106 protein-coding genes and 1 tRNA gene (2 of these 107 running past the window's edge) are annotated in these 113,444 nt (G+C 66.3%); 49 read left to right on the top strand and 58 right to left on the bottom strand.

Annotated features, from left to right (window positions below):
- The 4 genes from ACZLZQ_RS12955 to ACZLZQ_RS12940 form a co-directional block, all read right to left on the bottom strand.
- On the bottom strand, window positions 1–514 hold the 5' portion of the coding sequence (locus ACZLZQ_RS12955; protein WP_472937260.1) for a carbohydrate ABC transporter permease. 317 nt of this gene lie to the left of the window's left edge; the window shows 514 of its 831 coding nt (coding positions 1–514); it begins with the start codon at window positions 512–514; the stop codon falls past the left edge of the window.
- Between the two features lie 3 nt (window positions 515–517).
- Window positions 518–1,381 carry a carbohydrate ABC transporter permease gene (locus ACZLZQ_RS12950; protein ID WP_472949698.1) on the bottom strand — a complete coding sequence of 288 codons (864 nt, stop codon included), beginning with the start codon at window positions 1,379–1,381 and terminating at the stop codon, window positions 518–520.
- A 208-nt stretch (window positions 1,382–1,589) separates the two neighbouring features.
- Window positions 1,590–2,897, bottom strand: a complete 1,308-nt coding sequence (locus tag ACZLZQ_RS12945; RefSeq protein WP_472949925.1) for an ABC transporter substrate-binding protein — start codon at window positions 2,895–2,897, stop codon at window positions 1,590–1,592.
- A 192-nt stretch (window positions 2,898–3,089) separates the two neighbouring features.
- Window positions 3,090–4,046 (bottom strand): sugar-binding transcriptional regulator, encoded by a 957-nt coding sequence (locus ACZLZQ_RS12940; RefSeq protein ID WP_472949697.1) that lies wholly within the window; start codon window positions 4,044–4,046, stop codon window positions 3,090–3,092.
- A 346-nt stretch (window positions 4,047–4,392) separates the two neighbouring features.
- Here ACZLZQ_RS12940 and ACZLZQ_RS12935 point away from each other — a divergent pair, with 346 nt between their 5' ends.
- The 4 genes from ACZLZQ_RS12935 (at window position 4,393) to ACZLZQ_RS12920 (ending at window position 8,814) form a co-directional block, all read left to right on the top strand.
- Window positions 4,393–5,787: a circularly permuted type 2 ATP-grasp protein gene (locus ACZLZQ_RS12935; protein WP_472934210.1), complete on the top strand. Its 1,395-nt coding sequence runs from the start codon at window positions 4,393–4,395 to the stop codon at window positions 5,785–5,787.
- 6 nt (window positions 5,788–5,793) lie between these two features.
- Window positions 5,794–6,741 (top strand): alpha-E domain-containing protein, encoded by a 948-nt coding sequence (locus tag ACZLZQ_RS12930; protein ID WP_472934083.1) that lies wholly within the window; start codon window positions 5,794–5,796, stop codon window positions 6,739–6,741.
- A gap of 416 nt (window positions 6,742–7,157) precedes the next feature.
- Window positions 7,158–7,907, top strand: coding sequence for a proteasome-type protease (locus tag ACZLZQ_RS12925; RefSeq protein WP_472934084.1), 750 nt, complete (start codon window positions 7,158–7,160; stop codon window positions 7,905–7,907).
- Between the two features lie 127 nt (window positions 7,908–8,034).
- Window positions 8,035–8,814 (top strand): GGDEF domain-containing protein, encoded by a 780-nt coding sequence (locus tag ACZLZQ_RS12920; protein ID WP_472949696.1) that lies wholly within the window; start codon window positions 8,035–8,037, stop codon window positions 8,812–8,814.
- 15 nt (window positions 8,815–8,829) lie between these two features.
- Here ACZLZQ_RS12920 and ACZLZQ_RS12915 read toward each other — a convergent pair whose 3' ends face one another.
- Complete coding sequence (locus tag ACZLZQ_RS12915) at window positions 8,830–9,195, bottom strand: gamma-butyrobetaine hydroxylase family protein (RefSeq protein ID WP_472949695.1); 366 nt, start codon at window positions 9,193–9,195, stop codon at window positions 8,830–8,832.
- A 197-nt stretch (window positions 9,196–9,392) separates the two neighbouring features.
- Between ACZLZQ_RS12915 and moaA the strand changes: the two genes are divergently transcribed.
- On the top strand, window positions 9,393–10,382 hold the full coding sequence (moaA, locus tag ACZLZQ_RS12910; RefSeq protein ID WP_472949924.1) for a GTP 3',8-cyclase MoaA: 990 nt from the start codon (window positions 9,393–9,395) through the stop codon (window positions 10,380–10,382).
- Between the two features lie 40 nt (window positions 10,383–10,422).
- Here the strand turns inward: moaA and ACZLZQ_RS12905 are convergent, their stop codons facing one another.
- Entirely contained in the window at window positions 10,423–10,995 is a 573-nt protein-coding gene (locus ACZLZQ_RS12905; protein WP_472949694.1) for a hypothetical protein, read from the bottom strand.
- 142 nt (window positions 10,996–11,137) lie between these two features.
- Window positions 11,138–12,928, bottom strand: coding sequence for a putative bifunctional diguanylate cyclase/phosphodiesterase (locus ACZLZQ_RS12900; protein ID WP_472949693.1), 1,791 nt, complete (start codon window positions 12,926–12,928; stop codon window positions 11,138–11,140).
- A 289-nt stretch (window positions 12,929–13,217) separates the two neighbouring features.
- On the opposite strand from ACZLZQ_RS12900, the gene ACZLZQ_RS12895 reads away from it, so the two are divergent.
- The 8 genes from ACZLZQ_RS12895 (at window position 13,218) to ACZLZQ_RS12860 (ending at window position 18,942) form a co-directional block, all read left to right on the top strand.
- Window positions 13,218–14,129 (top strand): DMT family transporter, encoded by a 912-nt coding sequence (locus tag ACZLZQ_RS12895; protein WP_472949691.1) that lies wholly within the window; start codon window positions 13,218–13,220, stop codon window positions 14,127–14,129.
- A complete protein-coding gene (gene mobA, locus ACZLZQ_RS12890) occupies window positions 14,126–14,764 on the top strand; it encodes a molybdenum cofactor guanylyltransferase (RefSeq protein WP_472949690.1) in 639 nt (212 codons plus the stop codon). Before ACZLZQ_RS12895 ends, mobA begins: the two co-directional genes overlap by 4 nt.
- 121 nt (window positions 14,765–14,885) lie before the next feature.
- On the top strand, window positions 14,886–15,692 hold the full coding sequence (locus tag ACZLZQ_RS12885; RefSeq protein WP_472934093.1) for an ABC transporter substrate-binding protein: 807 nt from the start codon (window positions 14,886–14,888) through the stop codon (window positions 15,690–15,692).
- Window positions 15,693–15,817: 125 nt separating this feature from the next.
- Window positions 15,818–16,528 carry an ABC transporter permease gene (locus tag ACZLZQ_RS12880; RefSeq protein WP_472949689.1) on the top strand — a complete coding sequence of 237 codons (711 nt, stop codon included), beginning with the start codon at window positions 15,818–15,820 and terminating at the stop codon, window positions 16,526–16,528.
- Window positions 16,525–17,322 (top strand): ABC transporter permease, encoded by a 798-nt coding sequence (locus ACZLZQ_RS12875; protein ID WP_472949688.1) that lies wholly within the window; start codon window positions 16,525–16,527, stop codon window positions 17,320–17,322. The genes ACZLZQ_RS12880 and ACZLZQ_RS12875 overlap by 4 nt, the downstream gene beginning before the upstream one ends.
- A gap of 48 nt (window positions 17,323–17,370) precedes the next feature.
- Window positions 17,371–17,694, top strand: a complete 324-nt coding sequence (locus ACZLZQ_RS12870; protein WP_472949923.1) for a type II toxin-antitoxin system RelE/ParE family toxin — start codon at window positions 17,371–17,373, stop codon at window positions 17,692–17,694.
- A complete protein-coding gene (locus tag ACZLZQ_RS12865) occupies window positions 17,691–18,014 on the top strand; it encodes a helix-turn-helix domain-containing protein (RefSeq protein WP_472949687.1) in 324 nt (107 codons plus the stop codon). Before ACZLZQ_RS12870 ends, ACZLZQ_RS12865 begins: the two co-directional genes overlap by 4 nt.
- A 58-nt stretch (window positions 18,015–18,072) precedes the next feature.
- Window positions 18,073–18,942 carry an NAD(P)-dependent oxidoreductase gene (locus ACZLZQ_RS12860; RefSeq protein WP_472949686.1) on the top strand — a complete coding sequence of 290 codons (870 nt, stop codon included), beginning with the start codon at window positions 18,073–18,075 and terminating at the stop codon, window positions 18,940–18,942.
- A gap of 599 nt (window positions 18,943–19,541) precedes the next feature.
- On the opposite strand, the gene ACZLZQ_RS12855 is transcribed toward ACZLZQ_RS12860, so the two are convergent.
- A complete protein-coding gene (locus ACZLZQ_RS12855; RefSeq protein ID WP_472934099.1) occupies window positions 19,542–20,027 on the bottom strand; it encodes an Lrp/AsnC family transcriptional regulator in 486 nt (161 codons plus the stop codon).
- A 213-nt stretch (window positions 20,028–20,240) separates the two neighbouring features.
- Between ACZLZQ_RS12855 and ACZLZQ_RS12850 the strand changes: the two genes are divergently transcribed.
- The 3 genes from ACZLZQ_RS12850 (at window position 20,241) to ACZLZQ_RS12840 (ending at window position 22,737) form a co-directional block, all read left to right on the top strand.
- The gene (locus ACZLZQ_RS12850; protein ID WP_472949685.1) at window positions 20,241–21,740 is read left to right on the top strand and encodes a sensor histidine kinase; all 1,500 of its coding nucleotides are present in this window, start codon (window positions 20,241–20,243) and stop codon (window positions 21,738–21,740) included.
- A 73-nt stretch (window positions 21,741–21,813) separates the two neighbouring features.
- Entirely contained in the window at window positions 21,814–22,029 is a 216-nt protein-coding gene (locus ACZLZQ_RS12845; RefSeq protein ID WP_472949684.1) for a DUF1289 domain-containing protein, read from the top strand.
- Window positions 22,030–22,032: 3 nt separating this feature from the next.
- The gene (locus ACZLZQ_RS12840) at window positions 22,033–22,737 is read left to right on the top strand and encodes a retropepsin-like aspartic protease family protein (RefSeq protein WP_472934102.1); all 705 of its coding nucleotides are present in this window, start codon (window positions 22,033–22,035) and stop codon (window positions 22,735–22,737) included.
- A 35-nt stretch (window positions 22,738–22,772) separates the two neighbouring features.
- On the opposite strand, the gene dusA is transcribed toward ACZLZQ_RS12840, so the two are convergent.
- Complete coding sequence (gene dusA, locus ACZLZQ_RS12835) at window positions 22,773–23,792, bottom strand: tRNA dihydrouridine(20/20a) synthase DusA (protein WP_472949683.1); 1,020 nt, start codon at window positions 23,790–23,792, stop codon at window positions 22,773–22,775.
- Between the two features lie 44 nt (window positions 23,793–23,836).
- Window positions 23,837–26,251: a bifunctional diguanylate cyclase/phosphodiesterase gene (locus ACZLZQ_RS12830; RefSeq protein WP_472949682.1), complete on the bottom strand. Its 2,415-nt coding sequence runs from the start codon at window positions 26,249–26,251 to the stop codon at window positions 23,837–23,839.
- 391 nt (window positions 26,252–26,642) lie between these two features.
- Here ACZLZQ_RS12830 and ACZLZQ_RS12825 point away from each other — a divergent pair, with 391 nt between their 5' ends.
- Complete coding sequence (locus ACZLZQ_RS12825) at window positions 26,643–29,204, top strand: GcvT family protein (RefSeq protein ID WP_472949681.1); 2,562 nt, start codon at window positions 26,643–26,645, stop codon at window positions 29,202–29,204.
- Window positions 29,205–29,384: 180 nt separating this feature from the next.
- Here ACZLZQ_RS12825 and ACZLZQ_RS12820 read toward each other — a convergent pair whose 3' ends face one another.
- On the bottom strand, window positions 29,385–29,861 hold the full coding sequence (locus ACZLZQ_RS12820; protein WP_472949680.1) for a hypothetical protein: 477 nt from the start codon (window positions 29,859–29,861) through the stop codon (window positions 29,385–29,387).
- An 80-nt stretch (window positions 29,862–29,941) separates the two neighbouring features.
- On the opposite strand from ACZLZQ_RS12820, the gene ACZLZQ_RS12815 reads away from it, so the two are divergent.
- The 5 genes from ACZLZQ_RS12815 (at window position 29,942) to ACZLZQ_RS12795 (ending at window position 34,964) form a co-directional block, all read left to right on the top strand.
- The gene (locus tag ACZLZQ_RS12815; RefSeq protein WP_472934212.1) at window positions 29,942–30,223 is read left to right on the top strand and encodes an acyl carrier protein; all 282 of its coding nucleotides are present in this window, start codon (window positions 29,942–29,944) and stop codon (window positions 30,221–30,223) included.
- A 209-nt stretch (window positions 30,224–30,432) separates the two neighbouring features.
- On the top strand, window positions 30,433–31,632 hold the full coding sequence (locus tag ACZLZQ_RS12810; protein WP_472949679.1) for a beta-ketoacyl-ACP synthase: 1,200 nt from the start codon (window positions 30,433–30,435) through the stop codon (window positions 31,630–31,632).
- Between the two features lie 13 nt (window positions 31,633–31,645).
- Complete coding sequence (locus ACZLZQ_RS12805) at window positions 31,646–32,926, top strand: beta-ketoacyl-ACP synthase (protein WP_472949678.1); 1,281 nt, start codon at window positions 31,646–31,648, stop codon at window positions 32,924–32,926.
- Window positions 32,927–33,006: 80 nt separating this feature from the next.
- A complete protein-coding gene (locus ACZLZQ_RS12800; protein ID WP_472949677.1) occupies window positions 33,007–34,050 on the top strand; it encodes a zinc-binding dehydrogenase in 1,044 nt (347 codons plus the stop codon).
- Window positions 34,047–34,964 (top strand): lipid A biosynthesis lauroyl acyltransferase, encoded by a 918-nt coding sequence (locus ACZLZQ_RS12795; RefSeq protein WP_472934110.1) that lies wholly within the window; start codon window positions 34,047–34,049, stop codon window positions 34,962–34,964. The genes ACZLZQ_RS12800 and ACZLZQ_RS12795 overlap by 4 nt, the downstream gene beginning before the upstream one ends.
- Before the next feature lie 183 nt (window positions 34,965–35,147).
- Here ACZLZQ_RS12795 and ACZLZQ_RS12790 read toward each other — a convergent pair whose 3' ends face one another.
- The gene (locus ACZLZQ_RS12790; RefSeq protein ID WP_472949676.1) at window positions 35,148–35,579 is read right to left on the bottom strand and encodes a L,D-transpeptidase; all 432 of its coding nucleotides are present in this window, start codon (window positions 35,577–35,579) and stop codon (window positions 35,148–35,150) included.
- Window positions 35,580–35,842: 263 nt separating this feature from the next.
- On the opposite strand from ACZLZQ_RS12790, the gene ACZLZQ_RS12785 reads away from it, so the two are divergent.
- The 4 genes from ACZLZQ_RS12785 to ACZLZQ_RS12770 all read left to right on the top strand — a co-directional run bounded on the left by ACZLZQ_RS12785 (window position 35,843) and on the right by ACZLZQ_RS12770 (window position 41,813).
- Entirely contained in the window at window positions 35,843–37,846 is a 2,004-nt protein-coding gene (locus ACZLZQ_RS12785) for a putative bifunctional diguanylate cyclase/phosphodiesterase (RefSeq protein WP_472934112.1), read from the top strand.
- Window positions 37,847–38,497: 651 nt separating this feature from the next.
- The gene (locus ACZLZQ_RS12780) at window positions 38,498–39,499 is read left to right on the top strand and encodes an ABC transporter substrate-binding protein (protein ID WP_472949675.1); all 1,002 of its coding nucleotides are present in this window, start codon (window positions 38,498–38,500) and stop codon (window positions 39,497–39,499) included.
- 369 nt (window positions 39,500–39,868) lie between these two features.
- A complete protein-coding gene (locus ACZLZQ_RS12775; protein ID WP_472949674.1) occupies window positions 39,869–40,771 on the top strand; it encodes an ABC transporter permease in 903 nt (300 codons plus the stop codon).
- Window positions 40,764–41,813 (top strand): quaternary amine ABC transporter ATP-binding protein, encoded by a 1,050-nt coding sequence (locus tag ACZLZQ_RS12770; protein WP_472934115.1) that lies wholly within the window; start codon window positions 40,764–40,766, stop codon window positions 41,811–41,813. Before ACZLZQ_RS12775 ends, ACZLZQ_RS12770 begins: the two co-directional genes overlap by 8 nt.
- Window positions 41,814–41,982: 169 nt before the next feature.
- Here ACZLZQ_RS12770 and ACZLZQ_RS12765 read toward each other — a convergent pair whose 3' ends face one another.
- Window positions 41,983–42,129 carry an entericidin domain-containing protein gene (locus ACZLZQ_RS12765; RefSeq protein ID WP_472934116.1) on the bottom strand — a complete coding sequence of 49 codons (147 nt, stop codon included), beginning with the start codon at window positions 42,127–42,129 and terminating at the stop codon, window positions 41,983–41,985.
- Between the two features lie 192 nt (window positions 42,130–42,321).
- Between ACZLZQ_RS12765 and ACZLZQ_RS12760 the strand changes: the two genes are divergently transcribed.
- Both ACZLZQ_RS12760 and ACZLZQ_RS12755 read left to right on the top strand, forming a co-directional pair.
- Complete coding sequence (locus tag ACZLZQ_RS12760) at window positions 42,322–42,678, top strand: hypothetical protein (protein ID WP_472934117.1); 357 nt, start codon at window positions 42,322–42,324, stop codon at window positions 42,676–42,678.
- A gap of 161 nt (window positions 42,679–42,839) precedes the next feature.
- Window positions 42,840–43,874 (top strand): GlxA family transcriptional regulator, encoded by a 1,035-nt coding sequence (locus tag ACZLZQ_RS12755; protein WP_472949673.1) that lies wholly within the window; start codon window positions 42,840–42,842, stop codon window positions 43,872–43,874.
- A 55-nt stretch (window positions 43,875–43,929) separates the two neighbouring features.
- Here the strand turns inward: ACZLZQ_RS12755 and ACZLZQ_RS12750 are convergent, their stop codons facing one another.
- Window positions 43,930–44,718 (bottom strand): DUF1194 domain-containing protein, encoded by a 789-nt coding sequence (locus ACZLZQ_RS12750; RefSeq protein ID WP_472949672.1) that lies wholly within the window; start codon window positions 44,716–44,718, stop codon window positions 43,930–43,932.
- A 311-nt stretch (window positions 44,719–45,029) separates the two neighbouring features.
- On the opposite strand from ACZLZQ_RS12750, the gene ACZLZQ_RS12745 reads away from it, so the two are divergent.
- On the top strand, window positions 45,030–46,754 hold the full coding sequence (locus tag ACZLZQ_RS12745; RefSeq protein ID WP_472949671.1) for a hypothetical protein: 1,725 nt from the start codon (window positions 45,030–45,032) through the stop codon (window positions 46,752–46,754).
- 75 nt (window positions 46,755–46,829) lie between these two features.
- Here the strand turns inward: ACZLZQ_RS12745 and ACZLZQ_RS12740 are convergent, their stop codons facing one another.
- The 6 genes from ACZLZQ_RS12740 to ACZLZQ_RS12715 form a co-directional block, all read right to left on the bottom strand.
- Complete coding sequence (locus tag ACZLZQ_RS12740; RefSeq protein WP_472949922.1) at window positions 46,830–48,275, bottom strand: aspartate aminotransferase family protein; 1,446 nt, start codon at window positions 48,273–48,275, stop codon at window positions 46,830–46,832.
- 47 nt (window positions 48,276–48,322) lie between these two features.
- The gene (locus tag ACZLZQ_RS12735) at window positions 48,323–49,330 is read right to left on the bottom strand and encodes an NAD-dependent epimerase/dehydratase family protein (RefSeq protein WP_472949670.1); all 1,008 of its coding nucleotides are present in this window, start codon (window positions 49,328–49,330) and stop codon (window positions 48,323–48,325) included.
- On the bottom strand, window positions 49,327–49,755 hold the full coding sequence (locus ACZLZQ_RS12730) for a DMT family transporter (protein WP_472949669.1): 429 nt from the start codon (window positions 49,753–49,755) through the stop codon (window positions 49,327–49,329). Before ACZLZQ_RS12730 ends, ACZLZQ_RS12735 begins: the two co-directional genes overlap by 4 nt.
- A 238-nt stretch (window positions 49,756–49,993) precedes the next feature.
- Complete coding sequence (locus tag ACZLZQ_RS12725; RefSeq protein ID WP_472949667.1) at window positions 49,994–51,310, bottom strand: FAD-binding oxidoreductase; 1,317 nt, start codon at window positions 51,308–51,310, stop codon at window positions 49,994–49,996.
- On the bottom strand, window positions 51,303–52,724 hold the full coding sequence (locus tag ACZLZQ_RS12720) for a UbiA family prenyltransferase (RefSeq protein ID WP_472949666.1): 1,422 nt from the start codon (window positions 52,722–52,724) through the stop codon (window positions 51,303–51,305). The genes ACZLZQ_RS12725 and ACZLZQ_RS12720 overlap by 8 nt, the downstream gene beginning before the upstream one ends.
- A gap of 247 nt (window positions 52,725–52,971) precedes the next feature.
- Window positions 52,972–54,216, bottom strand: coding sequence for a CaiB/BaiF CoA transferase family protein (locus ACZLZQ_RS12715; RefSeq protein WP_472949665.1), 1,245 nt, complete (start codon window positions 54,214–54,216; stop codon window positions 52,972–52,974).
- A 228-nt stretch (window positions 54,217–54,444) separates the two neighbouring features.
- Here ACZLZQ_RS12715 and ACZLZQ_RS12710 point away from each other — a divergent pair.
- Both ACZLZQ_RS12710 and ACZLZQ_RS12705 read left to right on the top strand, forming a co-directional pair.
- Window positions 54,445–54,520, top strand: a tRNA-Lys gene (locus ACZLZQ_RS12710).
- Window positions 54,521–54,777: 257 nt separating this feature from the next.
- Entirely contained in the window at window positions 54,778–54,972 is a 195-nt protein-coding gene (locus ACZLZQ_RS12705) for a hypothetical protein (protein ID WP_472949664.1), read from the top strand.
- Window positions 54,973–55,178: 206 nt separating this feature from the next.
- On the opposite strand, the gene ACZLZQ_RS12700 is transcribed toward ACZLZQ_RS12705, so the two are convergent.
- The 5 genes from ACZLZQ_RS12700 to ACZLZQ_RS12680 form a co-directional block, all read right to left on the bottom strand.
- Window positions 55,179–55,442 carry a hypothetical protein gene (locus tag ACZLZQ_RS12700; protein ID WP_472932415.1) on the bottom strand — a complete coding sequence of 88 codons (264 nt, stop codon included), beginning with the start codon at window positions 55,440–55,442 and terminating at the stop codon, window positions 55,179–55,181.
- A gap of 193 nt (window positions 55,443–55,635) precedes the next feature.
- A complete protein-coding gene (locus tag ACZLZQ_RS12695; RefSeq protein WP_472949663.1) occupies window positions 55,636–55,809 on the bottom strand; it encodes a hypothetical protein in 174 nt (57 codons plus the stop codon).
- A gap of 237 nt (window positions 55,810–56,046) precedes the next feature.
- Entirely contained in the window at window positions 56,047–57,282 is a 1,236-nt protein-coding gene (locus ACZLZQ_RS12690; protein ID WP_472949662.1) for a DUF3422 domain-containing protein, read from the bottom strand.
- Between the two features lie 503 nt (window positions 57,283–57,785).
- The gene (locus tag ACZLZQ_RS12685; RefSeq protein ID WP_472949661.1) at window positions 57,786–58,217 is read right to left on the bottom strand and encodes a hypothetical protein; all 432 of its coding nucleotides are present in this window, start codon (window positions 58,215–58,217) and stop codon (window positions 57,786–57,788) included.
- A complete protein-coding gene (locus ACZLZQ_RS12680; RefSeq protein WP_472932423.1) occupies window positions 58,217–58,408 on the bottom strand; it encodes a type II toxin-antitoxin system HicA family toxin in 192 nt (63 codons plus the stop codon). Before ACZLZQ_RS12680 ends, ACZLZQ_RS12685 begins: the two co-directional genes overlap by 1 nt.
- A gap of 340 nt (window positions 58,409–58,748) precedes the next feature.
- Between ACZLZQ_RS12680 and ACZLZQ_RS12675 the strand changes: the two genes are divergently transcribed.
- Window positions 58,749–61,493 (top strand): beta strand repeat-containing protein, encoded by a 2,745-nt coding sequence (locus ACZLZQ_RS12675; RefSeq protein ID WP_472949660.1) that lies wholly within the window; start codon window positions 58,749–58,751, stop codon window positions 61,491–61,493.
- A gap of 423 nt (window positions 61,494–61,916) precedes the next feature.
- On the opposite strand, the gene ACZLZQ_RS12670 is transcribed toward ACZLZQ_RS12675, so the two are convergent.
- From ACZLZQ_RS12670 to ACZLZQ_RS12655, 4 genes are all read right to left on the bottom strand, one after another.
- Window positions 61,917–62,687 carry a glutamine amidotransferase gene (locus tag ACZLZQ_RS12670; RefSeq protein WP_472949659.1) on the bottom strand — a complete coding sequence of 257 codons (771 nt, stop codon included), beginning with the start codon at window positions 62,685–62,687 and terminating at the stop codon, window positions 61,917–61,919.
- A gap of 46 nt (window positions 62,688–62,733) precedes the next feature.
- Window positions 62,734–63,756: a LacI family DNA-binding transcriptional regulator gene (locus ACZLZQ_RS12665; protein ID WP_472932428.1), complete on the bottom strand. Its 1,023-nt coding sequence runs from the start codon at window positions 63,754–63,756 to the stop codon at window positions 62,734–62,736.
- A 112-nt stretch (window positions 63,757–63,868) separates the two neighbouring features.
- Window positions 63,869–65,116 carry a M20 metallopeptidase family protein gene (locus ACZLZQ_RS12660; RefSeq protein ID WP_472949658.1) on the bottom strand — a complete coding sequence of 416 codons (1,248 nt, stop codon included), beginning with the start codon at window positions 65,114–65,116 and terminating at the stop codon, window positions 63,869–63,871.
- The gene (locus tag ACZLZQ_RS12655; RefSeq protein WP_472949657.1) at window positions 65,113–66,285 is read right to left on the bottom strand and encodes a M24 family metallopeptidase; all 1,173 of its coding nucleotides are present in this window, start codon (window positions 66,283–66,285) and stop codon (window positions 65,113–65,115) included. Before ACZLZQ_RS12655 ends, ACZLZQ_RS12660 begins: the two co-directional genes overlap by 4 nt.
- A gap of 328 nt (window positions 66,286–66,613) precedes the next feature.
- On the opposite strand from ACZLZQ_RS12655, the gene ACZLZQ_RS12650 reads away from it, so the two are divergent.
- The 14 genes from ACZLZQ_RS12650 (at window position 66,614) to ACZLZQ_RS12585 (ending at window position 82,692) form a co-directional block, all read left to right on the top strand.
- Complete coding sequence (locus tag ACZLZQ_RS12650) at window positions 66,614–67,552, top strand: ABC transporter substrate-binding protein (RefSeq protein WP_472949655.1); 939 nt, start codon at window positions 66,614–66,616, stop codon at window positions 67,550–67,552.
- 80 nt (window positions 67,553–67,632) lie between these two features.
- Window positions 67,633–68,424, top strand: coding sequence for an ATP-binding cassette domain-containing protein (locus tag ACZLZQ_RS12645; RefSeq protein ID WP_472949654.1), 792 nt, complete (start codon window positions 67,633–67,635; stop codon window positions 68,422–68,424).
- Window positions 68,425–68,516: 92 nt separating this feature from the next.
- A complete protein-coding gene (locus tag ACZLZQ_RS12640; protein WP_472949921.1) occupies window positions 68,517–69,455 on the top strand; it encodes an ABC transporter permease in 939 nt (312 codons plus the stop codon).
- The gene (locus tag ACZLZQ_RS12635) at window positions 69,455–70,537 is read left to right on the top strand and encodes a phosphotriesterase family protein (protein WP_472949653.1); all 1,083 of its coding nucleotides are present in this window, start codon (window positions 69,455–69,457) and stop codon (window positions 70,535–70,537) included. Before ACZLZQ_RS12640 ends, ACZLZQ_RS12635 begins: the two co-directional genes overlap by 1 nt.
- Window positions 70,534–71,496, top strand: coding sequence for a ribokinase (locus tag ACZLZQ_RS12630; protein WP_472949652.1), 963 nt, complete (start codon window positions 70,534–70,536; stop codon window positions 71,494–71,496). The genes ACZLZQ_RS12635 and ACZLZQ_RS12630 overlap by 4 nt, the downstream gene beginning before the upstream one ends.
- Complete coding sequence (locus ACZLZQ_RS12625; RefSeq protein ID WP_472949651.1) at window positions 71,493–72,332, top strand: BtpA/SgcQ family protein; 840 nt, start codon at window positions 71,493–71,495, stop codon at window positions 72,330–72,332. Before ACZLZQ_RS12630 ends, ACZLZQ_RS12625 begins: the two co-directional genes overlap by 4 nt.
- Window positions 72,329–73,570, top strand: coding sequence for a Zn-dependent hydrolase (locus ACZLZQ_RS12620; RefSeq protein ID WP_472949650.1), 1,242 nt, complete (start codon window positions 72,329–72,331; stop codon window positions 73,568–73,570). The genes ACZLZQ_RS12625 and ACZLZQ_RS12620 overlap by 4 nt, the downstream gene beginning before the upstream one ends.
- 39 nt (window positions 73,571–73,609) lie before the next feature.
- On the top strand, window positions 73,610–74,386 hold the full coding sequence (locus ACZLZQ_RS12615; protein ID WP_472949649.1) for an N-acyl homoserine lactonase family protein: 777 nt from the start codon (window positions 73,610–73,612) through the stop codon (window positions 74,384–74,386).
- Window positions 74,387–74,527: 141 nt separating this feature from the next.
- Window positions 74,528–75,793, top strand: coding sequence for a flavin-containing monooxygenase (locus tag ACZLZQ_RS12610; RefSeq protein ID WP_472949648.1), 1,266 nt, complete (start codon window positions 74,528–74,530; stop codon window positions 75,791–75,793).
- Window positions 75,794–75,854: 61 nt separating this feature from the next.
- Window positions 75,855–76,265, top strand: coding sequence for a RidA family protein (locus ACZLZQ_RS12605; protein WP_472949920.1), 411 nt, complete (start codon window positions 75,855–75,857; stop codon window positions 76,263–76,265).
- A 245-nt stretch (window positions 76,266–76,510) separates the two neighbouring features.
- Window positions 76,511–77,440: a LysR family transcriptional regulator gene (locus ACZLZQ_RS12600; RefSeq protein WP_472949647.1), complete on the top strand. Its 930-nt coding sequence runs from the start codon at window positions 76,511–76,513 to the stop codon at window positions 77,438–77,440.
- 586 nt (window positions 77,441–78,026) lie between these two features.
- Window positions 78,027–80,906 (top strand): beta strand repeat-containing protein, encoded by a 2,880-nt coding sequence (locus tag ACZLZQ_RS12595; RefSeq protein WP_472949646.1) that lies wholly within the window; start codon window positions 78,027–78,029, stop codon window positions 80,904–80,906.
- 76 nt (window positions 80,907–80,982) lie between these two features.
- Window positions 80,983–81,552 carry a class I SAM-dependent methyltransferase gene (locus ACZLZQ_RS12590; RefSeq protein ID WP_472949645.1) on the top strand — a complete coding sequence of 190 codons (570 nt, stop codon included), beginning with the start codon at window positions 80,983–80,985 and terminating at the stop codon, window positions 81,550–81,552.
- A gap of 204 nt (window positions 81,553–81,756) precedes the next feature.
- On the top strand, window positions 81,757–82,692 hold the full coding sequence (locus ACZLZQ_RS12585; RefSeq protein ID WP_472949644.1) for a DUF2189 domain-containing protein: 936 nt from the start codon (window positions 81,757–81,759) through the stop codon (window positions 82,690–82,692).
- A 128-nt stretch (window positions 82,693–82,820) separates the two neighbouring features.
- Here the strand turns inward: ACZLZQ_RS12585 and ACZLZQ_RS12580 are convergent, their stop codons facing one another.
- The 12 genes from ACZLZQ_RS12580 to ACZLZQ_RS12525 form a co-directional block, all read right to left on the bottom strand.
- On the bottom strand, window positions 82,821–83,261 hold the full coding sequence (locus ACZLZQ_RS12580; protein WP_472949643.1) for a hypothetical protein: 441 nt from the start codon (window positions 83,259–83,261) through the stop codon (window positions 82,821–82,823).
- Window positions 83,262–83,594: 333 nt separating this feature from the next.
- The gene (pufM, locus tag ACZLZQ_RS12575) at window positions 83,595–84,518 is read right to left on the bottom strand and encodes a photosynthetic reaction center subunit M (protein WP_472932460.1); all 924 of its coding nucleotides are present in this window, start codon (window positions 84,516–84,518) and stop codon (window positions 83,595–83,597) included.
- Between the two features lie 130 nt (window positions 84,519–84,648).
- Window positions 84,649–85,473 carry a photosynthetic reaction center subunit L gene (pufL, locus tag ACZLZQ_RS12570; RefSeq protein ID WP_472949642.1) on the bottom strand — a complete coding sequence of 275 codons (825 nt, stop codon included), beginning with the start codon at window positions 85,471–85,473 and terminating at the stop codon, window positions 84,649–84,651.
- A gap of 253 nt (window positions 85,474–85,726) precedes the next feature.
- Window positions 85,727–85,915 (bottom strand): light-harvesting antenna LH1, alpha subunit, encoded by a 189-nt coding sequence (gene pufA / locus ACZLZQ_RS12565; RefSeq protein ID WP_472932463.1) that lies wholly within the window; start codon window positions 85,913–85,915, stop codon window positions 85,727–85,729.
- A gap of 13 nt (window positions 85,916–85,928) precedes the next feature.
- Window positions 85,929–86,159, bottom strand: a complete 231-nt coding sequence (pufB, locus tag ACZLZQ_RS12560; RefSeq protein ID WP_472932464.1) for a light-harvesting antenna LH1, beta subunit — start codon at window positions 86,157–86,159, stop codon at window positions 85,929–85,931.
- Between the two features lie 114 nt (window positions 86,160–86,273).
- Window positions 86,274–86,495: a hypothetical protein gene (locus tag ACZLZQ_RS12555; RefSeq protein ID WP_472932465.1), complete on the bottom strand. Its 222-nt coding sequence runs from the start codon at window positions 86,493–86,495 to the stop codon at window positions 86,274–86,276.
- Between the two features lie 49 nt (window positions 86,496–86,544).
- Window positions 86,545–88,035 carry a chlorophyllide a reductase subunit Z gene (bchZ, locus tag ACZLZQ_RS12550; protein ID WP_472949641.1) on the bottom strand — a complete coding sequence of 497 codons (1,491 nt, stop codon included), beginning with the start codon at window positions 88,033–88,035 and terminating at the stop codon, window positions 86,545–86,547.
- The gene (bchY, locus tag ACZLZQ_RS12545) at window positions 88,035–89,546 is read right to left on the bottom strand and encodes a chlorophyllide a reductase subunit Y (protein ID WP_472949919.1); all 1,512 of its coding nucleotides are present in this window, start codon (window positions 89,544–89,546) and stop codon (window positions 88,035–88,037) included. The genes bchZ and bchY overlap by 1 nt, the downstream gene beginning before the upstream one ends.
- A gap of 121 nt (window positions 89,547–89,667) precedes the next feature.
- A complete protein-coding gene (locus tag ACZLZQ_RS12540) occupies window positions 89,668–90,675 on the bottom strand; it encodes a chlorophyllide a reductase iron protein subunit X (protein WP_472949640.1) in 1,008 nt (335 codons plus the stop codon).
- On the bottom strand, window positions 90,672–91,610 hold the full coding sequence (gene bchC / locus ACZLZQ_RS12535; protein WP_472949639.1) for a chlorophyll synthesis pathway protein BchC: 939 nt from the start codon (window positions 91,608–91,610) through the stop codon (window positions 90,672–90,674). The genes ACZLZQ_RS12540 and bchC overlap by 4 nt, the downstream gene beginning before the upstream one ends.
- Before the next feature lie 120 nt (window positions 91,611–91,730).
- A complete protein-coding gene (locus ACZLZQ_RS12530) occupies window positions 91,731–92,945 on the bottom strand; it encodes a methyltransferase (RefSeq protein ID WP_472949638.1) in 1,215 nt (404 codons plus the stop codon).
- A 16-nt stretch (window positions 92,946–92,961) separates the two neighbouring features.
- Window positions 92,962–93,834: a polyprenyl synthetase family protein gene (locus tag ACZLZQ_RS12525; protein ID WP_472949637.1), complete on the bottom strand. Its 873-nt coding sequence runs from the start codon at window positions 93,832–93,834 to the stop codon at window positions 92,962–92,964.
- Between the two features lie 63 nt (window positions 93,835–93,897).
- Here ACZLZQ_RS12525 and crtD point away from each other — a divergent pair, with 63 nt between their 5' ends.
- Entirely contained in the window at window positions 93,898–95,502 is a 1,605-nt protein-coding gene (gene crtD, locus ACZLZQ_RS12520) for a 1-hydroxycarotenoid 3,4-desaturase CrtD (RefSeq protein WP_472949636.1), read from the top strand.
- On the top strand, window positions 95,436–96,362 hold the full coding sequence (locus tag ACZLZQ_RS12515) for a carotenoid 1,2-hydratase family protein (RefSeq protein WP_472949635.1): 927 nt from the start codon (window positions 95,436–95,438) through the stop codon (window positions 96,360–96,362). Before crtD ends, ACZLZQ_RS12515 begins: the two co-directional genes overlap by 67 nt.
- Here ACZLZQ_RS12515 and bchO read toward each other — a convergent pair.
- From bchO to ACZLZQ_RS12480, 7 genes are all read right to left on the bottom strand, one after another.
- Complete coding sequence (gene bchO / locus ACZLZQ_RS12510) at window positions 96,337–97,263, bottom strand: alpha/beta fold hydrolase BchO (protein WP_472949634.1); 927 nt, start codon at window positions 97,261–97,263, stop codon at window positions 96,337–96,339. The genes ACZLZQ_RS12515 and bchO overlap by 26 nt on opposite strands.
- The gene (locus tag ACZLZQ_RS12505) at window positions 97,263–99,209 is read right to left on the bottom strand and encodes a magnesium chelatase subunit D (protein ID WP_472949633.1); all 1,947 of its coding nucleotides are present in this window, start codon (window positions 99,207–99,209) and stop codon (window positions 97,263–97,265) included. Before ACZLZQ_RS12505 ends, bchO begins: the two co-directional genes overlap by 1 nt.
- Window positions 99,206–100,228, bottom strand: a complete 1,023-nt coding sequence (gene bchI, locus ACZLZQ_RS12500; RefSeq protein WP_472949632.1) for a magnesium chelatase ATPase subunit I — start codon at window positions 100,226–100,228, stop codon at window positions 99,206–99,208. Before bchI ends, ACZLZQ_RS12505 begins: the two co-directional genes overlap by 4 nt.
- Window positions 100,229–100,501: 273 nt before the next feature.
- Window positions 100,502–100,786, bottom strand: coding sequence for a hypothetical protein (locus ACZLZQ_RS12495; RefSeq protein WP_472949631.1), 285 nt, complete (start codon window positions 100,784–100,786; stop codon window positions 100,502–100,504).
- Between the two features lie 171 nt (window positions 100,787–100,957).
- Window positions 100,958–101,563: a response regulator transcription factor gene (locus tag ACZLZQ_RS12490; RefSeq protein WP_472949630.1), complete on the bottom strand. Its 606-nt coding sequence runs from the start codon at window positions 101,561–101,563 to the stop codon at window positions 100,958–100,960.
- A complete protein-coding gene (locus tag ACZLZQ_RS12485) occupies window positions 101,560–103,848 on the bottom strand; it encodes an ATP-binding protein (RefSeq protein ID WP_472949629.1) in 2,289 nt (762 codons plus the stop codon). The genes ACZLZQ_RS12490 and ACZLZQ_RS12485 overlap by 4 nt, the downstream gene beginning before the upstream one ends.
- Window positions 103,842–104,132 (bottom strand): hypothetical protein, encoded by a 291-nt coding sequence (locus ACZLZQ_RS12480; RefSeq protein WP_472949627.1) that lies wholly within the window; start codon window positions 104,130–104,132, stop codon window positions 103,842–103,844. Before ACZLZQ_RS12480 ends, ACZLZQ_RS12485 begins: the two co-directional genes overlap by 7 nt.
- An 84-nt stretch (window positions 104,133–104,216) precedes the next feature.
- On the opposite strand from ACZLZQ_RS12480, the gene ppsR reads away from it, so the two are divergent.
- Entirely contained in the window at window positions 104,217–105,581 is a 1,365-nt protein-coding gene (gene ppsR, locus ACZLZQ_RS12475; protein ID WP_472949626.1) for a transcriptional regulator PpsR, read from the top strand.
- A gap of 56 nt (window positions 105,582–105,637) precedes the next feature.
- Here the strand turns inward: ppsR and hemA are convergent, their stop codons facing one another.
- The 10 genes from hemA to bchL form a co-directional block, all read right to left on the bottom strand.
- Window positions 105,638–106,852 carry a 5-aminolevulinate synthase gene (gene hemA / locus ACZLZQ_RS12470; RefSeq protein WP_472949625.1) on the bottom strand — a complete coding sequence of 405 codons (1,215 nt, stop codon included), beginning with the start codon at window positions 106,850–106,852 and terminating at the stop codon, window positions 105,638–105,640.
- 164 nt (window positions 106,853–107,016) lie between these two features.
- Window positions 107,017–107,871: a putative photosynthetic complex assembly protein PuhE gene (puhE, locus tag ACZLZQ_RS12465; RefSeq protein WP_472949624.1), complete on the bottom strand. Its 855-nt coding sequence runs from the start codon at window positions 107,869–107,871 to the stop codon at window positions 107,017–107,019.
- 8 nt (window positions 107,872–107,879) lie between these two features.
- On the bottom strand, window positions 107,880–108,947 hold the full coding sequence (gene acsF, locus ACZLZQ_RS12460; RefSeq protein WP_472949623.1) for a magnesium-protoporphyrin IX monomethyl ester (oxidative) cyclase: 1,068 nt from the start codon (window positions 108,945–108,947) through the stop codon (window positions 107,880–107,882).
- Complete coding sequence (locus ACZLZQ_RS12455) at window positions 108,944–109,261, bottom strand: O2-dependent cyclase accessory protein (RefSeq protein WP_472932501.1); 318 nt, start codon at window positions 109,259–109,261, stop codon at window positions 108,944–108,946. The genes acsF and ACZLZQ_RS12455 overlap by 4 nt, the downstream gene beginning before the upstream one ends.
- Entirely contained in the window at window positions 109,258–109,710 is a 453-nt protein-coding gene (gene puhC / locus ACZLZQ_RS12450) for a photosynthetic complex assembly protein PuhC (RefSeq protein ID WP_472949622.1), read from the bottom strand. The genes ACZLZQ_RS12455 and puhC overlap by 4 nt, the downstream gene beginning before the upstream one ends.
- A 9-nt stretch (window positions 109,711–109,719) precedes the next feature.
- Window positions 109,720–110,427: a photosynthetic complex putative assembly protein PuhB gene (gene puhB, locus ACZLZQ_RS12445; RefSeq protein ID WP_472949621.1), complete on the bottom strand. Its 708-nt coding sequence runs from the start codon at window positions 110,425–110,427 to the stop codon at window positions 109,720–109,722.
- Window positions 110,424–111,188, bottom strand: coding sequence for a photosynthetic reaction center subunit H (gene puhA, locus ACZLZQ_RS12440; RefSeq protein WP_472949620.1), 765 nt, complete (start codon window positions 111,186–111,188; stop codon window positions 110,424–110,426). Before puhA ends, puhB begins: the two co-directional genes overlap by 4 nt.
- Before the next feature lie 18 nt (window positions 111,189–111,206).
- Window positions 111,207–112,643, bottom strand: a complete 1,437-nt coding sequence (locus tag ACZLZQ_RS12435; RefSeq protein WP_472949619.1) for a BCD family MFS transporter — start codon at window positions 112,641–112,643, stop codon at window positions 111,207–111,209.
- Window positions 112,640–113,335 (bottom strand): magnesium protoporphyrin IX methyltransferase, encoded by a 696-nt coding sequence (gene bchM / locus ACZLZQ_RS12430; protein WP_472949618.1) that lies wholly within the window; start codon window positions 113,333–113,335, stop codon window positions 112,640–112,642. The genes ACZLZQ_RS12435 and bchM overlap by 4 nt, the downstream gene beginning before the upstream one ends.
- Window positions 113,335–113,444, bottom strand: the final stretch of a protein-coding gene (gene bchL / locus ACZLZQ_RS12425) for a ferredoxin:protochlorophyllide reductase (ATP-dependent) iron-sulfur ATP-binding protein (protein ID WP_472949617.1). It continues 808 nt past the right edge of the window; only the last 110 of its 918 coding nucleotides appear in the window; its start codon lies beyond the right edge, outside the window; it ends in the stop codon at window positions 113,335–113,337. The genes bchM and bchL overlap by 1 nt, the downstream gene beginning before the upstream one ends.

Below are 113,444 nucleotides of genomic sequence, written 5' to 3'. Positions count from 1 at the left end.
CCAGGATGTCGACCGGAATTTCCTTGAAGTAGGTGTAGAGCATCCAGACGATGATCGGCAGGTTGATCAGGAACAGGATGACGATCAGGCCGATGCGGCTGTCGAGCAGGCCGAAATAGCGAAACAGGATGGTGATCGGCACCAAGGCGCCGACCGCCGGCATCATCTTGGTCGACAGCATCCAGAGCAGCACGTCCTTGGTGCGCTTGGTCGGCGAGAAGGCCATCGCCCAGGCGGCGGGAATGGCGAAGCAGAGGCCGAGCGCTGTGGAGCCAAGCGCCAGGATCACTGAGTTCCACAGGAAGGCGAAGTAGTTCCGCTGCTCCTGGATCGCGACGTAGTTCTCGGTCGTCCAGTTGAAGAACAAGAATTTCGGCGGGATCGAGATCGCGTCGAGTTCCGACTTGAACGAGGTCAGGATCGTCCAGAGGATCGGGAAGAAGATCAGGAACCCGACGATCCAGGCGAGGACCGTCATGCCGATCTTGCGGCGCGTGGTGATGGCGCGGGCCATGGCTCAGGCCTCCAGGTTCTTGCCGACGATGCGGACGAGGAAGAACGCGACAATGTTGGCGACGATGACGGCGACGATACCGCCGGCCGAGGCCGTTCCGACATCACCTTCCAGCGAGATGATCGAGGCGATCAAGAATGGGAGGTTCGACGACGCCTCGCCGCCACCCGTCGTCACCGCGATCTCGGCGTAGACGGAGAGAAGGAAGATCGTCTGGATGAGGATCACCACGGTGATCGCCCGCTTCATGTGCGGCAGCGTGATGTACCAGAAGATCGAGAGCGCCCCGGCGCCGTCCATCTCGGCGGCTTCCTTCTGGTCCTGCGACAGCGACTGCAGCGCGGTCAGAAGGATAAGCACGGAGAAGGGCAGCCACTGCCAGGCGACGATGATGATGATCGACGTCAGCGGCCAATTGGTCAGCCAGTCGATCGACCCGATGCCGACGGCGTTCAATAATTGCCCGATCACGCCGTAGACCGGGTTCATCATCATGTTCTTCCAGACCAGCGCGGCCACCGTCGGCATGACGAAGAAGGGCGCGATCACGAGAAGACGGACGACGGTCTGGCCGTAGAACTCCTGGTCCAGCAGAAGGGCGATCAGGATGCCGCCGAGGATGGTGACGCAGAGGACGCCGAACACCAGGAGCAGCGTGTTCTGGAAGGCGCTGATGAAGCGCGGGTCGGAGAGGAAATAGGAATAGTTCTCGAACCAGACGAACGGCGTCTCCGGGTTGTAGAACCCGTAGCGCAGCGTCGAGAACCAGAGCGTCAGCCCGAGCGGGACCAGCATCCAGAGAAAGAGAACGATGACGGAAGGCGCCATCATCAGGCGTGCGACCGACTTGGTTTGGGTTGTCGCCATGATCCGGTTCCGACAAGGGGCCGCGCACGAGCGATGAGGGCGGCCGAAACCCGTCTGAGGGGCAAAAGGTCTCCGGCCAGCGATGGCCGGAGACTGGCGTGCGGACGAAGGATGGTTCTGCAGTCAGATGCCCGTCGCCGTGGCGCCAGCGGGCATCGAAAGCTCGGACAATCTGAGGGCCGGCGCGAACCGGCCCTCGACCGCCGATCTACTTGATGTAGCCGCCGCGGGTCAGTTCGCGGGTCGCCTGGGCCTGGGCAGCGGCGAGCGCCGCATCCACCGTGGTCGAGCCCGAGAGTGCGGCCGCCATCTGCTGGCCGATTGCGGTGCCCAGACCCTGGAACTCAGGGATTGCGGCGAACTGCAGGCCGACATAGGGCTTGCCCTCGCCCATCGACGGATCAGCCTTGTTGATCGCGGCGAGCGTCGCCTCGGCGAACGGGGCGGCCTTCACGTATTCCGGGTTCTTGTAGAGCGAGGTACGCGTGCCCGGAGGAACGTTCGCCCAGCCTTCCTTGGAGGCGACGAGGTCGAGATAGGCCTTGGACGTTGCCCAGGAGATGAAGGTCTGCGCGGCCTCCTTCTTCTCGGAGCTTGCCGGGACGGCCAGCGACCAGGCCCAGAGCCAGTTCGCACCCTCGTTCGGGCAGTTCTCGATGCCGCAAGGACCCGGCGCGAAACCGACCTTGTCGGCAACCTGGCTCTGCTTCGGATCGGTCACGAAGGACGCCGCGACGCTCGCATCCATCCACATGCCGCACTTGCCCTGGCCGAACAGCGAGAGGTTCTCGTTGAAGCCGTTGGCAGCGGCACCTGGAGGGCCGTACTTGGTCATCAGGTCGACGTAGAGGGTGACGGCCTTCTTCCAGCCTTCGCTTTCGAACTGCGGCTTCCAGTTGGCGTCGAAGTAGTTGGCGCCGAAGTCGCGGGCCATGTTGCCGAGGAAGGCCATGTTCTCGCCCCAGCCCGGCTTGCCACGCAGGCAGATGCCGTAAACGCCAGTGTCCTTGTTGGTGATCTTCTCAGCGGCTTCCGCGATGAAGTTCCAGGTCGGCTTTTCCGGCATCGTGAGGCCGGCAGCTTCGAACAGGTCCTTGCGGTAGAGCGTCAGCGTGCTCTCGGCATAGAACGGCGCGGCGTAGAGCGTGCCGTCGGTCGAAAGGGCATTGCGGATCGCCGGGATCAGGTCGTCGGCGTCGTAATCGGCGCCGAGCTTGTCGAGAGGTGCGAGCCACTGCTGCTTGGACCAGATCGGAACCTCGTAGGTGCCGATGGTCATCACGTCGAACTGGCCACCCTTGGTGGCGATGTCGGTGGTGACGCGCTGGCGCAGGATGTTCTCTTCCAGCGTCACCCAGTTGAGGGCGATGTCCGGATGCTTCTTGGTGAAGTCCTCGGTGAGGCCCTGCATGCGGACCATGTCCGAATTGTTGACCGTGCCGATGGTCAGCGTGGTCTGGGCATTTGCCCCGGCCGTGAAGGCCATCAGCGACACGGCGCCCGCGAGAATTTTCATCAGGGTCATTAAGAGCCTCCCAGCTTCATGAGCAATTGACCAATGGACGGGCAAATTCCCACTAGATGCGTCGGGTGTCAAATCAATCTGCTGCGGCAGCGCAGCAATTCGATCGCGTGAGCGCTTAGTACACAGGAGTTTCGCAAGGCATCGACCGGCGATGCCGGCACCGCGGTTTCGGGCGGACCTCCATCACCGCTCAAGCAGGGCACGGGCGGTCGTCTCGTCGGTGATCAGGCCGTTGGCGATGGCCCCGCAGAGCGCCGCGTGGACCGGCGCGGTCTTGGCGCTGCCCATCGCGACGACGATCACGTCGCCAGTGGTCGTCGCGGGGATCGGCGCGCTGGCGACACGGTCGTTGAAGGGACAGTCGATGATCCTTCCCTGGGCGTCGAAGGCCCAGCCCACGATCTCGCCGACCGCGTCGAGGGCGGCGAGCTGGTCGCGGTCTTCCGCGGTGATGAAGCCGTCGACCACGAGCGGCGCCTGGGCGCCGAGCTCGCCAACGCCGAGGAAAGTGACGCTGGCAATCGCGGCCAGCGCCAACGTGCTCTGGACTACCTTCTGCTCGTGCAGCAGCGCCCTCTCCTCGGGGCTCGACACCACCACCGGCAGCGGCATCGGATAGTGCCGGGCCTGCACGGCATCGGCCATGGTGAAGATGACGTTGTAGATCGAGGCCGAGCCGTCGAGCGCGATGTTGCCGGTGAGCGAGACTATCCGGTGCTGCGGGCAAGTCATCGCCGGCAACCGCTCTACCGCCGCTTTCAGCGTGCGCCCCGTGCCGATCGCCATCACCAGCGGCTTAACCTGGGAAAGCCTGCGCTGCATCTCGGCCGCACAGGCTTCCGCAATGCCAAGGGTCGTCGACGCCGAGCCGGGATCGGACGGCACCACCTCGCAGAACGATAGACCGTACTTTCCGGTCAGCGCGCGCGAATGCTCAAGGCAAGCGGCGATGGGATGGTCGATGCGGACCTTGACGAGGCCGGAGGAGACCGAGAGCGAGACGAGACGCTGCGCCGACTGGCGGGACGTGCCGAGCTTGGCGGCGATCTCCTCCTGCGTGTTGCCGGCGACGTAATAGAGCCAGCCGGCGCGGGCGGCGTCGTCCAGTCGCGTCGCATCATCCTCCCGCGTCTTGGCCACGTCCCCTCCTCTGCCGGCTCTGCGGCGCCCCGGACGTTGCGTCCGAGAGCACGGCGTGCCGATCCTCTTGCCCTGTGTAGGGCCGCGCGCGCCGCCGATGCAAGCCGGTCCGCTCGACCGCCACAGTGAATGCGCCGCAGGCCCCGACGCCGCCACGCACAGCAAATTGCCACCCAATGCGGCTCCCGACGCCCATTCGATGGGCGGCATCGGGTGAGAAACGCAGCAGTTCGATCAAACTATCGGCAGTTTCCCTAATTCTTGCCGGACGCCTTGATTTTCCGGCTTTTGGCTTCTCTTTTAAGCACGGTTGATTTGGAGGGACGCCGTGACGCCGTTTGACGAGATGCTGAAGGGCGAAACCGGGGTTCGGCAGCCATATGAGCGGTTCCATGCCTGGTATCGCCAGCAGGATCCGGAACTGCTGGTCGAGAAGGCCAGCGAGGCGGAGAACTTCTTCCGCCGCACCGGCATCACCTTCGCCGTCTACGGTGAGGCCGAGGCGGCCGAGCGCCTCATTCCGTTCGATCTCGTGCCGCGGATCATCAACAACCGCGAATGGCAGCGCCTCGCCGAGGGCATCGAGCAGCGCGTCCGCGCGCTGAACATGTTCCTGCACGACATCTACCACGACCAGGAAATCGTGAAGGCCGGCAAGATTCCGGCCCGGCTGATCGAGGGCAATGCGGCCTTCCTGCCGGAGATGATCGGCTTCACGCCGCCCGGCGGCGTCTACACCCACATCATCGGCACCGACATCGTGCGCGTCGGCGAGGACCAGTTTTACGTTCTTGAGGACAATGCCCGCACCCCGTCCGGCGTCTCGTACATGATCGAGAACCGCGAGACGATGATGCAGATGTTCCCGGAGCTGTTCGTGCAGAACCGCGTGCGGCCGGTCGAGACCTATCCCCATCACCTCCGCCGTTCGCTCGCCGCGGTCGCGCCGCCGGCCTGCAAGGGCGCACCGACGATTGCCGTGCTGACGCCCGGCATCCACAACTCCGCCTATTACGAGCACGCCTTCCTTGCCGACCAGATGGGCGTCGAGCTGGTCGAGGGCGCGGATCTGAAGCTCGTCGACGGGCGCATCCAGATGCGCACCACCGAGGGCTACAAGATCATCGACATCCTCTACCGCCGCGTCGACGACGACTATCTCGACCCGCTGGTGTTCAACAAGGAATCGGTGCTGGGCGTCGCCGGCATCATGGAGGTCTACAAGGCCGGCGGCATCACCATCGCCAACGCCCCGGGCACCGGCATCTCCGACGACAAGGCGATCTATTCCTACATGCCGGAGATTGTTGAGTTCTACACGGGCCAGCCGGCGCTGCTCGAGAACGTGCCGACCTGGCGCTGTGCGGAGGCCGATAGCCTGGCCTATGTGCTCGACCATCTCGCCGAACTGGTGGTCAAGGAAGTGCACGGTTCCGGCGGCTACGGCATGCTGGTCGGCCCGACCTCGACGGCTGAGGAGCGGGAGCTTTTCGCCGCCAAGCTGCGGGCAAGGCCCAGCAACTACATCGCCCAGCCGACCCTCGCGTTGTCGACCGTGCCAATCCTGCTCGAACAGGGCCTCGCCTCCCGCCATGTCGATCTCAGGCCGTTCGTCCTCGTCTCCGACAAGATCAAGATCATTCCGGGCGGGCTGACGCGCGTGGCGCTGAAGGAGGGCTCGCTGGTCGTCAATTCCAGCCAGGGCGGCGGCACCAAAGACACCTGGGTTCTGGAGGACTGATCCCGCATGGCGCTTCTCGGACGCACCGCCCAAGGCCTCTTCTGGATGCACCGCTATATCGAACGTGCCGAGAACATGGCGCGGTTGATCGATGCGGGCCTCAGGCTCTCGCTCACCAACCTCTCCTCCGAGCAGGACGAGTGGCACTCCGTACTGGTCACCGCCGGCGTCGAGGTCGCCTATAAGGCGAAATATCCCGACTTCGAGCCACGGCAGATGGTCGACTTCCTGCTCAGCGACTACGACAACCCGTCGAGCGTCCTCTCCTCGATCGAGACGGCGCGGATGAACGGACGCATGGTGCGCACGGCCCTCACCCGCGAGAGCTGGGAGGCGCTGAACGAGAGCTGGATCCTTCTCAAGCGCCGGCTGCAGATGCCGCTGCGCGACGGGCAGCTGCCGGCCGTCCTCGACATGGTCAAGAAGCAGTGCGCCTACATGCGCGGCGCCTTCTACGGCACCATGCTGCGCAACGAGATCTTCGACTTCTGCAACCTCGGCACCTTCGTGGAGCGCGCCGATAACACCGCGCGCATCCTCGACGTCAAATACTGGGTGCTGTTGCCGACGCACTCCTCGGTCGGCTCATCGCTGGATAACTTCCAGTGGGGCTCGATCCTACGCTCGGTCTCGGCGCACCGCTCCTACACCTGGGAATACGATACCGACTACCGCGCCTCCGACATCATCGATTTCCTGATCTTCAACGAGCGGATGCCGCGCTCGCTGGCGCACTGCTACAACTCGATCAAGGAGAGCCTTGGCTCGCTCGCCCGCAATCTCGATGCGCCGAACGACTGTCAGACAACGGCGGTCAAGACCTACGGCCACTTCCGCACCTGCGACGTGAACCAGGTCATCAACGGTGGCCTGCACGAGTTCCTGACCGGCTTCATGATCGACCACAACCGCCTGGCTGTGGAGATCGCGCAGACCTATCGCTTTTACGCTTGAGGCAGCGGCAGGGCAGTCTGACGCAAGGGGAAGGTAGCAGGCTAACATCCACACCTTTCCACAATGCTTCGGATACGGACGCGAGAATCGATGAACTTTCGGGAGCGGCGCTCATTTGCCCCTGGAGTGGCGACTGAGAAGGGCTTTCGGTTCCTTTGGGAACCATACTAATCGGGATCGACGAGGGAACGAGTGCCGCTCGGCGCTTGCAGACGACGGTAGTTCGACTGTACTGCGCTCTACCGGACCGGATCGGCCGCTGCGTTCGGCAGCGGCAGGGCGGCGGGTCGACCAGCTGGTTTAAGCGGCATTCGGGTGGACTCGTCCGATCGGCATAAGTTGTGCTGGGGTCAACGGAAAAGAGCGTCCCACGGGCGTCCGACAGGACGCTGGACGCTCTAGGGGATGTGCAAGCAATGACATATTGCGTCGGCCTTCTTGTCGATCGCGGCTTGGTGTTCATGTCGGATACCCGCACCAATGCGGGCATCGACAACATCTCGGTCGTCTCCAAGATGAAGACCTGGTGTGTGCCGGGCGAGCGCTTCCTGTGCCTTTTGAGCGCCGGCAACCTCGCCACCACGCAGTCGACGGTGTCGCTGCTGGAAGAGCGCAGTCTTGCCCCCGTGGACCGCGAGCCGGCGATCCTCAACCAGCCCTCGATGTTCCAGACGGCCAAGCTCGTCGGCGACACGCTGCGCGAGGTGATCAGCTATACCAGCCCGTCCGGTCAGCGGGCCGACAGCCGGTTCGGCGCGTCCTTCCTGCTCGGCGGCCAGATCAAGGGCGGGCGTCCGCGGCTGTTCATGATCTATCCCGAGGGCAACTTCATCGAGGCCGGTGCCGACAATCCGTTCTTCCAGATCGGCGAGCACAAATACGGCCGGCCAATCATCATCCGCACCTACGAGCCGGGCATGGCGCTCGAGGATGTTGCGAAGCTGCTGCTCGTCTCGTTCGACTCCACGATCAAGTCGAACCTGTCCGTCGGCCTGCCGATCGACATGCAGTTCTACGAGTCCGATAGCCTGGCGACCGGCTACCGCCGCCGCTTCGATCAGCGCGACCCCTATTACCAGAAGATTTCCGAGGGCTGGTCGGACGCGCTGAAGACGGCCTTCGACCAGTTGCCGCCCTTCGTCGCCGAGACCACCTCCACCGGTTGACCGCTCAGCGAGCGCCGCCAACGGCGGACTTTCGCAAGCGCAAGAAGCAACCACCCGCGCGAGCGTTCCTCGTTCGACGCGGACAAAGCTACTCCGGCCCATACCCTCCGATCACGGCACTTGCAGAATGCTGAGCTTTTTTCCCAGACGCCGCTCCGGCGCCGCGGCGCTGCCGACCGCGATCGGCATCGCCATCTGGATGGCCGCGGCGCTGGTGTTCAACCTCGCGCTTTCCCTCTGGATCGAGCCGACTGATATTGGCCGCGCGGTGCTGTCGGCGGTCGTGCTGCCGGTCATGCTCGGCGCCCCGCTGATCGGCTACATCCGCCTCCGCCTGCGCGAAATGGCGCAGCGCAATGCCGAGTTGCGCCACGCGGCCAGCCATGACGGCCTCACACGGCTCCTCAACCGCGGTGCGTTCACGAACCGGGTCCGGGCTGAGCTCGACGAGATCGCGGCGTCCGAGGGCGGGCGCGGCGCCCTCCTCATCATAGACGCCGACCACTTCAAGCAGGTCAACGACCGTTATGGCCACGCGATGGGTGACCAGGCCCTCTGTCGCATCGCCGAGCATCTGCGCAGCGTCACACGGGCCGGCGATGTGATCGGACGGCTCGGCGGCGAAGAGTTCGGGCTGTTCCTGCCGGGCGCCGGCATGCTGTCCGCGGAGGCGACGGCCGAGCGGCTCCGGCATGCCACAGAGACCATGCCGCTGATGGGCCGCAATGGCGAGCCCGTCGCCTTGTCCATCAGCGTCGGCGGCCTGTTCTTCCGCAATTCCATCAGCTTCGAAACGCTGTTCCGCCGGACTGACGCAAAGCTCTACGAGGCGAAGGCGAACGGCCGGAACCGCGTCGAATTCACCGAATTCAGGAACTCGTTCCCGCTGACCGCAGCATTAGCTTGAGGCCGGCCAACCTTCCTATCGCTCCCGCCGCAGGCCCTTTTCGCTGAGTTCCGCGAGATAGGCGTTCCAGCGCGCATCGCGGTCTCGGCCGAGTTCGGACAGGTAGGACCAGGTGAAGATCCCGGTGTCGTGCCCGTCGTCGAAAACGATCCGGATGGCATAGTGGCCGATCGGAACGATGTCACGGATCCCCACCTCGCGCTTGCCGCCGACGGTGATCCGCTGCGCCTTGGAATGGCCTTGCACCTCCGCCGAGGGCGAGAGCACCCGCAGCATCTCGGCCGAGAAGGCGTCTGTGCCGCCGCCGGCGAGCTGGACGGTCAAGGTACGGCGGTCTTTTGAAACCCGGATTTCCTCGGGTGCGATGGTCGTCTCGGACATGTGTCTGCCTTTCTGCCGCTCCGGCTTTCAGTCGGGTTGACCTCCCTGCAGCCAGCTTCCACATAGGTCGGATGAGCAATGCTATGAACCAAGCCCCTCCCCTCCGCAATCTTCTCGGGCTGAACAGCACCATCGCGTTCCCCAACGATAGCCCGTCGCCATCCAGCAGCGCGCCGGCCCGCGCGACCGGAACCGAGATGATCGACCCTTTCGGTCGCGCGATCAGCTATCTCCGTATCTCCGTGACCGACCGCTGCGACTTCCGCTGCGTCTATTGCATGGCGGAGGACATGACCTTTCTGCCGAAGCGCGATCTCCTGACGCTCGAGGAACTCGACCGGCTGGCGAGCGCCTTCGTCGCCAAGGGCGTGAAGCGTCTGCGGCTGACCGGCGGCGAGCCGCTGGTGCGCAAAAATGTCATGCACCTCATCCGCGGCCTGTCGCGGCACCTGGAGACAGGGTCGCTCGACGAGCTGACGCTCACGACGAACGGCTCGCAGTTGCAGCGCTTCTCGGCTGAGCTTGCCGACTGCGGCGTGAAGCGGCTGAACGTCTCGCTCGACACGCTCGATCCCGACAAGTTCAAGGCGATCACCCGCTGGGGCGCGCTCGATCGGGTGCTGGACGGCATCAAGGCGGCTCAGGCGGCCGGCATCAAGGTCAAGCTCAACGCCGTGGCGCTGAAGGGTTTCAACGACCTCGAAATTCCCGACATGCTGCGCTGGGCGCATGGCGAAGGCATGGACCTGACGCTGATCGAGACCATGCCGATGGGCGAGATCGACGAAGACCGCACCGACCAGTACCTGCCGCTGAGCGAAGTCCGGGCCGATCTCGAAAGCCGCTTTACGCTGCGGGAAAGCGGCTATGCCACGGGCGGACCGGCCCGCTACGTCGATGTCGCCGAGACCGGCGGCCGGCTCGGCTTCATCACGCCGATGACGCACAACTTTTGCGAAAGCTGCAACCGCGTGCGGATCACCTGCACAGGCACGCTCTTTATGTGCCTTGGCCAGGACGACGCGGCGGACTTGCGGGCCCCGCTCCGCGCCTCCGAAGGCGACGAGCTGCTATCGCAGGCGATCGACGAGGCTATCGGCCGCAAGCCGAAAGGCCACGACTTCATCATCGACCGGACGACGCGCCGCCCGGCCGTGTCGCGCCATATGAGCGTGACCGGCGGTTGAAGAGCGTGCCGCTCCGCCGTCCGATCCGCTTCGGGCCCGTTCAAAACGCCTTGTAGACCGATGCCACGCGCCGCGCAGCGACGGTCGTTGCCTGAACCGTGTCGGTGACCGGCAGAAGGTCGCCGGCCTGGCGATACTGGAAGACGAGTGGGACGAATTCGCCGTTGGCCAGGATTTCAGCTGTGAGCTGACGCACCCTCGCGACGTCGCCGCCATAAGCCAGTGGCTCGGCGGCGGGCGAAGCTGTACCCGGGCGGTTGCACGCCTCCGTCCCCGGCACCGTCGCCCGCTCGCCGGCGCTTGGCAGCTCTGGTGCGGAGGGCATGCGAAGCGCAGGGTAGGTGGCAGGCGCAACCGGACCATCGGCGGCCACCGGCCGATCCACACGTACCGACACCGGCGGTGCGCCGTAAGCGACTACCGGCGCAAGCGGAAAGGATAGCGCCGCCTCCTCGGCCGTGTGGCGGGTCCAGTCGTCGCGGTAGTGGATCGGCAGGATCATCCGCTGTTCCTGCAGATTGTAGAACTGCGCGAGTTCGGCAGGCTGGAGGATCGCCTTGTCGAGCTCCGGCCGAAGCACCGGCGGCGACACGAGCGAGACGGAGTCGGACATGGGTGTTCATCCTCGAAAAAAGATCGAGCCCCATTATCCACCCGAACGAGGATGTCCCGTTACCGCAAACGTTAGGATTGTCTGAACGCGGCAGTTTCTTGGAAAGAAGTTGGCAAGTTTTGCAGCCGCGTTGGACTGCCGGTCAGGCGGGACGGTTCTCCTGTGCGAGAAGGGCGGCAATCGCCGACGCATCGACGGGACGGCTGAAATAATAGCCTTGCATCTCGTCGCAGCGGTTCTCCTTGAGGATGCGCATCTGCTCCTCCGTCTCGACGCCCTCGGCGATCACCTTCAGCTGCAACTCGCGTCCGAGCGAGATCACCGCGGTGGCGATGGCGCGGTCGCTGCCGTCGTGTTCGAGATTGCTGACGAAGGAGCGATCGATCTTCAGCCGCGACAGCGGCAGACGTTTGAGGACGCTGAGGCTCGAATAACCGGTGCCGAAATCGTCGATCGACAATTGCACGCCCATGGCCTTGATCTCGGACAAGGTGGCGATCGCCCGTTCGATATCCTCGATGATGACGCCCTCGGTGATCTCCAGCTCGAGCCAGCAGCTGTCTAGCCTGCTGCTCTCCAGGGCGCTGCCGATCTTGGCGAGAAAATCCTTCTCGCGGATCTGGCGCGGCGAGACGTTGACCGCGACGGTAACGTTCGGGAGGCCGGCCTCCTGCCAGGCGCGGTTCTGCCGGCAGGCCTGGCGCAGGACCCATTCTCCGAGGTCGGCGATCATGCCGGACTCCTCGGCGATCGGAATGAAGACCGTCGGCGCAATCGGGCCGCGCTTCGGATGATGCCAGCGCAGCAACGCCTCGACGCCGAAGATGCGGCCGGAAGCGAGATCAACCTGAGGCTGGTAGAGAAGGTGAAATTCGCCGCGCGAAAGGCCCGCCCGCATGTCCTCCTGGAGCGACAGCTTCTCCACCACCGCGCTGTTCATCTCCGCGGCATAGAAGCGGAAGGTGTCGCGCCCGGACTGCTTGGCGCGGTACATCGCCGCGTCGGCATTGCGCAGCAAGGTCTCCGCATCGGTCCCGTCGTCCGGAAACGCGGCGATGCCCATGCTGCACGTCATGTGCAGCGGCTGCCCCGCGCATAAAAACGGCTCGGCGATCAGCGTCCTCAGCTTCGCCAGCGCCTCGAGGATGGGCATGTCGGTGGCGGGATGCTCGCCAAGCAGCAGCACGAACTCGTCGCCGCCGATGCGGGCGACGGTGTCGGCCGAATGCAGGAGGCCGCCGAGCCGCTCGGCAATCATGATCAGCAGCCCGTTAGCCTTCTCATAGCCGAGACTGTCGTTCACCCGCTTGAACTGATCGACATTCAGCGCCACGACCATCAGCTTAGAGCGGTGGATTTCGGCCAGGATCAGGTTCTGAGCGAGGCGGTCCTTCATCAGCGCCCGGTTGGGAAGCCCTGTCAGGAGGTCGTATTGCGTGAGGTGGCGGAGCTGCTCCTCGGCGGCCTTCCACTCCGTGATGTCGCGCGCCACGCCGATCAGCCCGACGATCTCACCCTCGCCGTTGCGGAGCGGCACGCGCGAGGTCGAGAGCGTCGTCTGGACGCCGCCCGTATTGACCACCGGCTCCTCGAGGTTGAGGACCGCCTCACCCGAGGCCATAATGTGCTGCTCCAGCGCGCGCGTGCGCTCGGCAGAGCCGGGTTCGGTCAAGTCGAAGTCGGTGCGGCCGATCAGGCTCGCCGCATCCGTATGGCCGGTGACGTCGAGCACCGCCGAGTTGACGAGGACAAAGCGACTGTCCTGATCCTTGACGAAGATCATGTCGGGCGCCTGGTCGATCATCTGGCGGAGCAGCGCCCCCTCGGTCATGTCGAGGCTGGAGAGAGAACCGGTGACGTCGGTCGGGCGCGAGACAGCCCCCCCGGCCGTTTCAGGCTCTTCGGACGGCGATGGAAACGGTGTCTCGTGCATGGAGATCATCTGGCGCCGTCAGAGGAGCGTGCGACGCATCGGGAGGCGCCGGTCGAGCCAATTCTAAGGACAGAAGATAAATTTTCAGTCGTCAGACTGGAAACAACGTTCTGGCCGACCTCCCAGCCACTGGAACCGCCGACTGAACGCCCGCAGCGGCCCCGGCGGCAAGCCCGTATCGGACAATCGGAGATGAAGCACCGGGGCGTCGCGAGACCCGCCGAAGACCGTCGCCAACAAGGCAAGGCTCGCGTAAAGCAGGCCATCGCCCTCTCGCCAGCAGTCCGCCGTGTCCCTCCTGCCGCGCCTCGCCTTCTCCGACAACGTCCGCGCGAGCTTCTTCATGCTTCTCGCGATGGCGGCCTTCGTGATCAACGACAGCCTGGTCAAGCTTTTGACCGCGGACCTTGCCGTACCGCAGCTGATCGCCGTGCGCGGGATGATGGCGACTCTGCTGCTGATCGCTATCGCCTGGACGCGAAAGGTGCCGTTCTCGCTCAGGATCCTGCGCCAGCCCTTGGTGATGCTGTGCACCGCCGGCGACGTCGGCTGTACGCTGTTCTATATCACCGCGCTCGGCCACCTGCCCCTCGCCAACGCCACCGTGATCTTTCAGGCACTGCCGCTGACTGTGACGCTCGGCGCTGCGCTGTTTCTGCGCGAGCCGGTCGGCTGGCGGCGGTGGAGCGCCATCGGCGCCGGCTTCGTCGGCGTGCTGATCATCGTGCGGCCGGGGCTCGAGGGTTTTACCGCCTCCTCGCTTTACGTCCTTGCCTCGGTGGTCTCGGCCGCGGTCCGGGACCTCGCGACACGGCGCCTGCCCGAGACCGTGCCCTCGCTGCAGGTTTCGGTGGTCACCGCCCTCGTGGTGACGCTGGTCGGCGGCCTGATGATCCCGGCCACCGGCTGGGTGCCGCTGACCGGGACGCACATGGCCATGCTGGCGGTCGCAGCGGTGATGATCGGCGTCGGCTACATCTTCATCGTCTCCGCCATGCGGATCGGCGACATGGGCTTCGTCGCGCCGTTTCGTTATTCGGTGCTGCTGTTCGCGCTGCTCATCGGCGTGTTCTGGTTCGAGGAAATACCGGATCGCTGGGTGCTGCTCGGCACCCTCATCATCATGCTCAGCGGCGCCTACACCTTCTATCGCGAGCGGGTGAAAGGGATTGCGCCGCTGCCGGAGACCGAAGTCGTATGATCGCTGCCCCCGCTTCTGCGCCAGTAATGGTCGCCGCGCTGATCTTGGTCGGCGGGCGGGGCGCGCGCATGGGTGCCGCGGTGCCGAAGCCCCTGCTGCGTCTCGGCCGGCTGACCCTCCTCGATCATGTGCTGGCGAGGCTTGGCGCCGAGACCGCGCCCGTGCTGCTCAGCGCCAACGATGCCGATGCCTTCGCCGGGACCGGGCTGGCGCTGATCCCCGACCGGATCGGCGGTTTCGCAGGCCCGCTGGCGGGGCTGGACGCAGCCGCTGCCTATCTCGGAGCGCACCATCCGGGCGTGACGCATCTCCTGACCGTACCGGGCGACACGCCGTTCCTGCCGGGAGACCTCGTTTCCCGCCTGATGGCCGGACCAGCCAACTTTGCCTGCGTTGCCCGCCGTGCCGGCGCCCTGCAGCCGACGGTGGCACTCTGGCCGACAGCCTCGCTCGACGCTTTGCCGGGCTTCCTGAGAGCGCCGGGCAAGCATGCCATCCGCGGGTTCCTTGACCTCATTGGTTTTGCGGCGATCGACTTCCCCGATGATGACGGCGCACCCGGCGGCGACCCGTTCTTCAACGTCAACACGCCGCAAGATCTTGCGGCGGCAAGATCCTTCGAAGCCAGCCGTTGAAAAGGCGTGAGGCTACGATGACAGCTGTTGCACTTTTTACGACAGCCATGGAAGTATCGCCGCTATAACAGGCATGCCCAATGTCGAGGCCCGTGACGCCTGCTCACCACCGGAGAAGTCCATGCGTTTTGCCCGTACCCTCACCGCCGCCGTCGCGGTGCTCGCTTTGGCCGCAAGCTTCAACGCCGCGCAGGCAGACGATTCGGCGAAGGATTACAAGACGATCAAGATCGGCACCGAGGGCGCCTATCCGCCGTTCAACTTCCTCACCGCCGGCGGCGAGCTGACCGGCTTCGACATCGACATCGCGAAAGCCCTTTGCACCCAGATGAAAGCCGAGTGCGAGTTCGTCGCGCAGGATTGGGACGGCATGATCCCGGCGCTGCAGAACAACAAGTTCGACGCGATCATCGCCTCCATGTCGATCACGCCGGAGCGCCAGAAGCAGATCGACTTCACCAACAAGTACTACAACACCCCGCCGGCGATCGCCGTGGCAAAGGACAGCCCGATCACCGAGGCGACGGCCGCAGCGCTTTCCGGCAAGGCGATTGGCGCGCAAGGCTCGACCACCCACAGCCAGGCCGCCGAGGCGCTGTTCCCCGACAGCGACATCAAGGTCTACCCGACCTCGGAAGAGTACAAGCTCGACATCGGCAATGGCCGCCTCGACGCGGTGATGGACGACGTCGTCGTCCTGTCACAGTGGATCGACAGCCCGGAAGGCAGCTGCTGCAAGATCCTCGGCACGCTGCCGGCCGATCCGAAGATCTACGGCGTCGGCGCCGGCATCGGCCTGCGCAAGGGCGACGAGAAGCTGAAGAAGATGTTCAACGACGCGATCGTCGCGATCCGCAAGGACGGCACCTACAAGACCGTCCAGGACAAGTACTTCAAGTTCGACGTCTACGGCGCCGAGACCAAGTAGGCCCCGCATGAGACCGCGGCGCGGCGGCCTGCTGCCGCGCTGCAACGTGCCGACCGACGGCCGGCATCCCCCAGGCGTCGGCTCCCCACCCGGTACACCAGAACCACGACGATCGCGGAGCGCGCATGCAGACTGACTGGGCGATGATCGGCTTTGGCCCCGAGGGCTGGGGCGACGACATCCTCGCGGGCGTCGTCGTCACCGTCACGCTGGCGCTGGCGACGCTGCCGCTCGGGCTCGGCGCGGGCTTCGCCCTGGCGCTCGGCAAGCAGTCCGAGGACAGAGCGATGCGCCTGTCCGCCGACATCTACACCACGGTCTTCCGCGGCCTGCCGGAATTGCTGACGCTGTTCCTGGTCTATTTTGGCGGACAGAGCGCGATCAACGCGCTGACCGGTGCCACCGGCCTGCCGGCGCTGACCGTCTCGTCCTTCCTCGCCGGCATGATCGCGCTCGGCCTCGTCTTCTCCGCTTTCGCCAGCGAGGTCTTCCTCTCGGCCTTCCGGGCGATCCCGATCGGGCAGACGGAAGGCGCCAAGGCGCTCGGCCTGTCCCGCATGCGGATCATGATCTCCGTCATCCTGCCGCAGCTGATCAAGATCGCCCTACCCGGCCTTGCCAATCTCTGGATGAACCTCCTGAAGGACACCGCGCTGGTCTCGGTGGTCGGCCTGGCCGACACCATGCGCCAGGCCGGCATCGCCTCCCGCGTCACGCGCGAGCCCTTCCTGTTCTTCGGCATCGCCTGCGCGAACTTCCTCGTCCTCACCATGCTGTCCTCGGTGGTGATCGGCCGGATCGACCACTGGACCAAGCGCAGCGGAGCGTCGCGATGACCGTCTCGGCGCCCCCCGTGATCCAGAAACGCAGCGGCCTTGCCGGCAAGATCATCCTCGGCCTCATCTGTCTCGCAGGCCTTGGCATCGTCTACTACCTCGTCTCGGCCTACGACCCCGAGCTGATGGCGCGCTACGGTCCGCTCTATCTCCAGGGGCTGTGGACGACGATCTCGCTGGTGCTGATCTGCTTCGTCGTCGGCGCGCTCGTCTCGATTCCCATCGCTTTCGGTCGAATGGCGAAGAACCCTGTCGCGCGCGGCCTGGCCTTCGTCTTCGTCTACTTCTTCCGCGGCACGCCGCTGATCGCGCAGATCTTTCTCGTCTATTACGGCTTCGGCGAGTTCCGCGGCACGTTCGAAAGCCTCGGGCTCTGGTGGTTCTTCCGCGACGCCTGGTACTGCGCGATCTTCGCGATCTCGCTGAACACCGCCGCCTACCAGGCGGAGATCCTGCGCGGGGCGATCGAGAGCGTGCCGCGCGGCCAGTGGGAAGGCGCGCGCTCGCTCGGCCTGTCGCCGATCCTGATCTTTTGGAAGATCGTGCTGCCGCAGGCGATGATCGTCGCGTTGCGGCCCTATGCCAACGAGATCATTCTAATGATCAAGGCCTCGGCGATCGTCGCCATTATCACCGTCTACGACCTCTTTGGCGAGACGCGGCGCGCCTATTCCAGGACCTTCGACTTCCAGACCTACATCTGGGCGGCGCTGTTCTACCTCGCCATCGTCGAGGCGCTCCGGCACGCGACGGCGGCGGTCGAGAAGCGGCTGATCCGGCATTTGAAGCGGTAGAGCTGGAAACTCAGTTGGCGTTGGTTGGACATATATCAGGAATGAGATATTATTGCCTGGACGCTGGAACTGATCTACGAAGCGCGTAGGGAAATCCTCGCTCTTCCGTCTGACGTGCGCGCGCATTTCGCATGGATCGTCGATATGCTGATCGAGAAAGGCCCGGCCGAGATCGGCATGCCCTATGTCCGGCCGCTCGAAAGCGGTCTCTGGGAAATGCGGCTTAAGGGCAAGGACGGCATTGCCCAGGCGCTGTACTTCGCCGCTTCCCGGCAACGACTGGTTGTCGTCCGTGCCTTCGTAAAGAAAACCGAGAAGGCTCCGAGGCGAGAGATCGATATGGCACTGAAGCGGATGAGAGGCTTTCGATGACAAAAACGGTCCCCTACGCAGAGTTTCGCGCCGAGCTCCTGGCCGATCCAGCGGTCAAGGCAGCGTTCGACGCCCTCGAAAACGAGTTCGCTCTCGCCCGAGCCCTGACGACGGCGCGGGCCGAAGCCAAGCTGTCCCAGCAGGACGTCGCCGACAGAATGAAGACGACGCAATCTGCCGTCGCGCGCATGGAAAGCGGACGGCATGCCCCGTCGATGACGTCGATCGCCAAATACGCGACTGCCGTCGGCCGGACGATCCGGTTTGAAATCCACCCGGAACGCACGGCAGGCGAAGAGCGACAGCCCTTGCCGGGTTGACCCGACGCCGCCGTCTGCTACCCCGTTGGGGCATCGTCTCTCGCGGGAAACAGCTGGCATGGCCAAGGTAAGCTTCATCGGATTGGGCGTCATGGGCTTTCCCATGGCCGGCCACCTCAAGACCAAGGGCGGCCACGACGTCACCGTCTTCAACCGCTCGCCGGAAAAGGCGAAAGCCTGGGCGGAAAAGTTCGGCGGCCACGCGGCGGCAACGCCCCGACAGGCAGCCGAGGGCGCGGACGTGGTGTTCGTCTGCGTCGGAAATGACGACGACGTGCGCTCGGTGGTGCTGGGCGAAGACGGCGCCTTCGCCGGGATGAAGCCGGGCGCCATCCTCGTCGACAACACCACGGCCTCGGCGGAACTCGCCCGCGAGCTCGACGCCGCCGCGCGCGACAAGGGTCTTAAGTTCCTCGACGCGCCGGTCTCCGGCGGCCAGGCCGGCGCCGAGAACGGCGCGCTGACGGTGATGGTCGGCGGCGACGCAGCCGACTTCGAGGCGGCAAAGCCCGTCATCACCGCCTATGCGAAGATGGTCGGCCTGATGGGCCCCGCCGGTTCCGGCCAGCTCGCCAAGATGATGAACCAGATCTGCATCGCCGGCCTCGTCCAGGGCCTCTCGGAAGCCATCCATTTCGGCAAGCAGGCCGGGCTCGACATCGAGACGGTCGTCGACGTGATCTCCAAGGGCGCCGCCGGTTCCTGGCAGATGGAGAACCGTCACAAAACCATGGACGCCGGCAAGTACGATTTCGGCTTCGCGGTGGAGTGGATGCGCAAGGACCTCGGCATCTGCCTTACGGAGGCCAAGCGCAATGGGGCGAAGCTGCCGGCGACCGCGCTGATCGACCAGTTCTACGCCGAGGTCGAGAGCATGGGCGGCAAGCGCTGGGATACGTCCTCGTTGCTCGCGCGGCTGCAGCGCTGAGACGTCAGGCGAAGGTAATGAATCGGCGTGTGAAGGCGTTGATTCGTCAGATGAAGAAAGTGAATCACCGCTTCAGAGACTGACACCAAGCGATTCAGAGGATTCAACTTTTCTTGCCGAGGTTCAAACGTCCAGCGTTCGTCATTCCGGCCTTGAGCCGCCAGTCGAAATCGACGGGCCGCAAACCTTTGAGCTTCGTCATCCCGGCCTTGAGCCGGGATCCATTCCTCGAAGCGTAAGCTTTCGGTCCGGTACAAAGTGAGGGCACGGTCGGCCGGACTGACCTCGTTCAGCGGTTTGGAATGGATCCCGGATCAAGTCCGGGATGACGAAACGGAAAGGGTCGCGGCTCTCAATTCCGTTGCCGGCGCGGGTCCAGGGATAGCCACGCTGAAGGGTTTGCAATTTTTTCGATACGGTCCGGATCAAGTCCGGGGTGACGAAACGGAAAGGGTTGCGGCTCTCAACTCCGGTGCCGGCGCGGGTCTAGGGATAGCCACGCTGAAGGGTTTGCGATTTTCCCGATACGGTCACCGGATCAAGTCCGGGATGACGAAGCTGACGAGTAGATGCACGCCGCAGCCCTCAGTCGGGCTCCCTCACGCCTCCTTCGGCTCCTTCTCCAGTTGGATGTAATCCAGCGGCATTTCCGTCGTGTACTTGATCTGCTCCATCGCGAAGGACGAGGAGACGTCGCGGATTTCGATGCGGGCGATCAGGCGTTTGTAGAAGGCGTCGTAGGCGGCGATGTCGGGAACGACGACGCGCAGGAGGTAGTCGACGTCGCCGCTCATGCGGTAGAACTCGACCACTTCGGGGAAATCCCCGACCACTTCGGAAAACCGCTTCAGCCATTCGTTGGAATGCGAGTTGGTGCGGATCGAGACGAAGACGGTGACGCGAAGGTTCACCTTGGCTGGATCGACCACGGCGACGCGGCGGCGGATGATCCCCTCTTCCTCAAGCTTCTGAATCCGGCGCCAGCACGGCGTCGTCGACAGGCCGACCCGCTTGGCAACGTCGGCCACTGCAAGCGTCGCGTCCTCCTGCAGGAGCTTCAGAATCTTCTTGTCGAGCCGGTCCATCGTCGCTGCCTCATGTCAGTGTCCCGACCGTTATAGCAGGAGTTCCGCTGCCATGTCGGCAGGGCATCGAGTGGAACGCCACGGCCTTGGAAAAGCCGCTGAAAGCGTCAGTCGACACAAAGTTTCGCATTTGCTTAAGGCAGTTTTTTAAGCTTTGGGAAAGATGATGGGCCGCGACGAATCGTACGACGCGGAGCCTTCGAACCCCCACCCATGTCTGTCGCAGCCCCTCCCAGTTATGGCAAAAGTCTTGGCCGCCGCCGCCGCGGCGCGTCCGAGGCGGACCTGTCCAAGACGCTGCGGGCAGCGCGTGCGCGGCTGGCCGGACGGCTGACGCCGGGTTTCGACCGCGAGCTGCTGCAGCATCACGCGCACACGCTCAAAACCGCCGCGGTGGCGATGCCGCTGCCGATCCTTCTGACCGGCTTCGGCCTGTCGGTGTTCATCGGCGCCGTAGGTGCCATGGTCTGGGGCTTGGTGGCGCTGGCAGGATACCTCGTCCTCTACGCCATTACCCGGCGGTTCGCACGACAAAGCCCGGAGAGCCTCGATGCGGTCCGCTGGGGCCGGCTGCTGCTCGCCGGCCATGCCGCCGCCGGCTGTGGCTGGGCCTATCTCGCCAGCCTCGACTGCAACACCTGCGCCCCGCTGCGCTTCGACATCTTCCAGTTCGCGATCCTGCTGCTGGCGGTGGCGCTGACCGCCATGGTCTCCTCCACGCTGCGCTCCGTCGTCACCGTCGCCTTCGCTCCGCTGATCCTGACGCTGGTCGTCAAGCTGGTGACCGAGACCGAGCCGGTGGCGTTGGCCATGCACGCCATGGTCATTGGCGCCGTGCCGATGTTCACCGTCGTCGCCGAGCACCTGCGCCGCAACACCATCGAGCGGATGAAGCACCAGGCGGAGAAGGACGAGCTGATCGCCGAGCTCGAGACCGCGAGGATCAATTCCGACGAGGCCCGGCGGCGCGCGGAGGAGGCAAACCTTGCCAAATCGCGCTTCCTCGCCACCATGAGCCACGAGCTGCGCACGCCGCTCAACGCCATCCTCGGCTTCTCCGAGGTCATCTCCAAGGAGATCCTCGGCCCGCTCGGCAACGAGACCTACAAGGACTACGTCAAGGACATCCACGTCTCCGGCCAGCACCTCCTCGACCTCATCAACGAGATCCTCGACCTGTCGCGCGTCGAGGCGGGGCGCTACGCGCTGAACGAGGAGGCGGTGGAGCTGACGCAGATCGCCCGCGACTCGCTCGCCTTCGTGCAGCTGAAGGCGCAGTCCAAGGGAATCGCCGTCGAGGTGCAGTTCGAGCCTGAGCTGCCGCAGCTCTGGGCCGACGAGCGCTCGCTGCGCCAGATCATCATCAACCTCCTGTCCAACGCGGTGAAGTTCACCCCGCGCGGCGGGCTCATCACCGTGCGCGTCGGCTGGACAGCAGGCGGCGGCCAGTATGTCTCGGTGCGCGACGACGGGCCGGGCATTCCCGAGGACGAGATCCCGGTCGTGCTCTCCTCCTTCGGCCAGGGCTCCGGCGCGATCAAGAACGCCGAGCAAGGCACCGGCCTCGGCCTGCCCATCGTCCAGGCGCTCTGCCACATGCACGATGGCGAGTTCGTGCTGAAATCGCAGCTGCGCGTCGGTACCGAGGCGATCGCCATCTTCCCGCATGCGCGGGTGCTGGAGGTCATGCCGGCGTTCCAGGACATGGCCTGAGGCTTGGCGACTGGCGCGGATATGCCTACATGGCAGCCGCCGCACTGCCCGCCCCACTTGCGAACGGAACCCAATGACCATCGAAAGCCCCTGCACCCGGGTCTGCGTGCTCGACCCCGGCAGCGGGTTCTGCGTCGGCTGCGGCCGCAGCGACAGCGAGATCGGCGGTTGGTCGGCGGCGTCTGCGGCCGAGCGGCGCGCGGTAATGGCGGCACTCCCGGCGCGGCTGTCGGCGCTGTCCTCGTCAAAGACGCCCATCCCGCCCGCCCGACTGCCCTGCGAGGGCTGAGGCGTGCGCGGTAACGGCTTCCTGATCCTCGTCCTCGCCCTCATCGCCGGCGTCGTCCTCCTTCTCGTGCTGAACGATGGCGGCCGCATCGGCGGGCTCAGCGACGACGACTTCGGCCAGAGCGCCTATGCCGGCATCTGGGCCCTGGTGATCGCGGCCAGCCTCTTCGGCGTCCTCAGGACCAATCTGGCAGGGGCCGCAAAGAGCCTGCTTGCCTGGGCTCTCGCCTTCGTGCTGCTGATCGGCCTCTACAGCTATCGCCTGGAACTGCGCGAAGTCGGCGACCGGATGCTGGCCGAGCTGATGCCCGGCCATGTCATCACCGTCGCTGGAGACGGTACCCAAGTGCGGGTGCTGCGGGCGGATGATGCGCATTTCCACGTCGACGCGGTCGTGAACGGCCAGAAGGTCAACTTCCTCGTCGACACCGGTGCCTCGCTGGTGGCGCTCGACCGCGGCACGGCGGCCGCCATCGGCATCGACGTCGCCGGGCTCGGCTACACCAGCCGCGTGATGACCGCGAACGGCCCGGCCCGCGCCGCGCCGGTGCGCCTCAGCTACGTCAAGATCGGCGGCATCGTCCGCGAAAACGTCGAGGCGGCAGTGATGGACCGCGACGGCGACGGGCTCAGCCTCCTCGGCATGAGCTTTCTCGGCACGCTCTCCTCGTTCGACTTTCGCGGCGAGCGGCTGACGCTGACGGACTGAGCGCCCGCGGACACCTGCGCGCCAAGGCGGCCGCTTCAGGCCGCGGCGCGAGCGGGGGCGTCGAGGTCGACATAGCCTAACGCCTCGGCGAAGAGTTCCGGCCCGGCATCCCGGCGGGCGCCGGCATCGGACAGCGTCTGGCGCCAGCGGCGGGCGCCGGGGAGACCCGTGAAGAGCCCCGTCATGTGCCGGGTGACATGCACCAGCCGGCCGCCGGCGGCGATGTGCCGGGCGGCATAGTCGGCCATCTCGGCGACCACCGCGACATAGTCGACCGGCGCAGGCGTCGCCCCGAAGAACAGGGCATCGACCTCGGCGAGCTGGCCGGGATCCTGATAGGCGCCGCGGCCCATCATCACGCCGTCGACATGCGCCAGCTCCGCCTCCGCCAGTTCCAGCGTCGACAGGCCGCCGTTGATGCCGACGAACATATCGGGCAGCCGCTGCTTCAGCCGGTGGACGCGGGCGTAGTCGAGCGGCGGGACGTCGCGGTTCTCCTTTGGGCTCAGCCCCTGCAGCCAGGCTTTTCGCGCGTGCACCCAGATGGCGGAGACGCCGGCGGCCACCGCGGCATCGGCCAGCGCGTCGAGCGCCGGCTCGGTGTCCTGGTCGTCGACGCCCAGCCGGCATTTCACGGTGACCGGGATCCTCACGGCCTCGCGCATCGCCTGCAGGCATTCGCCGACGAGCTGCGGCTCGCGCATCAGGCAGGCGCCGAAAGCCCCGGACTGGACGCGGTCGGAGGGGCAGCCGACATTGAGGTTCAGCTCGTCATAGCCAAAGCCCTCGGCGATCCCCGCAGCCTTCGCCAGCTTCTCCGGATCGGACCCGCCGAGCTGCAGCGCAACCGGATGCTCCGCCGCATCGAAACCGAGCAGCCGCTCGAGATCGCCGTGGATCACCGCGTCGGCGACGACCATCTCGGTGTAGAGCAGCGCTTGCTTCGAAAGCTGGCGGAAGAAGAACCGGCAATGGCGGTCCGTCCAGTCGATCATCGGCGCGGTGGCGAAGCGGAAGCGGCGGTAATCTGGGGTCAGGGCGTTGGTCGTCGTCACGTCGGCAATCCGGTACTGTCTTATTCCGGCCCCGTCCGGGCCGTCTATCCCGCCCGTTTTCGCACGCCCTGTTCCGGCGTCATAGCCCGCTTGGGCGAAAGGGGCGCATGGCCGAAGGTCTGGACGAAGCGGTCGGCTGGCTTCGGCTTGCCGAAGAGGTAGCCTTGCCCCTCCCCGACCTTGCCTCTCAGGAAATCCGCCTGAGACTGTTTCTCGATGCCTTCGGCGATGACCGAGAGGTCGCAGCCCTCGGCCATCCGGATGACGGCATCGACGATGCCCTGATCCTTGCGGGAGGTCTCGATCTCGCTGACGAAGGAGCGGTCGATCTTCAGCCGGGTGATGTCGAGTTTCTTCAGCATCGTCAGGGAGGCGTAGCCGGTGCCGAAATCGTCGAAGGCGATGCCGATGCCCATCGCCCGAATGCGCCTGAGGTGATCGGCGATCAGGCGCTCGTTGAGGAGGACGATGTTCTCGGTGATCTCGAGCTCCAGCTGCGACGCGGCGAGCCCGCTCGCGCGCAGCGCCTCTTCGACCCGTTCGACGAAATCGGGAGATCGCAGCTGGGCGGCGAAGAGATTGATGCCGATCCGGACGTCGCCGAGACCCGCGGCGCAGAAACTGCGCGCCTGCCGGCACGCCGTCTGCAGGATCCAGTCGCCGACCGGCACGGCCAGATGACTGCTCTCCAGAACCGGCAGAAACGCTCCCGGGGCGACCAGCCCGGTCTTGGCATGGTTCCATCGGATCAGCGCCTCCGCACCGAGGACTTCGCCGCTGACCAGATCAACCTGCGGCTGATAGTAGAGTTCGAATTGGTTCTCGGTCCACGCCGCCTGGAGGTCATTGGCAAGGCCGCTCCGCGCCATCGAGACGCGGCGCAGCTCGGGCGTGAACAGCCGGACCGTCGCACGGCCGTTGGCCTTGGCGTCGTAGAGGGCGAGATCGGCGGCGGTGAGCATGTCGCCGGCCGAGAGCGGCGGCCATTGCGACGGCATGACGCCGATGCTGGCCGAAACATGCACCATCTGCTGCTGCACGCGGATCGGCATTTCCAGCGAGGCGATCACCCGGCGGCCGATCTCTCCGGCCTGCAGCGGATCGGCACTGTCGCGCATCAGGATGGCGAACTCGTCGCCGCCGAGCCGTGCGACCAGATGACGCTCGTCCACCGCGGCGCGCAACCGGTCGGCGGCGATCCGCAGGACATCGTCGCCGCCGGAATGGCCGAGCGAATCGTTCACCGCCTTGAAGCCGTCGAGATCGAGCATCAGCAAGGTGAACGGGAGGTCGGTCTCCGCCTGCCGGGCCACCTGCTCGGCAAGCGCGTCGTGGAAGCGGGTCCGGTTGGCAAGCCCGGTCAGCGGGTCGGAGAAGGCGAGCTTGCGGATCCGCTCCTCGCTCTTCAGCCGTTCGCGCTGGTCGCGGAAGGCGATGACCATTTGCGGGCGCCCGCCCAGCCTGACGTCGCTGCGGATGACCCGCACCGGCAAGGTCCCGCCCGAAGACGTCGGGAGATCGGCTTCCGCTTCCTCCGACTGGGACAGCGCGAGCACGTCGACCCCGCGCACCAAGGACGCCACCGTCCGGCCCGTGAGTGCGCCGCGCGGGACACCGCAGAGGCGCGCCAGACTGTCATTGGCGGTGACAACTCTGTCGTCCTCGCAGATCGCCAGACCCTCGAGCGCTAGATTGGCAAGTTCTCCCAGCTGCTTGCGTTCCCGCAGGAGGGCCGCCTTGGCGCTGAGCGTCAGACGAAGGCCAACGACCGCGACGGTCAGAAGCGCCAAGCACACCGCCGCCACGATGGGGGCAAGCGTCTCGGGCGCGATGGCGAGGCGCGGCAGCTGGATGCGCGGATCATATTGCAGCTGCAGCGCGGTCATGCCGCCAAGGTGCAGGACGGCGATCGACAGGACGAGGAACGGCGCGCCGAGGAGCCGGACGGTTTTGTTGCGCTCGCCGGAGACCATCAGCGAAAGGCCGAAGAGCGGCAGGCCTGCGAGGATCGAGAAGGCCACCAGCGCGTAATCCCAGCGGGCTTCGCCGCGGACGAAGTAGGCGGCCTGGCCGACATAATGCAGGGCGGCGACGCCGGCGCCGATGACAAGACCGCCGAGGAACCGCCGGCGGCGGCTTCGGCTGCCGAGCGCCATGCCGACGCCGGCAGCGATGCCCGCGACCGCCAGAAGCAACGACAACGCGGTGAGGAAAGGCTCGAAGCCGGACGGCATTCCCGGGCGAAACGCCAGCAAGGCCACCATATGGGTGGCCCAGGCGGTCGAGCCGGCGGCAAGAATGGCGATCGCGCCCCACCGGCGGCGCGCCTCGCCCTCGGAGCGGCCGGCATGACGCGCGACCGAGAAAGAGCCGTAGACACCGATGACACAGACAAGGGCGGCCAGAAGAAGCAGTGTCGGGTCGTGCTCGACCCTGAGGCAAGTCAGAATGGCATGCATGGGATTCTCCGCGCCGACACCGTCGGCGAAGAGTCTGAACATTCCCAAAGCCCGCAGCGCCCTCCCCCCGAAACATTCCGCGGTGGGGTAAATGCTCGATGAAGATTTTCCTAAGAGCTCGACGGGGGCGGCCGTGGAGGCCCTCGAGGCGGCCGGTCGCCAGAAACTGCCCACCCGCTACGGTGGTTTGCGAAACCAGGCAAACGGCACCGTCCGACAAGAGCCCGCGCACGCCCAACGCCGCGTAGCTTTGCCTGACGCCCGGGCAAGCCCACGCCGGCCGGACCACGCCGCGGCGTGGCGCGGCGGCAATCCTGCGTGTCGCTTTTGGAAGCGGCCTTGCCGGGGACTGCGCCTAACATCGCGCCATATCGGTTGGACGGGGCATGACATGGCAGAATTTCCGAATAAGGCGAAGGTCGTCATCATCGGGCTCGGCGGCATCGTCGGCGCCTCGATCGCGCATCATTTGATCGAGCGCGGCTGGGACGATATCGTCGGCATCGACAAGTCCGGCATCCCGACCGACATCGGCTCGACGGCCCATGCGTCGGACTTCTGCTACACCACCAGCCACGACTATCTCTCGGTCTGGACGACCCAGTACTCGATCGATTTCTTCGAGAAGATGGGACACTACGCCCGAATCGGCGGCCTGGAAGTGGCGCGCACCGGCGACGACGCCTGGATGGAGGAGATCAAGCGCAAGCTGACCTCGGCGAAAGCCTTCGGCACCCGCGCCCATTATGTGAGCCCGGCCGAGATCAAGGCGATGTTCCCGCTGATCGAAGAGGATCAAGTGCAAGGCGGCCTGTTCGATCCCGATGCCGGCCTCGTCATCCCGCGCTCGCAGACCGTCGCCGGCAAGCTCGTCGATGCCGCCGAGAAGACGGGCAAGCTCAAGGCTTTCGCCAACACCGCCGCGCAGTCGCTGATCATCGAGAACGGCCGGATCAAGGGCGTCGTCACCCACCGCGGCACGATCATGGCCGACCATGTCGTCGTCTCCGCCGGCATCTGGGGACGGCTGATCGCCGAGATGGCGGGCGAGGACCTGCCGGTGATGCCGGTCGACCACCCCCTCACCTTCTTCGGCCCGTACACCGAGTTCGAAGGCACCGGCAAGGAGATCGGCTATCCCCTGCTGCGCGACCAGGGCAACTCGGCCTACATGCGCGATACCGGCGACCCGAAGACCACCGAGGGTGGGCAGATCGAGTGGGGTTATTACGAGGCGACGAACCCGCGCCTCTGCCATCCCCGCGACATTCTGGAAAAGCACCAGGCCCGGCTCTCGCCCTCGCAGCGCGACCTCGACATGGAGCAGATCCTCGAGCCGCTCGAGCGCGCGATGGAGCTGACGCCGATCCTTGGCGAGCTCGGCTACAACGAGGGCCATTCCTTCAACGGGCTCCTGCAGGTCTCGGCCGGCGGCGGTGCCTCCTGCGGCGAAAGCCAGAAGGTGCGCGGCCTCTGGTACTGTATCGCCATCTGGGTGAAGGACGGCCCCGCCTACGGCAAGCTGATCGCCGACTGGATGACCGACGGGCGCACCGAGATCGACCACAACTCGGTCGACTACGCCCGCTTCTACGGCCACCAGCTGACCGAGGAATTTATCGAGGGCCGCACCTATGAGGCGGCGCAGAAGATCTATTTCCCGGCGATCCACCCGCGCGAGCCCTATGCGACGGGGCGCGGCGCCAAGCGCTCGCCCTTCTACGCGCGCGAGGTCGAGCTCGGCGGGCATTTCATGGAGCTCGGCGGTTGGGAGCGCGCGCACGGCTATGCCGCGAACGATCATCTCCTGGAGAAGTACGGCAACCAGGTGCCGTTGCGCGAGAACGAGTGGGACAACCGGCATTTCTGGCGGGTCTCAAACGCCGAGCAGCTGGCGATGTCCGACGATTGCGGCATCGTCAACCTCAGCCATTTCTACATGATCGACGTCGAGGGGCCCGACCATGTCGCGCTGCTCGAATGGGTGTCGGCGGCCAAGATCGGCGGCGACGGCAATATCGGCAAGGGCATCTACACCCACTTCCTCGACGACGAGGGCATGGTCCGAGCCGACTTCACGATCCTGCGCATGGCCGACCGCTGCCGCATCGTCGACGGCGCCGACGCCGGCCCGCGCGACCTCCTCTATCTCCGGCGCATCGCCGAGGACAAAGGCTTCGACGTCGTGATCACCGACGTCTCGGAAGCCAACGTCACCATCGGCATCTGGGGCTCGAACGCCCGCGAGACGTTGAAGAAAGTCGTCGCTGAGCCGAATGCGCTGGACGCCGCAAGCTTTCCGTTCGCGGCCATCCGCCCGATCGAGATCGCGGGCAAGGCGGTCTCGGCCTTCCGCATCTCCTATGTCGGCGAGCAAGGCTGGGAGCTGCACATGGCCTACGAGGACGGCCTCGCCGTCTGGGATGCGCTGCGTGCCACCGGCGTCATGGCCTTCGGCATCGAGACCTACGCCAATTCCCGCCGCATGGAGAAGAGCCTGCGCCTGCAGAACGCCGACCTCCACACCCAGTACAATCTGATCGAAGCGGACCTGGCGCGCCCCAAGGTCAAGGAGGCCGACTTCCGTGGCAAGGCCAAACACCTCGAATACAAGGCGCGCGACCACCAGCCTGCGATGCTCTGCACGTTGGTGATAACCGACAATGTCGATGCCGCGGGCGTCGCACGCTACCCCGTCGGCTCGCTGCCGGTGATCGATCCGGCCACCGGCGCGGTGCTGGTCGACGAACTCGGCCGGCGCTCCTACACAACCTCGATCGCCTACGGCCCGACCGTCGGCAAGAACATCGCCCTCGCCTACCTCCCCTGGTCGCACTGCCAGGTCGGGCGCAAGCTCAGCGTCGAGTATTTCGCGGAGACCTATCCCGTGGAGGTGGCGGCCGTCGGCTACAAGCCGCTGTACGATCCGGAGAACCTCAAGCCGCGGAGCTGAATCAGTCGTTGGCAGAAGGCTTCGGGGGTAGGAGAACGGCCCGAGCCGGATCAGTTCTCCTGACCACAGGTAGCGCGCTGCCCGCGACAGGCCCGCTTTGTCATCCCGGGCTTGATCCGGGATCAATTCCAAATCGTCGGTCGTCAGACGGCGCCGGCCGTCCTCGAGCGTTCTGCTCCGCTAGCGTCCACCCTTCGTCACCGAGTGAAAATCTGCAGGCTTGTTGCCAACCCAGCGGATGAAGCGGGCGACAGTCTCGTTGTCGCTGAGGGGTATGCCGCCTTCCGCGTGGCGGACGAGTTCACTCGCGGAGAAGTTAGCGTCGATGGCTTCGCGGCAGATAGGATGGACCGGCACCGAGTCGCGGCCGCCCCGGCTCTTCGGGATTGGGTGGAAGCGATCCACTCTCGTGCCGACCAGTCGCCCGCAGAGCCAGCACTCTTCCGCCGGCGCGTCTGCCGCTGTCTCGTCCACCAGCCAGCTCGCATCCCGAATTTTCCGTGCCATCTCATCGCTCCTGCCCACCACCGTAAGCCGGCAGCAGGCTTTATCACTCTCGATCGTTGCGGTGACTGATGGGCCGTCCATCAGCTTGCGGTCAAGTCGACTGCCGGACCAGTCGAGGCCGGGCTGAAGCCGCAACTTTGCTTTTTCCACGCGACAGCCTATAGCTCGCGAATTCGCAGTGCACTGAAAACCGCGGTCCGATGACCGCGACGAAAACACGGGGTAGTCCTTTGTCCTCAACCTTCGACCGGGTCGCCGACATCATCGCCGAGACCAGCGAGATCGACCGCGCGCAGATCACGCCGGAGAGCCATACGATCGACGATCTCGGCATTGATTCGCTGGATTTCCTCGACATCGTCTTCGCCATCGACAAGGAATTCGGCATCAAGATACCGCTGGAACAGTGGACCCAGCGGGTGAACGAAGGCGAGGCGGCGACCGAGGAGTACTTCGTCCTGAAGAACCTCTGCGCCAAGATCGACGAGCTTCGCGCCGCCAAGACCGCCTGAGACCGTCGCGCCGCCGACGGAGACGTCCGTCGCCTAGGCGCGTACTGCGGGACGTCTGCGGCGCCTCGCCGATTTGACCAGTGGCATCGCGACCAGCCCATCAGGGCTTTGGTGGCGATGCCGGCATGCTTTGGGCGCTTAGCGCCCGCCGGTGGGGGGAACGCCGGTCGCCAGCCTCATCGGGCCGGCGCGCAACAGATGGAAGCTGTATGACCCACCAGGACGTCCTGATCACCGGCATTGGCCTCGTCTCCTCGCTCGGCGAAGGCATCGAGGCGCATCTCGACCGGCTCACCGCCGACGCGGCGCCGCATCCCGAGATCGAGACCGAGCGCTACGCGCCGTATTTCGTCCACCCTTTGCCGCCGATCGACTGGACGCAGCAAATCCCCAAGAAGGGGGACCAGCGGCAGATGGAGACCTGGCAGAAGCTCGGCACCTATGCCGCCGGCATTGCGCTGGCCGACGCTGGCATCCCAGCCGACGAGGACGTGCGCTCGCGCATCGACATGATCGTGGCGGCTGGTGGCGGCGAGCGGGACGTCGCCGTCGACGCGCTGGTGATGGAGCGGGCGCGCGGCGCCGAAGACAAGCAGGCGCGGGCAAACGAGGTCCTGTCCTCGGAGCTGCGGCCGACGCTGTTCCTCGCCCAGCTGTCGAACCTCCTCGCCGGCAACATCTCGATCGTCCATAAGGTCACAGGATCCTCGCGCACCTTCATGGGCGAGGAAGGCGCGGGCATTTCCGCGATCTCGGTCGCCGCGGCCCGCATCGCATCCGGCCAGAGCCGCATCTGCCTTGTCGGCGGCGCCTTCTCGGCCGAGCGCAAGGACCTCCTCACCAATTACGAGATGGGCGGCTATCTCCTGAAGGATGAATGGAGCCCGGTCTTCGGCCGGACCCCAGGCCATGATGGCCTGACCATCGGCAGCGTCGGCGCCTTCCTGGTGCTGGAATCGGCCGAACATGCGGCGTCGCGCGGCGGCACCGGTTATGCGCGGATCGAGAAGATCTTCGCCGACCGCGGACCGCGCGACGAAGCGTCGCTGACGCAGCGTTTCGATGGCCTCCTGGAGCAGACCGGCCTTTCCGACGACGAGCTCCTGATCCTCTCCGGCGCCACCGGCATCGCCGCTTTGTCGCAGCCCGAGCGCGCCGCGCTCCGCGCCCGCTTCCCGCAGGCGGCGCTGCGCAGCTACGGCACGCTGCTCGGTCAATCCTTCGAAGCGCAGTTCTCGGCCGGCATTGCCCTGGCGGCTGCCGCGCTCGCCCGGCGCACCGGCCTGCCGCCCTTCGACGGACGGGTGGAAAACCAGGTCCTCTTTAACCCGGCGCAGGCGCTGGTGACGACGATCGGCCATGTGCAGGCCGAAGGCGTCTGCGTCCTGCATGCCCTCAACGGCCATTGAGCGGAGCCTGGCGATGAACAGCACTCTCGATTCCCGCGGTCGTCCCGTCGTCGTCGTCACCGGTATCGGCGTCGTCTCCTCGCTCGGCGAAGGCGTCGACGCCAACTGGACGGCGCTGACGGAAGGCCGCTCGGGCATCCACACGATCACGCGGTTTCCGACCGACCACCTGCGCACGACGATCGCCGGCACCGTCGACTTCATGGACGTCTCCCCGGTCACCGGCATCGACCTCTCCTTCGCGCTCGCCCGCTCGGCTGGGCTCGAGGCGGTGCGGATGGCTGGCTATGACGGCGCCTTCGCCGGCCCGCTGTTTCTCGCTGCGCCGCCGATCGAGCTGGAATGGCAGCACCGCTTCCTGCTCGACGCCTTGCCGGGCGAGGCGCGCGAGGAGGCCGGCTACGACCGGCTGATGGAGCTGGTGCGACAGAACCGCGACCCGGCGATGTACCGGCAGACGCTGTTCTCCGGCATTTCCGAACGCCTCGCCGACATCCTCGGCACACGCGGCCTGCCGGTAACGCTGTCCACGGCCTGCGCCTCGGGCGCCTCGGCGATCCAGCTCGGCGTCGAGGCGATCCGCCGCGGCGAGACCGACCGCGCGATCTCGATCGGCACCGACGGCTCGGTCGGCGCGGAGGCGCTGATCCGCTTCTCGCTGCTCTCCGCGCTCTCGACCAACAATGCCGTGCCCGCACGCGCGTCGAAGCCCTTCTCGAAGGACCGCGACGGCTTCGTCATGGCCGAGGGCGCCGGCGCCCTGGTGCTGGAATCGCTGGAATCGGCGAAGGCCCGCGGGGCGAAAATCCTCGGCGTGGTGCATGGCTGCGGCGAAAAGGCCGACGACTTCCACCGCACCCGCTCCAAGCCCGACGGCTCGCCAATCATCGCCACCATCCGCGACGGCCTTGCCGATGCCGGCCTGACGCCGGAGGACATCGGCTACATCAACGCGCACGGCACCTCGACGCCGGAGAACGACCGCATGGAGGCCGGCGGCCTTGCGGCTGTCTTCGGCGAGCGGATCGCCGAGGTGCCGCTGTCGTCGAACAAGTCGATGATCGGCCATACGCTCACCGCCGCCGGCGCGATCGAGGCGGTGTTCTCGATCCTGACCATGCGCCACGGCGTGCTGCCGCCGACGATCAACTACGACATTCCCGATCCGGCGATCGCGCTCGACGTGGTGCCCAACGTGAAACGATCGGCGGACGTCTCGGCGGTGCTGTCGAACTCGTTCGGCTTCGGCGGCCAGAATGTCAGCCTCGTCCTCGGCCGCGAACCCCGCGGCTGACGGGCGCGCCCGCACAATGATATGAGGCGCCGCGGCGCGTCCCTCTGGACGCCCGGCGCCCGGTAGTTTCGAGGATTTCCATGCGTGCATTGCAGCTTTTCGGCGACAAGGATCTCCGGGTCACTGACATTCCCGAACCGGTTGCGCCGGGTCCCGGCGAGGCGCGGGTGCGGATCTCCGCCGTGGCGCTGAACCACATCGACGTCTGGGGCTGGCGCGGCATGGCTTTCGCCAAGCGCAACCTGCCCCTGGTGATCGGCGCGGAGGCTTCGGGCGTCGTCGAGGCGCTGGGGCCGGGCGCCGCCGGCGTGCTGCCGGGGCAGCTGGTCTCGATCTACGGCGCGCGCACCTGCGGGCTCTGCAAGGCCTGCCGCGAGAAGCGCGACAACCTCTGCGAACACGTCTCGGGCGTGCACGGCTTCCACCTCGACGGTTTCGCGCAGGAGGTGGTGAACCTGCCGGTGCGGCTGCTCGTCGCCGCCCCGCCCGGCTGCGACGCCATCGGCGCGGCGCTGGCGCCGGTGACCTTCGGCACGGTCGAGCACATGCTCTTCGACAATGCCAAGCTCGAGCCGGGCGAAACGATCCTTATCCATGCCGGCGGCTCCGGCATCGGCACGGCGGCGATCCAGCTCGCCAAGAAACACGGCGCGACAGTGATCACCACCGTCGGCTCCGACGAGAAGATCGAGGGCGCGAAGGCGCTCGGCGCCGACCATGTGATCAACTACCGCTCGGACCGCTTCGAGGGCGTGGTGCGCAAGCTGACGAAAAAGAAGGGCGTCGACGTCGTCTTCGAGCATGTCGGCGTCGACACCTGGGCCGGCTCGATGCTGTGCCTGAAGCGCGGCGGACGGCTCGTCACCTGCGGCTCGACTTCCGGCGTCTCGGCGCCGACCAACCTGATGATGCTGTTCCAGCAGCAGCTGAGGCTCATCGGCTCGTTCGGCTGCCGGATGGAGAACATGGCCGACGCCATGCAGAAGATGGCGCGCGGGCTGGTGAAGCCGGTGATCGACACCGAGATCGGCCTCGACGAGATCGACGTCGCGCTGCAGCGCATGGCCGGGCGCCAGGTGTTCGGCAAGATCATCCTCAACCTCGAGCGCCTGCCCGCGGCATGAGCAGCCTGTTTGCTAAGAAGGCCTGGAAGCGCTGGCGGATCACGCGCGACTGGACATCGGCCCGGCTGATCTTCTCGCTGCTATGGATCCTGCGTCAGCTGCCGCCGCGCGCGGGGCTCGCCACCGCCGCCGCGCTCGGCCGGTGGGTGGGCCCCCTCACCCCGCGCCACCGGCTGGCCAAGGAGAACCTCCGCCTCGCCTATCCCGAAAAGGATGCGGCCTGGATCGACGCGACCGCCCGCGCCAACTGGGAGCACATGGCGCGGCTGGCGGCGGAATACGTCTTCCTCGATGAGATCTTCGACTTCGACCCCGCCAAGCCAGGCGAAGGGCTGATCGAGGTCGAGGGCGCCGAGATATTCGAAGAGTTGCAGAAGCGTGGCGGTCCCTTCGTGTTCTTCACCGGCCATCTCGGCTGCTTCGAGCTCCTGCCGATCTGTGCCGCAACTTTCGGCCTCGAGGTCACCGCCCTCTTCCGTCAGCCGAACAACCGTTACATTGCCCGCGAAATCCTCTCGGCCCGGCGCACCCGCGGCGGCCATCTCGTGCCCTCCAAGGCGGGCGCGGCCTGGGCGCTGGCCGGCACGCTCGACCGCCAGGGATCGGTCGGCATGCTGGTCGACCAGAAGTTTACCAAGGGCGCCCCGACGACGTTCTTCGGCAGGGCCTGCAAGACCAATCCGCTGGTGCCGAAACTCGTCCGGCAGTTCGACTGCGAGGTCTATCCGGCCCGCGTCATCCGCTTGCCCGGCGGGCGCTACCGGCTGGAGCTGAAGCCGCGGCTCGACCTACCGCGCAATGCCGAGGGCGCAATCGACATCCCGGCCAGCTGCCAGACGCTGAACGATATCGTCGAGGGCTGGGTGCGCGAGCATCCCGAACAGTGGATGTGGTTCCACCGCCGCTGGGGCTGACGAGCGCAGCTTTCCCAAGGACAGGAACGGCACGGCTGCCCGCAGCCTGCAACCTTCAGCGTGTCGCTGACAGTCTGCATTCCTCTCTGGCCCGCAGCCCGCGATCGAGCCAGGGTTGCTTAGGGGAAGGCCGATGCCGCGCCGAGACAGGGCACGCGTGCCTCCTCTCCGAAGAACGACACTCTACCGGCTGATGACGATCGAGGTGTTGCGCACCCCTGCCTGCTGCACCATCGCATAGAGCTTGGCGGCATTGCGCGGATGCAGCCGGATGCACCCGTGCGAGGCCGGGCTGCCAAGCCGCCTGACCGAGCCGGTGCCATGGATGGCATAGCCGCCGCGGAAGAAGATAGAAAACGGCATCGGCGAGTTGTGGTATTTCTTCGAGTACCACATCCGGTGAAGCCGGGTCGGGCGGTAGCTGCCCGTCGGCGTCGTGTAGCCATTCCCCGCCGTCGAGACCTGCCACCGGTCGACAACCGCGCCGTTGCGCGTGACCGTCATCGTCTGCGCCGAAATGTCGATTTTGGCGACGATGAGAGGGCGAGCCGCCGCCATCGATCCCGGCGCCAGAAGCGTGAATGCCGCCAGGATGCATGCCCTCAGACGTTTCATCGTGCCTCCCAGAGAGCTCGGTCGCATTCTCCCGTGCCGCCGGGACAGCCTGGCGTTGCAGCGATCAAAAGACGCGGATAGCTCATTGCATCTTTAATGACGGCGTTAGTCAACCATCCGGTTCATCGCTGTCCACCGAACTCTTTTACCGGCGAAGGCTGCACGCCAGCCCGGCATGAAAGAAGCTGAGAAAGTGCGCGAGCCATCTGCCTAATTCTTTACCTTCGGCTTATAGATTGCCCGCCGATGCAACGATCGAACATATGATGCTGATCACCGTAAGACGATACTGGGCGACGATAGCGGGCGGCATGATTTTTGCCGGCGTCGTGGTCTTCGGCGTGCTGTCTATTGGCGGCGGCACGATCGGCAGCCTCGTCGAATTGGAGATGAAGGCGAAGGGACAAAGGTTCGCCGAACTTCTGATGTCCGATCAGGGCAATCTCAACGCCTTCCTCACCGGCATCTCGCGCGATCCGGACGCCGAGACAAAAATACGCACGGTGGCCAACCTTGCGGACATCGATAGCTTCGCGATCTTCGACCGGTCAGGGGCGGAGATCTTCCGGACCCGGTCCGAACGCTACAAATGGTTGATGCGGGATCGTGCGGGCGGCATCAGCACCGGCGACCGTCTGTCCGATCCTGTCCTGCAGCGCACCGGCGACTGGCAGATCGTCTACGATGACGGGCAGACCAATCCATCCGTCCTGACGCCGCTGCAGCGCGGCGGGGCGACCATTGGCTATCTCTCGGTCGTCGCAGACATGATCGACGACCGCTCCAACTACACGACGACGCTCACCGACGCATCGCTGGCCTTGCTGCTTCTGCTCCTGATCGCAACCGGCATCCCCACGCTCATCTACCTCCGCCGCCACCGCAAGATCATCCAGGCCGACGACCGCATCGCCTTTCTGGCCAACCACGACCCGCTGACGCATCTCTTCAACCGCACGCGGATGCAGGAAGAGACGGAGCGGGTGCTGTCAACGGCGCGGGCGACGCGCGAGCACATGGCGTTCCTGTTCATCGACATAGACGGGCTCGCCGATATCAATGACGGACTCGGACAGGCGCAGGGCGACGAGTTGCTGAGGGTCGTCGCCAACCGGCTGAAGACCGTCGTCGACCGGATCGACCTTCTCGCGAGAATTGGCGCCGACGACTTCGTCCTATTGCGGCGTCGGATCGTCAGCGCCGAGGACGTCGCCGCGCTGGCCCACAAGATTAAGCTAGCGGTGGCCGAGCCAATCGAGCTGAAAGGTCAGATCATCCGTCCGAGCATCTCGATCGGCGTGGCGATGATGCCCGCCGACGGGCGCAATTTCGGCGACCTGACCAAGCACGCCGAGCTCGCCCTTCTGCATCATAAGACTGCGCAGACGGGTGACTTCACGCTGTTCGAGCCGCACATGGACGAGGACGTGCACCGCCGCCGGCAGATCGAGGCGATGGTCCGCGCGGCCGTGGCGAACGACGGTTTCGAGCTCTTTTACCAGCCGATCGTCAGCGGACGCGGGGCCGCGCTGCTGGGGTTCGAGGCCCTGCTGCGCATGCCGGATCCCGCCGGAGGCTACATTTCACCGTCGGTCTTCGTGCCGATCGCCGAAAGCCGCGGCTTCATTAAGGAAATCGGCACCTGGGTGATCCGCAAGGCGGCTCAGCAGATCGCGCTCTGGCCGGAGCACCTCTTCGTCTCGGTCAACCTCTCCGCCGTGCAATTCCGCGACGGCGACCTCGTCGGCATCATCGGCGACGCGCTGAAGGCAGCCGGCGTCGATGGCCGTCGGATGGAGATCGAGGTGGTTGAATCCTTGCTGCTCGAGCGTTCGGACGACATCCTGAAGCAGTTGATGGAACTGAAGGCGCTCGGCATCTCCATCGACATGGACGATTTTGGAACCGGCTACTCCTCGCTCGGCTATCTCTGGCGCTTCCCCTTCGACAAGCTGAAGATCGACCAGTCCTTCATGGTCGCCTTCGAGTCCGGCGAGCTCAACGTGCGCGCCATCCTCGGCACCATCGTCTCGCTGGCCCATCACATGCAGATGAAGGTCACCGCCGAGGGCGTGGAGACCGAAGCCCAGGTCGCGCTGCTCGACGAACTCGGCTGCGACCAGATCCAGGGCTACTACTACGGCAAGCCGATGCCGGCCGATCGCGTCGCGGCAGAACTCCTCAGCCAGTACAAGACGCGCGCCGTCGAGGACATCGCTGCCGTGCGTCCTGGTGCCCCGGCGCCGTCGCTGACGGCCGGGCTCTGAGCACGGGGGCAGGCCGCGCCGACCCGCAGAACGCAGCGCTTGTCGAGTGACGCGGGGCATGGTGCTGCGCTCCGCCGCCACCCCGCGCATCGGACGCCATGGCGGTCGCTCCAAACGGAAAAGCCGCGTCGCTCTGAGCGCGACGCGGCTTTTCTATCGGGCGACACGACTGGAGGTCATCGGCATCGTCCGCCCCGGTACGCGGTACCAGTTCCGGGGCTTGGGCGACGCCGTCGCGCTCTCCTTATGGGCCTGCACTCGTTACCGTGGCGCTAACGGCCGGATGCCGATGATGGCTTTCCAGTGGCCGATTTGCGCCGCAGGACGGCGCGGCCTGACCGCCTGCTCGGCTAAAAAGCCCATCTTCTGTGGATGAGGAGGACAATCCTGACGCCATCCGGCCAGATGGCGTACAGTCGTGATCCGTAATGGTTGCCGGATGGCGATCGCGCCATAGGTTGAGCCCCTCGCCGCCGACCGAAAAAAGCGTTTGGAATCGTTTCAACAACGCGCTAGCCTTGAATGCAGCTAAATTGCGGCAGTCTCTGCGCGTTTCGCCCTCCTTCGGAAGCCACCGTCTATTTGTAGATGGGGTTTCGATGACCTTCGCTGTGCATCGATTACTGTTTCACGACTTGCAAAGGGTACGATATGAAAAAGCTGCTCGCCTCGACCATTCTGGCTGCCGCCCTCTTCGGCGGCGCCGGCACCGCCTCCGCGCAGGAGAGCTGCGGCAAGATCACGATTTCGCTGATGAACTGGGCCTCTGCCGAGGTTCTCGCCGCGATCGACCAGTTCATCCTCGAAAAAGGCTATGGCTGCGATGCCGAGCAGGTTCCGGGCGACACCATGCCGACCTTCTCGTCGATGACCGAAAAGGGCCAACCCGACGTCGCGCCGGAAATGTGGGTCAACCAGTTCCGCGACCAGATCGACGCCGCGGTGAAGGAAGGCCGGGTCGTCTACGGCGCCGAAGCGCTGACCGATGGCGGCGTCGAGGGCTGGTGGGTCCCGACCTATTTCGCTAAGGCACACCCCGAGATCAAGACGATCCAGGACGCGATGGCTCATCCCGAACTGTTCCCCTCGGCCGAGGACCCGTCCAAGGGCGCCGTCATCAACTGCCCGTCGGGCTGGGGCTGCCAGGTGACCACGACCCAGTTCTACAAGGCCTATGAGGGCGACAAGAAGGGCTTCACGCTGGTCGACACCGGCTCGGGCGCCGGTCTCGACGGCTCGATCGCCAAGGCCTACGAGGGCCAGAAGCCCTGGCTCGGCTACTACTGGGCCCCGACCGCCATCCTTGGCAAGTACGACATGACTCAGCTCGGCTTCGACACTAAGTTCGACGAGGCCGAATGGAAGCGCTGCACCTCCGTCGCCGACTGCCCGGACCCGAAGGTCAACGCGTGGACGAAGAGCGAGGTCTTCACCATGCTGACGCCGGCCGTCGCCAAGCAATCGACGGGCGCCGCCGAATACCTGAAGACGCGCGGCTGGAGCAACGACGTCGTCAACAAGCTGTTGGCCTGGAAGGAAGAAAATCAGGCGAACGGCGAGGACACCGCCGCGCACTTCCTGGAGACGCAGCCCGAGATCTGGACGAAGTGGGTCCCGGCTGACGTCGCTGAGAAGGTGAAGGCTGCTCTCTAGCGCTCACTAGGTTTGATGCAGCGCAGACGGGACGCCCCTCCGGCCCGGGTGCCTCTCCTGACGGGATGAGGTCACGTGGTCGGAGGGCTCACATCGGCCTCGCCCCGAAAATTGGAAATGGTGGGCTGGGTCGACGCAATTCTAGGCGTACGAATGCACGCCGTGCGCTGTGAGACCTAGTGCCTGTGAAGCACGGCCTTCGGACCTGGTGCAGTCGAACTTACGCTCCGCGGATCCGAACCTGTAGCGAGGACAGTACGCACGAGGTCTCGCAGATCGCCACTTGCGCCCCGCTGTGACCCGGCGCCCTGCTTTGGCCCTGCGGCCTGCCGCGCGGCCCCCTTTCCCTCCGAAGACAGAGGTAAGCCGTTGACGGAGTTTCTACCCAACTGGCTCGTCGAGTTCCCCGAGATCAAGCGCAGCGTGCTGCGCGAGGCGACGCGAAGCATCGATCTCGGCTACAAAGCCTTCTCGCGCACCTGGGGGGACTCGATCGAAGCCCTCTTCCGGCCGCTGCTGGACTTCCTGCTCTGGTTCGAAAGCCTGCTGCTGTCGACGCCCTGGTGGATCGTCCTCGCCGTCCTCACCGCCATCGTCTGGCTTGCCAGCCGCTCCACTGCGATCACCATCGGTACCGTGGTCGCGATGTTCCTCATCGGCCTGTTCGGCATGTGGGAGGACACGATGCGGACCCTGTCGATCATCATCGTCTGCACGCTGCTGTCGATCGTCATCGGACTGCCGATCGGCATCGCGATGTCGCGCTCCGACCGCGTGCAGGCCATTCTCTCGCCGATCCTCGACGTGATGCAGACGATGCCGTCCTTCGTCTACCTTATCCCGATCGTCATGCTGCTCGGCATCGGCCTCATCCCTGGCCTCATCGTCGTGGTGATCTACGCGATGCCGCCGATCATCCGGCTGACCAATCTGGGCATCCGCCTCGTCGACAAGGAGGTGATGGAAGCCGCCGATGCCTTCGGCTCGTCCAGTTGGCAGCGGCTTGTCGGGGTACAGCTGCCGCTGTCGCTGCCGACGATTATGGCTGGCATCAACCAGACCATCATGATGGCGCTGGCGATGGTCGTCGTCGCCTCGCTGATCGGCGTGCGCGGCCTGGGCCAGCCCGTGCTGCAGGCCATCACCAACCAGTATTTCGCGCAAGGGGTGATGAACGGCCTCGCGATCGTCGCCATCGCCATCATTTTCGACCGCGCCAGCCAAGCCTATGGAAAGCGGCTGCAGCGCCACCGGGAGATCGCCCATGGATGACATCGCCATCCGCATCCGCTCGCTCTACAAGCTCTTCGGCGCCGACGACAAGCGTCTGGTCGAAGAGGTGAAGGCCGGCATGACCAAGGCCGAGCTGATGCAGAAGCACCAGCATGTGCTTGGCCTCAAGGACATCAACATCGACATGCCGAAAGGCGGGATCCAGGTGGTCATGGGCCTGTCGGGTTCGGGCAAGTCGACGCTGATCCGCCACATCAACCGGCTGATCGAGCCGACTTCGGGCGAGATCGTCATCGGTGGCGAAGACGTTCTGGCGATGCCGCCCAAGCGGCTGCAGGATTTCCGTCGGCACAAGATCTCGATGGTGTTCCAGCGCTTCGCCTTGCTCCCGCACAAGACGATCCTCGACAACGTCACTTATGGCCTCGCCATCCAGGGCGTCTCGGCGGCCAAGCAGAAGGCCGCGGCGGCCCGCTGGATCGATCGTGTCGGCCTTTCGGGCTATGAGAGCCGCTACCCCGCCGCCCTGTCCGGCGGCATGCAGCAGCGCGTCGGCCTCGCCCGCGCGCTGGCGACGGACGCCGACATCCTTCTGATGGACGAGGCCTTTTCCGCACTCGACCCGCTGATCCGCGGCGACATGCAGTCGGTGCTGCTCGGCCTGCAGGAAGAACTGCAGAAGACCATCGTCTTCATCACCCATGACCTCGACGAAGCGCTTCGGCTGGGCGACCGCATCGCCATCTTGCGCGACGGCGAGATCGTCCAGCAAGGCACCGGCGAGGACATCGTGCTGCATCCGGCCGACGACTACATCACCTCCTTCGTCCGCGAGGTGAACCGCGGTCGGGTCATCGAGGTGCAGACCATCATGCAGGCCAGCAACGGTGCGGCGCCAACGGGACCGGCTGTGCGCGAAGGCACGATCATCGAGGAGGCCGCACGGCTGATGAACGACAGCGGCAGCGACACGGCCCATGTCGTCTGCGCGAAGGGCAGCCCGCTGGGCGCCCTGACCATCCGCGGGATCATGGCCGCGATGGTCAACCCGTCTTCGCCCGGTCCCCATCACCCGCACTAAGACGCCTGACGTCTTCCGTGCATTCTGCGACGGCGGATCCACTGCCGTTCCACCATCACTGGCGTCCACAGTAACTAACGCCATCCACCGTTGGGCATGCTACCTGTAGCCCACAAATAAAAAAGGCCCGACTGTCGTCGGGCCTTTTTTATTTAACTTAGATCGAGATTTAGCGCGCGATGTCGTTCGCTGCTGCGCCAGTCGCGTCGACCGTGTTTCCGACGTCGCGACCGACACCGCGGACGGTGTTCGCGCAAGCGGACATGGTGAGCGCGGCGGCGAGAATGACGGCGACGGCGGCAAGACGGTTGGACATGGGGACGCTCTCCATTGAAACGATGCGGCAGAAAAACGGCAAGCTCACGGCTTGGTTCCTCCAGCGTTACGATTTGTTGGCTAAACTGTCATTCTCTATCGTTCGTCGGTCGAAATAAACTTTTCGACCTATAGAACGCGGCTGTCATCGGCACGTTGACACCGAAGGAAGCCAGTCTGAGGACACAGCGGCATGACCCATAGCATCACCAAAACAAACGCCGAGATCGCGACGCTGGTCGCAGCATCGCCCTTCGTCATCGCCACCCGGCTGACAGACATGTGGTGGTCGGCGGGCCGTCCGACAGCAAAGTCCAACCGCGAGGCGACCCAGATGGTCACCGAGAAATTCGTGGCGATGGGTGAGAGCGCGCTGGCCATGCAGATGGCGATGGCGACCATCGTTCTGGAGACCGCGACATCGGCGATGACCGGCGTCGTACGCCAGAACCAGGACGATGCCGACACCGTCCTTTCTGAAGGACTAAAGCCGTATGCCAAGCGCGCAAAGGCCAATCACGCGCGCCTCAGCCGTATGCCGAAGCGCTGAGACTTAGGCTACGGACTGCTCACCCAAACGGCAGAATGATCAATGATTTAGCGTGCGCTGCAGCAAAGCGTAGCAGTTTAGAAACCTTCGTAATTGACTTGAAAGCGACGCCGGAAACGCGCAGTTTGACGCCGCGGCACTTGGCCGCCTGTCGAGACAAAATGCTCCAGGTTCCCGTGCGCATTCCTCCAGAGAAACAGCTGAAACGCAGCCTGGTTTTCCTGCTGGTTCCCAACTTTTCGATGATTGCCTTCGCCACGGCGATTGAGCCCTTGCGGATCGCCAATCGCCTGCTCGGTCACGAGGCCTATCGATGGCGGCTGGCCTCGCCGACGGGCAAGGCGATCTTCGCCTCGAACGGGGTGGAAATCTCCGTCGGCGGCTCGGTGGAAGAAGAACGGCGAGCGCTCCTGAACGACCGCAAGCCGTCGATGGTCTTCGTCTGCTCCGGCGTGTTCGTCGAGGATTTTTGCGACAAGGCGAGCTTCGCCTATCTCCGCGAGACCCATCAGCGAGGCATTTCCGTCGGCGGCCTCTGCACCGGTGCCTGGATCCTCGCCCGAGCCGGCCTGCTCGCCGAACGCCGTTGCGCCATTCACTGGGAGAATCTTCCAGGGTTCTCGGAAGCGTTTCCGCGGGCCGACGTGCATGCCGACCTGTTCGAGATCGACCACAACATCTTCACCTGCGCCGGCGGCACGGCAGCGCTCGACATGATGCTGGCGCTGATTGGCGAGGATCACGGCGACGATCTCGTCAACCGGGTCTGCGAGCAAGCACTGACCGATCGGGTGCGGGCCAGCCACGACCGGCAGCGGCTGCCGCTGCGGGCCCGCCTCGGCGTGCAGCACTCGAAGGTGCTGGCGATCATCGAGATCATGGAGGCCAACCTCGGCGAGCCGCTGTCGCTGGTCGAGATCTCCCGTCGCATCTCGCTGTCGCGCCGTCAGGTCGAACGGCTGTTCGACAAGGAGATGGGCCGATCCCCCGCACGCTATTACCTCGAGATCCGGCTCGACCGGGCGCGGCACCTGCTGCTGCAATCAGCACTTCCGATAGTCGAGATCGCCGTCGCCTCTGGCTTCGTCTCGGCGTCGCATTTCTCGAAATGCTACCGCGAGCTCTACGGCCGATCGCCCCAGCAGGAGCGTGCCGCCCGAGCGGCGGTCAATTCGGCCGTGCCAGTGAACGCATGACGCTTACCGGCGGGCGTTTCATCACCGTTCCGCCTTCCCAATGCCGACAGGCCGATCAGCGGTCGTCAAAACTGCGCTGCTGCCGCATGTCCCATTGCCGTTCGCCGGCGAGACAATCGGCGCCCGTCCGGTCCTGCACTGGGACGACGAAACGTTCAGGAACCGCCGGCGGCGGTGGCCAGCCCCCGGCGAGTTCCAGCACCAGCTTTCGGCGGAGGGCGTCGGGAAACTGCGACCAGTCGTTGACGGGGATGACGAAGCCGCCGGGACCGCCGATGACGCAGTCGGCGTAGTAGCGGTCGAGATCGGGGATCGATCCCCAGGACCCCGCACCATCCCCTTGCGTCATTAGCGGCAGGCCGTTGATGGTGATCCCCTGGGCGGCCGCGGCATCGCGCGAGGCGGTGACGGCGCGGCCCTGGTTGTTCGGGCCGTCACCGGAAATGTCGATCACCCGGCGAATGCCGGCATAACCGTTGCCGTCGAATAGGCTCGCGGAGAAGTCGATCGCCGCGGCGATCGAGGTCCGCCGCTCGCGCATCGGCTCGTCATTGGCAAGGCGATAGGCGAAGCCGTCGGCAGCAGCCTTGGAATCGACCAGCATCCACGGCACGACGACGGCTTGCGAGAACGCGCCAGCCCATTCGACATAGGTGACCGCGACCTTGCCATGGCCGCCCTCGAGGATGGCGCGCTGCACCTCCGGGCTGCGGAAGGCGGCGACATAGCCGTCGCGCTGGATGCGCTGCTCGTGGAGGTCCATCGACCAGGACACATCGACAGCGAGCACCAGTTCGACATCGACGGGAATTTCGCCGGGGGCATCGGCCGCCGTGGCCGGCACTGCGCACCACCCGCCCAGCACGATGGCGAGGCTAAACCTGCAAAGCCCTGGGCCGGCACGTTCGCGCATGGTGTGAGCGTCGCCGCGATGCGCTGCGCCGACAACTCACAACTCCGTCAACCCTGCGCGGAGCAAGTCCTTTACGTGCAGTGGCTTCGTCTCGGTATACGGGTTTCTCAAGAAACAACCGGAACGGTGGGCTACAATCGGCGGAACGACACCTTGCTACCGAGATCAGGCCCCGCAGACACGACTTCCTTAACCCTCCGTAAGCATTGTCGATCGGACGCACCCACCGCAGGATAGATCCGTTGGCGCAGTTCTCTACCGCCGAACTCCCCTCGCCACGATCGCGCCTCGGCTCGCCGCTGCTCTGGCTCGGCCTCGCCTGCCTTTTCCTATCCGCCCTTCTGACGCTCCCCCTGACGCTGCCGATCGGTCCGTTCTACTGGGACCTGTTCATCTACTTCGACGCGGCGAACCGGATCTTCTCCGGTCAGATCCCGGCGATCGATTTTTTCACGCCGGTCGGGCCGCTCGGCTACTACCTGTTCGCCGGCCTCATCAAGCTGTTTCCCGAGGCGCAACCGCTACTGCTAGCGCAATGGTCGCTGCTGCTGGTCTCGGCGCCGCTGATGGCGCTGGTGCTCGCCGACGTCGACCGGCGCTCACGGAAAACGGCCCTTGCTTTGCTGGTCCCTTTCCTCGCTTTCTCGACCCTCCCGTTCAACGTCGAGGAATATTACGCCTATCCCGGCGTCGACGGCTTTGGCATCTACAACCGCCAGGTCTGCCAGCTGCTCTATGTGCTCGCCGCCGCGCTCATTTTCACCAAGCGGCAGGCACCTTTGGCCATGGTGATGGCGGGCACGGTGCTGGCGCTGTTTCTGGTGAAGGTGACCGGCGTCATCGCCGCGCTCGCCCTCTGCGCCTTCGCCCTCGCCGCGGGCCGGATCGCGCTGCGCACAGCGGTCATCTCAGCGCTCATCTGCCTTGCCGGTCTGGCAGCGCTGGAACTCGGTTTCGGGCTCGTCTCCGCCTATGTCGGCGACATCCTGCAGCTCCTCGACAAGAACGAGGGCAGCCTGCTGCCGCGCTTCCTGCAGGCCGCCTCGATCCATTTCATCGCGTTCGCGCCGCTGGTCGCGCTGACCGCGGTGCTGGCCTGGCGCGATCGCAAAGCCGTGCTCGCCGCAACCCGCGCGCTGAGCGCGCGACCACGTCCCGCCACGCTCGCCACCCTCCTCGACCACGACGCCGCCTGGCTGGGCGTCGCGGTGCTGGCTGGCCTGTTCGTCGAGACGCAGAACACCGGGGGGCAAGCCTTCATCTTCGTCTGGCCGATGCTGCTTGCCCTTCTCTTGCGCGCAGATCGTTCGAAGGCAGGCTACAGCATGCTGGTGCTCGGCCTTATCGCCGCCTCCACGCTGCCGACGGCGCTCGACATCCTGCAGCGCAGCGCCCGCGCCTTCATTGGGCAGGCGAAGTACGAGGTCCTCCAACACCAGTACCTCGGAACGCTCGGCGCCGTTTCACAACGACCGGAAATGCTGCAGCGCTCGTCGACAATGCTCGAGGCCTACCGGCGCTTCCCCGAGACCTGGAACTTCATCGCCAACGCGGGCGAACTGCCGGGCTTCGCGCTCTACACCGAGCCGGACTTCCAGATCACCTGGCTGAAGGCGGTCGACGAGGCGGTCGGCGCGGTGAAGGCTTATGAGGCTGCGAACGGCGTCCGCTTCGAGACCGTGATGAGCCTCAACTTCGTCAATCCCTTCCCCTGGCTGCTCGACCGGACCGCCCCGCGGCACATCGCCATCGGCGCCGACCCATTCCGCGCGGTGCCGGACCCCGATGGCGCCGTGCTCGCCTCGGTCGCCGCGACGGACCTCGTACTCTATCCGCTCTGCCCGGTGACGAACGCCAACCAACTGCTCCTGAAGCTCTATGCGCCGGGGCTGACGGGCCATCGCCAGATCCGGCTGTCTCCTTGTTGGGACGCTTATGTCCGCGGCGGACTGCTTCCGCCGCGCTGACGCTCACCCTATCAAGGCCCTGAAACGCAGAAGGCCGGACGACGTGTCCGGCCTTCTGCGTTTGCAGTGGTGGGCTCAGCTCATCTGCGCCTTGATGAAGTCCTTTACGATCGAGACGATGCCGCGGTCGAGGAGATCGTCGAGCGCATCGCAGAACTGGTCGACGTTCTCCGTCGTGCAGATCAGCGGCGGCTCGAGCCGGATGACGTTGCGGTTGTACTCGGTGAAGGCGACGAGGACGTCGTAGTCGCGCAGCATCAGCGCGCCGATGAAGCCGGACAGCGAGCCCTTCAGCTTGTCGTCGAGAATCGCCACGACGGGGCGCAGCGCCAAGGGGAGCGTGCGTGAAAAATCGTGGAACTCGATGCCGACCATCAGGCCGCGGCCGCGGACCTCCTTGATGAGGCTCGGATAGCGCTGGCGAATGACCTGCAGGCGCTTGATGAGGTAGTCGCCGACCTCCGCGGAATTACCGATCAGATCCTCGTCGTAGAGCGTGTTCAGCGCCTCGATGGCGGTGACGCAGCCCTCGCCGATGCCGCCGAAGGTCGCGGCGGCGTGGATCATCGCGGTCTTCGGCGTGCCATAGGCCCTCATGTAGACCTCGCGCCGAGCGATCATCGCCGCCATCGCTGCCTTGCCGCCGCCAAAACTCTTGGCGAGCGCGGTGACGTCAGGGATGACGCCGTGGTGCTCAAAGGCGTAGAAGCGCCCGGTACGCCCGTAGCCGCACTGGACCTCGTCGGCGACCCACATCACCTTGTGCTTGTCGCAGAGCGCGCGCACGCCGTGCCAGTAGTCGGTGGTCGCCTCGATGATGCCGCCACCGCCCTGCACGGTCTCCAGCACCACGACGCCGATCTCGGGATCGCTGGCGACACAGGCGGTCAGCGCCTCGAGATCGCCGAAAGGCACCTTGTAGCGGTTGTCGACCAGCTTGAACTCGCCTTGGTAGAGCGGGCTGTCGGTGATCGACAGGACGCCCTTGGTCTTGCCGTGGAAGGAATTCTCGGCGTGGACGATCTTGCAGTTCTTGCGGCCCGAGGCGCGCTCGGCGACCTTGATCGCCGCCTCCATGGCCTCCGAACCGGATGAGCCGAGGAAGACCATGTCGAGATCGCCGGGGCTGACCGAGGCAAGGTTTTTCGACAACGCCGCGGCATACTGCGACAGGAAGGCGATGGCGATCTCGTGCCGCTTCTCGTCCTGAAACTGTTTGCGCGCTTCGAGAATGCGCGGATGGTTATGGCCGAAGGCGAGCGAGCCAAAGCCGCCGAAGAAGTCGAGGATCTTCCGGCCATTCTGGTCGATGTAGAACATGCCCTCGGCACGCTCGACCTTCACCTTGTGGAAGCCCAGCAGCTTCATGAAGTGGAACTGGCCGGGGTTGATGTGGTCCTTGAAGAGGTCGGCCATGGTGCCGACGTCGAGTGCCTTGGCATCGGCGACGGTGAGCATTGGCGGCTTGACGGGGCCGCGGTGCAAGGGCGCTTCCGCGGCCGTGGCGAGGCCCGAGGGCATGAGGGTCGGGGCAGGCACCGAAAGACGATCGAGCATGGTCACTCTCCTTATTCGGCGGCTTCGGCGAAGGCAGGGGCGGATCTGCCCTCCTTCTTCGCCCGGTATTCGCTGTAGGCGGCGATCAGCATGTCCTCGTCGCGGTACTGTGGAACCCAGCCGAGCTGCCGGGCCCCCTTGCCGACGTCGAGCACGCAGTTCTCGTCGGCGATCAGGTACTGCTCGGGGTCCATCAGCGGCATGTTCAGAAGGTCGAGGAAGTCGAGCGTCTTCTTCACCGCCCAGGCCGGCGTCGGCAGGAGGATCGACTTCGAACCGGCATGCCGCACGAGGTCGCCGAGCAGCTTCCTAACCGGCGGCGGGTTGAGCGAGCCGAGGTTGTACGCCTCGTTCGGCGTTCCCGCCTTCCAAGCGAGCCGGGCGGCCTCTGCGCAGTCGAACACCGAGATGAACTGATAGGGGTTCTTGCCCGAGCCGATCATCGGCACCGGAAGGTTGGCGTCGATCAGCTTGAACAGTTTTTCGAGAATGCCGAGGCGGCCGGGGCCGATTATCAGCCGCGGCCGGAACAGCGCGATGTCGAGGCCGCGCTGGCGCCATTCGACGGCAAGTTCCTCGGTCCGCCACTTCGACAGCCCGTATTCGCCGAGCGGCTCGACCGGATGCTCCTCGGTCATCGGGAAGACCTTGGTGTGGCCGTAGATCATGTCGGTGGTGAAGTGGACGAGCTTGGTCGCCCCGGCCGCCGCCATCGCCTCCATGATGTGGTGCGTGCCGGTGTAGTTCACCGGAAAGAAGAAATCGTGGCGTTTTGCCCGCACCTGGATCGGCGACAGCATCTTGGCCGACAGGTTGTAGACCTGGTCGCCGGGCTGCATCGGCACGCCGCGCACCGCGGCGGGATCGGTCACATCCGCCTGGATGTAGCGCACCTCCGCGTAATGCGGTAGGTCGCTGCGCACGATGTCGGCGACCACCACCTCCTCGCCGTCGGCGACCAGCTTTTCCGCAAGATGGCGGCCGACGAATCCGTCGCCGCCGAAGATCACATGCTTCATGGTTTCACCTCCGGGTTCGACATGCTGGTCGCGTCGGTCTCGCCATGCACCGTAGTGCCGCCTTGCGCGATCAGCACGGTGCCAACGCAGATCAGCGCGATCCCGCCAATGCGCAGGGCGTTGAGATCCTCATGGAAGAGGAAATAGGCGATGACGGCAACAACGACATAGGCCAGCGACAGGAAGGGATAGGCGAAGGAGAGCTCGACCTTCGACAGGACGAAGAGGTGCGAGGCCATCGAGATGACGAAGATGCAGAGACCGATGAAGACGAACGGGCTGAACACGATCTGCAGGAGCTTCAGCACCGGGTTCGTGCCGGCAAAGCTCAGCGTGCCCAGCTGCATCATGCCGTATTTCAGCGAGACCTGCGCGGCGGCGTTGGTCAGCACCGTGAAGAGGATGAAGGGGATGTACTTCGTCATTCGGCCCTCGTCTTGGCGGTCGCATCCTGGCGGTCGCGCCGGCGGTGTCGGCCCCTTCCGGGAGGACCGGTGACGTCCCATCGGAATATCAATGCCTCCGTCGGGACTATTTGCTCCCTTCGGCTTAGCAGGCCCGGGAGTCCGGGAGGTTAAACCCGCTGCCTCCCTTGCCCGCGGAAGAACGGCAATCCCTCGGCACGGTGAAGAAACTCCTACCGACGCCAGCATGTCGTACCGACTACCCCGAGGCGCCGAGACGTCCCGCCGTCCGCCGCCAGAAGTCCGACATGATCGCCGGATCGCGCTGCGCTTCGAGGGCGCGCCAGTCCGGAAAGGAGGCGGCGAAGGTTTCCGCCGACATGCGGGCATCCTTGTAGGGATTGACGCGCCCGCCGGCCGCGATGGTTAACCGGTCGAGGTCGGCCATCAGTCTCAGCGTCCTGTCGCCGAGGTGGGGGAAATCGAGCGTCAGCGTGTAGCCGGGCATCGGGAAAGACAGGAGACCCGGACTCGGCAGATCCCCGAAACGCTTCAGCACCGTCAGAAACGAGCCCTGACCGTGCGCACGGGCGCAGGAGAGCAAGGAGCGGACCACCGCCTCGGCATCGCCATAGGGGACGACGCTCTGGTGCTGGAAGAGCCCTTTCGGACCGTAGAGCCGGTTCCAGCGGCCGACCCGGTCGAGCGGGTAGAAGAAGCTGTCGAACCGGACTTCGCTTCGGCTCGTCCCGGCCGGCGCCTTGCGATAGACGAGTTCGTTGAAAGCCTTCAGCGCCAGACCGCGCAAGGGACTGACCGGCGGCGTCAGCGGTACCGTGGCGACCGGCGGGCGCGCAACGCCTTCGCGGTCGCCCGTCGCCGCATGGTCGCCAGCGAGAAGATGGCCGCGGCCGAAAGCTGCGCCGCGGCTCATCGTGTCGATCCAGGCGACGGCATATTCGTGCCGCTCGTCCGCGGCCTCGGCGATTTCGAAATAATCGCTGAGGCCGCTGAACCGCGTGGTCGTCTGCGCGATGGTCAGCGACGGCACCCGCATCAACTGGATCGTCGCGGTGCTGATCAGCCCGGTCAGCCCCATGCCGCCGATCGTCGCAGCGAACAGAGCGGGCTCGTTCTCGGCGCTACAGCCGAGCGGTCCGCGGTCCGAGCGCTGCAACTCCAGCCGCCGCACCCAGCGCCCGAAAGTGACGCGACGATGGTGGTTCTTGCCGTGCACGTCGTTGGCGATGGCGCCGCCGAGGGTCACGAACTGGGTGCCGGGCGTTACCGGCAGGAACCAGCCGTGCGGCGCGGCATGGCGCGTGATCTCCGCCAGGAGAATGCCGGCCTCGGCCTCGATCAGCCCGCTCTCTGGATCGAAGGCCAGCACCGCGTGGCGCCGGCGGCTGTCGATCAGCGTGCCGGCATCGTTGAAGCAGCTGTCGCCATAGGACCGGCCATTGCCGTAGGGCAGAAGGCTGCCGGCCGCGCCGCGCAGCGCGGCGCCCTCCTCCGCCGTGATAGCGGCGCGGCCACGATCGGCGAAGACCCTGCCCCAGCTGGAAAAATCAGACATAGGCGGCGACGACGAACATCACCGCGCCCGCGGCGATCATGATCTGGCTGCGCCAGTCGCGCAGGATGAAGACGACGGGATCCTCGTGCATCTCGTTGCGCCGCGCCAGAATCCAGATGCGGACGATGATGTAGAGCACCAGCGGGCAAAGCGGCCAGAGCATCCAGGGCAGCGCGTAGAGCTCGCGAATCTCGACCGAGTCGATGTAGAGCGCGAGCACCATGACCGAGGCGAAGCCCGAGGCCATGCCGGCCTGCGCCAGCGTGTCGAGATCGACGTCGCGATAGCCGCGGCCGGTCGTGGCACGGTCGGCGCCCGCCCCGAAAGCCAGCAATTCCGTAAACCTCTTCACCAGGGCCAGCGACAGGAAGAAGAACACCGAGAACGCCATCAGCCAGAACGAGCCGTCGACATTGGCCGCCGTCGAGCCGGCGACGATCCGCACGGTATAGAGCGAGGCGAGCGTGATCACGTCGATCAGGAGCATGCGCTTCAGGGCGAAGGAGTAGAGCGTGGTGAGGACGACGTAGGCGAACAGCACCAGCTGGAACAAGGGATTGAGCGTCAGGGCAAGCAGCACCGACGCCGCCATCAGGCCGAGCCCCAGCAGCAGTCCGGCCGGGATCGGCACCGCGCCGGCGGCGAATGGCCGGTTCCGCTTGGTCTTGTGCCGCCGGTCGGAGGCGAGGTCGAGGAGGTCGTTAAGGATGTAGACGGCGGACGCCGCAAACGAGAAGCTGAAGAAGGCAGTGATGCCCTCGATCATCATCGTCAGGTCGAAATATTCGTGCGTCAGCACCAGCGGCACGAAAACCAAGAGGTTCTTGGTCCACTGGTGCGGGCGCATCGCCTTCAGGCAGTGGCCGGCAAGGCTTGCTCCGTCGCCGGCGATGAGCCTTGCGCCGGTGTTCTTCTGCCAGGCCGCCGCCGCCCGGTCGGGCGCCACCACCACCGGCTCGTCGGCGGCTTCGAGCAGGCAGATGTCGTCGCGCGAATTGCCGATATAGCCGAAACCGTCGGTGTCATTCTCGGCGCGGATGCGCGCGAGCTTGCGCTCGGCGGACAGGTTGACCGCCCCGTCGCTCGACAGCACCGCGTCGAAGATCCCGAGGTGCGCCGCCACCGCCTCGGCCAGCCGCTCATTGGCGGCGGTCGCCAGCACCACCCGGTGGCCGGCATCCCGGGCCTCCGTGATCGCGGCGAGAACTTCGGGACGATAGGGCAGCTGGCTGGCGTCGAAGTCGATGCGCCGGGCGATCTCGGCTTTCAGGAAGGCCTTGCCCTTCAGGAGCCAGAACGGCAGCTGCAGCAGCGCTGCCGGCTGCTGGCGCGCCAGCGTGAAGAGGGTCTCCCATAACAGGTCGCTTTTGATCAGCGTGCCATCGAGATCGACGTAGATCGACCGACGTGTCATCAGGCGCGCGTCCATCCCAGTGCTTCCCCCAACAGGCCGGCGGGCGAACCCGGATCGACGCCGCGCAGCCTGCACCCGCACCGGTTGAACCGAGATGAAGGCCGGCCGAAAGCCTCGTTAATACAGAGGGATGGTGAAGGAAGTCATAAGTCCCTCGGACGAACGGCGGACTGCCCGCTGAGGGCACGGCGCCCCGCCGCCCGAGGTATTGCCGGCCAGAAGCAGCAGCAAAGCGCCGTCGCTTGGCTCAAATTACGCCGCGGGCGGCTAGATCGGCCAGCTCTCCGGCGTCGAGCCCCAGCCAGTCGGATAGGACAGCTTGCGTATCGGCGCCCAGCGCCGGCGGCGCCGTGTCGTAGCGCACCGGCGTTTCTGACAGGCGCAGCGGGCTCGCGACCAGCGACACGCTGCCGGCCTCGGCGTGCGGCATGTCCACCCGCAATCCCCGCTCGACGACGTGCGGGTCGGCGAAGACGTCGCCGATCGCGTTGACCGGGCCGCAAGGCACGCCGACCGCTTCGCAGGCGGCGACCCAGCGGCGGGTCGGGCCGGTCGCCGTCACCGCGGCGACCATCGGCACCAGCACGGCGCGGTGCCCCACCCGCTCGCGGTTGCTGCCAAAGCGCGAGTCGCTCGCCCACTCGGGATGGCCGAGGACAGCGGCAAGCCTTGCGAACTGGCCGTCATTGCCGACAGCGACGATCATCGCCCCGTCCTCGGTCGGAAAGCTCTGATAGGGTACAATGTTGGGATGGGCATTGCCGAGCCGGACCGGCGAGACGCCGGTGGCGAGATAGTTCATCGTCTGGTTGGCAAGGCTCGCGACCTGCGCGTCGAGCAGCGAGATGTCGAGGTGCTGGCCCTCGCCCGTCCGGTGCCGGGCGTTGACGGCGGCCAGAATCCCGATCGAGGCGTAGAGGCCGGTGACGATGTCGGTGATGGCGACGCCGACCTTCTGCGGCTCGCCGCCGGGGCTGCCGTCCGGCGCGCCGGTAATGCTCATCAACCCGCCCATCGCCTGGATCAGGAAATCGTAGCCCGCCCGCTCGGCATAGGGGCCGGTCTGGCCGAAACCGGTGATCGAACAGTAGATCAGCCGTGGATTGAGGGCGCGCAGAGCCGCATAGTCGAGCCCGTACTGCCGGAGGCCGCCGACCTTGAAGTTCTCGATCAGGATGTCCGCCTCGGCCGCGAGCCGTCGAATCAGCGCCTGGCCCTCGGGGGCGGCGATGTCGACGGTGACGGATTTCTTGTTGCGGTTGGCGCAGAGATAATAGGCGGCGACCCCGGTCTCCTCGCCCGCGGCGTTGCGAACATAAGGCGGGCCCCAGCTGCGGGTATCGTCGCCGACGCCCGGCCGCTCGATCTTGATCACCTCGGCGCCGAGATCGCCGAGCGTCTGGCCGACCCAGGGGCCGGCGAGAATCCGCGACATGTCGAGGACCCGCAAGCCCGCCAACGCCCCGACGGGCCCCGTCTCACTGGTCGCCATGCCCGTCTCCCCCGCTGCCTTGCCGGATGCCACCCGCCCATCGACGGCTATCTGCCGTCACCGCCAGCGTCAACGCCAGGACGGCCGCGCAGAGCATCCGCCGGCAAAAACCGACGCCAGGGCGAAAAACATCCGCTTATCTCCGCCATGCGGGTGGACAGAGGCAAACAGCTTGGCTATAGAGCCCCTCGTCGGCATCGAGATGCCGGCAGCGCCTCGCGCGTTGATGGGTGTGTAGCTCAGTTGGTAGAGCAGCTGACTCTTAATCAGCGGGTCCACAGTTCGAACCTGTGCACACCCACCATCAAAATCAAAGGCTTACGGGCCGAACGATTTCCCCACCGCTGATCCCTTATAGCAATTTGGCAACAACGGCGCGCATCGCGCTCGGCCAATTGATCCCCTAAGCTGCTCCGTATTGAACGCCACCGCCGGCAATGCCGGCAGCGAGCAACGAATTGCAAGAGAGAATCGCAGTGGGAACCAAGGACCGCCCCGCCACGCGCGGCGAGCCGGGCACAGCATGGGACGACCCGAAGACGTCCGAAGACCGTCAAAGACGTGCGCGGGAACACCGGTCTCTCTGACGCGATGCAGGTCGGCGTCATCGACGATGGCAGTCGCCGTGACGGCTTCGCGGAATATGTCTGCCTCGCCACCATCGACTTCCCTGATCGTCCATGCGTCGTCAGGATAATGGACGTAACCGCCAGCGCCTACTTGATCTCTTTCCGTGCAGATGCAATCAAGGATTGAGATGACGCTACGGAAGGCATGCAATGTATCTTTCAGTCGGCTGGCTACCGTTCAAGGCTGCAAAGGAAGCAATAAACCACGTCGGCCTTTCTCCGGCTCGAGGCTTCATCATTGGCTTCGCCATCTGTGCTGTATTCTGGACAGTGGTTCTTTATATAATTTTCTCGTAGTCCCGATTACAGCACCTTCCCGACGATACCTCCTACTTACCGATGTCCGGGCTTACCCTCCCGCTCGATCATCTCAACATGCCGGCACATGCTGAGGACTAAATGTTCAGCGAGAATTCTCGCTGCTTCGTCGTGCACAGGCGAGTAGCGCTTGCGTGGGGTTTCAGCGATCATCGTGAACGTCGAGGCTGGCAGCTCACGTAAGGCCAGCAGCAGCGCTGAGCGAGCAGTGTGCTGCGGCCGAGTGTGGCTGCCATCGAAGCGCAGGATCGGGGCGATGTAATTCGAGCGCTGGCTCATGATGCCGATACCACCCGCCTCAACCGATAGCGGACCGAGTTCGCTAGGGTGTGGCGCAGGGCCGCGTCCACCACCAACCTTGCAGCCTCAATCAATTCATTCAAAGCCTCCTTCCGAACAGCCATCCGGTCACGTCTGGCGTCTCGGCGGAGTTCGTCGATATCGGTGAGGAATCCTGCATGGATCTCGCAACTCACGACCGGAGCCCTCGACGGACATAGCCAGCAGACACCGTCCGGTCGATGTCACGCTGGCCCAGAATCAGCTCCCGTATGGCGCGACGCAGGTCGCCATCACACATGCGAATGGCCTCCTGAACGTCTTCCTCGATAGCGTCTACGACGATCTTCTGCTCTGCCTGGCGCATCTCAGTCTCCTGATTCTCCGTATGATCGTGACACGATAGACGCGAGACGTGAAGCATTTGTTCCTGTTTTGTTCGCATTAAAGGACAGGAGTCACAGGAATGGCGCAGAGCATCAAGAATGATGCAGAGGGCCTACGGAAGGCTTGGGAGCGCGAAATCTTGATGTCGCCATGACTCAAGGCGCGCGCGTTTTGGGATGAAGGCGATCGGGAGGTGTGCTTTGCCCGCCCCTCGCGGTCAATGACCGCCTGTCAGTGAGTTCTTGACGCGTCGGACGGTGAACCAGACCGCGAAAATGACCGCCGGCGCGGCGGCGACCACGATCCATTTCGGGGCGTGGAAATCCTCGCCGAAGCCACCCATCCCGTCGAGCACCACCTTGATGATCCCCAGGAGGTAGTAGCTGATGGCGATGATGGAGAAGCCCTCGACCGCCTCCTGAAGCTTGGTCTGCAACGCCACTCTCTGCGCGACCGAGTTGAGCATCATGGCGTTCTGCTGCTCCAACTCGACCTGGACGGATGTTCGCAGCAGTTCGCTTGCCCGCGCCACGCGGACCGCCGAGCTCTCGATGCGCATGTCCGCCTGTTCGCAGGAGCGGACGGCGGGGCGGAACCGACGGTCGATGAAGACGCCGATGCGCTGGTGACCCTCTACCCTTGTTTCACGCAACTCTTCCAGCCGGGCGAAGACGAGGTCCGCATAGGCAGCCGTCGCCGCGAAGCGGACGCGGGTCTTGGTGGAGAACTCGAGGATGTCGGCCGAAAGCTTGGCGATCTCCGCCAGCAAAGCCTCCGCCTTCCTCTCGGCACCGCCAAGAGCGCTCACGATCAGCTGGAGGCGCTTCTCGAAGTCGGCGCATCGCGCGAACGCCTCCTGCGACAGCGGATGACTGAGCAGCGCCATCATCCGGTAGTTCTCGATTTCCAGCAGGCGCCGGACTATTCGCCCGGTTCGATAGGGGTTCAGCTTCTTGTTCATCAGTACGATGCGGATCGAGCCGTTCTCATCGAGCCGATAGGTCGACCATGCCTCGGCCTCGCCGCCCCCGACGGTCGAGGCAATCGCCTCCCCGTCTCCCGGGAGCCAAATCCTGGGATCGTCGAGCCCGGTGGTCACCAGGACCTCGACCGAGACGAGCAGCTGCCCCTGGACAGTGCCGAGCACCTCGGCCCATGCGGGGTCTGGCTCCGGCATTTGGTCGACGCTGCCGCTCCATGGCATGACGTGCGTCAGCGAGATGAACTCGTTGTGCACTTCCCATTTGATCTGACCGTTCCCGCAGACCGCGATGCCGCTCTTCCCGTCGCGGGTCAGTTCGGCGTCACCGTAAAGCGTGTGCGGCACCCAGGACGAGGGGCCGCCGACGTGGAAGGCGGCGTGCCAGACCAGCGACGGGGCCTCGAAGTACAGTGACGGGCGCGCGTGCAGCTCGTCGTGAAGCTGGCGGCGCATCGGATGATCGACTGGCATTCTCGAACCCTGGACAAAGACGAGGACGAAGGCCTGCCGCCGCCTGCGCCGAAACAGCACGCGATCGAAGCAAGGGCAGCACCCCCGATGTCATGAACTCTTAGCCTATCGTGATGAGGCTGGCATCACCGTCGACAAGGACAGTGTGCTCGGCATGGACCGTCGCTGGATCAGGTCGCAGGCGAGCAGCGGCACGTGCCCATGGTGGGTGGCGGCGGCCAGAGCGCCGCCGTCCGTGGCGAACCCGAAAGGGGCGGACGCATGAGAATCCGCCGTTCGCTGGGCTCGCACACTACGGTGAGGCTCCCAGACCGAGCCCGTGTCGGTCGAATCCACTGACGACCGTTATGCACTGACACTCGTCATGCGTCGAAGCCTTCGCGGGTCAGACGGTACCGACAGCACCAAGCCGCCCTGCCCTTCCGCACGCGGATCGCTTGCCGCCGCCGCGCGAAACCCGGCGGGCCGACAGCGGCGCGGCCGGCCCCCCCCCGCGCGCGCCGTCAGAACGTGCCGCCGGTTACCTTCACCTCCATGCCGATGCCGACATGGCGCAGGGCTGCCTGCAGGAGGCCGAGCTCGGAGTTCCGGTCGACGGCGAGCAGCCGGTCGACCCGGTCCTCGGGCGCATACAGCATCTGCGCCAGCCGCTCGCGCGAGATCCCCTTCTCCCGCATGCCGATGTAGAGGGCGCCCTTCAGGTACAGCAGCGGCGGGACCTCCAGGAAATTGTCGGTCGGAGTGCCGCTGAGGGGAATCGGCAAGGGTTCATTGTCCTTGATCCGCGCCGCGATCGTCGTCTGCAGCGCCTTGGCGGCATTCTTGAACGCTTTCGCGCGGATGCTGCCGAAGGACGCCGCCTCCGGAAAGGCCGGGATGGTCAGCAGCCAGGTGCCGTTCGTGTCGCGCCGGCCGACCACGTCGTAATAGCGCATCAGGCGGTTATCCCGAGGTCCGCCTTCACCTTTTCCACGAAGAGGTGCCCGACCTCGATGTTCTGGTCATGGCCCGGCCAGATGGTTTTCCGCTGCCCGTAGCGGATCACCAGGTGATCGTTCAGCGGCAGCTTGGCGTCGAAGGTGCATCCGGCCGTCCGAAGCACCGCAAAGAAGCCGCCGATGGTCATCCCTCATCCTCCCCGCTCCAACTATTCATAAGCTTAGCTTTGCAAGTCGATAGTAAGGCAAGCCTTCTAAAACAGGGAGTTTGGAAGCATCCACATTGGTTTTCAATCCTTGCCTTTCGGATTCTTGTAGTCGTGGCAAAGTAGCCAGCAAACATATAGGCGGCAACTAAATGTATACGTTAAAATATACCTAAGTGCTCCTTGATTAGATAAGCATGCGCGTGCATAGGTGCCGCTGCGTCACCCTTGGATGTCATTGGTTAGCAAGATCCGAAGGTGAACGGTGCGCGGTGTGCACGCCCGTACCTCATGTAACGAATGGCTCCAGGAGAGATAAACCATGGCTAGCACCATCTATACCGGCGCAGCGTCCGCCTCGACGGCGTATAACCCGTCCGACGTCTACACGCTGAACCTCTCGCCCGCCTCGATCACGAACGTCTCGCAGTCCGGCGCGAACGTCGTCATCCAGACGGGCGCGACCGCGCTCACCATCACGGGCGTGACGCTGGCGGCGCTGGCCACCACCAATTTCGTCCTGCAGGGCGGCGGTTCGGTCACCCTCGGCGACGGCCTGGCGGCCACGGCGAACGACGACAACGGCAACACCATCACCGGCACGGCCTTCGCCGACGTCCTGCTCGGCCTCGGCGGCTCGGACACGATCGACGGCGGCTTCGGCAACAACCTGATCTTCGGCGGCGCCGGCTTCAGCGACACGGTCGACGCGGGCGACAGCATCACCGCGGGCAGCGGCAACGACACCATCTACGGCAATGCCGGCAACGACACGATCACCTCGGGCACCGGCACCGACGTCATCTATGGCGGCCTCGGCAATGACGTGATCAGCGTCACGCCGAACCTCGGCCAGACCGCGACCATCTACGGCGGCGGCGCCGTCAGCGACGCCGTCGAAACCGGCATCGACACCATCACGGTCGGTGCCAGCGGCGCGGCCGTCGCGGGCGCGGCCTTGATCTACGCCAACGGCGGCAATGACATCGTCAACGTCTTCTCGACCGGCAACAACTCGGTCTATGGCGGCCTCGGCAACGATAGCATCACCCTCGGCGCGGTCGGCACGCTCGCCAGCGGCAACAACTTCGTCGCCGGCGGCACCAACGACACCGACACGATCAGCATCTTCGGCAACGGGAACAACACCGTCTACGGCGGCACCGGCTCGACCGACACCACCGACCTCGCGGACCGCATCACCGTCACCGGCAACGGCAACAACGCGCTCTACGGCAATGCCGGCAACGACACGGTCTCCGCGCTCGGCGACGGCAACAACTCGGTCTACGGCGGCCTCGGCAACGACAGCGTGACCCTCGGCGGCAACGGCAACAACCTGATCTTCGGCGGCACCGCCGACACCGACAGGATCGAGGTCCGGGGCAACGGCAACAACACCATCTACGGCGGCGCCAGCCTCAACGACACCGCCGATCTCGCCGACTTCATCGATGTCGACGGCACCGGCAACAACGTCATCTACGGCAATGGCGGTGACGACACCGTCCTCCTCGGCTTCGCCCCCACGGTCCTCGGACAGAACAGCATCTACGGCGGCATGGGCGCGGACTCGATCAGCGTCCTGGGCGGCGTCGCACCCGGCCTCAACGGCGCGGCGCCCCTCGCTCCCTCGCTGCTGATCCAGGCGGGCTCGGGCGAAGACTCCGTTAACACCACCGGCTTCAACTTCGGCAAGACCACGATCTACGGCGGCAACGGCGTCAACGACACCACCGACGGCGGCGACATCATCCGGGCCGGTGCCAGCGCCGACCTGATCTACGGCAATGGCGGGGCCGACGTCATCACCACGGGCAATGGCGCCGACAGCGTCAATGGCGGCACAGGCCTCGACCGTATTCTGATCAATGGCAGCCTCGGCAACAAGGTCATCGGCGGCAACGAGACGGGCGAGCAGATCATCGTTAACACCGCCACCACCTTCACAGCTGCCCTTAACGGCACGGACGTCGTCGTCACCGACGGCACCACGCGCACCATCACCTTCATTGGCGCGCAGAACAGCATCGTCAACATCGGTGTTCAGGGTGGACTGTCGGACGACAACTTCGTCACCAACACCGGCGTCTTGCCGACCAGCCTCTTCCTTGCCAACTTCAGTGCGACCGGCGCTACGCTGACCGGCCTCAGCAACTTGGCGGGCAGCGATACGATCTACGGCGGTGCCGGTGCTGACACGATCCTCGGCGCGGGCGGCGATGATCGAATTTTCGCCGGGGGTGGCAATGACTCGATCAACGCCGCAGTTTCGGGCACCGTTTCGATCCTTGGTGGCGACGGCAACGACACAATCTCGATGGCTACCTTTCTCGGCAACTTGGATACGGTCGATGGCGGAGCGGGCATTGATGTCCTGAACTACAACTCACAGAATGCCACCGATCTGACCAATGTAACTGGCATCGAGACGATCAACATTCTCAACACAACGGTACCCGCGGTCATTACAACCGCGAATACCCTCGTTGCCTCGGGCGAGACGTTGACCATCAATGCAGCCAACCTCACCACCGGTACTTTGAACTTCAACGGTGGTGCTGAGGCCGACGGCAAGTTCGTGGTCATCGGCGGCGGCGTGGGTGACACCATCATCGGTGGCGCCGGTGCCGATACCCTTAACGGCGCAGGCGGTGCCGATACGATCACCGGCGGTGCAGGTGTTGACGTTCTCACCGGCGGCGCTGGAAACGATAGGTTCGTGTTTACAGTACTCGCCGACTCCGGCGGCACTGCGGCAACCGCGGACACGATCACAGATCTTAACTTGGGGACCAACGGCGTCGGTGGTCAAGTCGATACACTGGATCTTACTAACCTACCCGCGTCAATCGCGAGCGGCGGCGTCGCAACGGCAGCTGCCACTTTGGATGCAGCCTTTGCTACACTGAACCAGAACCAGGCTGGTCTATTTACAATCGGCGCAGACACCTTCTTTGTATTTGACGGCGCAGGCGCCAATAGCGCTACATTTGCGGCGGGTGACGACCTTGTCATCAAGGTCACTGGCGTTACCGGTGTGCTGGACGCGACCGACCTCGTCTGAAACAGACAGATGCGAAAGGGGCGGCTTCGGTCGCCCCTTTTTTCTTATTGCAGCAATTCCGACGCCGCCGCGTTCGTCCTGTCCGAAGCCAAGCATTAGCCGATGCTGGTGCGTGCCAAGCTAATGCTGGTTCGTGCAAACGGCCATCCTGCTGCCTGGCTTAGATTTCCGGTCGGCCTCGCAAGAACCTTCCCTCTCCAGCCGCACTAACCGGACACCTACATCGTCCCAAAGATTGCAGCGCGCCCGACAATCTACCATGTCAAACACAAAGGGTACGGCCGAAACCGACCGCTCATACCGGTCCGAACCGAGAACCTTTACGAGGGTCCTCCAGCCTTCTCGCACACGTCGAGAATGCGCCTGCGCCACCATAGGCAGGCGCTGTTTTGGTCAGGTATTTCGCACCTTCGGCTGCTTCTCTCACGTCAGCCGCGTCACCCAACCCAGCGCGTTCTTCCAGAGCTTCGCGTACCCCTCCCATTCGACGAAACTGTTCGGCAGCCAGTGCGGGCCGATGTCGGAGGTCCAGGCGAGCGTGCGTCCCTTGCCGAACTCGCCGGTGACGAGCAGCGGGTGGCCGCCTTCCTCTGCCGGCAGCGTCGCCAGCACCTCGGCGCCGTCCTTCAGCACGACTTCGTTGGCGCCGAGGAGCATCGGCCAGGGGCCGTCGAGGCCTTGGAGGATCGGGTGCGCGGGGTTCCCGGTAACGGCGGGGACAAAGCCTTCCGGGATTTCCAGGCGGTCGTCATAGGGAAGGCACGCGACCGGCAGCGCCTCCTCGACCGCCGTCGCCCGCCAGCGCGCCTTGCCGTCGATGCCCTGGAACGAGAAGTAGCCGCCCATCATCAGCAAGCCGCCGCCGGCGCGCGTCCATTCGCGGATCAGCTTCAACCGGTTCGGCACCGGCTTGCCGTGCATCCACACCTCCTGCGGCAGGAGGAAGGTGTTGGTGCCGATGTCGGAGAGGATGATCGCGTCATAGGCGGCAAGGCCGGCCATGTCGTAGGGAAACTCGGCCGCGGCGGCGTGCGCCGTCATGTAGGTCAGCTCGAACTCGCTGCCTTTCAGGGCCGCCACCAGCGGCTCGGCGCCGAGGTGGAAGGTGACGCTGCCGAACTGGTCGAAACCCTTGTAGTGGATGGCGGAACTCGTCCAGCTTTCGCCGACGAGGAGGACTTTCTTCTGGGCCATGTCGCTTTCTCTTTCGTATCGGCCGGCCTTTCGGCCGGGCGCTGGGTCAGGCAATCCGCCGGACCGATTGGCGGATCACGAGGTCGACGGCGAGCCGTTCGACCGTCGGTGCGGTGTCGCCGCCGATGGCGGCCAGCAGCAGGTCGAGGGCGCGCTCGCCCATCGCCTGGATGGGCTGGCGGACCGCCGTCACGGGCGTCGCCATCAGCTCCAGCGGGCTCGCATCGTCGAAGGTGACGATCGAGAGATCACCAGCCACGGCGACCTGCCGCGACGCCATCACCCGGAGGATGCCGATGAGGATCGGGTCGCTGCCGGCAAACACCGCCGTGGCGCCCGCCTTGCCGTCGATCAGCGCTTCGCCCGCCGCGCTGCCGAAGGCGGTGGCGTACTCGCCAAAATGCTCCGCGACGACCTCGACGCCGGGCCCCGCCTCCTGCACCGCCGCGTGAAAACCGGCGGCGCGCTCCCGGGCGCTCATCAGGTCGCCGGGGCCGCCGACATGGGCGAGGCGCCGGTGCCCGGCCTCGATCAAATGGCGGCCGGCGAGGTAGCCGCCCTGGTGGTTGTCGGAAAAGATCTTCGAGACGGCGGTGCCGGCGACGTCCTCGTCGACGAGGACGATGCGCGCCGCGTCGTTGATCGCCGTGGCGAGCGTCCCGTCGGCATCATTGTGGTTGGTGGCAAACAGCAGGCCGTCGACGACGCCGACGCCGAGCGTCGAGATGTATTTCAGCTCCCGGCTCGGCTTGTTCGACGTCGAGCACAGCATCACCGCCACGCCGCGCGCATCGGCGGCCCGCTCTACCGCGGCGGCCAGGCCCGCGAAGAACGGATTGTCGATCTCCGGAATGACCAGCCCGATCGCATCCGACCGGCCGCGGCTGAGGCTGCGGGCGTGGTGGTTCGGCCGATAGCCGAGCTCCTTCACGGCGTCGTCGATGCGCCGTCCGGTGTCGACCGGCAGCACCAGGAGGCCGTTGAGGTAGCGCGAGACCGCCGCGGGCGACAGCTTCGCCGCCTTGGCGACTTGGTCGAGCGTGATGCGCTTTGTGACGGGCTTTTCCATGCCCCAATGCTGCCGTGATCCGGCGTCTTAGTAAAGCGCTTAATTCGTGCACACGACCCTAAGATCGGCGAATTATGCGGCAGACCGTTCGACGGTGCGGTCTCGGCGACCTTCACGCCGGACGCGACAGACCTTCGCAGCAGCCTTCGTCGCGTCCGCCGAGAAAGCCAAGGATGCTGCCGACCAGCACCTTTGCCCCCAAAGGAAGCGCGGCTTCATCGACATGGAGACGCGGGTGGTGCAGGGCAAAAGCCTCACTGCCGGCGGGGTCCGCGACGCCCAGCCGGAAATAGACCGAAGGCACCGCCTCGCTGTAGAAGCCGAAATCATCGGCCGCCGTCCAGCCGGGCGCCGCCAGGAGCGCGCCTTCGCCAAGCGCTGCCCCGGTTGCCGCCCCGACCACAGCCACCATCCCGGCATCGTTGACCACCGCCGGCTCGCCGCTGACGATCTCGACGCGCGCTTCCCCGCCATGCGCGGCGGCGATGCCGCTGGCGATTTCGCGCAGCCGCCGCTGCGCCAGAAGCCGCGTCTCCGCGCGGCCGGAGCGCAAGGTGCCGCGCAAGGTCACGCGATCGGCAATGATGTTGTAGGCCCCGCCGCCGGCAAAGCCGGTGACCGAGACGATCAGCGGGTCGAAAGCCGCCGTCTCCCGCGCCACGATCTTCTGCAGTTCGCCGACCACCGCACAGCCGATGGCGATGGCGTCGACACCGCGAAAACTCTCGGCGGCATGCGCCGAGCGCCCGGTGATCACGATGTCGAAGATGTCGGACGCCAGCGTATAGGGGCCGGCCCCCAACGCCACCCGCCCGGTCGCGAGAAACGGATCGACGTGCAGGCCGATCGCCGCATCGATATCCCGAAGGTGCCCCTCGGCGACGATCCGCCGCCCGCCCAGCGGCTCGGCCTCCTCCGCCGGCTGGAAGATGAAGCGCACCGTGCCGCCGAAATGCGCGCGCTGCCGGTGCAGCGTCGCCGCGGCGGCGAACACCATGGCGGCATGCGCGTCGTGGCCGCAGGCATGCATGACGCCCGGGTGGACGGAGGCGAAGGGCAGCCCGGTCTCCTCGTGGATCGGCAAGGCGTCGATGTCGGCGCGCACCGCCAGCCGGCGGTTCGACGTCGGCGCCAGCCCCTCCACGTCGACGACGAGGCCCGTTCCCGCTGCCGGCTTGGCCTCCATCCCCTCCCCGGCCAGGCAGTCCCGGAGATAGCGCTGGGTTTCGACCTCGGCATTCGACAGCTCGGGATGCGCATGAAGGTGCCGGCGCACCTCGATCATGCGCGCCAGGAGATCGGCGGGGATGGCCGCGATTTCCAGATCGCCGGCCGCCGGCAGAACGGTCGCCGCCGTCATTTGCAGAAGACGTCGCGCGGAAACCTTGTGATCGTCTCCGCGCCGGAGTCGGTGACGAGGATGGTCTCGCTGACCTCCATGCCCCAGCCGTCCATCCACATGCCGAGAATGGCATGCAGCGTGTTGCCGGGCTGCAGGATCGATCGGTCGCCGGCGCGCAGGCTGATCGTGTGCTCGCCCCAGTCCGGCGGATAGGCGATGCCGATGGAATAGCCGATGCGCGACTCCTTGGTGAGGCCATAGCGGGCGATCACCCGGCGCCAGGCCGCCTCGACCGATTCCGCCGTTTCGCCGGGTTTTACCGCCGCCAGCACCGCCTCCATGCCCTCGAGCACCGCCTTGGCGGTCTCGGCAACGGCAGGCGGCATCGGGCCGAGCTGCATCGTCCGGGCCAGGCCCGCGGTGTAGTGCCGCCTTGCGCCGGCAAGCTCCAGCGCCACCGTCTCGTTCGCGCCGAAGCGCCGGTCGCTCCACATCAGATGCGGCGCCGAGGCGTTCTCCCCGCCAAGGATCGTCGGCGGCAGCGCAGTGACGTCCCCGGCATAGCCGGGCTCGCCCGCAACCTGCGCTGCCTGGATCTTCGCGATGGCGTCGCATTCGCGCACGCCCGGCTCGATGACGTCGTAGGCGGCGCGCATGGCGCCTTCGACGAGCCTTGCCGCTTGCCGCATGTACGCGATCTCGCCGGCCGACTTCACCGAGCGGACCCAGCTGACCAGAAGCCCGGAATCGACGATCTCCGCGTTCGGCAAGCCGGCGACGAGGCACGCATGCGCCTTGGCGGTGTAGTAGTAGGCGTCGAGCTCGACGGCGATCCGGCCCTTGCCCCAGCCCTTGTCGGCCAGCCAGCGGGCGATCCAGTCCATCGGATGGCGGTCGCTCTGGTGGACATAGGCCTCGGGGAAGCCGACGACGTTCTCCGGGCTCATCCAGGCGGTCAGCTGGCCGCCGACCGCATCCATCGCCCGGCCGAGCCAGACCGGCTCGCCCTCGAGCGGCACGACCACGCATTGCGGCGTGTAGAACGACCAGCCGTCATAACCGGTGAGATAGTGCTGGTTGGCGATGTCGTTGACGACGAGGAGATCGAAACCCTTGCGCTGCATTTCCAGCCGGACGCGGGCAAGGCGCTCGGCATAGTCGTCGAAGTCGAAGGGCAAGGGAACCATTGTCGCTCCGTGCTGGGTGTCGGGGAACGCCGCCGCATCTGCAGCGCCGTTCCGCCAGCAGCGGAGACTGGCCTTCAGCGGTTTCCCCTGTCAATCGCGGCAGTCGGGCGGCATGCGCCTGCCGGCAGATCCGCCGGCTTCGGGGCAAGCCCGCAACCTTTCCATCTGCATGGACAGGTTGCCTCTTTTGAAGGCAGTTCGTTCGGTGACAAATCTCTATTCAAGGAGCTTGACAGGCGTTCAAGGATTTTGAAGTCTGATCCGGCGGCCGATCGCTGATCGCAGGGGCGACAGGAAGGGTCCGCGACCAGACAGAGGGGGTACTGACATGCGCCTGACCCGAATGCTCTCCCGCAGCATCGCCACCGCCGCCATCCTCGTCGCCATCGGCAGCGCGGCCAATGCCGCGACCTATGCCCTCGTCACCATCAACCAGCAGGCGCTGTTCTTCAACCAGATCAACGACGGCGCCAAGAAGGCGGCGGATGCCGCGGGCGCCGAGCTTGTGATCTTCAACGCCAACAACGTGCCGGCCGCGCAGAACGACGCCATCGAGACCTACATTACCCAGAAGGTGGACGGCATCATCCTCGTCGCCATCGACGTCAACGGCGTGAAGCCGGCGATCACCGCCGCCAAGGCCGCCGGCATTCCGGTGATCGCCATCGATGCCCAGATACCCGATGGCGACAACATTTCCTTCATCGGAGTCGACAACGCCAAGGCCGGCCAGGACATCGGCAAGCACTATGCCGACTACGTCAAGGCCGAGATGGGCGGCACCGCCAAGGTCGGCATCGTCGGCGCGCTGAACTCCTTCATCCAGAACCAGCGGCTTGACGGCTTCAAGAAGGCGGTCACCGCCAGCGGCCTCGCCGTCACCGTCACCGACACCGTCGACGGGCAGAACGTTCAGGACGTGGCGCTGGGGGCCGCCGAGAACCTGATGACTGCCAATCCCGACATGACGACGATCTACGCGACCGGCGAGCCGCAACTGATCGGCGCCGTCTCCGCCGTCGAGAGCCAGGGCCGCCAGAGCGACGTAAAAGTGTTCGGCTGGGACCTCACCGCCCAGGCGGTGAAGGGCATCGACGAGGGCTGGGTCGCCGCCGTCGTTCAGCAGGACCCGGCCGGCGAGGGCAAGGCCGCGGTCGAGGCGATGGAGAAGCTCGGCAAGGGCGAGAAGATCGAACCGATCATCAACGTGCCCATCACCATCGTCACCAAGGCGAATGTCGACCAGTTCCGCGGCATGTTCAAATAGAGCTGACACCCGCGAGCCCACGCCGACCAGCATCCGGGCGCGTCGCCCGGATGACCCATGCCATGACGGGAAACAGCTGAATGGAAGACCGATACCGGGTCCGGATGACCGGCATCTCGAAGCGCTACGGGCCGATCCAGACGCTCGACAACGTCTCGCTGAACCTCAAGGCCGGTGAAGTACTCGGCCTCGTAGGCGACAACGGCGCCGGCAAGTCGACCTTGTCGAAGGTTCTCTCGGGCGCCGTGGTGCCCGATGCCGGCACGATCGAGATCGACGGCGAGGTTGTCTCCTTCGCCTCGCCAGCCGATGCGCGCCAGAAGCACGTCGAGATGGTCTACCAGGACCTCTCGCTCTGCGACACGGTGGACGTCGCCGGCAACATCTTCCTCGGCCGGGAGCCCAGGCGCCGGTTCCTCGGCCTGCCGCTGCTCGACAAGCCGCGCATGCACACCGATTCCCGCGCCATGCTGGAAAAGCTCGGCATCGACATCGCCGACACGCGGCTGAAGGTCGAGAACCTCTCCGGCGGCCAGCGCCAGTCGATCGCCATCGGCCGCGCCGCCTCGTTCGACCCCGCCGTGCTGATCATGGACGAGCCGACGGCAGCGCTCGCCGTCGCCGAGGTCGAGGCGGTGCTGGACCTCATCCGCACGGTCAGCGCCCGCGGCGTCAGCGTCATCCTCATCACTCACCGCCTGCAGGACCTCTTCCTCGTCTGCGACCGCATCCAGGTGATGTACGAGGGCCGCGCCGTCGCCGAGCGGCTGATCGGCGAGACGAGCATCGAGGAGGTGGTGAACCTCATCGTCGGCCGCAAATTCGCCGCGCGCTCCGCCGGCCGGGCCGACAGCGCGGGAGCACCGCTATGACCACGACGACCGAGCCTTCCGGCGGAAACACCGCGCTGCATGCCCATGCCGGCCCCGCGCGGGTGCGCCAGGCGACCTGGCACGACTGGTTCATGGCGAATGGCAGCGTCGCCTCGATCGCCATCTTCTTCATCGTCGTCTGCTTGCTCTTCACCTTCACGACCGGCGCCTTCCTGACCGCGCCGAACCTCCTCAACGTGATCCGGCAATCGGCCCCGCTGCTGATCGTCGCCGCCGCGATGACGCTGGTGATCACCACCGGCGGCATCGACCTTTCCGTCGGCTCGGTGCTCGCCCTCGTCAGCGCCCTCTCAGCCACGCTCCTGCAGCTTGGGCTGCCCTGGCCGGTGGTGATCCTCGCCATGCTGGCGCTCGGCGCCCTGATCGGCGCGATCCAAGGCTTCTTTGTCGCCTATGAGGGCATTCCCTCCTTCATCGTCACGCTGGCCGGCCTGTCGGTGATCCGCGGCATAGCGCTGCTCATCACCAATGGCTATTCCATCCCGATCGAACCGACGAGCGCCTTCGTCTATATCGGCCGCGCCTGGCTGTTCGGCGTGCCCTTCCCGGCGATCATCGCGCTGGTCGTCCTCGCCGTCGCCTACATCACCTTCAACGAGACCCGCTTCGGCCGCTACATCACCGGCATCGGCGCCAATGCCGAAGCGGTCAGGCGGGCCGGCGTCGACACGCGGCGCACCACGCTGATGGTCTATGTCATCTCGTCGAGCGCCGCGGCGCTCGCCGGCATCATCCTTGCCGGACGCCTCGGCTCCGGCTCGTCGAACTCCGGCCAGGGTTTCGAGCTCGAGGTGATCGCCGCCGTGGTGCTCGGCGGCACAAGCCTATTCGGCGGACGCGGCACGATCGTCGGCACCGTCCTCGGCGCGCTGACGGTCGCCGTCATCGCCAACGGCCTGATCCTCTCCCACATGTCGCCGTTCCTGACGCCCATCGTCACCGGCTGCATCATCCTCGTCGCGATCTGGCTGAACTTCCGCCTGTTCCGTGGCGCGGTGAGGCGGCGTTGATGGCCCTCGACTTTAGCGAGCGGAACGCCGCGCCCAGCGCCATAGGCATCGCCACCGGCCAGGTGATGACCGTGCAAGGCCCAATCCCCGTCGCCGAGATGGGGGTGACGCTGATGCACGAGCACATCTTGATCGACGGCGCCAAATCCTGGTCCTGCCCTTGCCATCCCGATCTCGCCGCGATCGCCGAGCAGCCCGTCTCGATCGAGATCATCGGCGAGCTCCGGATGAACCCCTACATCAACCGCGACAATGTCAGCCTCGACGACAGCGACCTCGCCCTCACCGAACTCAAGATGTTCCAGAAGCTCGGTGGCCACACGGTGGTCGACCCGACGAACATCGGCATCGGCCGGGATCCTACCAAGCTCGCCCGCATCTCCCGCATGTCCGGCCTCAAGATCGTCATGGGCTCGGGCTTCTACCTCGAGCACACGCATCCGGACTGGCTGAAGGCGATGGACGTCGACGACGTCACCGCGTTCCTGGTGAACGATGTCGGCGGCGGCCCCGAAAAGCCGGCGGTGATCGCCGGCATCATCGGCGAGGTCGGCGTCAGCAAGGACTTCACCGCCGAGGAGAGGAAATCGCTGCGCGCCTCGGCGCGGGCCTCGGCCCTCACCGGCGTGCCGCTGTCGATCCACCTGCCCGGCTGGGAGCGGCTGGCGCACGAGGTGCTGGATGTCGTTGAGGCCGAGGGCGCCGATCTCCGGCACACCGTGCTCTGCCACATGAACCCGAGCCACGAGGACCTGCCCTACCAGAAGGCCCTCGCCGAACGCGGTGCGTTTCTCGAATACGACATGATCGGCATGGACTATTACTATGCCGACGCGGACTCACAGTCGCCGTCCGACGAGCAGAACGCGCGGGCCATTCGCTCGCTGGTCGACATGGGCTTCGAGGACCGCATCCTCCTGTCGCAGGACGTGTTCCTGAAGATGATGCTGACCCGCTTCGGCGGCTTCGGCTACGCCTACATCCTCCGCCACTTCGTGCCGCGGCTGCTGCGCCACGGCGTCGAGCAGGCGGTGATCGACCGGATGATGACCGACAATCCGCGGTCGGTCTTCGCGGCATGACCGTCCATGTCGTCGGCAATGTCTGCATCGACACGACCTTCCGCCTGCAACGCTTTCCCAAGGCGGGCGAGACGCTCAACGCCGCCGCCGTCTCCGACGGCCTCGGCGGCAAGGGCGCCAACCAGGCCGTCGCCGCCAGCCGGACCGGCGCCGATGTGCGCTTTTGGTCCGCCATCGGCCACGACGAGACCGGCTTGCACATCCGCGCCTTGCTGGCGGCGGAAGGCTTGGACACCATGGGCCTTGCCGTTCTTGCCGGGCCAAGCGACCGCTCGTCGATCTTCGTCGACGCCGCCGGCGAGAACATGATTGTCAGCGCCGTCCCCGCTGCGACGGCCTTCGATCCGCTGGCGGAAACCGCCTTCGGATCCACCCTCCTCCCCGGCGACGTCGTCGTCCTGCAAGGCAATCTCGGTCCGGCCGCGACTGAAGGCTGCCTGGCTCGCGCCAAGGCCCGCGGCGCGACCACGATCCTCAATGCCAGCCCCCTCCCGCCGGACGGCGGCATGGCCATCGCCGACGTCGACATCCTGATCGTCAACGCGGTCGAGGCAGCGATCCTGTCCGGCTGCGACGTGCCCGAGGCCGGCGCCCTGGCGCTGCTGAAGCACGGCCCCGGTTGCGTGCTTCTGACGCTCGGCTCGGCCGGGGCGGTACTTGGCCTCGCCGGGTCGCAGGACCTCGTCCGCATCGCCGTTCCCGCGGTGGCGGTGGTCGACACGTCGGGCGCCGGCGACGTGTTTTGCGGGGTCGTCTCCGGCCTCGTCGCGCTCGGCATCGGCGTCGAGCCGGCAGCGAGGCTGGCGGTCCAGGCGGCGTCGCTGGCGGTGACGCGGCCGGGAACACTTTCCTCCTGCCCGAGCGCTGCCGAGATCGCCGCGCTACGGGCTGGTGCAACAGAACTTCCGGCGGCAGACCTGCCGCCTATCAAGCAACGAACTGAAGCGGAATCTCGATGAACACCCATAAGCCCATCGGCCAAGCCGGCGGCGACGCCATCCAGCAGATTTTCGGCCGCCCCAAGGCGGTGATCGGCGTCGTCCATCTCGCCGCCCTTCCCGGCGCGCCGCGGCATGACGGCGAAACGGTCGAGGCGATCTACCAGCGCGGCCTCGACGACGCCCGCGCCTACCTCGCGGGCGGCTGCGACGGGGTGATCGTCGAGAACCACGGCGACGTGCCCTTCGCCAAGCCCGACGACATCGGCCCGGAAACCGCGGCCCACATGGCCGTGGTGGCCGACCGCATCCGCCGCGAGCTCGGCAAACCGATCGGCATCAACGTGCTCGCCAATGCCGCCATTCCGGCGCTCGCCATCGCCAGCGCCAGCGGCGCGAGCTTCGTGCGTGTCAACCAGTGGGCCAACGCCTATGTCGCGAACGAGGGCTTCATCGAGGGCGAGGCGGCGCGGGCGATGCGCTACCGCGCCCACCTCCGCGCCAAGGGCGTCAAGATCTTCGCCGACGCGCACGTGAAGCACGGGGCGCATGCCATCGTCGCCGACCGGCCGGTGGAGGAGCAAGTGAAGGACCTCGTCTTCTTCGACGCCGACGTCATCATCGCCACCGGCCAGCGCACCGGCCACGCCGCCGACCTCGGCTACATCCAGATGATCAAGGAGGCTGCCGGCCTGCCAACACTCGTCGGCAGCGGCGTGACGCCTGACAACGTCAACGACATCCTCGGCGTCGTCGACGGCGTCATCGTCGCGAGTTCGCTGAAGTACGACGGCGTCTGGTGGAACCAGGTCGAGCCGGCGCGGGTGACGGCATTCATCAACGGCATCCGGCGGTGACCGCAAGGGCGGCCATCGATCCCGCGCGCCTCGCCCGCCGCCTCGACCAGTTCGCCGGCATCGGCGGCACCCCAGCGGGCGGCGTCGACCGCCAGGCACTGACGCCGGGTGACCGACAGGCCCGCGCGCTGCTGGCCGAACTCGCTTCCGCCCGCGGCTTCACCGTGAGCCAGGATCCGATGGCGAACCTCTTCGTCCGCCGCGAAGGCCGCGACCCGCAGCTGCCGCCGCTGATGATCGGCAGCCATCTCGACACCCAGCCGACGGGCGGACGCTTCGACGGCGCGCTCGGCGTGCTCACCGCTTTCGAGGCGCTGGAGGCGATCGAGGATGCCGGGCATGAGACCGCTCGGCCGATCGAGCTGGTGTCGTGGACGAACGAGGAAGGCAGCCGCTTCGCGCCCGGCGCCATGGGCTCGCGGGCGTTTGCCGAGGGCGCGATCCCCGCCGCCTGGGCAGAACTTTCCGGCGCCGACGGTGCCGCCTTCGCCGGCGAACTGCAGGCGACGCTCGCTGCGCTCCCGGTGCACATGCGGCCGCTCGGCACGCCGCTGTCGGCCTATGTCGAGCTGCACATCGAGCAAGGGCCGGTGCTCGAGCGTGAGCGGATACCGATCGGCGTCGTCACCGGCGTCCAGGGCACCCGCTGGCTGGAAGTGACGATGACCGGCCGCGCGGCACATGCCGGCACGACGCCGCTCGGCTTCCGCCGGGATCCCCTGGTCGCCGCCGTCTCGCTGCTGAAGGTGCTGCAGGACTCCGTCATGCCCGAGGACGAGGACGTGCGCCTGACCGTCGGCCGCATTACAGCGCAGCCCGGCTCGGTCAACGCCATTCCCGGCAGCGTGACGTTCAGCCTCGATCTCCGCCATCCCCGCGCGGCGCGGCTGGCGGAGCTGGAGGCGCATGTGCGGACGCTCGCCATGGGCTTTGCCGCGACGCAAGGCTGCACGGCCGAGGTGAGGCAGACGCTCGACATGCCGCCCGTCGCCTTCGACGAGGAGTTGCTGGTCGCCATCGAGGAGGCGGCGGCCCGGACGCATCATCTCTGCCGCCGCATCCTTTCCGGCGCGTTCCACGATGCGCTGTTCATCGCGCGGCGGGCGCCGAGCGCCATGCTGTTCGTGCCGAGCCGCGACGGGCTCAGCCACAACGAGGCCGAGTACACCGCGCCCGAGGACTGCGCAGCCGGCGCCGCGGTGCTCCTGGAGACGGTGCTGGCGCTCTCCTCCCGCTGACGCCGGCACAGCCCCCGTCCATTCCCGAAGGAGCCAGGCATGACCGACGTCACCAAGATGTACATCCTCCTCTGCGGCTACGAGATCATCCGCAAGTCCGGCTGCGTGCGCGGGGCGGATCCCAGCATCGTGCTGACCGTGCCGATCTCGGCCTATCTCCTTGAGACCCGGCGCGGCTACGTGCTGATCGATGCCGGACTCGACAGCGCGACGCTCGCCGACCCCGTCGACAGCCGGGCCGCCTACGTCAAACCGCTGTTCCCCGCGCCGCCGCTGGTGCTGCCGGAGCACGAGCTCCTGGCGCAGCTCGCCCTCATCGGCGTCGCGCCGCAGGATGTCGGCGAGGTCGTGCTGACGCATGCGCATAACGACCACACCGGCAATCTTCGGCATTTTCGCCATGCCCGCGTGACGATGCAGCGCGGGGAATACGAGGCTGCGTTCGAGGGCGAGCGCCGCGCGGCGCGCTCGTTTGCCGAGATCGCCGATCCCGCGATCGACTGGCACCTCATCGACGGCGACTGGCAGATGATGCCGGGGCTGGAGCTGATCCTCACCCGCGGCCATACCGCCGGCCATCAGTCTGTGGTGGTCACTCTGCCGGAGGGCGGCGTGAAGGTGCTGACCGGGGACGTCGCCGATCTCGCGGAGAATTTCGAACGCGAGGTGCTGGGCGTCAGCATGGACGATGACGCCGCGCTCGCCAGCATCCGCAGACTGAAACGGATCGTTGCGGAGACCGCGGGCGAACTGGTGCTGCTGCACGATCCCGATTTCGTCGAGAACGCCCGCCGCGCGCCCGACTTCTACGCCTGACGGATCGGTCGGGAAGCAGCCGCCTCGCGATCGCCTAAGCCGGGCCGCGGGTAATCCTAATATCGGCCGGCGCCGGGCTGTTCTAAGCTCGGGCGCGCCGGGCGGTGACGCCGGCGGGGCGATGCAGGAAGTGAGCTGTCGATGGCGCTGGAGAAGACCGAGACGCTGGTGATCGGCGCCGGGCAGGCCGGCATCGCGATGAGCGAGCACCTGACGGCGGGCGGCATACCGCACCTCGTCCTCGAACGCGCCCGCATTGCCGAGCGCTGGCGATCGGCGCGGTGGGATTCGCTTGTCGCCAACGGCCCGGCCTGGCACGACCGTTTTCCCGGCCTCGATCTTGCCGGCATCGATCCCGACGCCTTCGCGCCGAAAGAGGCCGTCGCCGACTATTTCGCCGACTATGCCCAAAAGTTCGGTGCGCCGGTGCGCTGCGGCGTCGCCGTGACGCGGGTCCGGCGGCTGGACGGGCGGCTCGGCTTCCACGTCGAGACCTCTGAGGGGGAGATCGAGGCGGCCACGGTGGTGGTTGCCACCGGGCCGTTCCAGAACCCGGAGATCCCCGCGATTGTGCCGGCGGACGCACCGGTGCGGCAGTTGCATTCCAGCCTCTACCGCAACCCCGGCGCGCTGCCGGAAGGCGCAATCCTCGTCGTCGGCGCGGGGTCCTCGGGCACGCAGATCGCCGACGAATTGCTGCGGGCCGGACGGCGCGTCTTCCTCTCCGTCGGCCCGCACGAGCGGCCGCCGCGCGCCTATCGTGGCCGCGACTTCGTCTGGTGGCTGGGGGTGCTTGGCAAATGGGACATCCAGGCGAGCGCGCCGGGCACCGAGCACGTGACGATCGCGGTGAGCGGCGCCGAGGGCGGCAAGACCATGGACTTCCGCTGCCTCGCCGCCGCCGGCATGACCCTCGTCGGTCGCACCGAGGCGTACGCGGACGGCGTGCTGCGCTTCGCGCCGGGGCTCGCCGAGACGATCGCGCGCGGCGATGCCTATTACACCGCCCTTCTCGACGAGGCCGATGCCTTCGTCATCCGCAATGGCCTCGACCTGCCGGAAGAACCGGGCGCGCGCGTGTTTGCCGAGGATCCGCCTTGCGTCACGGCGCCGCTCGCCACGCTCGACATGGCCGCCGAGGGCATCTCGACCATCGTCTGGGCGACCGGCTTTTCCAGCGATTACAGCTGGCTGGAGGTCGACGCCTTCGACGCCGAGGGACGGCCAAGGCACCAGCGCGGCGTCTCGGCCGAGAGCGGGCTCTACTTCCTCGGCTTGCCCTGGCTGTCCGGCCGGGGATCGAGCTTCATCTGGGGTGTCTGGCACGATGCGCGCTACCTCGCCGACCACATCGGCACGCGGCGTCACTATCTCCGCTACCGCCCCGCTTCTGGCCTGTCGGCCTGAACCCGGGTCTCTCCGGCCATACCGCGACCCCGTAGCCCCCGAAAGGACCGTCACGGCGCACATCCGCCTGCGAAAATTCAATACCCGCGATACCTATCCCGAGCAGAGACTCGACAACGACCTCTGCCAGACCGTCGTCGCCCGCGGCAGCATGGTCTTCGTGCGCGGGCAGATCGGGCAGGACCTCGACACGTCGGAAAGCGTCGCCATCGGCGATGTCGGCGGGCAGGCCGAGAAGGCGATGGCCAATATCGACATGCTGCTGAGGGAGGCCGGCGCTTCGCTGGCCGACATCTGCAAGATCACCATCTACCTCGTCGATCCCGCCGACCGCGAGGCCGTCTACCGTGTCGTCGGGCGCTGGCTGAAGGGCGTCTATCCCGTCTCCACGGGCCTCGTCGTCTCCGCCCTCGCCCGGCCGGAATGGCGGGTCGAGGTCGACGTCATCGCCGTCATCGGCGGCAACGACTGAACGGCTGGCCGCGGCGCTTTCCGCGCGCAAGGCGAAGCTCAGCCGACCGGGCCGGGGCGGCGGGTTTCCGCCGCCGACACGAAGGCGTCCCCACGCTTTCGATCGGGGCACCGCCCTGTCCGAAAATCCACTCCGGATTTCCGCCCCGATGCTGTAGTTTGACCCTCCAGCAGCCCGCCGCAGCTTCCCGCCTTTGCCCCGCGCGCCATCCCCGTGCCGACGCGGCCGAACCGCAAGTCAGCCCCATGCGCTTTTCCTTTCGGCAGCTGGAATACTTCGTCGCGGTCGGCGAGGTCGGCTCGATCACGCTGGCAGGCGAGCGGCTGCACATCTCCCAGCCCTCGATCTCGACGGCGATCGCCCAGCTCGAGCGGGCGCTCGGCGTCCAGCTGTTCCTGCGCCAGCACGCGCGGCGGCTGACCTTGACGCCGACCGGCCGCATCGTGCTGGACGAGGCGCGGCAGCTGTTGCGCCAGGCCGAGGGGCTCCACGCCGTCGCCGCGGAGGCGGCCGGCGAGGTGCGCGGGCGGCTCGGCGTCGGCTGCCTGTCGACGCTCGCGCCGCTGGTCATGCCCGAACTCGCGCACGCCTTCACCGCGGCCTTCCCGGCGTCCGAAATCCGCCAGGTCGAGGCGACCCAGGAACAGCTCTTCGCAGCGCTCGGCCGGACCGAGATCGACATCGCCGTGACCTATGATCTCGAAATCCCCGCGGAGATCGCCTTCGAGCCGCTAGCAAGCCTTGCCCCGCACGTCTGGGTCGGCGCAGCGGACCCGCTGGCCCAGCGCCAGTCGGTGACGCTCGCGGAACTTGCCGACCTGCCGCTGATCCTCCTCGACCTCCCCTACAGCCGCGACTATTTCCTCGCGCTCTTCCGCGAGGCCGGCGTGCGCCCGCAGATCGCCAGCCGCTCGACCCAGCTCGAAGTGGTCCGCACCATGGTCGCCAACGGCTACGGCTACACACTCGCCAATGTGCGGCCGCGCTCCGACCTCGCGCTCGATGGAAGGCGAATCGTCCGCGTCCCGCTCGGCGGCGCGCACCGGCCGATGCAGCTCGGCCTCGCCACGCTGAAGGCCTGCCGCAAGACCCGCTGCGTCGAGGCCTTCGAGACCCATTGCCGCGCCCTCATCTCCGACGCCGCCATCCCCGGAATGACCCCTGCCGACAGCTGAGACGCGCCCCTCTTTTCCTTCTGCCTCTTCCCTCTCCCGGTTCGCGCCGGCTGGGCTCCCTCCCCCTTCCGGCCGCGTACGGTCGCCGCCCGCGGAAGGCTGCCGATCGATCATTCCCCGACGGTCGCGAGGTGGGATTTTCGCGCGCAAAGACCGAGCTTGCTCAGCAGCTTCCCTCCGCCACGTCTCATGACCATGGCGACCCAACCGTTCCCGTGCAGTACCGACGTCGCCGGCATCGGGATTGCCAGTCGAACATAAGGAATAGATTACCCTTTTGAACGAAGCACAGCGATCTCCCAGCTGATTTATAACTATTGAAATCGAATAGATTTTGTCATGCAATCAATCCTTATGACATGGGTATGCAAACCTTCATACTGACGAACACAGCAACCTAAAAACCCCACAACGAAAATCATTGATAAATCGACTTCTCTACTGCTTGCTTCCCTAGGGTTAACTGTGCATAGCTGGCTTCGCAGGGTCCGCTGTGATCGGCGTGACCGGCATGTATTCGGGGGGGAGGGGTGCGCGGTGTGCACGCCCGCACCTTGTCCTGATCTACAGAGCTCTAGGAGATACCATGGCTAGCACGACCTATACCGGCGCAGCGTCCGCCACGACGGCGTATAACCCGTCCGACGTCTACACGCTCAACCTCTCGCCGGCCGCGATTACCAATATCGCTCAGTCCGGCGCGAACGTCGTGATCACCACCGGCGCAACCTCGCTCACCATCACGGGCGTGACGCTGGCCGCGCTGGCCACCACCAATTTCGTCCTGCAGGGCGGCGGCTCGGTCACCTTCGGCGACGGCCTGGCGGCGATTGTGAACGATGATAGCGGCAACACGCTCACCGGCACGGCGCTCGCCGATATCCTTCTCGGCCTTGGCGGCCCCGACACGATCGACGCCGGACTCGGCAACAACCTCATCGTCGGCGGCTCGGGCTTCAGCGACCCGGTCGACGCGGGCGACAGCATCACGTCGGGCACCGGCAACGACACTATCTATGGCAATGGTGGCAACGACACGATCAATAGCGGCGCCGGCATTGACGTGATCTATGGCGGTCTGGGTGTCGACGTCATCAACGTGATCCCGAACCAGGGCCAAACCGCGACCGTCTATGGCGGCGGCGCTGCGATCGACACGCTGGACGCTAGTGCGGACACGATTTCGGTCGGCTCGAGCGGCAGCACGGTGACTGGGGCTGCCGCGATCTACGGCAATGCCGGCAACGACATCCTGACCGTTTATTCCAGCGGCAACAACTCTGTGTACGGCGGCATCGGCAACGACACGGTTTCGGTGTTTGGCGGCGGCAACAACCTCGTTGCCGGCGGTACCAGCGATACTGACAGCATCACCATCACCGGCGACGGCAACAACACGGTTTTCGGCGGCACCGGCCTCACTGACACTACCGACCTCGCGGACACCATCACCCTGACCGGCAACGGCAACAATGCCCTCTATGGCAATGGCGGCAACGACACGATCTCGGCCATCGGCACCGGCAACAACTCCGTCTATGGTGGCCTCGGCAATGACAACCTGACCGTCACCGGCGGCGGCAACAACCAGGTCTTCGGCGGTACAAACGACACCGACACCATCGTTGTCACCGGCAATGGCAACAACACCGTTTACGGTGGCGCCGGCGAGAATAGCGCCACCGATCTGGCTGACACTGTCACACTCGTTGGCACCGGCAACAACGCCCTTTACGGCAATGGCGGCAACGACACCGTGAACGTCGGCGCCGGCGGCGGTCTCGGCCAGAACTCGGTGTATGGCGGCGTCGGCGACGACGTCGTGACGGTCAACGGTGGTCAGGCTGCCGGCCTGAACGGCGCCCTCCCCGTCGGGTCGACCATGTTCATCCAGGCCGGCACTGGCTCGGACTCAGTCAATACCCAGAACTTCCTCGGCAACACCACCATACTCGGTGGTAACGCGATCACAGACACCACGGACGCGGCAGATATTGTCCGCGCCGGCGTCGGCAATGACCTGATCTACGGCAATGGCGGCGTCGACGTCATCACCAGCAATGCCGGTAACGACACGATCTTCGGCGGTACCGGCATCGACCGCATTTTGCTCAACGGCGTTGGAAATAAGGTCATTGGCGGTAACGAGAACGGTGAGCAGGTCTTCATCGAAGCGGCTGGCGGCGTCGTCGCTGGTGCCTACACCGCCTCGGTCAGCGGCGGTAGCGTCGTGCTTACGGGCGAGGGCCGCACCATCACCTTCGATGGCGCTGTCAACACGATCGTCAATGCAGGCTTCATTGCCGGTGCCGCCGACGAAGCAAGCTTCGTGACCGCAATTCCGACCGCAGCCAGCCTTCTCCTCGCCAACTTCGGCTCGACCGCGACGACGCTTACCGGCCTTGCCGGTGCCGACGTCATCTACTCCGGTGCGGCGAACGATACGCTGATCGGCAGCGGCGGCAACGACACCATCTTCGGTGGTGCGGGCAACGACTCGATCAACGTTTCGGCAGCAGCCGGCAACGTTTCGATCACGGCGGGCGAAGGCAACGATACCGTTGCTTTTGGTGCTACCTTGGACGCCAATGATACTGTTGGCGGCGGTGCTGGTGCCGACGTCTTGACGTTTACTGATGCAAATGGCGCAACGACCGACCTCGACAACGTAACGGGCTTCGAGACCATTGTTCTCGGCGATGCCGCTACTTCCGTGACGACCCTCGACACGCTGGTCGACGCTGGCGCAACCTTGACCGTCAACGCTTCCGCCTTGATAACGGCGGGCAGCACTTTCACTTTTGCCGGCGGTAACGAGAGCAACGGCACATTCAACATCACTGGCGGCGCTCTAATCAACAACATCACCGGTGGCCTTCTGAACGATACGATCACTGGCGGCGCTGCCGACGATGTTCTGGTTGGCGGTGCAGGCAATGACAGCATCACCGGCGGTGCTGGTGCCGATGCTATCACCGGCGGTATCGGTGTTGATATCCTCAACGGCGGGACTGGTGCGGACACCTTCGTCTATGCAGTCGCTGGTAACAGCGGCACACCAACAGTCGCGGTGACAACGACGAACGTAACGAGCGCCACGCTGGACTCGGTCGTTGCATTTGAGAGCAATAGTGATCTGATCAGCTTCAGCAGCACTGTGGGCGATGACGTTCAGCTTGCTGCAACCGGCTTGAATACTTTCAATGCAGGTGGGTTCGCACAGGGTACCCTGGCAACAGGCATAGCTGCAGCGACCTCTCTCGGAGCGGCTGTATTGCTTGCTGAAGCATCGTTGGCTGCAACTGAGGTCGGTGCATTTCGTTACGGCGGCAACACCTACGTTGTGCAGAACGACGCCGGTGCTGGCGATACTATCGTAGCTAATGTTGTACAGTTGATTGGCTTTAACGGCGCGACGCTGACCGAAAACAACACCAACGGTGACGCTTTCACTGTCACTGTCTAATTCAAATCGAAGCTAGAAAGGGGCGGCTTTTGGGCCGCCCTTTTTTTTGAGTTATCCCTGCACTAAGGACAGAAATATGCCCGAGAAACCCGACCTTTACCGCGTCCTCCACGTCGGCTGCGGCCCCGCCAACCCGGAAAAACTTCCGCAGCATTTTCGCGGGACGGACTGGCAGGAAATCCGGCTGGACATCGATCCCGCTGTCTCGCCCGACATTCTGGGCACGATGACGGACATGGCCGAGGTCGCCGATGGCTCGATGGACGCGCTTTATTCATCGCACAATGTCGAGCATCTCTACGCGCACGAGGTGCCGCTCGCCTTTGCCGAATTCTTCCGCGTGCTGAAGCCGGGCGGCTTTGCCGTGGTCACTTGCCCCGATCTGCAATCGCTCGGGCAGCTGCTGGCCGAGGGCCAGCTCGAGGACCAGGCCTATGTCTCGCCGGCCGGCCCGATCACGCCGCTCGACATCCTCTACGGCCTGCGCACCGCCGTCGCCCGCGGCAATCATTTCATGGCGCACAAGACCGGCTACACCAACCAGACGCTCGGCCAGAAACTCGTCCAGGCCGGCTTCGGCCCGGTCCGCGTCTCAAAGGGCCAGTGCTTCGACATCTGGGCCCGCGCCGAAAAGCCGGCCGCCTGACGCCGCCATCTCGCTCGTCGATCACTCCCCTCGCCCCTTCGGAAAGACGGTGGCGGCAGTGGGAGAAGGCGCCGCGGCGGACGCCGGGGTCACGGTGACGGCACGAGACAGCGGGCGCCCGCAGGTGTAGGCTCCCTGCCGTGAGATCGCCGGTGACTGCCGTGCGGCAGGACCGCTCCGATCCTCTTTCAGGGAGGAATGGGAATGACCGATTTTCATGTCATGGCGGGAGCGGACGGCCTTGTCTGCCACCCCGAGGTTCGCCGCCTCCGCTTTGCGGACCTCAGCGATGCGCTTGCGAAAGGGCTCGACGATTTCGGCGCAAAACCCTCGCACCTTCTGTTTCTTGGGCTGATCTATCCGGTGATGGGCCTGGTGCTCGCGCGTTGGAGCGCCGGCAGCGGCGCGCTGCAGATGATCTATCCGCTGATGTCGGGCTTCGCGCTGATCGGCCCGTTTGCCGCCATCGGCCTCTACGAGATCAGCCGGCGGCGCGAGGCGGGGCTCGATGCTTCCTGGCAGCATGCCCTCGCCACCCGTCACTCGCCCGCCCTCCCCGCGATGCTGGCGGTGGGCGCGCTGCTGGCAGTAATCTTCCTCGCCTGGCTCGGCACCGCCCAAGCGATCTTCGCCAGCACTTTTGGCAGCAGCGAGCTGGGCACCACCGGGCTGGGCACAACCGGGCTAGCAAGTAGTCTCGGCGCCAGCGCGCGGGGGACAGACGGGCTGGGCGCGGTCGGGCTCGGGTCCGGCGGGCTCGAGGCCATCGGCGTCTTCAGGCTCGGGGGCTTTCTCGACGAGATCCTGACCACCGAACGCGGCTGGCGGCTGATCCTCCTCGGCAATGCCGCGGGCTTCGCCTTCGCCGTGCTGGTGCTCTCGACCACCGCGGTCGCCTTCCCGCTGCTGCTCGACCGCGACGTCGGCGCCATTGCGGCGATCGAGACCTCGGCGCGGGTCGTCGCCGCGAACCCGCTCGTGATGGCCGGCTGGGGCGCCATCGTCGCCGGCCTGCTGGTGCTCGGCGCCTTGCCGCTGTTCGCCGGCCTCGCCATCGTCATGCCGGTGCTCGGCCACGCCACCTGGCACCTCTATCGCAAGGCCGTCGTCCCCGCCAACAGGCGTCCCGCCGGCCGCTGACCGGCTTGACGGGGATCGCCTCATGGCGTGCCGTGCATCCGGAAGAATAGACGGCACGCCATCGTCTTGCAGCGAGGGCATCTTCTTTGAGGGGCGGATTCACCCGACCGCCGGATGCTCGCGCCGCTCTACGTCGCGTTCGACCAGAAGTAGAAATATCCGTCCTGGTAGACGGCACCGCTCGTGCCTTCCTTTATCCAATAGGGAGGCCCCGTCCGATCGATCTCGTAGGCCATTGCCCTCGCATCGAACCGGACCGGCCAGAACGCGGCGTCGCAGTGCGTGTCGGCCATGTCCACCTCGGCGCTTTCGACGCTGGACGTTGGATCGAACATGCTGGAAACGAACGCCAGAGCCTCGGCCTCAGACAGTTCCACGCGCATGCACATCTCAAAATCGACGAGGCCTGTCCGCTGCACATCGAGTGGCGCAATGAGGTACCGATACGGCAACCGAAGCCGCATAGGCTCTATCGACAGAAGCGTCGCTACGGCAATCAGGCAGACAACCGCGAGGATAAGCCATTTAAGGCGGTGCTTTGACGCGCTTTCGGGGGCTTCTGCTGTCATGAATTCTCAGCACGAGGATCGGATACTGGACTATGGCGGGGAACGACGGCCTGTCCAACGGGGGCGATCGGGCTGCTGACCCGGCCTGCTCCCTGCCAATCCTGACGACGTAAGGCGATGCGAAACCCCTGTTTCCGCCCGAAAAGCACCCTGCTAGTCCCATGTATATCACCCCGTCCGCAGGAAGGATGAAACGGCAGGAGCGCAGGACGGGCATTGCTGCACCGTCCTGCGCTCCTGCGCTTTCCTGATCCTTTGCCCTTCGCGGCTTCCGGCAACCTTGGTGGGGCGCGGCCGGAAATCACCCGCCACGGCCCCTCGGCGGCTGGCGGCTCACATCGGCGCGAGGCCGTGCTTCTGGCCCCATTCGAACCAGTTGTCGACGACGGTGCCGGTGAGGAGGATGCCGATGCCACCGGTGAGCGGGCAGAGCACGGCGAACCACCAGGCCCAACGGTGAATGGATTCCATCGTGGCGTTGAAGCCCATGGTCCAGCGCCAGAACAAGGCGGCCCGCTCGGACGCCGTGCCGCGGTCGACGATCTGCTCGATCTCGCGCTCGCCGCCGAGACGGCTGACCGCGAGGATGGTCGCGCCGTGCATCGCGAACAGCACCGCCGAGCCGTAAAGGAAGACGATCGAGAGCATGTGGAAGGGGTTGTAGAAGAGGTTGCCGTAGTTCAGCGAGAAGTTGTTGGTCCAGTCGAGATGCGGGAACACGCCGAAAGGCACCGCCTCGCTCCACGATCCCATCATCAGCGGCCGGATGAAGCCAAGCACGAGATAGAGCCAGATCGCTGCGGCAAAAGCCCAAGGCACATGCGTGCCGAGGCCGAGCGCCCGGGCCCGCCGGTACATTCGCGCCCACCAGAGCAGGATCGAGGTGGTGAGGAAGAAACCGGCAATCAGCCACCAGCCGCCTTGCTTCAGCGGCGGCAGGACCTTCAGCCCGTATTCCGGCAGCGGCGGATCGAGCGACAGCCAGAAGAACTGCCGGATGAACTCCTGCGGGCTCCAGTTCACCTTGGCCAGCATGTTGAGCCCGATGATCTCGATGGCGACGAAGCCGCAGATCAGCGAGGCCAGCCCCAGCGTGCCGAGGTAGAGCGGCCCGATCTGCGCATCGCCGAACTTGCCCAACCAGTAGGAGAAGGCCGGCTTGCCTTGCCGCTGCCAGATGCCGGGCGCCAGCGGCACGCCGAGATCCGGCGGCCCGCGCAATTGCACCCGGGTGAAGATGTTCTGGTACTCGGCCATGTCTGCCTCCCCCTCAGCTCTGTCTCTGGATAGGCCCGTGCCTGGGATATGCCTCTGCCTGCGCTACTGACTGATCGTGATTGTGATGATGCCTGCCGCACCGATGCGGGGTCCGCGCGTGCCGCCGGCACTAGCTCCAGATCGGAATGCGCTGCCACCAGCTCCACCATTCCGGCCAGCCCTCGGTCCACAGCGTGCCGGAAATGATGATGCAGACCGCGCTCCAGAACGCTGCGGAGACCGCCAGGAAGACGCCGAGCCGGTGGATGCCGAGCGTGCCGATGGAATAGCCGATGGTGTCGCGGAAATAGCTGTTCTCGTGCTCGGCGGTCTTTACCGCCTGGCCTTTCGGCGGATTGGTCGCCGACAGCACCAGCGCGCCATGCAGCGCGAGCGCGAGGCAATTGGTGAAGAAGAAGGTGATCGCGATCATGTGCGCGGGGTTGTAGTGGAAGTTTCCGTACTGGTAGCCGGTGTTCGACACCCAATCGAGATGGGTGATGATCCCGTAAGGGAAGCCGTTGCTCCAGGCGCCGAGCAGCACCGGGCGGAACACCACCAGCGTGACATAGGCGAGGATCGCGAAGGCGTAGGCGAAGGGTACATGCAGGCCCATGCCGAGCTTGCGGGCGATCTCCGCCTGCCGTAGCGCCCAGGACACGAAGGCGGCGATGGCGCAGATGGTGATCACTTGCCACAGCCCGCCTTGCTTCAGCGGGGCGAAGCCAAGGCCGTAAGATTCCGCCGGCGGGTTGATGCTGATCTGCCAGAGGTTCCAGGTCGGCCCGATCGCCGCGCCATAGACGATCAGCAGCGTGCCGAGGCTGGCGAAGAGAATGGTGGTGACGCCGAAGAAGCCGACCCAGAACGGGCCGATCCAGAAGTCGAAGAGGTCGCCGCCGATCAGCGTGCCGCCCCGCACCCGGTATTTCCGCTCGAAACTCAGCATGGCCATGACCGCATCTCCTCGCTTGGGCGGCCCAGCGCCCTTTGCAAACCGACCTCGGGTCGCACCGCGTCCGACCGGACGCGGCAGGACCGCTCCCAGCCCCGTCTTCCTTCGTCTCGCTGCCGCGCCGTCGAAACCCGCCGGCAGGCCGAAACTCAACCGCGCCGCCCGGCCCGCGCCTTACGCGGAACGGGTACGGGAATGATGGCGGGTGCGGGCGGCAGGCCGCCCGCACCGTTCGCAGGACCCTTCGCCGGCATCAGCCGACGGCATGGGTCTCTTCGATGACCAGCGATGCCGCCGGGACAGCGGTGCTCGGGCCCTCGAGCCAGTTGAACCGGTTGGTGCTGAGCAGGATGAAGTGAATCACCAGCGCCAGCACGAACAGGAAGACGAACAGCGCGATCAGCGTCCGCCTTGGGTCGAACAGAAGCCATACTTTCCACATCGTCGCGTCCCCCTCAGCTCAGCATCGACAGGACGGCATGCGCCGCCGCGGTCGTGCCGGATTCGAGGGAGGCATAGCCGTTCGGGCCGGGCAGCCAGGGACGCCAGATCCAGGCGAGGATATGGGCGAACACCGCGACGCCCACGAAGACCAGGAAACTGGTCATGAACACCTTGTGGAATTCCTTGGCTTCCTGGTCCGACAGGCCCGAGCTGTTCAGGTCGTTCGGAGAATGCAGGGACATTTCTACCTCCTTGCGTTTGCCTTTCGGCGAGAGGCCGCATGGATGCATGCGGCCGTCGCTGCAGTGCTGACTGCAGCCATTTCCGGCGTCGATGGCGCCGGAGCGATGCCCCGCTCACATGAAGGCGAACGGGATGCAGGAGGCGACCGCGACCCGCGCTTCGCCGAAAATCGAACGCTTCGGTTCCGCCGCAACGGGCCGCCCGAGATGGATCAGGCGCTTCAGCGTCACCGCCGCCAGGCTCAGCGGATAGACCAGCCAGAACATCAGCCGGTATTCGCGGCGCTCGGCGAGATGACGGCGATACTCCAGCCCGTGAACGCGATCCGTCGACATGCCTCTTCTCCCCGTTGGGCCCGCAGTCCGGGCGATTGGTTCCGCCGGCTCATGCCGGCTCCGGCGCGCGCGCCAGGAGATCGGCGACCCGCCGCGCCGTGACCCGGCCGTCGCCGGCCTGCCGGGCTGCTGCCTCCGTCCGGTCGCGCAGCCGCTTGGCCGCAGAAATGCGCACCAGCACCGGCTGCGCCTCGACCGCCGCATCCATCATCGCCAGCGCATCGGCATCCCAAGGCAGTTCGCGGTGCAGGCGCGCTGCCGTCGGCTCGACCTTGTCGAGCTCGGTGCCGAGCGGCAGGATCCGGAACAGCGCGTCGAACAGCGCATTGCAGACCTCCTGGACGATGTAGGTGGCGCCGGCATAGCCCATGAACGGTGTGCCGGTGTGCCGGCGAATGATCGCCCCCGGAAAGGAGGCGGGAATGTAGGAGGAGCGCCCGCCCCCCTCGGCCGAATACATCCGCTCGTTGAACGAGCCGAACAACACCAGCGGCGGCGTCGCATGGATCGCCTTGCGCACCGCATCATTGCCGGTCTTCTCCCCAGCCCGACGCGCGAAGGCGAAGGCGCAGGGAAAGCCCATGTCGCTCTCGAGAAAATGCCGCACACCCCGCGCATAGGTCTCGCTGGCGACGATGCCGAAGCTTGCGGTGGCGAAGAAGTCCTGCGTCACCGACCGCCAGAGGTCCCAAAGCGGCTTGATCGTCGTCATCTTCTCGCCGGCGATGAACGGCTCGGGATCGAGGCCCGTCAGTTCGCCGAGCTTGCGCAGGAAGGCAGTGGTCGAATGCAGCCCGATCGGCGCCTGCAGGAAGGGCTTGTCCAGCGCTTCGCAGAGCTTGCGGCCGAACTCGCGGTAAAGGCAGATGTTGACGTCTGCATCGGCGAGCCTCGGCACGTCGGCAATGTCGGTGCCCAGCGGGAAGACGAGGTTGACGGTGCAGCCGATGCCCTCCACTAGCCGGCGGATCTCCGCAAGGTCTGAGGGCATGTTGAAGGTGCCGTAGATCGGGCCGATGATGTTGACGCGCGGCCTTGTCGTCTCGGACGTCGGGCCGCCGGGGTTGGGCCCGGCAACCTTCGCAGCGAAGGCCTTCGCGGGCTTTGCCTTCTTGCCCTTGGGCCCGAACTCCTTCCAGAGCCAGGCAAGCGCCCGGTCGGTGCTCTGCCACTGGTCCTCGTCGATGGTGCGCGGCAGGAAGCGCAGCATGCGGGTGCCTTCCGGCGTGACGCCGCCGCCGATCATCTCGGCGATGGAGCCGGTGACGACGACGCTCGGCTTCGACGGATCGAGCGTCGCGTGCGCCCGCTTCATCGCCTGCTCGGTGCCGGTCTGGCCGAGTTCCTCCTCGCCGAGCCCGGTGACGACGATCGGCAGCTCGTGCGGCGGCAGGGCGTCGGTATAGTGCAGCACCGAGGTCACCGGCAGGTTCTCGCAGCCGACCGGTCCATCGATGATCACCTGCAGCCCTTTGAGGGCGGTGAAGGCGTAGACCGCCCCCCAGTAGCCGCCGGCGCGGTCGTGATCGAGAACCAGCATCAGAAGTCCTCCATCACGACAGAGGTCTTGGCGGCGACGAGGGATGGCGAAGCTGGCACCTGCGCCGAGGGAAGCCTTGCCGGATCGTGCCAGATCCCCGCGGTGCGGCCCTCGCCGACGCCCTCGAAGAAGGTGCTCATCGCATCGAAGCGGGACTGGTTGCCGGCGGCGGCATTGATCACCGTGGCGAGCGAACCCGCGCCGGCCGCGCCCATCAGCGGCCGCGCCGAGATCAGATTGGTGAAATAGAGCGCCGGGATGCGGCGCTGCTTGGCGTGCTGCACCACCGGCGTCGTGCCGATGGCGAGCTGCGGCGCGAAACTGTCGACGGCGGCAATGTCGGTCTCGAGCGAGGCGCGGAATTCGACATGCACGCCGTGCGCTGCCAGCCAGTCCGCATCGCCCTCGTTCCAGCGCGTCTTCGGGCAGGCGGTGCCGACATAGCGCAGGTCCGCACCGGACTCCTTCAAAAGCCGTCCGACAATCAGCTCCGAGCCCTCGTAGCCGGACAGAGTGATGCGGGCCGAGATCGGCGCGCCCTCGAGCGCAGCCCGCGTCGCCGCGAGGATGGGCGCCTTGGCGGCGTCGACCGTGCGGGCCGCAATGCCGCAAGCTTCGCCGATCGCGTCGAGCCAGGCGGCAGTGCCCTCGACCCCCACCGGCGCGGAGGCGACGACCGGGCGGCCGGCAGCGCTGAACTCTCGAAGGCTCGCGGTGTAGAAGGGATGGATGGCCGCCACCGCCGCGCAGTCGAGTGCGGCATAGAGCTCGCGCCATTCGCGCGTCGGCACCACCGGTCCGGCGGCAAAGCCGAGCGGCTCCAGCATGCGGCCGATGGTGATGGGGTCGGCAGGGAACATCTCGCCGAGAAGGGTGATGGTCGGCTTGCCCGACGGCGCAACGCGCGGCGCCGCCACGGGACCGGCCTCGGCCTCCAGCCGGGCATAGTTCAGCATCGCGCCCGCCAGCACGTCCTTCGCCTCGGCATGCGTCGGCACGCCGAAACCGGGAACGTCGATGCCGATCACGCGCACCCCGTCGATCGCCTTCGGCAGCGCGCGCAAGGGCACGCCTGAAGCGGTGGGGACGCAGAGATTGATGACGATGATGGTGTCGTAGAGCGCTGGGTCGGCCAGCCCCTGCACCGCCTCGCGGATATCCTCGTAGAGTTTTCCCGTGACCAGTGTCTCGGAATTGAAGGGCACGTAGCCGACCGTCCGTTTCGCGCCGTAGAAATGCGAGGTGAAGGTCAGGCCGTAGACGCAGCAGGCCGAGCCGGACAGCACGGTCGCGGTCCGCCGCATGCGCAGGCCGACGCGGAGCGAGCCGAAGGCCGGGCACATCGATTGCGGCTGGTCGTGCGGCCCTTGCGGATAGTCCTTGCGCAGCTGCTGCAGCAGCGGAACGTTGCCGGCGGCCTCGGCGGCGCGGCTGAGTTCAGCCTTGCCGCCATGGCAGCCGCCGCCTTCCGCGATCGGCGCGACGAGCCCGGCCTGGCCCTCCTGCGGCATCGACGTCTCAACCGGATTGTCGAGCGGCGCGCTCGCCGCCGCGTCGTAGACGGTTTCGGCTGGCACCGGGGCAACGCCGGCGGCATCGGACAGGGAGGAGGACGGGCGGACGTTCATCGCTTCAGACCGCGTCGTAGATGATTTCGAGGGATGGCTTGGCGATCACGATGCCGCCGCGCATGTCGGCCTGGCTTGCCGGCTCCAGCACGACGTTGCCGCCGGTCTGGTCGCAGGAGAACAGCGCCAGCAGCCCGTCCTGGGTCAGCGGCGTCGGACGCTGGGGTGCGGACGCCGCGACGTTCTCGGCCAGTTCCTCGAACAGCGGCCCCCAGCGGGTGCCGGGCTCGCCGATGATCTGGTAGTTCGCGCTCTTGCGCCGGATGTCGTCGTCGGCAGGAATGGCGGCGAGCACCGGAATGCCCACGGCCGCAGCAAAGGCCGCCGCTTCGCCGGTGCCGTCGTCCTTGTTGATCACCATGCCGGCGACCCCGACATTGCCGCCGAGCCGGCGGAAATAGTCCACCGCCGAACAGACATTGTTGGCGACGTAGAGCGATTGCAGGTCATTGGAGCCGACGACGATGACCTTCTGGCACATGTCGCGGGCGATCGGCAGGCCGAAGCCGCCGCAGACGACATCGCCGAGGAAGTCGAGCAGGACGTAGTCGAAGCCCCAGTCGTGGAAGCCCAACTTTTCGAGAAGTTCGAAGCCATGGATGATGCCGCGACCGCCGCAGCCGCGGCCCACCTCCGGGCCGCCGAGCTCCATCGCGAACACCCCGCCGCGCTTGAAACAGACGTCGCCGATCTCGACGTCTTCTCCCGCGGCCTTCTTGCGCGCCGAGGTCTCGATGATCGTCGGGCAGGCTCTTCCGCCGAACAGCAGCGAGGTCGTATCGCTCTTGGGATCGCAGCCGATCAGCAGCACGCGCTTTCCCTGCTGCGCCATCATGTGCGAGAGGTTGGCGAGGGTGAAGCTCTTTCCGATGCCGCCCTTTCCGTAGATCGCGATGATCTGCGTCTCCTTGCGGACCTCGCCGATCGTCACCGGATCCGGCTCGAGCGCCGCTTCAGCCCGAACGCTTTCGACGAGAGCCATGAGGCCTTGCGGCTGGGACAACGCGTTCATGCGGCCAGTCTCCAATCGAGCACCATTTTCAGGCAGGACGGATCGGTGAAAGCGGTGGTGTAGGCTTTCTCGAAACCGCTCGGCGCCTCGGTGTGGGTGATGAAACCGTCGAGCGACAGGCGGCCCGTCGCGATGAGATCGTCGACGGCGACGAGGTCGTTGCGCCGCCATTCCGCCGCCACCCGGAACCGCGCCTCGCGGAGGAAAGCCATCGGGAAAGCAAAGGACAGGCGCTGGTCGTAGAAGCCGGCAAGGACGATCTCGCCGCCGCGGGCAAGGCGGGACACCAGACCGTCGAGGATCTCGGAATCGCCGCTGACGTCGCAGATCCGCTGATAGTCGCGGCGGTCGTCGTCATCGGGATGGACGACGTCGTAGCCTTCGGCGCCGGATTGCCGCGCCGGGTTGGTTTCCCAGACCGTCGGCCGCCCACCATGCGCCACGACGATGCGGGCAATCAGCCTGCCGAGGACGCCATGGCCGACAATCAGCTGGGGCGGCTTGCGGGTATCGGGACAGACGGCGTGGTGGGCCGTGGCCGCCAGTGCCAAGAGGACGCCGCGCGCACCGAGCCCGGCCTGTACGGGCAAGGCCTTGGCGCCGGGAATGACGACACGCGACGCAGCGCCGCCGAACAGGCCCCGCGCGGCTTGATAGCAATTGGCGCCGGGAACGAAGACCTGCTCGCCGACCCGCCGGCCGGAATCAGAACCGGCCGCGACGACCCGGCCGACGGACTCGTATCCAGGCACCAGCGGATAGCCCATGCCGGGAAAAGCCGGCATCCGGCCGGACCACAGCAGCTTCTCCGTCCCGGTAGAAATGCCCGACCATTCGATCGCGACGACGGCATCCGCGGCCGTCGGCTCGTTCAGTGCAAGCGGCATAAGAGCGAGACGCCCGGGTGCTTCGAGAACGATCGCCAATGCCTCCACCGAACCCTCCCCCTACTGGCCTCTTCTCCCATTCAGACTAAACCGGCGCCCTCAGTTGTCAATTATGATTTACACTTTTTGAGTAAATAAAAATGGACGTTCTGATCGGACCTTTTGGGTTCACGGAGTGGCCGTCGCCGCGATCATGCGCGCGATCAAAGGGGTGCGGGTTGAGACGAGGCGCGCGTCGCAAAACCCGGCCCGGTTCAGGAGACCCATAATCTCGGCGGGGGGCCGGGGCCGCCCCTGCCCCATCGCCATTAGATAGAAGCCGAAATAGGCATCGCCGGAGGCCTCGGCGCCGGGGGTCTCGGCCATCGGCTCGATCACCAGGAGCGTGCCCGCGGGCGCGATGGCTCGGCGAATCGCCCTCAACAGCGTCATCACCGTCGCCTCGTCGTGGTCGTGCAGGATCCGGTTCAGCGTCACGAGATCGGCCGCCGCCGGCAGCGGGTCTTCGCGAAAGTCGCCGCCGGAGATCGTCGTCCGCGCGGAGAGACCTGCGGCCAGAATCTTCTCCCGGGCGCTGGCCGCGACGTCGGGGAGATCGAACAGGCCGAGTTGCAGACCGGGCGCGGCCCTTGCCACGGCGACGAGGAACGACCCGTCGCCGCCCCCGACGTCGAGCAGGCGGCGGTGTCGCCGGAAGGGATAGGCATCGACGACCTCCGATGCCACCAGCGCCTGCGATGCCGCCATCAGGGCGGTATAGTCGGCGGCATCCTGCGCGGGTCGAAGACCGAAGCGGACACGCGGCGCGCCCCCGGCATAGGTCCAGTAGCGGCCGAGCTCGGCATCGCCGCCGCCGGCCAGCAGCGGCAGCGGATCGGCGAGGTCCCGGTAGAGCAGGCTGTGATGCTCGATCATGGCGATCACGCCGGGATTGGCAACCAGCGCCGCGCCAAGCGCCCCCAGCGCATAGCGACCATCCGAGCGCCGCTCCGCCAGCCGCAGCGCCACCGCAGCACGCAGCAGGCGCAAGGCACCCTCCTCCGGCAGATCCACCGCCAAGGCGATCGCCCGCAGATCGAGCGGCCCGGGCGCCAGAAGGTCGAACAGCCGAACCCGGACGGCCGCCGACAGCACCTGCGAATAGACAAAGCCTGCCGTGAGATCGAACAGGGCGCCCGCCTGCCGTCGCGCGAAGCGCCTCGTCAGAAAGAAGCGTGTCGCCCAGCGGCGAAATTTCGGATCGGAAACCTTGCGGTTGCGCAAGTCGCGCAACCGATCGACCAGTGCGGCCGCAAACCCAAAACGCGCCCCGCCGGGTGCAGGCCGCGGATCAGCCGAGGCTCTGCGGGTCGTTCCGTCTTCCTGGCGTCCGCCGAGGTCCACCACCGTCGCCTCTCGCTCAGGCGGCCCGCTGCGCGGCTTGCTTCGGCAGGAAGCGGCGCGACATGGCGCAGATGTCGGCACGAAGCGCCGCGGCACCGGCGCAGTCGGGGACGGCAGCGGCAGCCTCTTCGACCGAACCAATCAGCCGGCGCACAGCCCCGTCCAGCCCGAAAGCCGTCACGGCATTCGGTCGCCCGAGCGCGCGATCCTGCCCGGTCGGCTTGCCGATTTCCTCCGAACTGCCGACGACATCGCGGAGATCGTCAGCCAGCTGATAGGCCTCGCCCAGCCGGAAGCCGAGGGCCGACCACGGCGCCGGATCATGCCCGGCGCTCGCAGCGCCGGCGCTGGTGGCCCCGGCAAACAGCGCCCCAGTCTTCGCCCGCTGGTAGTCCGCAAGGTTCGGCGTCGGCTCGCTTTCGAACGCCTGGCCGGCGACGATGCCGGCCGGCATACCGACCGCCCGCGACAGGATCGAGATCACACCGAGCCCCCGCTGGGGATCGATCGCCGCTGCCAGCGCCGCCGTCTCGAAAGCGAGCACGATCAGGGCGTCGCCGGCCAGAAGGGCGAGCGGCTCGCCGAAGGCCGCCTGCACGGACGGGCGGCCGCGCCGCGTCGCGGCGTCGTCGAAGCAAGGCATGTCGTCGTGCACGAGCGAAGCGCAATGCAGCAACTCCACGGCGGCGGCGGCGGCGGATGAAAGCGCCGGCCGGTCGTCGCCGCAGGCCTTGGCAACCGCCAGCGTCAGCCGCGGCCTGATGCGCTGCCCCCCGGGGAAAACTGCATGCAGCATCGCCTTGCCGATGCGTGGCGGCGCCGATCCGGCGGTGGCGCGCCGAAGACTGAGACGCAGCGCGTCTTCGATCCGCTGAAGCTTTTCCGACATTCCCGACCTCCCCGTCAATTCGGCTGGACCAGCATGCATGTAAATGATATTTGACACAAGATCATGTTAACCCATCCTGACGCCTCGCTCTCATCCCCCGCGAACCCAGGCCGCCGCGTCATCGTCGTCGGAGCGGGAGTCGGCGGGCTTGTCTCGGCACTGGTGCTGGGAGCCGCCGGCTGCGCCGTAACCGTGCTCGAGCGGGCCGCGCAGCCGGGCGGCAAGCTGCGGGAGGTCGTGGTGGATGGCCATGGCATCGATTCCGGCCCGACCGTTCTCACCATGCGCTGGGTGTTCGAGGCGATCTTCGCCGCCGTCGGCGCCCGGCTGGAAGACCAGGTGACGCTGACCGCCGCCGATATCTTGGCGCGGCATGCCTGGCAGGACGGATCCCGCCTCGATCTCCACGCCGATCCGCTGCGGACGCAGGAGGCCATAGCCCGTTTGGCCGGCCGGCGGGAGGCGGAAGGGTTCCATGCCTTCCGACATCGGGCGAAGGAGGTGTTCGAAACCCTCAACGCCGCCTTCGTCGAGCATCCCGCGCCGAGCCCGATGCGCCTGACGCGCGCCATGGGCATTGGGGGCCTGGCCGCGCTCGCCCGGATCGAACCGTTCACGCCGCTCGCGAGCGTCGTCGCCCGCTATTTCAAAGATCCACGGTTGCGGCAGTTGTTCGGACGCTATGCCACCTATTGCGGAGCCTCGCCCTTCGCCGCGCCGGGGCCGCTGATGCTGATCGCCCATGTCGAGCAGCTCGGCGTCTGGCTGGTCGAGGGCGGGCTGATCAGGATCGCCGAAGCCTTGGCCGATCTCGGGCGCCGGAATGGCGTCACCCTCGCCACGGAAGCGCCGGTCGCCTCGCTGCTGGTCGAGGACGGCCGGGCCGTCGGCGTCCGGCTCGAGGACGGCCGGACCTTGGCGGCCGACGCCGTGGTGTTCAACGGCGATGCCGCGGCGCTGCCGGCGGGCCTGCTTGGACAGGACGCAACCAAAGCGGTGCCGGCCTACGGGGTCCGGAACCGCTCGCTGTCGGCGTTGACCTGGTCGATCCACGGCGAGGCCCGCGGCTTCCCCCTTGCCCACCACACCGTTTTCTTCTCGCGCGACTACGCCCGGGAGTTCGACGAGATCTTCCGCCGCGAGCAACTGCCGGAAGACCCGACCATCTACATCTGCGCCCAGGACCGCAACGCCGCGGGGACCCCGGCGCCAGACGGCCCCGAGCGGCTTTTCCTGCTGGTGAACGCCCCGGCGCGGGCGGACCGAAATCCCTTGCGCGAAGCGGAGGTGGCAGCATGCGAGACGCGGGTGATGGCACGGCTGGCACGGTCCGGCCTCACGATCTCGGCCTTGCCGGGGAATCGGGTCAGGACGGGACCGGAAGCGTTCGCGGCGCTGTTTCCGGGATCGGGGGGCGCGCTTTACGGGCGATCCTCCCACGGCTGGGCCTCCTCGTTCCAGCGCCCGGGCGCGCGGACGCGGATCCGGGGCCTCTATCTCGCCGGTGGGAGCGCCCATCCCGGCCCCGGCATCCCGATGGCGGCGCTCTCGGGACGCCATGCGGCCGATGCCGTGATGGCGGATTTGGGTTCGACGAACGGGTGGAGGCCGGCGGCTATGCCTGGTGGTATCTCGACGCGATCAGCGATGACGGACACAACGCCCTGACGGTCATCGTCTTCGTCGGCAGCGTCTTCTCGCCCTATTATGCCCTGGCGCGACGGCGCGGCGAGGCCGACCCCGAGCAGCATGTCGGCATCAACGCCATCCTCTACACCCCGAAGGGCAAGTACTGGGCGATGACGGAACGGGGGCGCTCCGCCCTGACGCGCGACGCGGACCAGATCGCCGTCGGCCCGAGCGCCTGGCAATGGGCGGGCGGGCGGCTGACGATCGACATCGACGAATGGACCGTGCCGATCCCGAAACGGCTACGCGGGCGCATCACCGTCGATCCCGGCCCGATCTTCGACAGCCGCCTGCCGCTGCACCAGAACGGGCGGCATGCCTGGCGGCCGATCGCCCCGTGCGCCCGGGTCGACGTCGCGTTCGACCGGCCAGGCCTTGGCTGGCAAGGCCGCGCCTATGTCGACATGAACACCGGCGCCGAGCCGATCGAGGCCGGCTTCACCCGCTGGAACTGGTCGCGGGAAGATGCGGTGGGCCAAACGCGCATCCACTACGACGTCACCGAGCGCGACGGCCCCGGCCGCGGTCTCGCACTGGCCTATGGCGGCGACGGCACGTCGGCGGTGTTGACACCCTCGCCCCTGCACGTCCTGCCGAAGACCGGATGGCGGGTCGAGCGAGCGGCTCACGCAGCGGGGGGACACCGGCCGCACGTCGCCCGGACGCTCGAGGACACGCCGTTCTACAGCCGCTCGATCCTGGACTTTCCAGCGGGAAGCGCGGGAAAGGACGATGCCGGTGGGTGCAGGGCCATCCATGAGACCGTCGATCTCGACCGATTCCGCTCGCCTTTGATCCAGGCCATGCTGCCGTTCAAGATGCCGCGCCGAGCCGGTTGAGCACAGGTTCCGCTGCCGCGCGGGACAGTGTGCCGGCGGCAAGGCGGAAGATGAGGTCTGCGACCTCCGAGGGGCGTTCCTCGTGCACGAGGTGCCCCCCCGCGCGCAGCGGCACGACCTCGGCAGTGGTGAGGCGGCGCGATAGCGTGACGGCATCGGCCGGGGCGATCGCGCGGTCGCCGGCGGACGTCACCAGCTTGAGCGGTACTGCGAGAGAGGCCCACCGGCGATCGAGCCAGTCGAGGTCCCAATGCGCCATCATGCCGAGCGTCGCCGCCACATGGGCTGGCTTCTGGAACAGCCGGGCATAGAGCTCGATGCCGTGCGCGTCGATGTGCGAGCCGGTGCCCTCGAGCAACCGCTGCGTCGCCGCGGTGCCCATCGCACGGCGGGCGAACAGGAGAGGCACCAGCGGGTTCAGCGACAGGAGCCGCGCGAGCGGCGAGAACAGCGCCGCCCCGCGGATCTGGCGCAGCGCGCCGTTGAGGGAGATCACCACGTCCGGACTGATCTGCCGCTGCAAGGTCATGGCGACGAGAATCGCCGCGCCGGCGGAATGGCCGACCACGAGGTCCGGCCGGAAACCGACCGTCGACAGGAGTTCGGCGGTCAGCTGCGCCATGCGCGGCAAGGAGAGGACGCGACCTTTCGGCATGTCGCTAAACCCGTGCCCCGGCAGATCGGGACAGAGCACGGTGAAATGCCGGGCGAGGGCCGGGGCGAGGTCCCTGAAGGAATGCGTCGCAGCCCCCGTGCCGTGCAAGAGGAGCAGCCGCGGCCCGGCTCCCATCTCCTGGACATGCCACATCATGGCCCCGGCGCGCACGAAGCGACTGTGGCTCCGGTTCGGCCAGCCTCGCCCGTCGATCGCCCAGGACGGCCGCGCCGGATCGGAAAACATCAGCCTTCCATCCGCGCGCCGACGACCCGGGCCATCGCTCCTGCACCGCCCCGCGGCAGCGCCAGGTATTCGGCGCCGAGGGCAAGGGAGAGTTCCTGAGCCCTCGGCTGTTCGCGCCGCGCAATGTCGATGACGATCGCCCGCAGTCCAAGTCGCCTGAACAGCCGAGCGGCTTGCGCCGTGTCGGCTGCAACCTGTTCGCGCAGAGTGCCGCCGTCCAGCGCGACGTTGCCGCGGCCGTCGGTGAGAAAGACAGTGATGACGCTCTGGCCTTTCCGCCCCGCGGCCGTCGCCATGTGGAGCGCGGCGATGATGCCGCTGGCGAGCGGGGTTCCGCCGCCGCCGGGCAGGTCGGCAAGGCTTCGCCGGGCCCGTGTCAAGGAGCGGGTCGGCTCCAGCAAGGTCGAAGCGTCCGGGCCGCGAAACGCGATGAGCCCGACGCTGTCGCGCCGGACATAGCAATCGGCGAGCAGAAGTTCGATCGCGCCCTTGGTTTCCGCGAGCCGCTCGACCGCCGCCGAGCCTGAGGCGTCGACGGCGAAGATCGCCGTGCTGCCGGTCCGCTCGCAACGGCGGAGATAGCGAAAGTCCTGCGCGCGGATCTGAAGCGGCCGGCCGCCGGCCGGGCCGGTGCCAGCGGCGAGGCCCGCCGAGCGCAGTCTCTGCCAGGGCGCCGCTTGTCGCAACGTCGCCAGCACGTCCGGTCGGGCGCCGGGCGTCGGCGGCGTCGCCATGACGCCGATGACGCGCCCGCGCCGGCCGGAGACACGGTCCTGCCCGGCCTTCCCCGCAGCACCCGAACGCTGCGCTCCGCGGGGCGCCGCGTTCTGCCGGGCGAGGAGATCGGCCGGAAGCGCCGCACCGACGGCGGCGACCAGCATGTCCTCGAGCGCCTCTGGCGATGACGGGTCGGCACGCGCGTTATCCGCTGCTGCCGCCTTCTCCGGCAAGGCGCCGGGTACCCCCGGCGGCTTGCCGCGGGTCGGCGCCGGCGGCGACGGTGGACGCAGTGTCTCGGCCGAAGGCACCGCCCCCTCGGCCCGGCGCTCCGCCTGCGCTCTCGGCAAGTCCCCCGGCATCTCGCTTTCCGGACCCGGTTCCTCCCCATCGACATCCGCCGGCGGCGGCAATCCGAACACCAGCCGCAGAGCGCTCGCTGCATCCTCCGGCTTCACCTCAACAGCGCCCCGCAAGGCCGCGCAGGCGCGGGCGGCGCGCAGGAGTTGCAGGGGCAGACGCAGCGAGGCCCCGCCATAGGCAAGCGCCAGCGAAGACAGAGCCTCGGTCATCGACGGCGCCACCGTCACCGCCGGCAGCAGCAGCCGGGCCGCATCGACGGCACCGGGCGGACAGGTTGCGGCGGTCTCGCGCCAGCCAATCGTGTCGAGATCGAGCAGCAGGCCGAGACGGTCGGCAAGGTTTGCCGGAATGCCCTCCTCGTCGATCCCCTCGTCGAGGGCAATGAGCGTGAAACAAGCGGGCTGGCAGTCGGAAAGACCGTCCCGCTCGACCCGCACCTCGCCGCGGTCGAGGGCCGCCCCGAGGGTCGCGGCCAGACTGGCCGTGGCCCTTTCGGCCATGCCGAGCACCAGAACGCCGCCATGAACGCGCGCGAGAACCCCTTGCTCGGCGACCCGCCGGCCGAGCGCCAAGGTCCGTCCGACGTCGAGGCCGCCGATGAAGGCTGCGTCCGGCGCGGTCGAAGAGACCCGGCACATCGGCACCGCCGGCCCGAACAGTCCGGTGAACTCCGCCAGCCAGCGGTCGCGCACCGGCCCAGGCCGGGCCCTCAGGCGCACGCCGCCCATCCCGATGGGATCGACGGCGAGGACGCTTGCGGCAAGGAGCGCCAGCGTCCAGGCGGCGGAAGGCGGAGATGAAGAGACATCCGCCTTGCCCGGAACGGGACTGTCCGTCGGCCACGCCATCGCCCCCGCAATGGTCACGCCGCCATCTCCGTCAGGGCCCGCTCGACCCGCGCCCCGGACCCGGCTTCGTCGAGCGGGTTCCGTCGCAGGCGGTGGCGAAGGGCGGACGGTGCAACGGCCAGCAAGGTCTCGCGCGTCACCTGCGCCTCGCCGTCGAGCGCGGCTGCCGCCCGGGCCGCGCGCATCAGCGTCAGTTCGCCGCGCAGACCGTCGACGCCAAGTTTCAGGCAGAGCGCCGAGGCCAGCTCCAGCACCGGGTCCGGCGTCTCGGTGACCGACAGTGCCGCACGCGCCCGGACGATGCGGGCCCGCAGTGCCGAATCCTTGCGTTTCCAGGCGGCGGAAAAGCCCTGCGGGTCACGGTCGAAGGCGTCGCGCCGCTTGACCACCTCGACCCGTGTCGCGACATCGCGCGGCGAGGCGACCTCGACCGACAGTCCGAAGCGATCGAGCAATTGCGGCCGCAACTCCCCCTCCTCCGGATTGCCGCTGCCGACGAGGACGAACCGGGCGGCGTGGCGGATGCTGAGGCCATCGCGCTCGACGACGTTGACGCCGGACGCGGCGACGTCCAGCAACAGGTCGACGAGATGGTCCTCGAGGAGATTGACCTCGTCGATGTAGAGGAAACCGCGGTGGGCGAGCGCCAGCAGACCCGGCTCGAACGCCTTCTCGCCGGAGACCAGCGCCTTCTCGAGGTCGAGCGCGCCGGCAACCCGGTCCTCGGTGGCGCCGAGCGGCAGGTCGATGACGGGGACCGGAACCCGTCGTGGCATCAACGTGACGCCGGCAGGTCTTGACACGCAATCCGGGCAGCCGGCGCCCTCGTCACCCGGGGCGCAATTGTAGCGGCAGTTTCCGACGACCAGCATGGGCGGCAGCAAGCCCGCGAGCCCGCGGACCGCCGTGGTCTTTCCCGTGCCCCGATCGCCGAAGACGAGGATCCCGCCAATGCGCGGATCAACCGCGGCCAGAAGCAAGGCCCGCTTCATCTCCTCCTGACCGACGATGGCGGAAAACGGATAGGGAATGCCCACGCGATGCTCCCAGCACGAGTACCCGAACGCGAGCGTCGCAAGCCAGGCACCAACTGTCAACTTTGTTTTACTACAAAGAATAAAGACACAGTCCAGGACGCGGGGGTAAGTTTGTGGATCTCTGCTGCGGAATCGAAGTGCGGTCATCGAACGCAAACGCACCGACCTCTCGAACTAGCAGGCGCATTGATCCGAGACCCGCTCAACAAGGTTATCTTCTTACGTCTGAGAAGCGCTGCGCCCTCTCTATCGCCGCGACCAAACCGCAGCAGACTAGACCGCAGCCTGGCGCTTGCGTCTGGCCGATGCCGTACCCGTCGATGACGCGGGCCGGGGGCTGGCGACAAAACGGTAGATTTTGGCGATTTCGCTGAGAAGGCCGAGCCGCACCAGCGTGCCGATGGCATCGGACTGCTCCACCCCGTGCACCTGCCGCCATCCCTCGACCGCAGCGAGAAGCTCGTCGCCGAGGGCGACGAGAATGTGATGGCTGGCTTCGGGATTGTCCGGCAGGTCTTTCGCCACCGGAGCAAGGCTGGATGTGTAGCAAGCCGACATGCCGCATCACTCCCACTCGATGCTGCAAGGTCTTCGCCCCGCTCTGGCATCCGCTGCATGAATAAAATATAAATCTAGGAATAAGGCAAGCTGCGATCTATCTCGGATTTACACCTACGTGCGTTCTACGCAAGCCTTTGCCGCGCATTCTATTGCGCCGCAACATACAGACTATTGCATCATCGCGATGAGGTCGGACAGTCCGCGGGCCTCCATCTTCTCGCGAATGCGGGAGCGGTGGATCTCGACGGTGCGCTGGCTGATTTCCAGCTCCTCGGCGATGTGTTTGCTGGTCAATCCAAGCACCAGATGGTCGAGGACCTGTCTTTCGCGCTGGGTCAAGCGCGCCAGCCGTTCCGCTGCGACGCTGGCGGACACTATTCTTCTCGGACGGTTGGCGCCGATGGCCGAGGCGGCGGCGATGGCGCTGAGAATATGCTCCTCCGATCTCGGCTTCTCCATGAAGTCGACGGCGCCCCGCTTGATCGCCTTGACCGCCAGCGGCACGTCGCCATGACCGGTGAGGATCACCACCGGCAGGCGCTCGCCGCGGTCGATCAGAAGGTTCTGCAGATCGAGGCCGCTCATCCCGGGCATCCGCAAGTCGACAAAGGCGCAGAGGCCGCCACCGATATCGTCAAATTCCGCAAATTCCTCCGCCGAGGCGAAGGGCACCGCTGCAAAGCCGTGCGCCGACAGAAGCGCGCAGAGCGACTCGCGGGCCGACAGGTCATCATCGACAACATAGATCGGGCGAGGATCTGCCGGCTCAGTCATGCCGCCCCCTCCCCTGTCTGTAGCGTGAAGGACAGCCGGGCCCCCACCGGCAGCGAATGGGCCCAGATTTTGCCGCCATGCGCCTCGACGATGGACCGGCAGAGCGCAAGGCCAATGCCCATGCCGCCGGTCGTCGAGTTGTGAAAGGGCTCGAACAGCGCCGATCGAAGCGGCACGGCGATACCGCGCCCCGTATCGGACACCGACACCTCCACCATCTCCGCCCTCAGGACGGTTGCGATCGTCAGCACGGGCGCAGCCGTTCCGTCCATCGCCGTCAGACTGTTGCGCACGAGGTTGAGCACCACCTGCGCGATCTGGATCGGATCGATTGAGATCGGCGGCATGTCCGGATGCAACATGTAGTGGATGACCGGCCGCGCCTCGCTGGACGCCGCCAGCGCGAGATCGACCCCTTGCCGGATCGCCGCATGGAGGCTCGCCTGCTCGAAGGCGACCGTGCCTTGCCCGATGAGGTCACGCAGCCGCCGCACCAAATCCGCCGCCCGCGAGGACTCGGTCACCGCATTCTGCATCAACCGGATCACGCCAGGCGGAATGTCGACCCCAAAATTGCGCAGCTCCTGCCGGCAGGCATTGACGTAATTGGTCACCGCCGAGAGTGGCTGGCTCAGCTCGTGCGCCAGCGCCGAGGCAAGTTCGCCGAGCGAGCGCTGGCGGGCGTCTTCAAGCAGCAGCAGCCGCAGCCGCGACTCCTCCGCCTCGGCGCTGGCCCGCGCCGCCAGCGCCGCACGCTCCCGATCAAGACTGTTGATGGCAAACAGCGCACGGCGGGTGATGCGCAGGATTTCGAGGTCGATCTCGGTGAACGGCTCGCTGCAGCCCAGCCGCTCCTCCCGCCACAAGGCGAAGGAGCCGCGGGGCGACAGCCGCAACGAGCCGTCCTCGCCTCTCGTCTGCCGCTTCTCCGGCTTGCCAGCCCAGGAAATCGTGCACTCGAACTCCGGCCGGAACAGGATCAGCCAGTCCTCGCCATCGTCCGACAGCTCCATCATCGCCGCCCCCGCGAGCTCGCCGAGGCCCACGCCATTCCGGCAGCAGAGGGCAGCGAGATTGTCCGATGTCGCGATGCCTTCGCGCAGGATGCCGCGCAGCTTGCCGGCGTCGAGCTCGCATTCCGGCACGTCCCCCATGGTGACGAAAGCCGTGCCCAGTTTCAAAGCGAGGCCCTTTGCGCGGCTTTGCCGCATCAGCAGCTCGGCACGCTCGAGCACGACCTCGACCAGCGGCGCGCCGGCTCGCGCAGCCCGCTCGATGTCGAAAGCCAGTTTCTCAGCGTCGATGCTGTGGCGCAGCAGAACGGTGTTTTCGAGGTTCTGCAAGAGTGTCGACACCGTGCCGCCGATCAGTTCGCAGAAGCGCAGCCGGCTCCAGGACTGGTGCAGCGGCCCGTAATGATGGCAAGCGACAAGACCCCAGAGCCGGTCGTTGGAGATCAGCGATATCGAAAGGCTCGCGCCGACCCCCATATTGCCGAGATATTCAACATGGACGGGCGCCACCGCCCGCAGCTTCGAATAGGTAAGGTCCAGCGGCTGCCGGGATCCGGCATCCGCGACCATGCCGTCGGCCCCCAAGATCGGCACGGGAAGGGCGTGAAGGTCGGGAATGCTGCGGATGAGGTTCAGCCGGAAATGCCGCCAGGCCGGATCCGGAATGTCGGAGGCCGGGTAGTGCAGCCCGAGGAAACTGTCCGGCCGCACCGTGCTTTCGGCGATGACCTCGCCGTGCCGGTCCGGCGCAAAGCGGTAGATCATCACGCGATCGAAGCCGGTGACCTGGCGGATGATGTCGGCGCTGGCGCCGGCCAGCGCCTTCTGCGTCTCCGGCCGGATCAGGTCCGAGATGATGCGCTGACGCAGGAGATCCTCCTCCCAGAAGTCGGCGGGACGCGGTGCGGCTGGCACAAATTCTAGAATGAGACGTCCGTCATGCCGATGCGCAAAACACTCGCATTCGCCGCCGACGGAACCATCCGGCTGGAGAACGCTCAGGAACAGCGGCCGCAGCAGTTCCGGCAGCAGAGGCGTCAGATCCTGCGCAAGCAGCGCTTCGCTCGCCGCCCCGCCGAGCAGCACTGCCAGCGGCTGGCCGAACAGCGAGGCCGGCTGCCAGCCGAGCACCGCCTCCACATTGGCGCTGACGAAAGCGATCCGCCCCGCAGCGTCGTCCAGCGCCAGCAACGCGCCCCCTGGCTGGATGGCGCCGATGACATGGATCGGCTCATGGTCGCACGTGACGAGATCGACGGGACGGTTCAGCATCGGCCAAGCCGTGGTGACGCAAAAGCCGCTCCCGCCATGCCTCCCATGTCTTGCTTATGAAACAGCTTGAGACGTAACGACGCAGCGACACCCGCGAGAGCACAAAGCTGGACAAAGTTGGCTGGACGGGCGACAAGAATGCGGCGCCGCAAAATTTGCAGACCGCGATGCAGCGCCGGTCGCCTAGCGAAACCATGGCGTTGTTCGAAGTCAGTGCGCCCGCCGGAGGCATTATTGGCTCTGCGCATCGGTGTTTCGGCAGTGATAGCGGCGGTCTTGCCCACCAGCTTTTCCCCCAGAAGGCAGTGCGATCTCCATATGAGGCTCATACCGACATGCTTCTGACGCCGCAGCAACCCGAAACCCCTTTGCCACGCGTCGATGCCCGCACGACAGCCGCTATCCTCGCCACCAGCGCCGACCTGACGCTCCTGGTCCAAAGCGACGACACCGTCAGCAGCGTCTCACACAGCCTGCGGGGGCTGGGGGCGGCGACGGAGAGCTGGCAAGGCAGGCCGATCGGCGAGACGGTCAGGCGCGAGAGCCTTTCGGCGCTGAAGGACATGCTGATGTCTGCGCGCCGGGGAAAACCGTCCCGCCGTTTCGAGATCGTACACCCGCTGGTTGGGGGACGGGAGCTGACCATCCAGTACATGGCGGTTTGCGCGGGGGAGGATGGCGAGCTGGTGCTCGTCGGCCGCGACCTCGGACCCACCACCGAACTGCAGGCGCGGCTGCTGGCCAGCCGTCAGTCCTTGGAGGACAGCAGCAAGCGCCAGAGGCAAGCGGAAGCGCATTACCGTCTGCTGTTCGAAACGACGGCCGAGGCGATCCTGATCGTCGAGCCCGAGAGCGGCAAGATCCGCGAGGTCAATCCGCGGGCCGCCTCCCTCCTCGGCCGGCCCGCCGGATCGGCACCCTCCCTCGCCGGCAAGAAGCTGGCATCGCTGTTCGCGAAGACCCGCCAAACCGAGGTGCAAGCGCTGCTTTCCGGCCTTCTCTCCAACGGAATGCCTGCCACGCTCTTCCTCGACCGATCGCCCGAGGACGTCGGACTGACGCTCGCGGCTGAGTTGTTCCGCGCCGGAGACCTGAAGCTGGTGTTGATCCGGCTCTCCGCCGGCACAGCGCCCGCCGCCGCTGCCGAAGACATTCACCTCGGCGATCTCGTTCGCCATGCCACCGAGGCCGTGCTCCTGGCCGATGGCGACGGCCGCATCGCTTGGGTCAACGAGGCGTTTCTCGCCCTAGCCAGCCTGCCCGTCGCCGCCCAGGCCATCGGCCGGCCGCTCGACGCGTTTTTCGAGTGGCAAGGCATCGAGCAAGAGGGGTTGCTTGCGAATGTGCACACGCATGGACGGCTGCCGCTGTTCCAGGGCGTGGTGCGCGGCGCCAACGGCCAGGCGACGGAGGTCGAGCTGTCCGCCGTCGCACAGCGGGACGGCGACGGCTTTGCCTTCGTCATGCGCGCCCGCGGATCGGACGACGCCCGCCCGAACCGGAGCGCCAACGACCTGACCCGGACGGCCGAAAACCTCGTCGAAATGATCGGCCGCGTGCCGATGAAGGACATGGTGCGCGACACCACCGACGTGATCGAGCGCATGTGCATCGAGGCGGCGCTGAAGCTCAGCCTAAACAACCGCGCCCTCACCGCCCGTGTGCTCGGGCTCAGCCGGCAGGCGCTCTATCTCAAGATGCGCCGCTTCGGCATCGATGACGGCGGCGAATAGTCCCGCGGATCGGTCGGTCTCCACCGTCCGATCCGCAGCCAAGACAGCCAATCCGCTCACGCGACGGCGCGCGCCATGGCGCATTGCGACCAGAGATCCGACAGGGCCTCGATGAGGTGGTCGATGTCTTCATCGGAATGCAGCGGCGACGGCGTGATGCGCAGCCGCTCGGTCTGGCGCGGCACGGTCGGATAATTGATCGGCTGCAGGTAGATCCGGTACTGGTCGAGCAGCGCGTCGCTGATCCACTTGCATTTGACGGGGTCGCCGACCATCACCGGGACGATGTGGCTGGCATTGCGCATCGTCGGAATGCCCAGCCGCTCCATCCGGGCACGTACCCGGGCGACCCTGTCCTGATGCAAGGCGCGTTCGGCGCCGCTGGCCTTCAAATGCATCACAGAGGCCCGCGCCCCCGCGGCCACCGCCGGCGGCAGCGCCGTCGTGAAGATGAAGCCGGAAGCAAAGCTGCGGATGAAGTCGCACATCGCCGCCGACGCCGCGATATAACCGCCGAGCACGCCGAACGCCTTGCCGAGCGTCCCCTCGATGATCGTCAGCCGGTCCATCAGCCCCTCGCGCTCGGCAATTCCGCCGCCGCGCGGGCCGTAGAGACCGACGGCGTGCACCTCGTCGAGATAGGTCATCGCCCCATGCTTTTCGGCGACCGCGCAGATCTCGGCGATCGGCGCGATGTCGCCATCCATCGAATAGACGGACTCGAACGCGACGAGCTTCGGCACCCCCGGCCCGTATTCGGACAGCAGCCGGTCGAGATCGGCGGGATCGTTGTGCCGCCACAGCCGCTTCTCGGCACGGGAATGACGGATGCCCTCGATCATCGACGCGTGGTTGCCCTCGTCGGAAAAGATCACGCAGCCGGGGATCCCGGAACCCAGCGTCGACAGCGTTGCGAAGTTGGAGACATAGCCGGAGGTGAACAGAAGCGCCGCCTGCTTGCCGTGCAGGTCCGCCAGTTCCGCCTCCAGGAGGACGTGATAGCGGCTGGTGCCGGCGATGTTGCGCGTGCCGCCGGCGCCCGCCCCGCAACGATCGAGCGCCTCGTGCATGGCGGCCAGCACTTTGGGATGCTGGCCCATGCCGAGATAGTCGTTGGAGCACCAGACGGTGACCGCGCTGGCCTCCCCGCTGGCGTGGCGCGTGGCCTGCGGAAACACGCCGGCCTGGCGCTCGAGCTCGGCAAACACCCGGTACCGTCCCTCGTGCCGCAAGCCGTCGAGCCGGCCCGCTACGAAACCCTCGAAATCCATGCCTCTCTCCGCCCTGTTTGCCGGTGGTTTGCCGGCCGGAATCTCAGACCCGAACCCCTCAGGAGAGGCGTCATTACGCCCCGCCGGACGCACGAAGGTCGCTGTGCCATGTTGCTCCGGTACGTCCCTTCCGAACGCGTAGCGTCACGCCGACGACGCAGTTTCTAGTCCGGGTGGACCGGCAGCAGACCCGCCGCCGCATAGGAGCGTGTCGGCTCGTGGTGATGCGGCAAGACCGGGCTGGCGGCAGTGAGCGGCGGCTCGTCGCGCGACCGCAGGCTCCAGTTCCACATGGCTTCGGCTGGCACCGGCAGCATCAGGAACCAGTGCTCGAGGATCGCCAGGGCCATCATGGTCGCGAGAAACGTGAAGCCCGCCTGGCGAAACGGATCGACCGCGATCGCCGCCTCCGTCGCCAGCACCGAACAGAGGATCGTCGACACCGTCACGGAGACCGGAAACAGAAGGTTCATCGGCCGGACCCGCAGGAAGCTCCGGAGATAGGCGAGATGCGCGGGGAGGAACTGCGCATTGACGTTGCGCACCCCGAGCAGGACGTTGAACCGGGCGCTCTCGTGCATCCACCAGAGGATCAAAAAGGTCCAGAGCCCGACCTCGTTCGCGCCGCCCCAGGTCAGCGCCGCGACCAGCGCGAAGGAGATCAGGATCGCCAGTTCGTGCCACAGACTGACCTGGACCGCATGGCCGAAATGCCCCGCCCCCGCGCACCCCTCCTCGCAGGCATGCTGCCGCGGCCCGGTGACATAGCCCATGTAGAAGCTGATCTCGTGCCAGGCCCAGCAGCCGAGCGCCGAGGCGAAGGCGAGATAGGCGCCGGTCACCGTCGCATCGTCGCCGCTCTCCCAAAGCCCGTAGAACGAAAGGCCGAGGAGAAGCGTCGCCGCCAGCATGCTCCACTTGAAGGTGCGTACCGGCAAGCCATCAAGGTAGAGGATCGCCCCGGTAGAGAACCACCAGACGAACAATGCGAAGAAGATCGGTGGCAGGAGGGCGGTCATTGCGGCGCCTACCAGACCGGCTGCATGCGGCTGGTGTCAGGCAAGGCATTCGCTTTCGGCCGGACGAGGTAGAGCCGCGCGAACACCCCGGCTGCCGCCAGCCCATAGCCGAACTTGCGCAGGCGCGTGCCCAGACCACGCCCGTTTCCTAGCGCCCCGACTTTCTCGTTGATCACCCGCAGCCGCTCCAACCCCTTGCGGAAGACCGGATGCTCGATGTCGATGACCAGCGGAAACACCTGGCGGGAGATCTCGTTGGTGAGGTGGAAGACCTTGTAGTCGTATTCCGTCGGGTCGAGCTGCAGCGCCTTGTGGAATTCCGGCCGGGCGTGGTCGCGCACGTACATGGTGGCGTAGACGGCGATCAGGAAGAACCGCACCCAGAGCCGGTTCAGCCCTTCGAGATAGCTGGGGTTCGCCCGCATCAGCAGCGCGAAGGCCTCGCCGTGGCGGAACTCGTCATTGCACCACTTCTCGAACCATTTGAAAATCGGGTGGAAGCGCAGTTCCGGGTGGCGCTCCAGGTGGCGGAAGATCGTGATGTAGCGGGAATAGCCGATCTTCTCGGACAGATAGGTCGCGTAGAAGATGAACTTCGGCCGGAAATACGTGTATTTCTTCGTCTTGGTGAGGAAGCCGAGGTTCACCCCAATGCCGAACTCCTTCAGCGCATCGTTGATGAAGCCCGCATGCCGCGCCTCGTCCCGACTCATGTAGGAAAACAGGCGGACGATCTCTGGATTGGTGCCGCGCTTCTTCATTTCCTTGTAGAGCACGCAGCCGGAGAACTCGGCCGTGAGCGAGGAGACCAGGAAATCGGTGAACTCGTTGCGCAGGCCCTCGGGCAGCGCGGCGAAATCGATCCTGTCCCAGTTCTCGTCGCGCTTGAAATGGCCCTGGTTCGGATCGCTCTCCATCTCGGCGAGCAGCTCGTCCCACTCGCGCCGCACGCGCGAGACGTCCAGCGCGTCGAGCGCGGCAAAGTCGGTGGTGTAGAAGCGCGGCGACAGCAGCGTGCTTTCCAGGGCCATGCCGTCGGTATCGGGCGCGGTCAGCGACATCCGGTTGATGGTCATACTCTCTCTCCCGAGGAAAAGCTGAATTCGAGAAGCTCCATGAATTCGAAATCGCCGGTCATCTTCACCCAGAGACGCTCCGGTGCGCTGGCCTTCGTCACCGTCGCCATGCGGTGCAGCGTCACGCTCTCGCCATAGGGAACCGCGATTTCCGCGCCGTGCACATGCACCGCGTCGCCGGGGCCGACCTCGATGCCGTCGAGGTCGACATGCGCCCGGAGGCTTTCCCAGGTGTGGACGATTTCGATCGTGCAGGGCACGTCGATGGTCTCGCGCCACAGCTTCCGTCCAGACGCCATCGTGTCCGTCTTCATGGCAATCTCCTCTTCTCCAAGAGTTCGGCAAAGACCGCCTCGTTCGATGGACCGAAAGCGTTGAGCAGCATGGTTCGTCCGGTCAGCGGATCCTCCAGCCGGAGGGCGCCGTCGATCATCCGCGCCAGGAGGAACGGCTCCCGGTCGTCGAGGCCCTTGCGGATACGCTCGGCGGCGAAGCTGCGCATGGTGACGCGGATGAAGCCGCCGACGCCCGGCAGGATACGCGCCAGTTCGCTGCCGGTCGCCGCATCGAGGGCCGCAATGCTGCCATCGGGAAAATCATGGAAACGCAGCGAGACCGACTGCACCGCCAAGGCCGGATCGATCGGCGCATGGCTTGGGGCATGGCGACCAAGCGCGACAAGCACCAACGCCGCGAGGATCAAGGCGCCACAGAAGATCGCCTGACGGCGCAGCGGATCGCGGGTGGGGAAGACCAGGCTCATCGATCCCCCCTAGACTGCCATCTGGTGGCCGGCGGGAAGCCCGTCGCCGGCGGACGCGGCACCGATGGGCGTGGCGCCGCCAAGTCTGGCGGGTTTGGCGGATGCTAGCGAAGCGCCGGCATCCAGACTCTCGAACAGCGACCGTGCCAGAAGGCGTGAGGGGGTCTCGACGTCGGCGAGAGCCCGCAGCATGGGCTGCGGATGGTTGATCCGCCACGGACGCACGTTCGGCCACAGCGCGGCATAGGCGATGCGGTTCGGCCGGAGCACGTCGAGGGCGATGCTGCCGCCTTGGCCGGGACCATGCTGGACGGCCGCCGTTCCGATCAGCGCCAACGGAAGATTCAGCGTCACCGGCAGCGCCAGGCCGGAGCGGATGACCACCCGCTTCGTCGTCAGCGTGTAGATCGTGCCCCGCGCATAGAGAAAAGCAAGGCCAGACAGGATCGCCGTGGCAAGCGCCGCCACCAGGCCGAGGCGCATCGTTTCGGTCAGCAGCGCCGCCGCGGTGGCAGCCTCTCCCTCGGCCGTCGCGAGGCGGAAAGCCAGGAGAAGGGCGACATAGGCCCAGACCTTGCGCACGTGGAAGGCCGTGAGCGCGAGCGTCCACCAGGCGGGCGAGCCTTGCCACAGCATGGCCTCGCCCGCCGGCAAGGGCTCCGGCAGCCCGGGGATAGGCTCGAAGGCGAAGTCGTCGTCTTGCTCGGGGCGGGTCACAGCAGCGGCTCCGAGCGGGCCGGCGTGGCATAGAGATGCCCGCCGGCGAAATAGGCGCAGATGCGATCTTCCTCGAGGAAGGTGACGCTGTTCGGCGACTTGATCCGCGGCGCATCGGCAAACTGATGGGCGAGGAGCGCCTTGACCTTGATATGCCGCGGCGAGAACTTCGCGAGGTTCATCGGCACCAGCAGCGGCCCCGCTGCTGGCCCCGATGCCGCCAATTCGAGGTAGCGGACGACGTGCTCCGAGCGGTCGACCCAGATGTCGGCGACGGTGCCCGCCACCTTGCCGTCTGCGCCGACGACGGGCATGCCCCGCGGGTCCGGATCCCCGGCGGCGACGGTGTAATGCGCCTCGACGCGGGTCGGCACGATCTTGTTGCGGTTGTCGAAAGTCTGGTCGGGGCGGTCCGCCCGTTCCGCCCAGGCCGCGGGACCCACCCCGTCGACCAGTGGATTGCCGGTCGGCACCATCGGGGCGCCAGGCCAGCGCCCGACGCGCCGTGCCGCGATCGGCCGGCCATCGCGTTTGAGGTTCGGCGCGGTGAAGACGTCGCCGTTGCGGACGCGAAACGTCTTCGGCGCAGCCATTAGCAGGCCGACGGGCCCGACGCGGCCGGCGGGATCGCTTTCCAGCGGATAACCCTCCCGCCGGTCCTCCTTGCGCAGCCAGAACACCAGGGCGAAGAAGAAGCCCCAGAAGACGTAAAGCATCACCTGCGGCACATCGAGATAGGCCGTGAGCGCACCGTTCTGCATGGGTCCCTCCCTTGATCCCTAAACCGGCATTTCGGCGAGGCCAAAACCGCCATGGCGCTCTTCGTTCCTGACGTAGCGGACAAGCGGCCCGATCACGATCAGCGTTGCGAAGAGCAGAACAATTTCAATCTGATAGACGATGCCATAGGCGACGCTCTGGTCGGCGAAGAGCGGACCGAGATGGCCATTCGCCGACAGGTGCGAGACGAGATCGCGCACTGCGCCGCCGGTTCCCACGGCGAGCCCCATGGCGGTCGCCTGGACCGCGCCCCAGGCGCCGAGGGCGATGCCGTTCTCGGCCCCGCTGCCGGCGGCTAGTTCCATCACCGCCGTCAGCATGCCGACGGCGTAGAGGCCGCCGCCAAAGCCGATCAGCACCGTGCCGAGCCGGAAGGTCGCGACCGATTCCAGCGGGCCGGAGAACAGGATGCAGGCGAAGGCCGGAATGCCGATCAGCACGCCGGTCGCGGCCATACGGCAGGCGTCGAAGCCGGCGCCGAGCGCCTTGGCGGAGAGGCCGAGGCCGACGATCGTTCCCCAGGCGAGAAGAGCTGTCAGCGCGGTCGTCGCCCCGACGCCGAGATGCAGCACCTGCCCACCATAGGGCTCGAGCAGCACGTCCTGCATGGCAAACCCGGCGGTGCCAAGCCCGGCCGCAACCAGCAGCCGGCGGGTGCGCGCGACGCCGGAGAACAGCGTCCACGCCTCGCGAAAGCTCGGCCGCGGCCGATCGGGCGCGGTGCGGGCGGTGTTGCGGCCTTCCTGCTTCCACAGGGCCACAAGGTTCAGCGCCATAGTCGCGACCGCCGCGCCCTGGATCACCTGAATGAGCCGGAGATGGCTGAAGTTTGACAAGATCTCGGAGAAAATCAGTGCGCTGACGAGCATGCCGACCAGCAGCATGAGGTAAAGGAGCGCCACCACGCGCGGACGGGTTTCGGGCGGCGCCAGATCGCAGGCGAGCGCCAGGCCGGCGGTCTGCATGGTGTGGAGGCCCGCCCCGACCAGCAGGAAAGCGAGAGCCGCCCCCGCTTCGCCGGCGTACGGCACGTGCAGCTGCCCCTCCCCGGTCAGCACCAGCAGCGCGAAGGGCATGATCGCGAAGCCGCCGAACTGCAGCATGGTCCCGAACCAGATGAACGGCACCCGCCGCCAGCCAAGGAACGAGCGATAGGTGTCGGACCGGTGGCCGATCAGCGCCCGGGCTGGCGCGAAGACGATCGGCAGCGCGATCATCAGCGAGACGACCGAGGCCGGAACGCCGAGTTCCACGATCATCACCCGGTTGAGGGTTCCCGTCAGCAGCACCATGGCCATGCCCGCCGAGACCTGGAACAGCGACAGGCGCACCAGCCGGCCGAGCGGCAGTTCCGCGCTGGCAGCGTCGGCGAACGGCAAGAACCGAGTGCCGACCTTCCGCCACCCCGCCGACAGGCTGGTCAGGCGCCCCGTCATCGCGACAGCTCCAGGGACTGCGAGGTGTAGAAGCCATGCGAGATCCGCTGCGACGCGCCGATCGTCCAGCCCTCAAACGCCGGCATGCTGCCGAGCCTTTGCCGCAACCCTTCCGGCCGAACCGGGACGATGGCCGGCGCCTTGTTGGCGCGGGGAAACAGCGTGCCGACGGCGTGCATCGCCGCCAGCGCCGGGGTGCGCGGCGCGAAGGTGACGACGAGCTGGCGCCGCGTCCGCAAAGCCAAAGCGGCGATGGCGATCGCGGCGTCCTCCTCCTGGTAGTGGATCAGCGAGTCCATCGCCATCACGGCGTCGAATTCGCCATGCTCGGGCGACAGCATGTCGCCTGCGACAAACCGCACGCGGCCAGCGCCGAGATCGGCTGGCAAGGTCTCTGCGGCAAATCGAATGAGCTCGGGCGAGAGGTCGACGCCCAGCACATCGGCACCGCGACCGGCCAGCGCCGCCGACATCGCGCCGGCGCCGCAACCGGCATCGAGGATGCGCCAGCCCGTCAGGTCGGACGGCAGCACCGCAAGCATCTGCGCCCGCATCCGCGCGCGTCCTTCCCGCACCGTCGCGCGGATGCGGCCGAGCGGGGCGCCGGTGGCAAACCGCTTCCACGCATCGAGCGCGGTGCGGTCGAAATAGGTCTGGATCTCGCCGCGGCGGCGTTCGTACGTGGTTTCCATTAGTCGAACCCCAGAAAATCGAAGATTTCGCGGTCCTTCATCGGCTGCGCGTCGAGTTCCTCCGTGCCGCTCCAGAGGTGTTCCGCCAGCTGCATGTATTCGGCGCAGA

The sequence above is a fragment of the Mesocryomonas lacus genome, from assembly GCF_055730105.2.
The sequence above is the reverse complement of the archived record's forward strand: the minus strand, read 5'-3'. Positions and strand labels throughout refer to the sequence as shown.

Coding starts and splice junctions, on each gene's coding strand:
- ACZLZQ_RS12625 (WP_472949651.1), top strand. CDS start 71,493: ATGAACACCCATAAGCCCATCGGCCAAGCCGGCGGCGACGCCATCCAG.
- ACZLZQ_RS12900 (WP_472949693.1), bottom strand. CDS start 12,928: ATGCACGAGACACCGTTTCCATCGCCGTCCGAAGAGCCTGAAACGGCC.
- moaA (WP_472949924.1), top strand. CDS start 9,393: ATGATCGACCCTTTCGGTCGCGCGATCAGCTATCTCCGTATCTCCGTG.
- ACZLZQ_RS12595 (WP_472949646.1), top strand. CDS start 78,027: ATGGCTAGCACGACCTATACCGGCGCAGCGTCCGCCACGACGGCGTAT.
- ACZLZQ_RS12670 (WP_472949659.1), bottom strand. CDS start 62,687: ATGGCCCAGAAGAAAGTCCTCCTCGTCGGCGAAAGCTGGACGAGTTCC.
- ACZLZQ_RS12825 (WP_472949681.1), top strand. CDS start 26,643: ATGGCAGAATTTCCGAATAAGGCGAAGGTCGTCATCATCGGGCTCGGC.
- ACZLZQ_RS12675 (WP_472949660.1), top strand. CDS start 58,749: ATGGCTAGCACCATCTATACCGGCGCAGCGTCCGCCTCGACGGCGTAT.
- ACZLZQ_RS12950 (WP_472949698.1), bottom strand. CDS start 1,381: ATGGCGACAACCCAAACCAAGTCGGTCGCACGCCTGATGATGGCGCCT.
- ACZLZQ_RS12700 (WP_472932415.1), bottom strand. CDS start 55,442: ATGAGCCAGCGCTCGAATTACATCGCCCCGATCCTGCGCTTCGATGGC.
- ACZLZQ_RS12725 (WP_472949667.1), bottom strand. CDS start 51,310: ATGTCTGATTTTTCCAGCTGGGGCAGGGTCTTCGCCGATCGTGGCCGC.
- ACZLZQ_RS12805 (WP_472949678.1), top strand. CDS start 31,646: ATGAACAGCACTCTCGATTCCCGCGGTCGTCCCGTCGTCGTCGTCACC.
- ACZLZQ_RS12850 (WP_472949685.1), top strand. CDS start 20,241: ATGTCTGTCGCAGCCCCTCCCAGTTATGGCAAAAGTCTTGGCCGCCGC.
- ACZLZQ_RS12490 (WP_472949630.1), bottom strand. CDS start 101,563: ATGACTGAGCCGGCAGATCCTCGCCCGATCTATGTTGTCGATGATGAC.
- ACZLZQ_RS12555 (WP_472932465.1), bottom strand. CDS start 86,495: ATGTCGACGGATCGCGTTCACGGGCTGGAGTATCGCCGTCATCTCGCC.
- ACZLZQ_RS12800 (WP_472949677.1), top strand. CDS start 33,007: ATGCGTGCATTGCAGCTTTTCGGCGACAAGGATCTCCGGGTCACTGAC.
- puhE (WP_472949624.1), bottom strand. CDS start 107,871: ATGACCGCCCTCCTGCCACCGATCTTCTTCGCATTGTTCGTCTGGTGG.
- ACZLZQ_RS12695 (WP_472949663.1), bottom strand. CDS start 55,809: ATGCGCCAGGCAGAGCAGAAGATCGTCGTAGACGCTATCGAGGAAGAC.
- ACZLZQ_RS12645 (WP_472949654.1), top strand. CDS start 67,633: ATGGAAGACCGATACCGGGTCCGGATGACCGGCATCTCGAAGCGCTAC.
- ACZLZQ_RS12855 (WP_472934099.1), bottom strand. CDS start 20,027: ATGGACCGGCTCGACAAGAAGATTCTGAAGCTCCTGCAGGAGGACGCG.
- ACZLZQ_RS12720 (WP_472949666.1), bottom strand. CDS start 52,724: ATGACACGTCGGTCGATCTACGTCGATCTCGATGGCACGCTGATCAAA.
- bchZ (WP_472949641.1), bottom strand. CDS start 88,035: ATGCTGGTTCTCGATCACGACCGCGCCGGCGGCTACTGGGGGGCGGTC.
- ACZLZQ_RS12845 (WP_472949684.1), top strand. CDS start 21,814: ATGACCATCGAAAGCCCCTGCACCCGGGTCTGCGTGCTCGACCCCGGC.
- ACZLZQ_RS12860 (WP_472949686.1), top strand. CDS start 18,073: ATGGCCAAGGTAAGCTTCATCGGATTGGGCGTCATGGGCTTTCCCATG.
- ACZLZQ_RS12790 (WP_472949676.1), bottom strand. CDS start 35,579: ATGAAACGTCTGAGGGCATGCATCCTGGCGGCATTCACGCTTCTGGCG.
- ACZLZQ_RS12685 (WP_472949661.1), bottom strand. CDS start 58,217: ATGCGCTATTACGACGTGGTCGGCCGGCGCGACACGAACGGCACCTGG.
- ACZLZQ_RS12730 (WP_472949669.1), bottom strand. CDS start 49,755: ATGACGAAGTACATCCCCTTCATCCTCTTCACGGTGCTGACCAACGCC.
- ACZLZQ_RS12610 (WP_472949648.1), top strand. CDS start 74,528: ATGGCGCTGGAGAAGACCGAGACGCTGGTGATCGGCGCCGGGCAGGCC.
- ACZLZQ_RS12615 (WP_472949649.1), top strand. CDS start 73,610: ATGACCGACGTCACCAAGATGTACATCCTCCTCTGCGGCTACGAGATC.
- ACZLZQ_RS12635 (WP_472949653.1), top strand. CDS start 69,455: ATGGCCCTCGACTTTAGCGAGCGGAACGCCGCGCCCAGCGCCATAGGC.
- ACZLZQ_RS12925 (WP_472934084.1), top strand. CDS start 7,158: ATGACATATTGCGTCGGCCTTCTTGTCGATCGCGGCTTGGTGTTCATG.
- ACZLZQ_RS12795 (WP_472934110.1), top strand. CDS start 34,047: ATGAGCAGCCTGTTTGCTAAGAAGGCCTGGAAGCGCTGGCGGATCACG.
- ACZLZQ_RS12655 (WP_472949657.1), bottom strand. CDS start 66,285: ATGGTTCCCTTGCCCTTCGACTTCGACGACTATGCCGAGCGCCTTGCC.
- ACZLZQ_RS12780 (WP_472949675.1), top strand. CDS start 38,498: ATGAAAAAGCTGCTCGCCTCGACCATTCTGGCTGCCGCCCTCTTCGGC.
- ACZLZQ_RS12885 (WP_472934093.1), top strand. CDS start 14,886: ATGCGTTTTGCCCGTACCCTCACCGCCGCCGTCGCGGTGCTCGCTTTG.
- ACZLZQ_RS12735 (WP_472949670.1), bottom strand. CDS start 49,330: ATGAAGCATGTGATCTTCGGCGGCGACGGATTCGTCGGCCGCCATCTT.
- puhA (WP_472949620.1), bottom strand. CDS start 111,188: ATGCAGAACGGTGCGCTCACGGCCTATCTCGATGTGCCGCAGGTGATG.
- acsF (WP_472949623.1), bottom strand. CDS start 108,947: ATGACCATCAACCGGATGTCGCTGACCGCGCCCGATACCGACGGCATG.
- ACZLZQ_RS12690 (WP_472949662.1), bottom strand. CDS start 57,282: ATGCCAGTCGATCATCCGATGCGCCGCCAGCTTCACGACGAGCTGCAC.
- ACZLZQ_RS12680 (WP_472932423.1), bottom strand. CDS start 58,408: ATGACCATCGGCGGCTTCTTTGCGGTGCTTCGGACGGCCGGATGCACC.
- puhC (WP_472949622.1), bottom strand. CDS start 109,710: ATGAGCCTGGTCTTCCCCACCCGCGATCCGCTGCGCCGTCAGGCGATC.
- ACZLZQ_RS12915 (WP_472949695.1), bottom strand. CDS start 9,195: ATGTCCGAGACGACCATCGCACCCGAGGAAATCCGGGTTTCAAAAGAC.
- pufM (WP_472932460.1), bottom strand. CDS start 84,518: ATGGCCGAGTACCAGAACATCTTCACCCGGGTGCAATTGCGCGGGCCG.
- ACZLZQ_RS12905 (WP_472949694.1), bottom strand. CDS start 10,995: ATGTCCGACTCCGTCTCGCTCGTGTCGCCGCCGGTGCTTCGGCCGGAG.
- ACZLZQ_RS12585 (WP_472949644.1), top strand. CDS start 81,757: ATGACCGATTTTCATGTCATGGCGGGAGCGGACGGCCTTGTCTGCCAC.
- bchY (WP_472949919.1), bottom strand. CDS start 89,546: ATGCCGCAGGAGGGCCAGGCCGGGCTCGTCGCGCCGATCGCGGAAGGC.
- ACZLZQ_RS12600 (WP_472949647.1), top strand. CDS start 76,511: ATGCGCTTTTCCTTTCGGCAGCTGGAATACTTCGTCGCGGTCGGCGAG.
- pufA (WP_472932463.1), bottom strand. CDS start 85,915: ATGTGGAAAGTATGGCTTCTGTTCGACCCAAGGCGGACGCTGATCGCG.
- hemA (WP_472949625.1), bottom strand. CDS start 106,852: ATGGATTTCGAGGGTTTCGTAGCGGGCCGGCTCGACGGCTTGCGGCAC.
- ACZLZQ_RS12880 (WP_472949689.1), top strand. CDS start 15,818: ATGCAGACTGACTGGGCGATGATCGGCTTTGGCCCCGAGGGCTGGGGC.
- ACZLZQ_RS12875 (WP_472949688.1), top strand. CDS start 16,525: ATGACCGTCTCGGCGCCCCCCGTGATCCAGAAACGCAGCGGCCTTGCC.
- ACZLZQ_RS12525 (WP_472949637.1), bottom strand. CDS start 93,834: ATGTCGGAAAAGCTTCAGCGGATCGAAGACGCGCTGCGTCTCAGTCTT.
- ACZLZQ_RS12640 (WP_472949921.1), top strand. CDS start 68,517: ATGGCGAATGGCAGCGTCGCCTCGATCGCCATCTTCTTCATCGTCGTC.
- ACZLZQ_RS12660 (WP_472949658.1), bottom strand. CDS start 65,116: ATGACGGCGGCGACCGTTCTGCCGGCGGCCGGCGATCTGGAAATCGCG.
- bchM (WP_472949618.1), bottom strand. CDS start 113,335: ATGGAAACCACGTACGAACGCCGCCGCGGCGAGATCCAGACCTATTTC.
- ACZLZQ_RS12865 (WP_472949687.1), top strand. CDS start 17,691: ATGACAAAAACGGTCCCCTACGCAGAGTTTCGCGCCGAGCTCCTGGCC.
- ACZLZQ_RS12920 (WP_472949696.1), top strand. CDS start 8,035: ATGCTGAGCTTTTTTCCCAGACGCCGCTCCGGCGCCGCGGCGCTGCCG.
- ACZLZQ_RS12810 (WP_472949679.1), top strand. CDS start 30,433: ATGACCCACCAGGACGTCCTGATCACCGGCATTGGCCTCGTCTCCTCG.
- ACZLZQ_RS12935 (WP_472934210.1), top strand. CDS start 4,393: ATGCTGAAGGGCGAAACCGGGGTTCGGCAGCCATATGAGCGGTTCCAT.
- ACZLZQ_RS12590 (WP_472949645.1), top strand. CDS start 80,983: ATGCCCGAGAAACCCGACCTTTACCGCGTCCTCCACGTCGGCTGCGGC.
- ACZLZQ_RS12765 (WP_472934116.1), bottom strand. CDS start 42,129: ATGTCCAACCGTCTTGCCGCCGTCGCCGTCATTCTCGCCGCCGCGCTC.
- mobA (WP_472949690.1), top strand. CDS start 14,126: ATGATCGCTGCCCCCGCTTCTGCGCCAGTAATGGTCGCCGCGCTGATC.
- ACZLZQ_RS12435 (WP_472949619.1), bottom strand. CDS start 112,643: ATGACGGGGCGCCTGACCAGCCTGTCGGCGGGGTGGCGGAAGGTCGGC.
- ACZLZQ_RS12580 (WP_472949643.1), bottom strand. CDS start 83,261: ATGACAGCAGAAGCCCCCGAAAGCGCGTCAAAGCACCGCCTTAAATGG.
- crtD (WP_472949636.1), top strand. CDS start 93,898: ATGTTAACCCATCCTGACGCCTCGCTCTCATCCCCCGCGAACCCAGGC.
- ACZLZQ_RS12760 (WP_472934117.1), top strand. CDS start 42,322: ATGACCCATAGCATCACCAAAACAAACGCCGAGATCGCGACGCTGGTC.
- ACZLZQ_RS12650 (WP_472949655.1), top strand. CDS start 66,614: ATGCGCCTGACCCGAATGCTCTCCCGCAGCATCGCCACCGCCGCCATC.
- ACZLZQ_RS12630 (WP_472949652.1), top strand. CDS start 70,534: ATGACCGTCCATGTCGTCGGCAATGTCTGCATCGACACGACCTTCCGC.
- pufL (WP_472949642.1), bottom strand. CDS start 85,473: ATGGCCATGCTGAGTTTCGAGCGGAAATACCGGGTGCGGGGCGGCACG.
- ACZLZQ_RS12540 (WP_472949640.1), bottom strand. CDS start 90,675: ATGAACGCGTTGTCCCAGCCGCAAGGCCTCATGGCTCTCGTCGAAAGC.
- ACZLZQ_RS12715 (WP_472949665.1), bottom strand. CDS start 54,216: ATGGCGACCAGTGAGACGGGGCCCGTCGGGGCGTTGGCGGGCTTGCGG.
- ACZLZQ_RS12785 (WP_472934112.1), top strand. CDS start 35,843: ATGATGCTGATCACCGTAAGACGATACTGGGCGACGATAGCGGGCGGC.
- ACZLZQ_RS12755 (WP_472949673.1), top strand. CDS start 42,840: ATGCTCCAGGTTCCCGTGCGCATTCCTCCAGAGAAACAGCTGAAACGC.
- pufB (WP_472932464.1), bottom strand. CDS start 86,159: ATGTCCCTGCATTCTCCGAACGACCTGAACAGCTCGGGCCTGTCGGAC.
- ACZLZQ_RS12830 (WP_472949682.1), bottom strand. CDS start 26,251: ATGCATGCCATTCTGACTTGCCTCAGGGTCGAGCACGACCCGACACTG.
- ACZLZQ_RS12740 (WP_472949922.1), bottom strand. CDS start 48,275: ATGCCCTCGGGCCTCGCCACGGCCGCGGAAGCGCCCTTGCACCGCGGC.
- ACZLZQ_RS12495 (WP_472949631.1), bottom strand. CDS start 100,786: ATGTCGGCTTGCTACACATCCAGCCTTGCTCCGGTGGCGAAAGACCTG.
- ACZLZQ_RS12930 (WP_472934083.1), top strand. CDS start 5,794: ATGGCGCTTCTCGGACGCACCGCCCAAGGCCTCTTCTGGATGCACCGC.
- ACZLZQ_RS12945 (WP_472949925.1), bottom strand. CDS start 2,897: ATGAAAATTCTCGCGGGCGCCGTGTCGCTGATGGCCTTCACGGCCGGG.
- ACZLZQ_RS12485 (WP_472949629.1), bottom strand. CDS start 103,848: ATGCTGAACCGTCCCGTCGATCTCGTCACGTGCGACCATGAGCCGATC.
- ACZLZQ_RS12665 (WP_472932428.1), bottom strand. CDS start 63,756: ATGGAAAAGCCCGTCACAAAGCGCATCACGCTCGACCAAGTCGCCAAG.
- ACZLZQ_RS12770 (WP_472934115.1), top strand. CDS start 40,764: ATGGATGACATCGCCATCCGCATCCGCTCGCTCTACAAGCTCTTCGGC.
- ACZLZQ_RS12455 (WP_472932501.1), bottom strand. CDS start 109,261: ATGAAGACGGACACGATGGCGTCTGGACGGAAGCTGTGGCGCGAGACC.
- bchO (WP_472949634.1), bottom strand. CDS start 97,263: ATGTTTTCCGATCCGGCGCGGCCGTCCTGGGCGATCGACGGGCGAGGC.